Origin of the sequence: Rhodanobacter sp. Root480 (assembly GCF_001426645.1) — a bacterium.
In the GTDB taxonomy this organism is placed as follows: domain Bacteria; phylum Pseudomonadota; class Gammaproteobacteria; order Xanthomonadales; family Rhodanobacteraceae; genus Rhodanobacter; species Rhodanobacter ginsenosidimutans.
This window is the reverse complement of record NZ_LMEX01000002.1, coordinates 915651-1030993: the sequence shown is the minus strand read 5'-3', so window position 1 is coordinate 1030993 and position 115343 is coordinate 915651. Positions and strand designations below refer to the sequence as shown.

At 65.8% G+C, this 115343-nt stretch carries 82 protein-coding genes, 1 tRNA gene and 1 pseudogene (1 of these 84 only partly in view); 46 read left to right on the top strand and 38 right to left on the bottom strand.

Annotated elements, in window-relative coordinates:
- Positions 1–3: 3 nt before the first annotated feature.
- The 7 genes from ASD22_RS11505 to ASD22_RS11475 all read left to right on the top strand — a co-directional run bounded on the left by ASD22_RS11505 (position 4) and on the right by ASD22_RS11475 (position 11152).
- Positions 4–2238, top strand: coding sequence for a TonB-dependent receptor (locus ASD22_RS11505; RefSeq protein ID WP_235577622.1), 2235 nt, complete (start codon positions 4–6; stop codon positions 2236–2238).
- Between the two features lie 542 nt (positions 2239–2780).
- The gene (locus ASD22_RS11500) at positions 2781–3917 is read left to right on the top strand and encodes a serine hydrolase domain-containing protein (protein ID WP_162245074.1); all 1137 of its coding nucleotides are present in this window, start codon (positions 2781–2783) and stop codon (positions 3915–3917) included.
- Positions 3914–4873 carry a ribokinase gene (locus ASD22_RS11495; RefSeq protein ID WP_056083223.1) on the top strand — a complete coding sequence of 320 codons (960 nt, stop codon included), beginning with the start codon at positions 3914–3916 and terminating at the stop codon, positions 4871–4873. Before ASD22_RS11500 ends, ASD22_RS11495 begins: the two co-directional genes overlap by 4 nt.
- A 28-nt stretch (positions 4874–4901) precedes the next feature.
- Entirely contained in the window at positions 4902–7097 is a 2196-nt protein-coding gene (locus ASD22_RS11490) for an SUMF1/EgtB/PvdO family nonheme iron enzyme (RefSeq protein WP_056083220.1), read from the top strand.
- Positions 7098–7105: 8 nt separating this feature from the next.
- The gene (locus tag ASD22_RS11485) at positions 7106–8959 is read left to right on the top strand and encodes a beta-L-arabinofuranosidase domain-containing protein (protein WP_235577621.1); all 1854 of its coding nucleotides are present in this window, start codon (positions 7106–7108) and stop codon (positions 8957–8959) included.
- A gap of 127 nt (positions 8960–9086) precedes the next feature.
- On the top strand, positions 9087–10268 hold the full coding sequence (locus ASD22_RS11480; protein WP_056083217.1) for a CoA transferase: 1182 nt from the start codon (positions 9087–9089) through the stop codon (positions 10266–10268).
- An 11-nt stretch (positions 10269–10279) separates the two neighbouring features.
- Complete coding sequence (locus ASD22_RS11475; protein ID WP_082520235.1) at positions 10280–11152, top strand: phosphatase PAP2 family protein; 873 nt, start codon at positions 10280–10282, stop codon at positions 11150–11152.
- A 23-nt stretch (positions 11153–11175) separates the two neighbouring features.
- On the opposite strand, the gene ASD22_RS11470 is transcribed toward ASD22_RS11475, so the two are convergent.
- The 3 genes from ASD22_RS11470 to ASD22_RS16870 form a co-directional block, all read right to left on the bottom strand.
- A complete protein-coding gene (locus ASD22_RS11470; RefSeq protein WP_040670294.1) occupies positions 11176–12231 on the bottom strand; it encodes a LacI family DNA-binding transcriptional regulator in 1056 nt (351 codons plus the stop codon).
- A 118-nt stretch (positions 12232–12349) separates the two neighbouring features.
- Positions 12350–13630 carry a sugar MFS transporter gene (locus tag ASD22_RS11465; protein ID WP_056083215.1) on the bottom strand — a complete coding sequence of 427 codons (1281 nt, stop codon included), beginning with the start codon at positions 13628–13630 and terminating at the stop codon, positions 12350–12352.
- A 300-nt stretch (positions 13631–13930) separates the two neighbouring features.
- Entirely contained in the window at positions 13931–14119 is a 189-nt protein-coding gene (locus ASD22_RS16870; protein WP_162245066.1) for a hypothetical protein, read from the bottom strand.
- A 3-nt stretch (positions 14120–14122) separates the two neighbouring features.
- On the opposite strand from ASD22_RS16870, the gene glk reads away from it, so the two are divergent.
- The 4 genes from glk (at position 14123) to ASD22_RS11445 (ending at position 21701) form a co-directional block, all read left to right on the top strand.
- Entirely contained in the window at positions 14123–15145 is a 1023-nt protein-coding gene (gene glk / locus ASD22_RS11460; RefSeq protein ID WP_235577620.1) for a glucokinase, read from the top strand.
- 114 nt (positions 15146–15259) lie between these two features.
- Complete coding sequence (locus tag ASD22_RS11455) at positions 15260–17968, top strand: TonB-dependent receptor (protein ID WP_056083209.1); 2709 nt, start codon at positions 15260–15262, stop codon at positions 17966–17968.
- A 130-nt stretch (positions 17969–18098) separates the two neighbouring features.
- Positions 18099–20420 (top strand): family 20 glycosylhydrolase, encoded by a 2322-nt coding sequence (locus tag ASD22_RS11450; RefSeq protein ID WP_056083206.1) that lies wholly within the window; start codon positions 18099–18101, stop codon positions 20418–20420.
- 216 nt (positions 20421–20636) lie between these two features.
- Positions 20637–21701 (top strand): DUF5009 domain-containing protein, encoded by a 1065-nt coding sequence (locus tag ASD22_RS11445; RefSeq protein WP_056083204.1) that lies wholly within the window; start codon positions 20637–20639, stop codon positions 21699–21701.
- 26 nt (positions 21702–21727) lie between these two features.
- Here ASD22_RS11445 and ASD22_RS16930 read toward each other — a convergent pair whose 3' ends face one another.
- Together ASD22_RS16930 and ASD22_RS11440 are read right to left on the bottom strand one after the other, a co-directional pair.
- Positions 21728–21886, bottom strand: coding sequence for a hypothetical protein (locus ASD22_RS16930; protein WP_200945378.1), 159 nt, complete (start codon positions 21884–21886; stop codon positions 21728–21730).
- Positions 21887–22010: 124 nt separating this feature from the next.
- Positions 22011–26549: pseudogene (locus tag ASD22_RS11440) on the bottom strand (DEAD/DEAH box helicase); the annotation flags it as partial.
- A gap of 137 nt (positions 26550–26686) precedes the next feature.
- On the opposite strand from ASD22_RS11440, the gene ASD22_RS11435 reads away from it, so the two are divergent.
- The 5 genes from ASD22_RS11435 (at position 26687) to xylA (ending at position 33232) form a co-directional block, all read left to right on the top strand.
- Positions 26687–27568, top strand: a complete 882-nt coding sequence (locus ASD22_RS11435; RefSeq protein WP_056083197.1) for an alpha/beta hydrolase — start codon at positions 26687–26689, stop codon at positions 27566–27568.
- A gap of 15 nt (positions 27569–27583) precedes the next feature.
- Entirely contained in the window at positions 27584–28768 is a 1185-nt protein-coding gene (locus ASD22_RS11430) for an SPFH domain-containing protein (RefSeq protein ID WP_235577618.1), read from the top strand.
- A gap of 4 nt (positions 28769–28772) precedes the next feature.
- Positions 28773–29711, top strand: coding sequence for a hypothetical protein (locus ASD22_RS11425; protein WP_056083191.1), 939 nt, complete (start codon positions 28773–28775; stop codon positions 29709–29711).
- 617 nt (positions 29712–30328) lie between these two features.
- Positions 30329–31843, top strand: a complete 1515-nt coding sequence (gene xylB, locus ASD22_RS11420) for a xylulokinase (RefSeq protein ID WP_056083188.1) — start codon at positions 30329–30331, stop codon at positions 31841–31843.
- 48 nt (positions 31844–31891) lie between these two features.
- A complete protein-coding gene (xylA, locus tag ASD22_RS11415) occupies positions 31892–33232 on the top strand; it encodes a xylose isomerase (protein ID WP_056083186.1) in 1341 nt (446 codons plus the stop codon).
- Positions 33233–33511: 279 nt separating this feature from the next.
- On the opposite strand, the gene ASD22_RS11410 is transcribed toward xylA, so the two are convergent.
- Positions 33512–34588: a LacI family DNA-binding transcriptional regulator gene (locus tag ASD22_RS11410; protein ID WP_056083183.1), complete on the bottom strand. Its 1077-nt coding sequence runs from the start codon at positions 34586–34588 to the stop codon at positions 33512–33514.
- Between the two features lie 209 nt (positions 34589–34797).
- Between ASD22_RS11410 and ASD22_RS11405 the strand changes: the two genes are divergently transcribed.
- From ASD22_RS11405 to ASD22_RS11355, 11 genes are all read left to right on the top strand, one after another.
- Entirely contained in the window at positions 34798–36927 is a 2130-nt protein-coding gene (locus ASD22_RS11405) for an alpha-glucuronidase family glycosyl hydrolase (protein WP_156459022.1), read from the top strand.
- 2 nt (positions 36928–36929) lie between these two features.
- Positions 36930–38942, top strand: a complete 2013-nt coding sequence (locus ASD22_RS11400; RefSeq protein ID WP_082520234.1) for a sialate O-acetylesterase — start codon at positions 36930–36932, stop codon at positions 38940–38942.
- A gap of 22 nt (positions 38943–38964) precedes the next feature.
- Positions 38965–40215 carry a D-mannonate dehydratase ManD gene (gene manD / locus ASD22_RS11395; protein ID WP_056083181.1) on the top strand — a complete coding sequence of 417 codons (1251 nt, stop codon included), beginning with the start codon at positions 38965–38967 and terminating at the stop codon, positions 40213–40215.
- Between the two features lie 59 nt (positions 40216–40274).
- Positions 40275–41894 (top strand): glycoside hydrolase family 43 protein, encoded by a 1620-nt coding sequence (locus ASD22_RS11390; protein WP_235577635.1) that lies wholly within the window; start codon positions 40275–40277, stop codon positions 41892–41894.
- Positions 41895–41977: 83 nt separating this feature from the next.
- The gene (locus tag ASD22_RS11385) at positions 41978–44629 is read left to right on the top strand and encodes a glycoside hydrolase family 3 C-terminal domain-containing protein (protein WP_056084231.1); all 2652 of its coding nucleotides are present in this window, start codon (positions 41978–41980) and stop codon (positions 44627–44629) included.
- 12 nt (positions 44630–44641) lie between these two features.
- A complete protein-coding gene (locus tag ASD22_RS11380) occupies positions 44642–45688 on the top strand; it encodes a sugar kinase (RefSeq protein WP_056083178.1) in 1047 nt (348 codons plus the stop codon).
- Entirely contained in the window at positions 45685–47133 is a 1449-nt protein-coding gene (locus ASD22_RS11375) for a mannitol dehydrogenase family protein (protein ID WP_056083175.1), read from the top strand. Before ASD22_RS11380 ends, ASD22_RS11375 begins: the two co-directional genes overlap by 4 nt.
- A gap of 35 nt (positions 47134–47168) precedes the next feature.
- Entirely contained in the window at positions 47169–47987 is an 819-nt protein-coding gene (locus tag ASD22_RS11370; protein ID WP_056083172.1) for a fumarylacetoacetate hydrolase family protein, read from the top strand.
- Complete coding sequence (locus tag ASD22_RS11365) at positions 47984–49585, top strand: aldehyde dehydrogenase family protein (RefSeq protein WP_056083169.1); 1602 nt, start codon at positions 47984–47986, stop codon at positions 49583–49585. The genes ASD22_RS11370 and ASD22_RS11365 overlap by 4 nt, the downstream gene beginning before the upstream one ends.
- A complete protein-coding gene (locus ASD22_RS11360; RefSeq protein ID WP_056083166.1) occupies positions 49585–51609 on the top strand; it encodes a YjhG/YagF family D-xylonate dehydratase in 2025 nt (674 codons plus the stop codon). Before ASD22_RS11365 ends, ASD22_RS11360 begins: the two co-directional genes overlap by 1 nt.
- Before the next feature lie 99 nt (positions 51610–51708).
- Positions 51709–53022, top strand: coding sequence for a gluconate:H+ symporter (locus ASD22_RS11355; RefSeq protein ID WP_056084228.1), 1314 nt, complete (start codon positions 51709–51711; stop codon positions 53020–53022).
- 197 nt (positions 53023–53219) lie between these two features.
- Here the strand turns inward: ASD22_RS11355 and ASD22_RS11350 are convergent, their stop codons facing one another.
- The 3 genes from ASD22_RS11350 to ASD22_RS16750 all read right to left on the bottom strand — a co-directional run bounded on the left by ASD22_RS11350 (position 53220) and on the right by ASD22_RS16750 (position 58279).
- On the bottom strand, positions 53220–56387 hold the full coding sequence (locus tag ASD22_RS11350) for a TonB-dependent receptor (RefSeq protein ID WP_056083164.1): 3168 nt from the start codon (positions 56385–56387) through the stop codon (positions 53220–53222).
- Between the two features lie 224 nt (positions 56388–56611).
- Positions 56612–57760: an endo-1,4-beta-xylanase gene (locus tag ASD22_RS11345; RefSeq protein WP_156458999.1), complete on the bottom strand. Its 1149-nt coding sequence runs from the start codon at positions 57758–57760 to the stop codon at positions 56612–56614.
- A gap of 264 nt (positions 57761–58024) precedes the next feature.
- A complete protein-coding gene (locus tag ASD22_RS16750; protein WP_156458998.1) occupies positions 58025–58279 on the bottom strand; it encodes a hypothetical protein in 255 nt (84 codons plus the stop codon).
- Between the two features lie 307 nt (positions 58280–58586).
- On the opposite strand from ASD22_RS16750, the gene ASD22_RS11340 reads away from it, so the two are divergent.
- Complete coding sequence (locus tag ASD22_RS11340) at positions 58587–60779, top strand: M3 family metallopeptidase (RefSeq protein ID WP_056083161.1); 2193 nt, start codon at positions 58587–58589, stop codon at positions 60777–60779.
- A 398-nt stretch (positions 60780–61177) separates the two neighbouring features.
- Here the strand turns inward: ASD22_RS11340 and ASD22_RS11335 are convergent, their stop codons facing one another.
- The 5 genes from ASD22_RS11335 to ASD22_RS11320 all read right to left on the bottom strand — a co-directional run bounded on the left by ASD22_RS11335 (position 61178) and on the right by ASD22_RS11320 (position 68437).
- Positions 61178–62524: a glycoside hydrolase family 27 protein gene (locus ASD22_RS11335; RefSeq protein ID WP_056083158.1), complete on the bottom strand. Its 1347-nt coding sequence runs from the start codon at positions 62522–62524 to the stop codon at positions 61178–61180.
- A gap of 81 nt (positions 62525–62605) precedes the next feature.
- Positions 62606–64045 carry a glucuronate isomerase gene (uxaC, locus tag ASD22_RS11330; RefSeq protein ID WP_056083155.1) on the bottom strand — a complete coding sequence of 480 codons (1440 nt, stop codon included), beginning with the start codon at positions 64043–64045 and terminating at the stop codon, positions 62606–62608.
- Between the two features lie 66 nt (positions 64046–64111).
- Complete coding sequence (locus tag ASD22_RS11325) at positions 64112–66976, bottom strand: glycosyl hydrolase 115 family protein (protein ID WP_056083152.1); 2865 nt, start codon at positions 66974–66976, stop codon at positions 64112–64114.
- On the bottom strand, positions 66973–67113 hold the full coding sequence (locus ASD22_RS16745; protein WP_200946353.1) for a hypothetical protein: 141 nt from the start codon (positions 67111–67113) through the stop codon (positions 66973–66975). Before ASD22_RS16745 ends, ASD22_RS11325 begins: the two co-directional genes overlap by 4 nt.
- Before the next feature lie 25 nt (positions 67114–67138).
- Positions 67139–68437: an MFS transporter gene (locus ASD22_RS11320; RefSeq protein WP_056083149.1), complete on the bottom strand. Its 1299-nt coding sequence runs from the start codon at positions 68435–68437 to the stop codon at positions 67139–67141.
- Between the two features lie 648 nt (positions 68438–69085).
- Here ASD22_RS11320 and ASD22_RS11315 point away from each other — a divergent pair.
- The 3 genes from ASD22_RS11315 to ASD22_RS11305 are packed head-to-tail and all read left to right on the top strand — an operon-like array spanning position 69086 to position 72445.
- Positions 69086–70588: an MFS transporter gene (locus tag ASD22_RS11315; RefSeq protein WP_056084222.1), complete on the top strand. Its 1503-nt coding sequence runs from the start codon at positions 69086–69088 to the stop codon at positions 70586–70588.
- The gene (locus tag ASD22_RS11310; RefSeq protein WP_056083146.1) at positions 70588–71628 is read left to right on the top strand and encodes a glycoside hydrolase family 43 protein; all 1041 of its coding nucleotides are present in this window, start codon (positions 70588–70590) and stop codon (positions 71626–71628) included. The genes ASD22_RS11315 and ASD22_RS11310 overlap by 1 nt, the downstream gene beginning before the upstream one ends.
- Positions 71618–72445 carry an aldose epimerase gene (locus tag ASD22_RS11305; RefSeq protein ID WP_056083144.1) on the top strand — a complete coding sequence of 276 codons (828 nt, stop codon included), beginning with the start codon at positions 71618–71620 and terminating at the stop codon, positions 72443–72445. Before ASD22_RS11310 ends, ASD22_RS11305 begins: the two co-directional genes overlap by 11 nt.
- A 166-nt stretch (positions 72446–72611) precedes the next feature.
- On the opposite strand, the gene rpoD is transcribed toward ASD22_RS11305, so the two are convergent.
- Together rpoD and dtd are read right to left on the bottom strand one after the other, a co-directional pair.
- A complete protein-coding gene (gene rpoD / locus ASD22_RS11300; RefSeq protein WP_056083141.1) occupies positions 72612–74492 on the bottom strand; it encodes an RNA polymerase sigma factor RpoD in 1881 nt (626 codons plus the stop codon).
- A gap of 155 nt (positions 74493–74647) precedes the next feature.
- A complete protein-coding gene (gene dtd / locus ASD22_RS11295; RefSeq protein ID WP_056083138.1) occupies positions 74648–75088 on the bottom strand; it encodes a D-aminoacyl-tRNA deacylase in 441 nt (146 codons plus the stop codon).
- Positions 75089–75211: 123 nt separating this feature from the next.
- Between dtd and ASD22_RS11290 the strand changes: the two genes are divergently transcribed.
- Entirely contained in the window at positions 75212–76099 is an 888-nt protein-coding gene (locus tag ASD22_RS11290; RefSeq protein ID WP_056083135.1) for a lipid A biosynthesis acyltransferase, read from the top strand.
- Positions 76100–76102: 3 nt separating this feature from the next.
- Here the strand turns inward: ASD22_RS11290 and ASD22_RS11285 are convergent, their stop codons facing one another.
- From ASD22_RS11285 to def, 9 genes are all read right to left on the bottom strand, one after another.
- Positions 76103–76417 carry a tetratricopeptide repeat protein gene (locus ASD22_RS11285; protein WP_056083132.1) on the bottom strand — a complete coding sequence of 105 codons (315 nt, stop codon included), beginning with the start codon at positions 76415–76417 and terminating at the stop codon, positions 76103–76105.
- A complete protein-coding gene (locus ASD22_RS11280; RefSeq protein WP_056083129.1) occupies positions 76414–78303 on the bottom strand; it encodes a glycosyltransferase family 39 protein in 1890 nt (629 codons plus the stop codon). Before ASD22_RS11280 ends, ASD22_RS11285 begins: the two co-directional genes overlap by 4 nt.
- A 130-nt stretch (positions 78304–78433) precedes the next feature.
- On the bottom strand, positions 78434–79249 hold the full coding sequence (locus ASD22_RS11275) for a glycosyltransferase family 2 protein (protein ID WP_056083127.1): 816 nt from the start codon (positions 79247–79249) through the stop codon (positions 78434–78436).
- A gap of 39 nt (positions 79250–79288) precedes the next feature.
- Entirely contained in the window at positions 79289–79750 is a 462-nt protein-coding gene (locus ASD22_RS11270; protein ID WP_056084220.1) for an adenylyltransferase/cytidyltransferase family protein, read from the bottom strand.
- 38 nt (positions 79751–79788) lie between these two features.
- Entirely contained in the window at positions 79789–80805 is a 1017-nt protein-coding gene (locus tag ASD22_RS11265) for a CDP-glycerol glycerophosphotransferase family protein (protein WP_082520268.1), read from the bottom strand.
- 151 nt (positions 80806–80956) lie between these two features.
- On the bottom strand, positions 80957–82231 hold the full coding sequence (locus ASD22_RS11260; protein WP_056083122.1) for an O-antigen ligase family protein: 1275 nt from the start codon (positions 82229–82231) through the stop codon (positions 80957–80959).
- Positions 82232–82382: 151 nt separating this feature from the next.
- Positions 82383–83687 (bottom strand): 16S rRNA (cytosine(967)-C(5))-methyltransferase RsmB, encoded by a 1305-nt coding sequence (rsmB, locus tag ASD22_RS11255; protein ID WP_056083120.1) that lies wholly within the window; start codon positions 83685–83687, stop codon positions 82383–82385.
- Positions 83688–83697: 10 nt separating this feature from the next.
- Positions 83698–84639, bottom strand: a complete 942-nt coding sequence (fmt, locus tag ASD22_RS11250; RefSeq protein ID WP_056083117.1) for a methionyl-tRNA formyltransferase — start codon at positions 84637–84639, stop codon at positions 83698–83700.
- Positions 84636–85145, bottom strand: coding sequence for a peptide deformylase (gene def, locus ASD22_RS11245; protein WP_056083113.1), 510 nt, complete (start codon positions 85143–85145; stop codon positions 84636–84638). Before def ends, fmt begins: the two co-directional genes overlap by 4 nt.
- A 190-nt stretch (positions 85146–85335) precedes the next feature.
- On the opposite strand from def, the gene ASD22_RS11240 reads away from it, so the two are divergent.
- From ASD22_RS11240 to ASD22_RS11210, 7 genes are all read left to right on the top strand, one after another.
- On the top strand, positions 85336–86463 hold the full coding sequence (locus ASD22_RS11240; RefSeq protein ID WP_056083110.1) for a LysM peptidoglycan-binding domain-containing protein: 1128 nt from the start codon (positions 85336–85338) through the stop codon (positions 86461–86463).
- A gap of 93 nt (positions 86464–86556) precedes the next feature.
- Complete coding sequence (dprA, locus tag ASD22_RS11235; RefSeq protein WP_056083109.1) at positions 86557–87693, top strand: DNA-processing protein DprA; 1137 nt, start codon at positions 86557–86559, stop codon at positions 87691–87693.
- Between the two features lie 111 nt (positions 87694–87804).
- Entirely contained in the window at positions 87805–90321 is a 2517-nt protein-coding gene (locus ASD22_RS11230) for a DNA topoisomerase I (RefSeq protein WP_056083106.1), read from the top strand.
- Positions 90322–90894, top strand: a complete 573-nt coding sequence (locus tag ASD22_RS11225) for a Sua5/YciO/YrdC/YwlC family protein (RefSeq protein ID WP_056083103.1) — start codon at positions 90322–90324, stop codon at positions 90892–90894.
- An 80-nt stretch (positions 90895–90974) separates the two neighbouring features.
- Positions 90975–92363 carry an AMP-binding protein gene (locus tag ASD22_RS11220; RefSeq protein ID WP_056083101.1) on the top strand — a complete coding sequence of 463 codons (1389 nt, stop codon included), beginning with the start codon at positions 90975–90977 and terminating at the stop codon, positions 92361–92363.
- Between the two features lie 80 nt (positions 92364–92443).
- The gene (gene purD / locus ASD22_RS11215; protein ID WP_056083098.1) at positions 92444–93727 is read left to right on the top strand and encodes a phosphoribosylamine--glycine ligase; all 1284 of its coding nucleotides are present in this window, start codon (positions 92444–92446) and stop codon (positions 93725–93727) included.
- Between the two features lie 277 nt (positions 93728–94004).
- The gene (locus tag ASD22_RS11210) at positions 94005–95879 is read left to right on the top strand and encodes an MFS transporter (protein WP_056083096.1); all 1875 of its coding nucleotides are present in this window, start codon (positions 94005–94007) and stop codon (positions 95877–95879) included.
- 94 nt (positions 95880–95973) lie between these two features.
- Here ASD22_RS11210 and ASD22_RS11205 read toward each other — a convergent pair whose 3' ends face one another.
- The 8 genes from ASD22_RS11205 to ASD22_RS11170 form a co-directional block, all read right to left on the bottom strand.
- On the bottom strand, positions 95974–96843 hold the full coding sequence (locus tag ASD22_RS11205) for a beta-lactamase induction protein (protein WP_056083093.1): 870 nt from the start codon (positions 96841–96843) through the stop codon (positions 95974–95976).
- 115 nt (positions 96844–96958) lie between these two features.
- The gene (gene nudC / locus ASD22_RS11200) at positions 96959–97930 is read right to left on the bottom strand and encodes an NAD(+) diphosphatase (protein WP_056083090.1); all 972 of its coding nucleotides are present in this window, start codon (positions 97928–97930) and stop codon (positions 96959–96961) included.
- A gap of 14 nt (positions 97931–97944) precedes the next feature.
- Positions 97945–98313, bottom strand: coding sequence for an iron-sulfur cluster insertion protein ErpA (erpA, locus tag ASD22_RS11195; RefSeq protein WP_007082339.1), 369 nt, complete (start codon positions 98311–98313; stop codon positions 97945–97947).
- Between the two features lie 103 nt (positions 98314–98416).
- Complete coding sequence (locus ASD22_RS11190; protein ID WP_056083088.1) at positions 98417–98848, bottom strand: polymer-forming cytoskeletal protein; 432 nt, start codon at positions 98846–98848, stop codon at positions 98417–98419.
- On the bottom strand, positions 98835–99581 hold the full coding sequence (locus tag ASD22_RS11185) for a DUF6776 family protein (RefSeq protein WP_056083085.1): 747 nt from the start codon (positions 99579–99581) through the stop codon (positions 98835–98837). Before ASD22_RS11185 ends, ASD22_RS11190 begins: the two co-directional genes overlap by 14 nt.
- Before the next feature lie 106 nt (positions 99582–99687).
- Positions 99688–100158 (bottom strand): bacterioferritin, encoded by a 471-nt coding sequence (gene bfr / locus ASD22_RS11180; RefSeq protein ID WP_007082342.1) that lies wholly within the window; start codon positions 100156–100158, stop codon positions 99688–99690.
- A 125-nt stretch (positions 100159–100283) separates the two neighbouring features.
- Positions 100284–100481, bottom strand: a complete 198-nt coding sequence (locus tag ASD22_RS11175) for a (2Fe-2S)-binding protein (RefSeq protein WP_007082343.1) — start codon at positions 100479–100481, stop codon at positions 100284–100286.
- Positions 100482–100539: 58 nt separating this feature from the next.
- Entirely contained in the window at positions 100540–101094 is a 555-nt protein-coding gene (locus ASD22_RS11170) for an RNA pyrophosphohydrolase (protein WP_056083082.1), read from the bottom strand.
- Positions 101095–101267: 173 nt separating this feature from the next.
- On the opposite strand from ASD22_RS11170, the gene ASD22_RS11165 reads away from it, so the two are divergent.
- Both ASD22_RS11165 and ASD22_RS11160 read left to right on the top strand, forming a co-directional pair.
- A tRNA-Met gene (locus ASD22_RS11165) sits at positions 101268–101344 on the top strand.
- An 84-nt stretch (positions 101345–101428) separates the two neighbouring features.
- Positions 101429–102988: a site-specific integrase gene (locus tag ASD22_RS11160; protein WP_082520231.1), complete on the top strand. Its 1560-nt coding sequence runs from the start codon at positions 101429–101431 to the stop codon at positions 102986–102988.
- A 1-nt stretch (position 102989) separates the two neighbouring features.
- Here ASD22_RS11160 and ASD22_RS11155 read toward each other — a convergent pair whose 3' ends face one another.
- The 3 genes from ASD22_RS11155 to ASD22_RS11145 form a co-directional block, all read right to left on the bottom strand.
- A complete protein-coding gene (locus ASD22_RS11155) occupies positions 102990–103451 on the bottom strand; it encodes a KilA-N domain-containing protein (protein WP_082520230.1) in 462 nt (153 codons plus the stop codon).
- A gap of 30 nt (positions 103452–103481) precedes the next feature.
- Positions 103482–104171: a hypothetical protein gene (locus tag ASD22_RS11150; protein ID WP_200946352.1), complete on the bottom strand. Its 690-nt coding sequence runs from the start codon at positions 104169–104171 to the stop codon at positions 103482–103484.
- 166 nt (positions 104172–104337) lie between these two features.
- Complete coding sequence (locus ASD22_RS11145) at positions 104338–105627, bottom strand: hypothetical protein (RefSeq protein WP_056083072.1); 1290 nt, start codon at positions 105625–105627, stop codon at positions 104338–104340.
- Positions 105628–105797: 170 nt separating this feature from the next.
- On the opposite strand from ASD22_RS11145, the gene ASD22_RS11140 reads away from it, so the two are divergent.
- Together ASD22_RS11140 and ASD22_RS11135 are read left to right on the top strand one after the other, a co-directional pair.
- Positions 105798–109190, top strand: a complete 3393-nt coding sequence (locus ASD22_RS11140) for a site-specific DNA-methyltransferase (protein WP_056083069.1) — start codon at positions 105798–105800, stop codon at positions 109188–109190.
- A gap of 10 nt (positions 109191–109200) precedes the next feature.
- Positions 109201–112479, top strand: coding sequence for a DEAD/DEAH box helicase family protein (locus ASD22_RS11135; RefSeq protein WP_082520229.1), 3279 nt, complete (start codon positions 109201–109203; stop codon positions 112477–112479).
- On the opposite strand, the gene ASD22_RS11130 is transcribed toward ASD22_RS11135, so the two are convergent.
- Positions 112476–113171, bottom strand: coding sequence for a recombinase family protein (locus ASD22_RS11130; protein WP_056083066.1), 696 nt, complete (start codon positions 113169–113171; stop codon positions 112476–112478). The two genes, ASD22_RS11135 and ASD22_RS11130, sit on opposite strands and share 4 nt — an antisense overlap.
- A 252-nt stretch (positions 113172–113423) precedes the next feature.
- On the opposite strand from ASD22_RS11130, the gene ASD22_RS11125 reads away from it, so the two are divergent.
- Genes ASD22_RS11125 through ASD22_RS16735 form a run of 3 tightly spaced genes read left to right on the top strand, consistent with a single transcriptional unit; the run spans position 113424 to position 115075 of the window.
- Positions 113424–114176 carry a TIGR04255 family protein gene (locus ASD22_RS11125; protein ID WP_056083063.1) on the top strand — a complete coding sequence of 251 codons (753 nt, stop codon included), beginning with the start codon at positions 113424–113426 and terminating at the stop codon, positions 114174–114176.
- A complete protein-coding gene (locus ASD22_RS16740; protein WP_156458996.1) occupies positions 114163–114477 on the top strand; it encodes a hypothetical protein in 315 nt (104 codons plus the stop codon). The genes ASD22_RS11125 and ASD22_RS16740 overlap by 14 nt, the downstream gene beginning before the upstream one ends.
- A gap of 1 nt (position 114478) precedes the next feature.
- On the top strand, positions 114479–115075 hold the full coding sequence (locus ASD22_RS16735) for a hypothetical protein (RefSeq protein ID WP_156458995.1): 597 nt from the start codon (positions 114479–114481) through the stop codon (positions 115073–115075).
- A 230-nt stretch (positions 115076–115305) separates the two neighbouring features.
- Here the strand turns inward: ASD22_RS16735 and ASD22_RS11115 are convergent, their stop codons facing one another.
- Positions 115306–115343 carry the end of a helix-turn-helix transcriptional regulator gene (locus tag ASD22_RS11115; RefSeq protein WP_056083058.1) on the bottom strand. Its footprint extends 766 nt past the window's final position, so only the last 38 of its 804 coding nucleotides appear in the window; its start codon lies off the right edge, out of view; its stop codon occupies positions 115306–115308.

Sequence of the window (115343 nt, the reverse complement as noted above, 5' to 3'; positions counted from 1 at the left end):
ATCATGAAACAGATACCTGCCGCTCTCGGTTGTCTGCTGCTGGCATCGGCCATCAGCGCCAGCCTGCATGCGCAGCAAGTCACAGCAGCGGATACCACCGACACCCGCGCCGAAGAAACGCAGGCCAGGAAAGCGGCGGCCGCACAGGAAGCCGTCGAGCTCGGTGCCGTCACGGTCACCACCGGTACCCGCACGGCTACTGCCATCGACAAGATCCCCGGCGCCATCACAGTGGTTTCGAAGGCCGAGGTGGAGCGCACGTTGACGTTGACCGAGGACGCCACCGCCGTGCTGGCGCGCACCGTGCCCGGCTATTCCGAAGCCTCGCAGGCGATGAGCAACTCCGGCGAGACCTTGCGCGGACGCATCGCGCTGCGCCTGTTCGACGGCATCCCGCAGGGCTCGCCGCTGCGCGAGGGCAATCGCAACGGCACCTTCACCGACATGGGCGTGATCGGCCGCATCGAGGTGATCAATGGTCCATCTGCGGCCGAGGGCATTGGCGCGGCCGGCGGCATCATCAACTACATCTCCAAGGTGCCAACCAAAAAGGGCCACGAAACCACGCTGAACACGCGTTACAGCTCGCAGTTCGGCTCCGATAGCGGCCAGTACAAGGTCGGCGTCACCCACGCCTACAAAGGCGACGCCGGCGATGCGTTGCTGAGTGCCTCGTACATCGATCGCGGCATCTCCTATGACGGCAACGGTCGCCGTATCGGCATGAATACCAGCGGCTCGACGTCCGATTCGACCGCCAAGAACCTGTTCCTGAAAGGCGGCTACAACTTCGGCACGGACGAGGAACAGCGCATCCAGGCCAGCTACAGCAAATTCAAGATTGCCGGCAAAGCCAATTACATCCAGGTCGAAGGTTGCCGTTTCGACCCGGTCGAATGCCCGGTACCCACCACCAACACATCCGAGCGCGGTTCGATCGACGGCTCCAGGTCCGAGTTCAACGACTTCACCCAGATCTCGGCCAATTACAGTCACCGCAATCTGTTCGGCGGCATCTTCACCGCTGACGCCTACTGGGCCGACCAGGCCATGCGCTACATCCCCGAGAACGGCTCGGATCGACAGGTGGTGAAGCCCGCCCCGCCGGAGAGTGAACGCATCTTCGACCAATCCGAAATTACCTCGAAGAAGAAGGGCCTCCGTACTTCGTGGACCCGCGGCGACCTGTTCAGTGCCGAAGGCCTGCAGTTGCGCGTGGGTGTGGATGTAGTCGAAGACGTGGCCGCGCAGCGCCTCGCGCTGACCAACCGCGTCTGGGTACCGCCGATGGAATACACCAGTGTGGCGCCGTACGCGCAGCTGACCTGGGACGTGGGCCCGTTGACCCTCAGCGGCGGCGTGCGTCGCGAGGACGGCGAACTGCACGTGGACAGCTACGTCACCACGGCTTACCGCAACAGCGTGTCCGTGGAGGGCGGCGGCCTCAACTACGTCGAGAACATGACCAACCTCGGCGCGATCTGGCGCTTCAACGACGAGTGGTCGGCATTCGTTTCCTACGGCGAGGGTTTCGGCCTGCCCAACATCGGTATACCGCTGCGCAACATCAGCGAGCCGGGCCAGTCGGTGAGCCGCATCAAGGACCTGCAGGCGATCATCGTCACCAACCGGGAGATCGGCTTCAACTGGCGCGGTGAACAGGGCTCGCTGGGCATGTCGTACTACGACAGCAAATCGCCGTTCGGCTCATCGCTGTCGGTGGATGCGGAAACCGACGACTTCGTTCTCACCCGTGCGCCAACCCGTATCAAGGGCCTGGAGTTCAGCAGCGGCTGGACCTTCAACGACGAATGGAAGGCGACCCTGCTGTACTCGCGCATCCGCGGCAAGACGGAGTATTACGAAGGCAGCGGCATGGTGAAGGACATGGGCGTGCTGGATATCAGCCCGGACAAGGTCGTCGCGTCGGTGAGCTGGAACTTCCTGCCCGAGGCCAACCTGACCCTGGGTGCGACCAAGCTGCTCAGTCGCGATCTGCGCGGTGTCTTCGCAGGTGCCAACGGCGAGACCTACGAGAATGAGGAGAACACCCACGGCTATACCCTGGTCGACTTGGGCGTCAACTACCAGACCGAAAGCATTGGCAAGTTCTCGCTGGGCGTCGACAACCTGTTCAACAAGCAATACGTGCTGAGCTGGTCGCAGTTGCCGGGCTGGCAGAACTTCTGGGCCGGTCGTGGCCGGGTGGTTTCCCTGAGCCACTCGATCACATTCTGATGTCCACGTTGTGAGCCGAAAGCCGTGTCCGTCCTGCGGATGCGGCTTTCGCTTGTGCGGTGGGTGCCGGCCTTCGCGGACACAACCCGTGCAAACTTCTGAATATAGCTGCGGGTGGTTTTATGCATCTCTCGCAGCACCTACGCTCGAAGGCACGATCGGGCGGCAACGACACTTCTGCCGGATATCGGAACCTCACTGACAAGTTCTATATCCTGAGTTTCCGCAACCATCGGCAATGACAACAAGACATGTCCGGCCGCGGTCGGGCGTTCTCGCCGAGGCACCCGGTCACGTCCTGACCGGCGCCAACCCGGCAGATGGCCCCGGTAGTCATGAGGGTGGCCGGTCGGTTCGGCTGGCCACCCGGTTTTCGCAGTGCGAGGTGTTCCATGTTCCGGTTTGCAGCGACTCTGTTCGGCGCCATCCCCCTCCTCATGGCGGTTGTCCATGCGGATGTGGCGTCGGCAGAGGCGTTGCCTCGGGCCGGGGCGTCCTCGCACGGCTTTTCCGCACCGCGCCTGCAACGTCTGCATGGTTTCATGCAGCAGACCGTCACTCCGGGCGGTTACCTGGGAGCGGTGACGTTGGTGATGCGCGATGGCGAGGTGGTGGATTACCGCGCCTATGGCCATCGCGATCTGGCGCGGCATGCGCCCATGCAGAAGGATTCGATCTTTCGCATCTATTCGATGACCAAGACGGTTGCTTCCGTGGCCGTGTTGATCCTGCTGGAAGAAGGCAGGATCGGTCTGAACGATCCGGTGGCGCGCTACCTGCCCGAGTTCGCCACGATGCAGGTGGCCACCGGCACGGCGAAAGCGCCCACGCTGCGACCGGCGGCCGGCCCGATCACCATTCGCCAGTTGCTGACCCACACCGCCGGCTTCCCGGCCGGCCTGCCCGGCGACGATGCCGCCGCGATGCTGGCCACGCGCAGCGATCCGCAGGCGGCCACCGATCTTCGCGATTTCGTGCAACGACTCGGCCGCGCCCCGCTGGCCGCCGATCCGGGCGCGCGCTTCGGTTACGATGGCGCCGGGCTGGAAGTGCTGGCGCGGCTGGTGGAGGTGGTGGGCGGGATGCCGTTCGAGGCGTTCTTGCAGCAGCGCATCCTCGATCCGCTGCAGATGCGCGATACCGGTTTCAGCGTGCCGGCGGCGCAGCGCCATCGCGTGGTGGATATCACCACCATGGGCGAACGCGGCCAGCTGGTGCTCGATGACGGCCCCTCGGCGATGCAACCGGGCGCACGCCTGCGACCCTACGCCAGCGCGGCCGGCGGCCTGTATTCCACCGCCGCCGATTACGCCCGCTTCTGCCAGATGCTGCTCGATGGCGGCAGCCTCGGTGACGTCTCGATTCTTGGCCGCAAGACGGTCGAGCTGATGATGACGAACCAGTTGCTGCTCGATCCGCCGGTAACCCAGTTCAGCGACGCCGAAGGCTTCGGGCTGGGTGGCTACGTGGTGATCGATGCGGCACGGCGCGGGCAGCTGGGTTCGCCCGGCCAGTTCGGCTGGTCGGGCGCGGCGTCGACCAGTTACACCATCGATCGGCACGAACGCCTGATTGCGATCGTGATGCTGCAGCACCTGCCGCGCAGCGATATCGACAACGACCTGCCGCGGATCAGCCGGCCCTTCTACAACCTCGTCTACCAGGCCCTCGTTCCATGACTACTCCCGCTCGCGACAGCATTCTGGTGATGGGTTCGGCCAACCTCGATTACGTGGTGCGCGTGCCGCACGTGCCGGCACCGGGCGAAACCGTGCTGGGCTGCGGCGTACAGATGTTTCCCGGTGGCAAGGGCGCCAACCAGGCGGTGGCTTGCGCCCATGCCGGCGGTGCGGCGACGCGCATGCTGGTGGCGTTGGGCGACGATGCCAACGCGCGATCGATCGAGGAGTCGCTGCGCGCCGCCGGCGTGCGTGCCAGCGTGGCGCGAGCTTACGGCCAACCTAGCGGCATGGCCTTCATCTGCCTGGCCGACAATGCCGAGAACGCCATCACGGTGGCACCCGGTGCCAACGAGTTTCTGCAGGCCAGCCATCTGCCGCCGCTGCACGACGTCAGCCATCTGCTGCTGCAATTGGAGACGCCGCTGGATACCGTCGTTGCCAGCGCCTTGGCCGCCCGTGCGGCCGGCGTCACCGTGCTGCTGAACGCGGCCCCGGCGCAGGCGCTGCCGGCCAATCTGCTGGCCAGCGTGGATGTGCTGATCGTCAACGAAGGCGAGCTGGCGGCGATCAGCGGCCACGCCGGCAGCGTGGCCGAGGCGCTGGCACGGGTCGACGTGCCCTGCGTGATCGTCACCCTCGGCGCACGCGGTTGCCTGGCGCGACGCGGCAACGAGACCTTCCTGCAGCCGTCATTCCCGATCGAGCCGGTCGACACCACCGCCGCCGGCGATACCTTCTGTGGCGTGCTGGCCGCAGCCCTGGGCCAGGGCGACGCGCTGCCGCTGGCCCTGCGTCGCGCCAGTGCCGCCGCCGCGCTGGCCTGCACCCGGCTCGGCGCGCAAGCGAGCATCCCCGCGCGCACCGAGGTCGATGCCTTCCTGCAGGCACGTCCCGCCGCGGCCTCCACCTCCCCTGATCACGTCGCGCTGGCGGCGTATTGCGGCCTGACGTGATCCTCCCATTGCTTGCAGTGATCCGCCCATGAACAGCGACATCGACCCTTTCCGCTCCGCTCCTGACGCGTCCGCCGGCGAATCGCAGCTGCCCGTCGCGATCGAGTACAAGTTCTCCCACGTCACCACCGGCCGCTACCTGCCCACCCCGGGCAAGATGCCGGGCTGGCCGTTTGCCGACATCGGTGAATGGAAGATGGACGTGGCCGCCAGCGCCGACGACTGGGTGCGCGAAGTGCGCGACTGGCGCCGTGAGCATCTGGTGCGCATCGGCTACAACGACAGCTACTACCGTCGCCCGGAACTGCAGTGGGCGCAGCGCAATTTCGTGCACGCGCAGATGATGGTCGAGGATCGCTACTTCCACGATCCCGTCGCCGGCAAGTACACCGTCGATCGCTATCTCGATGACCTGATCGCACGCTTTGGCGGCATCGACAGCGTGTTGATCTGGTTCGTCTACCCGAACATCGGCATCGACGACCGCAACAAGACCGACCTGGGCCGCGACCTGCCCGGCGGCATCGAAGGCCTGCGCGGTGCGGTGGCCGATTTCCATCGTCGCGGCGTGAAAGTCTTTCTGCCGACGATGCCGTGGGATCACGGCACCCGCGAACCTGAGAAAAGCGACTGGGACACGATGGCTGAACTCGCCAAGACCGTCGGCGCCGACGGCGTCAATGGCGACACCTACAACGGTGTACCGCGCGCCTTCGTGGATGCGGGCGACGCCATCGGCCATCCGCTGGTGGTGCAGCCGGAGTCGACCATCAGTGCCTCCGAACACCTGATCTGGAACGTGCAGAGCTGGGGCAAGAAAGCGCCCAACACCCTGGTGCCGCCAGTGTCCAAGTGGAAGTGGCTGGAGCCGCGCCACATGGTCAACTACGAAAACCGCTGGGGCCGCGACCGCACCCATGACCTGCAATACATCTTCTTCAATGGCATCGGCTACAACGCCTGGGAAAACATCTGGGGCATCTGGAACCAGTTCACACCGCGCAATGCCGAGGCGCTGCGCCGTATCGCCACCCTGTATCGCCAGTTCGCGCCGCTGCTGGTCAGCATGGACTGGCGCCCGTACGCGCCGACCCGGCAGGTAGGCGTGTTCGCCAGCCACTTCCCGGTGAGTGGCTTGCAGTTGTGGACCATCGTCAATCGCAACGAATACCCGATCGAGGGCGAGCAACTGGCCGTAACGCACGTGGCGGGTACCCGCTATGTCGACGCCTGGAACGGCGAAGTGCTGGTTCCGCGCATCGAGGGCGAAAACGCGATCCTGAGCTTCACGCTGGAAGGCCATGGCTTTGGCGCGGTGCTGGCGCTGGCCGAAGGCGCCGCGCCGGAAGATTTGGACGTCTATATGGCCGGCGCCCGCGAGGCGGCCAGGACGCCGCTCAACGCGTTCAGCCACGAATGGAAGTCGCTGCCGCAGCAACTGGTCACCATCGCCGCCACCGCGCCGGCGGCGGCCGCGCCGGACGGCATGCTGGCGATCCCCGCTGGCGAGTTCGACTTCGTCGTCAACGGCATCGAGATCGAAGGCCACATGTGGCAAGGCGTGGACGTGCAGTATCCGTGGGAAAGCAGCGCCCGCCGGTCGCACCGCCGACGCATGGTGATACGGCCATTCTTCATCGACCGCCACCCGGTCACCCATGCGCAGTTCAAGCAGTTCATCGACGCCAGTGGTTACCGGCCACGCGACGCGCACAACTTCCTGCGTGATTGGGTCGATGGTGCGCCGCCGGCCGGCTGGGACAACAAGCCGGTGACCTGGGTGTCGATCGAGGACGCCCGCGCCTACGCAGCATGGGCCGGCAAGCGCCTGCCACGCGAATGGGAGTGGCAGTACGCCGCCCAGGGCACGGACGGGCGGCTGTATCCGTGGGGCAACTCATGGGACGCCGACGCGGTGCCGGCACCCGAATACGGCCGCCGCCTCGGCCCGGCCGCCGACGTCGACGCGCACCCACGCGGCGCCAGCCCGTTCGGGGTGATGGATCTGGTCGGCAACGTGTGGCAGTGGACCGACGAATACCACGACGAACACACCCGCGCCGGCATCCTGCGCGGCGGCAGCTCGTACCGCCCGCAAACCTCGCACTGGTACTTCCCGCAGGCCTATCGCCTCGACCAGCACGGCAAATACCTGCTGATGGCACCGGCCAAGGACCGCTCCGGCCGCGTCGGCTTCCGTTGCGTCGTGGACGCGGCATCGTGAGCACCGTCATGCACACACCGGTTGACGTGCGCTTGGGAGGCTTGCTGGGCGATGCGTTGGAAGCGAACCGCACGGGGCGCCTTTCGCACTTCATCACCGACGCGCACAGCCCGGCCATCGAGATCTTCGGTCGCGAGTGGAAACTGCGCAACACCGAGGGCGACTGGTACGGCGAGCATGCCGGCAAGTGGTTGGTGGCGGCGGCCAAGGCGGCCGCGCGCAGCGGCGATCCCGCACTGCTGGCGAACCTGCGCCAGGTTGCCGATTTCCTGGTGGCCGAGCAGGAGGCGGACGGCTATCTCGGCACCTATTCGATCGGCCACCGCTTCATGCAAAAACAGCCGCCCAAGCCGGGCACCTGGGACGGCGCGCCCAGTGTGCGCACCTGGGACGTCTGGACCCACAGCTATCTGATCCTCGGCTTTCTCGAAGTACACAAGCACTTCCCCGAGCCGCGTTACCTCGATGCCGCGCGCCGCATCGGTGACCTCTGCCTGCACACCTTGACGGTCGGCGGCATCGACATCACCGAGCTGGGCAATCACCACGGCATGTCGGCGACGGTGCTGATGGACCCGGCCGCCGAGCTGTACCTGGTCACCGGCGAAAAACGCTACCTGGAACTGGCCGAGCTGATCCTGAAACAGGCCAACGACAACCCGGACCTGGCCTTGCTCAACCGCGCACTTGCCGGTGCCGATGCCGCCGAGATCGCCACCGGCAAGGCCTATCAACTGGCGTGGAATCTGGTGGGTCTGGCCAAGCTGCATCGTGCCACCGGCAACCCGGTTTACCGGCAGGTGCTTGATCGCCTGTGGACCAGCATCCGCGACAACCACCTGTCGCTGGGCGGTGGTCCGTGGGGCGGGGTGGCGCACCGTTCGCGCGAGGTATTCAACGCGCCCTTTGCGTTCAACCCGCAGGCTTATGTCGAAACCTGCTCCACCTTGGCCTGGATCCAGTTGAACCGCGAGTTGCTGGCAATCAGCGGCGACGCGAAATTCGCCGGGGAAATCGAACGTTCTGCCTACAACGACCTGTTGGGCGCGCAGGCACCCAATGGCGAGGACTGGTGCTACTACGTGTTTCCCAACGGCAAGCGCGTGCACACCACCTACTGGCGCTGCTGCAAATCCAGCGGCGCGATGGCACTGGAGGAACTGCCCGCGATTGCCTGGCAACGCATCGCGGACGATCACATCGCGGTGAATCTGTACGGGCCCGGGGAGATGACGACGACCTTGGCGCAGGCGGGCCAGGTCAGCCTGACGCAGCACACCGACTACCCGTTCGATGGCGCCATTCACCTCGTCGTGCGGTCGGAGCACGTGGCGAACTTCCGCTTGTCGCTGCGTATTCCCGGATGGGCGGAGCAGGCCGCCATCCAGGTCAACGGCGTGGCCGTGACCGAAGATCTGGTACCCGATACCTATGTCGAGCTGATGCGCGCCTGGCAGCCCGGCGACGAGATCACCCTGAATTTCCCGATGCGTCCGGCCGTCCATCGCAAGCTCAACCGCAACGTGCAGGAGTCGTTCGCTCCGGACGGTTCACCGGTGGTGCAGGAGGTGCTGCGCTACGAATACCTGGCGATCAGCCGCGGCCCTCTGGCCTATGCCACCGGCCTGATCGATGGCTTCAAGATGGAGGAAACCCTGCGCCTGCCGCCAGGCCACAGCGACGACTGGCTGCAATTGCTGCCCGCGCCGACCGATGGCGAAGGCCCGCGAATCAGCATGCAACTGGGCTATCGCGAGCCGCTGGTGTTCGTGCCGTACTACCGCGCGGGCGGTCGCCGTCATGGCGCGTGGCGACTTACCTGGATGCAGCTTGCCGACGATCCGCAAGCCGTCGCGGAATGACGGGCGCCCGCGCAATCAAGCAAGAATTTGTGCGGCGAGAAAGTATCCGGCCGCAGTGTTTCTTCGCGTCGGTGCATAGCAGACTTTCCCACTACATCGATGACACGGATTCATGGACCGAGACGGCATGGCAACTTCCTCTCCCTTCGACCTGGTAGGTCGGTCCGGCGCGCCGGGGCCGCTCAGCGGTGTGCGCGTGCTCGATCTCAGCAGCTATATCGCCGGCCCCTATGGCTGCACGATGCTGGCCGACCAGGGCGCTGCCGTCATCAAGATCGAGCCGCCCGATGGCGACAATCTGCGCAAGTACCCATCCACGCTGCAGGACGAGAGCCGCGCCTTCATCGGCGTCAATCGCGGCAAGCTGGGCATCACGCTGGACCTGAAACAGCCGGCCCAGCACGCGGTGCTGCTGAAGCTGGTGCGCGAGGCGGACGTGCTGGTGCACAACTTCCGCCCCAGCGTGCCGAAGCGGCTCGGCATCGACCACGAGCAGTTGAACCTGATCAACCCGCGGCTGATTTATTGCGCACTGACCGGCTACGGTGAAACCGGGCCGATGAAGGACAAGGCCGGCTACGACCAGGTGCTGCAGACGATGACCGGCATGTGCGTGTTGCAGGGCAAGCGTGGCGGCGCGCCCGAGATCATCTACGGCTCGGTGGTCGATTACTATGCGGCTGCCTTGCTGGCGGCCGGGGTGTCGTCGGCGCTGTTCGAGCGCGAGCGCAGCGGCTTGGGCCAATTCGTGGGCGTGTCGTTGCTGCGCAGCGCGCTGACCATGCAGTCGGCGCGGATGGTGTGGGTCGATGGTGAATCGCCCGACATCGGCCGCGACATGCGCTCCGGTGGCGTCACCGGTATCCACCCGGCGCGCGAAGGCCACCTGTATATCTCGGCCAATACGCCGCACTTCTGGAAAGCGCTGTGCGCCAAGGTGGGGTTGCCGCAACTGGTCGATGACCCGCGCTACGACAGCGTGCGCAAGCGCGCGCAGCACGGCGACGAGATCGTGCCGCTGCTGCACGCCGCGCTGGCAGCGCGCACCGCGCTGGAGTGGGAGGCCTGGTTTGGCGACGAGGTGCCCTGCGCCGCCGCGCGCCGGGTCGAGGACATGTTCGAGCATCCGCAGGTGGTGGCGGAGCAGATGATGACCACCTTCGATCACCCGGTGGTGGGCCGCTACCGTGGCGTGACGCAACCGATCCGATTTGGTCGCACGCCCGGCCCGACACCGTTCACTGCGCCGACGCTGGGCCAGGATACCGAGGCGGTGGTGGCCCGCGTTGACGGCACTGTCGACGTATAAGGATCCTGACCATGCATGTCATTTCGCTGCATCTCGTCACGCGTTTCCCGTCACTCGGTCGCCGCTGGTTGGCGAGCGCCGGCCTGTTGCTCGCCACCGGCATCAGCGCCGGTTGCGCAACCGGCGATACGCGTCCGCTGGATGTTCCCGAGATCCGCCCCGGCGTGGCGGCGGGTTATCTGACGACGGCGCAACTGCCCGACAGCGTGGCCCTGCTGCCTCCGCCACCCGCGCGCGACTCGGCCGGTTTCGCCGCCGACCAGGCGATCAGTGCGGTGCGTCACCTGCGCGGTACGCCGCGCTGGACGCAGGCCATTGCCGATGACGAGTTGGGCTTCCCGCAGGCCGCCAACATTTTTTCCTGCGCCATGGACGTGGCCGTCGATGCGCAGGCCACGCCGCACCTGTACCGGCTGCTGCGACGCACGCGCACCGACGCCGCGGTCGTCAGCGATGCGGCTAAGCATCATTACAAACGGCCGCGCCCGTTCATGGAGAACCACGCGCCTACCTGCACCCCGGCCAAGGAAAAAGGCCTGGCGGCGAACGGCTCGTATCCGTCGGGGCATACCTCGATCGGTTGGGCCTGGGCGCTGATCCTCAGTGAAGTGGCACCCGAGCACACCGACGCCATCCTGGCCCGCGGCCGCTCCTACGGTGAGAGCCGGCTGGTCTGCAACGTGCACTGGCAAAGCGACGTGGTGCAGGGCCGCTTCATGGCGGCCGCCGTGGTGGCGCGACTGCATGCCAACGCGGACTTCCGCGCGGATGTCGATGCGGCCCGGGCCGAAGTCGCCCAGGCGCGCAGCCGCGGGCTGAAACCCACCCGCGATTGCGCTGCCGAAAGCGCGGCGCTTGCGCAGCCGATGCCGGCCATCCAGTAGAGTTTGTGGCGCGGGGTGGGCGCTCAGCGCGTGCGCTTTTTCGGCGCGCTGCGCAGCGGTCCGGTCGAGCCGCGCACCACCAGTTCCGGGCTGAAGCCGTGGTTGACCGGGTCGACGGGCTCGCCGTGGGCGTCGTGTTCCAGGCCGCTGATCAGTCGACGTGCGGCGTGGCGGCCGATTTCCTCGGTGGCCTGGCGGGCGGTGGTGAGTGCGGGCCACGACTGCTTGGAGAACGGGCTGTCCTCGAAGCCGGTGATCGACAACTCCCACGGCACGCTGATGCCGCCCGAATGCGCCGCCGCCAGCACGCCGGCGGCGATCTCGTCGTTGGAGCCGAAGATGGCGGTGGGGCGATCCTTCAACGCCAGCAGCTTACGCGCGCCGCGGAAGCCGTCGTCGAAGGAGTAATCGCCGGCCACGATCAGCTTGCGGTCCAGCGTGATGCCGTAATCCTTCAGCGCATCCTCGTAGCCCTGGTAGCGCTCGCCGCTGGAGCGATGCTCGCGGCCGCCCCACAGGAAACCGATGCGCTGGTGACCGAGCTGGATCAGGTGCTCGGTGATCGCGTACGCCGCGTCGCGATCGTCCACGTACACGCAGGGGTAACCGTCCTGCGGGTCGCTGCGCGCGGAAATGATGCGCATGAACGCGATGCCGGCATCAGCCAGGGTCTTGATCAGCTCGGGCTGCTCGGACATCGGTGGTGCCAGCACCAGCCCGGCCAGGCGCGAGTGCTGCACCAGCGCGCACAGCTCCTCGGCCAGCTTCGGCGAGGAGGCGTCGCAGGGATGGATCTGCAAGCCGTAGCCGCTTTCGCGGCAAACCGACAGCACGCCGCGCTGCATGCTGATGATGTAGTGCGCGTTGGGGTTGTCGTAGACCAGGCCCAGCAGGCGCGCCCGCGTACTGCGCAGGCTGCGGGCGGAAGGGTCGGGGCGATAGCCCAGGGTGTCGATCGCCCGCTGCACTTTCTCACGCGTGCGCTCGTGTACCGAGGCCTCGTGGTTGATCACCCGCGATACGGTTTTCAGCGACACGCCAGCCAGTTCGGCAACATGCTTGATGGTGGCGTTACGCAATGACGGATCCTTCAGGCGATCGGGCCGCACGGCGGCGGCACCAACACGGTGGCACGCGCGAAAGCCGCGTGCCGGATCAGCCATTCTAGCGGCGCGGACGCCCGGACGGCCAAATACGTCACGCTGCCGCGTCCTGGCCCACGCGGTGGCCGGCCAGCCCGTAGTACAGGATGTACAGGTAGCACGGCACCATCAGCAGCAGGAAAGCCAGCTGGAAATCGATGTGCTGCTTCAGGTGCACGAACAGCTGCGGCACGATCGCGCCGCCGGCGATGCCCATGATCAGCAGCGCCGAGGCGAACTCGGTGAAGCGGCCAAGACCCTTGATCGCCAGCGGAAAAATCGCCGGCCACATCATCGCGTTGGCAAAGCCCAGCGCCGCCACGAAGCCCACCGACACATAGCCGTGGGTGAGGAATGCGCCGATGGTGAACAACACGCCCAGCACCGCCGACATCGCCAGGTAGCGTTGCTGCGACATCACCCGCGGAATCATCAGCAAGCCGGCGATATAGCCCAGCAGCATCGCGCCCAGGGTGAAGGCGGTGAAGAATTTCGTCTCGTCCAGCGGCAGGCCGAAGCCCGCGCCATAGGTGCCGATGGCATCGCCCGCCATCACCTCCACGCCCACGTACAGGAACAGGCACAGCACGCCCAGCCACAAGTGCGGATACGAGAGGATGCCGCGGCGCGACGCACCGGCGCCGGCGCTGTTGGCGGTCGACGCCTCCACCTCGGGCAACGATGAGCGCACCACCCAGATCGCCAGCAACACCAGCACTCCGGCCATCACGATGTACGGGGTGTGGATCTTCGCGGCGAAGGTATTGAGCAGCACTTCGCGCGTGGCCGGGTCGGCGGCCTTCACCTGCTGGTCGATATCGCCGATGCCATGCAGCACCAGCGCACCGATCAGCAGCGGCGCAAGAATGCCTGCGAACTTGTTGCAGATGCCCATCACTGCAATGCGCTGCGCCGCGCTCTCGATCGGCCCCAGGATGCTGATGTACGGATTGGACGCGGTCTGCAGCAATGAAAGGCCGGCACCGATCACGAACAGGCCGAACAGCGCGCCGGGGAAAATCCGCATGGTGGCGAACTGGCCGAACAGCACCGCGCCGATGGCCATCACGAACAGGCCCAGCGCCATGCCACGCTTCATGCCGGTCACTTTCAGGATCGCCGAGGCCGGCAGCGACAGGAAGAAGTACGACAGATAGAAGGCCATCGGCACCAGGAAAGCATTCACGTCGTTGAGGTCGAATGCCAGCTTGACGAAAGTGATCAGTGGCCCGTTGAGCCAGGTCACGAAGCCGAAGATGAAAAACAGGACGCCGATGATGATGATCGGCCCCAGGTTCGAGCGCTCTGCCTGCGCCGCGTCCAGCGTGGTTGCCATGCGTATTCCCCCGATGCCCGCCACCGACGATGGCGCTGATGATCGCCCCCGATGGTGGCGTCGAAATGGGGGCGAAGTGCCCCCGCTGACGGAATGTCTCGCAATTGGACAGAAAGTGCAACGTTGTCAATAAATGCACTCATTGAACGCCGCTTATGGCCGTCCATATCGCGCGTACCAAGACGGTCAGCCGCCGATCTTGCGGCGCTGCCGCATGCGCATAATGTCCGAATCAAGGATGAATAACCCTAAAAACAAGGCATATTTCGCGATAAATTAGATTCAGGCGATGGCGTCGGATCAAATGTATTGCGACGCATCATGCGGCGTCTGAAAATTTGTCGCCGATGATTTGACAACGTTGTCATTTTCAGTCCATGCTCCGTCCCCATCAGCACCCGTGCGACCTGCTGCGGCAGCAATGCCCGCATCGCACGGCAAACCTGGCAAGGGAGAATCGGGGTGGGGGAAGTGGTCAACCAGCGTCATGTCATGTCGCCGTCGACGGCGGCGGATCATCGGGTCGCGCCGTTCCTGGCTGCCGATGTCGGTGGCACGCATGCGCGCATCGCGCTGGTCGCCCCGGCGGCGAACCGCAAGCAGCCGATCGACGTGTTGCACTACCGCCGCTACCAGTGCGCCGCCTGGCCCAGCCTTACCGCCGTATTGCGCGACTTTGTGGAGCAGTTGCCGGGCGTGGCACAGGAGCAGGCGCCGGCGGAATGCGCGGTGGCCTGCGCCGGCTACGTGCTGGGCGACGCCATCGTCAATGAGAACCTGCCCTGGCCGGTATCCATCGGCGACATCCGCCAAAGCCTGGGCATCAGGCGGGTGGCGGTGATCAACGATTTCGAAGCGCTTGCCTACGCCACGCAGTTTGTCGATCAGGCCGACACGCGCGCCGTCATCGACGCGATCCGGCCGACCGCACCCGGCCCGGTGCTGGTGATGGGGCCGGGCACCGGGCTGGGCTCGGCGGTGCTGATGCCGGGTGAGCCGCACGCGCACGTGCTGGCCACCGAAGCGGGGCAGATTTCACTGGCACCGGGTACCGAGCGCGAGCGGCAGGTGTTGCCGTTGCTGGCGCACGGGCGCGATTACGTCTCGTACGAAAACGCGCTCTCCGGCCCCGGCTTGCTGAATCTCTATCGCGCGTTGTGCAGCCTGCATCGCACGTCGCCCGCGGCGACCACGCCCGCCGACGTCACCGCCGCGGCGCTGGCGGGGCAAGACCCGGCCGCGGTCGAGGCGCTGGACATGTTCTGCGGGTTGCTCGGCAGCTTCGTCGGCGACCTGGTGATGCTTTACGGCGCGCGCGGCGGCGTGTACCTGGCCGGCGGCATCCTGCCGCAGATCCACGGCTTCCTGGCGTCCAGCACGTTCGCCGAACGCTACTTCAACAAGGGCGTGATGCGCGCTTATCTGCAACAGGTTCCGGTTCGATTGATTGAGCACGGCCAGCTTGGCGTCATGGGTGCTGCAGGCTGGTTTCTCGAAGAGCGGAGGAACACGTGACACGTCGGCGGCACCGGGCATCCAGCTACAAAACCTGCGATCCATGAAGAGCTCGACCGTCGGCATTCCGTTCGCCGGTCACCAAACCAGCCACCTCTGAGGGGAGGAAACACCATGAACTACCGCAAGACCATGCTCGCCGCGAGCATCATCACCGGCTTGTGCCTGTCGGGTGCGGCATTTGCCCAGGACGCCGCCAGCCAGACCACCGACAGTACCGCCACGTCGGCCGCGCAGAAGAAGGCCGAAGAGGTCAAGAATCTGAGCACCGTTACGGTGACCGGCATTCGCGCCAGCCAGGAAAATGCGCTGAACCTGAAACAGGCGGCTGATTCGCATCTCGAAGTGGTCACCGCCGAAGACGTGGGCAAGCTGCCGGCCCACAACGTTGCCGATGCCCTGCAGGGCCTGCCGGGCGTCAACATCAGCTCGTCCAGTTCCGACGAGGGCGGCTTCGACGAATCCGATCGCGTCAGCCTGCGTGGCACCAGCCCCAGCCTCACCCAGACCCTGATCGACGGCCACTCGGTGGGTTCGGCCGACTGGTTCGTGCTCAGTCAGATGCAGACCGTCGGCCGCAGCGTCAGCTACACCTTGCTGCCGTCCGAACTGGTCAGCCGCGTGGAAGTGCACAAGTCATCCGAAGCCAAGCTGGTGGACGGCGGCACTTCCGGCAACATCAACATCATCACGCGCAAGCCGCTGGACTTCGACAAGCCGGTCACCATCAACGCCTCGGTCGGCGCGGTCCGTTCCGACGCAGCCGGTGCGAATGATCCGCAGCTGTCCGCCCTGTTCAACTACAAGACCGACACCTTCGGCGTGTTGGTGCAGGCGTTCAAGCAGAAACGCCACCTGCAGCGTGAGGCGCAGGAGCTGCCGTCCGGCTTCCTCACCATCGCCGCGGATGCGCCGGTGACGGCCACCAATCCGGATCTGGCCGGCGTCCTGGCGCCCAGCCTGCTGGGCTCGACCCTGTTCACCCAGGTGCGTGATCGCAAGGGTGGCCTGCTGTCGCTGCAGTTCCGTCCCAGCGATGACCTGACCCTGGGCCTGAACGGGTTCTACTCGGACCTCAAGGCAGACAACTACAACCGCAACTTCATGCTGTGGGGCGGCAACTTCATCTCCAGCCAGGCGCCCGAGCCCGGCTACACCGTCAGCAATGGCGTGTTGACCGACGCCAGCTATGCAGGTGTTGCCGGCACTGCCTACGGCATCTACGACATGATTGCCCGCACGTCCTCGGCCAAGTCCAATTACGTCACCCTCGATGCGGACTGGCAGATCACCGACAGCCTGTCGAGCAAGTTCGAGCTGGGCACCAGCAAGGGCACCGGCCTTACCGCCAAGCAGTACATCGCCGAAGTGACCACGGCCATCGGCGGTGGTGCGCAGTACCAGACGCACGGCATCGGTTCACCGGTCGATTGGAGCCTGGGTGGATATACCGGCCCGGCGGCCACCGGTTTCGGCACCTGGGGCAACCAGATGTACAAGACCGTGGATGAGGAAAAGTTCGGCACCGCGGACTTCACCCAGTACTTCGACAGCAGTGTGCTGTCCTCGATCGACTTCGGTGTGCGTTACGCCAACCACACCCGGCAGGTCTTCTCGCCGGAAGGCGCCAGCCCCGGCGCGATCGGCCCCGCGCTGGAAGCCAATGGCGTCACCGGCAAGTACCCGAGCGATTTCGGCAGCGGCATCGGCGGCAACTTCCCCACCGATATCTGGTACTACACCGTTGGCTCGTTGAAGGACGCCGTCGAACAGAATTCGACGTGGCTGTCGGACAATGATGGCCCGACCGGCCGCCACAACTACGGCGCCGAGTTCAAGGTCAACGAGAAGAACCTGGCCGGCTACCTGCAAGCCAACTTCACCGGTGATGGCTGGAGCGGCAACTTCGGTCTGCGCTATTCGCACATCCGGCAGAACGTCGACAGCTACGTGGTCAACGCCAACGCCGCCACCGCGGATGTCAGCAGCCTGTTTGGCGCATGGGATGCGAAGCAGCAGGAAAACACGATCAACCGCGTGCTGCCCAGCGCCAACCTGAAGTTCAATCTTGCCGACGACCTGCTGTTCCGCTTCGCCGCCTCGCAAACGCAGACGCTGCCGGATTACTCCGCACTCGGCGCGGCATCCAGTGGCTCGGATCTCAGCAAGACCGGCAGCGGCGGCAACCCGATGCTGAAGCCGGTGTTGTCGACCAACTTCGACGCCGCCCTCGAGTGGTACTTCATGCCGCGTGGCCTGCTGTCCGCAGGCGCGTACTCGATGCACCTGAAGGATTACGTCGCTTACGGCGTGTCCAAGCAGATGCTGTTCAGCGAACTGACCCACCAGCTCGAGCAATACGACATCTCGTCGCCGGTCAACGCCGACGGTGACGTGCAGGGTGTGGAACTGGCCTATCAGCAGCCGATCGGCGACCACTTCGGCGTAACCGCGAACTACACCTACGCCGATGGCAGCACCGATCACACCTGGGCCGACGGCAGCAACCACTTGCTGGGCACTTCGAAGAACACCTACAACGTGGGCGCGTACTTCGAGAACGACAAGTTTGCCGCGCGCGTCAACTACACCTCCCGTTCGTCCTTCCTGATCGGCCTGAAGGGCGCCAACCCTTACTACCAGGACAAGTTCGCCACCTTGTCGGCGTCGGTCAGCTACAGCCCGACCGAATGGATGAGCGTCAGCCTGGATGCGCTGAACCTCAACGATCCGACCATCACCTACTACCAGGCCGCAACGGTACCCACCGCGTTCTACTCCAACGGCCGCCAGTACTACCTCAACTTCCGCTTCAAGTACTGACCTACCCCCGTACCTCCCGGGCCATGGATGGCCCACCACCAACCCCCTTTCCGGGCCCGTCAGGCACACTGTACGGGCCCTTTTTTTAAAGCGTGTCGCGCGGTTTAGCGACCCACGATGGAGATGGACCATGACGCGTCGTCTGCCCACCCTTCTGCATGCCTGCGCATGGCTCTGCGTCGCCGTGATGGTGGTCTTGTCCGCAACCGCCCACGCCGCCACCGACGCGGTGGTTCCGCTGATCCCGCAGCCGGCGCAGGTCACCGTCACCGAGGGCCGGTTCACGGTGGGCGTCGATACGCCGATCGTGATTGCCGATGACGGGAAGGGCACGGCCAGCACCGCCGCCTATCTGTCCAGCCTGGTCGAGCGCACGCGCGGTTTGCGCTTGCGCGTGCAGCACGGCCCGGTGCCGGCGCATGCCATCGTCCTGCAGCGTGACCCGCAGGCCGTCGTGACGCAGGCGGAAGGTTACGCGCTGGATGTCACGCCCGAGGGTATCCGCGTCAGCGCGCGCGATGACGCCGGCCTGTTTCATGGCGCCATCACCCTGTGGCAGTTGCTGACGCCCGATGCGAAGCACGGCCCGGTGACGCTGGCGGCGATGCAGATCCGCGACCAGCCGCGTTTCGCCTGGCGTGGCCTGATGCTGGATTCCGTGCGCCATTTCCAGAGCGTGGCCGAGGTGGAAACGCTGATCGACCAGATGGCGCAGCACAAGATGAACACGCTGCACTGGCACCTCACCGACGACCAGGGCTGGCGCATCCAGATCAAGCGCTACCCCGAGCTCACCCGCATCGGCGCGTGGCGCACGCCGCCGGACGCGGGTAAAAACGGCGAGCCGAAACGCTACGGCGGTTTCTATACCCAGGACCAGATCCGCCAGGTGGTCGCCTACGCCGCCGCGCGCCACATCACCATCGTGCCGGAGCTGGACATGCCCGGCCACGCGCAGGCCGCGGTGGCCGCGTACCCGCAGCTGGGCGTCACCGGCCAGCGGCCGCAGGTATCCATCGACTGGGGCGTGAACCCCTGGCTCTACAACGTCGACGACGACACCTTCACCTTCATCGACAACGTGCTGGACGAAGTGCTGGCGTTGTTCCCGTCCACGTACATCCACGTCGGCGGCGACGAGGCGATCAAGGATCAGTGGGAAGCTTCGCCCGCGGTGCAGGCGAAGATGCGCGAGCTGGGCATCACCAGCGAGAACGCGCTGCAGGGCTGGTTCATCGACCGCGTCGGCCAGTACCTGGAAAAACATGGACGCAAGCTGATCGGCTGGGACGAAATCCTCGAAGGCGACAACCTGCCGGCCGATGCCACGGTGATGTCCTGGCGCGGTACCGACGGCGCGATCAAGGCCGCGATGCTGGGTCACGACGTGGTGATGGCGCCCGCGCCGAATCTCTACTTCGACCACGTGCAAAGCGAGCTGGAGGATGACTACGCCGGCCGGCTGGGCGTGGAATCCCTGCGCAGCGTCTATGGTTTCCAGGTGGTACCCGCTGTCTTGGGCGCCGCCCAGGCGAAGCATGTGCTGGGTGTGCAGGTCAATGTATGGACCGAACACATGCCCACGTTCGCCCATGTGGAGCATGCGGTATTCCCACGCCTGGATGCGCTCAGCGAGGTGGCCTGGTCGCCGGCCGCGAGCAACCACTGGCCCGCCTTCCTGGCCCGCCTGCCGGCGCAACTGGAGCGCTACAAGGCGCAGCGGATTCCGTACGCCGATGGCGCGTTCGCGGTGGACATCGCGATCGATCGCAACGTCGCGCTGGTCACCGGCCGGGCCACGGTCACATTGGCCAACCAGACCGACTTCGGCAACATCCACTACACGACCGACGGCAGCACGCCCACCCTCGGTTCGCCACGTTACGACGCTCCGTTCAACGTGACACTGCCGATCACCGTGCGTGCCGCCAGCTTTGCGGCGGATGGCAACGAACTGGCTGCCGCGCGGCAGCGCGTGCTCGATCGCGCCAGCCTGCTCACGGTGGCCGGAAACACCATGCCCAACTGCCCCGGCAGCGATTTCCGCCTGCGCGTGCAGCCACTGCCGGACGCCACGTCGACGGCGCCGGTGTACACCATCAATGTATTCGACAGCTGCCATCTTTATCCGGCCACGCCGCTGGACGGGTTGACCTCGATCCGCGTCGATGCCGCGCGGCTGGTACGCAATTTCGCGATGGCCCACGACCAGAAACTGGTGGTGTCGCGCCCACGGCGCACGCCGTTCGGCGAGCTGGTGGTGCACCGCGATACCTGCAATGGCCCGGTGCTGGCCAGCATGCCGCTGCCCGACCCCGCGCACAGCGCGCGCAACTTCACCCTCAACGCGGCGCTGCCTGCGCAGCAGGGCGAGCACGCGCTGTGCCTGATCTACACGGCGCCGATCGATGGCGCGCTGTATGCGATCGGTCAGGTGGCGTTGAAGCCATGAACCTGGCGCCGCACGTGTCCCTTGCTCACTACTCTGCAACGCCCCTGAAGGGACTTCCTCCGGTCGCAGAAAGGTTGGGGAGGGGTTGCTCTTGAGCTTCCCCGCCACCCTGCGCCACCCCCTCCCAACCTCCCCCTGCGTGCAGGGGGAGGAGCGAAGCGCGCCGCGTCGTGTTTCCTCCCCTGCAACCCTGGGGAAGCAGCGAGGCATGGCCGCATGAGCAAGCGCCTCGCTTCCCTCGACGCCCTGCGCGGCTGCACGGTCGCGGGGATGTTGCTGGTCAACGACCCCGGCGACTGGGGGCATGTCTACGCGCCGCTGGAACACGCGTCGTGGCACGGCTGCACGCCGACCGATCTGGTGTTTCCGTTCTTCCTGTTCGTGGTCGGCGTGTCGACCGCGCTGGCCCTGCTGCCGCGGCTGGAACAGGGCGTGGCGCCCGGCGTTCTGGTGAAGGCGGCGCTGTGGCGGGCGCTGCGCATTCTTGCGCTGGGCGTGGCGATCAACCTGCTGGCGGCGTGGTTGTTGCCGCATGCGCACCTGCGTTTTCCGGGCGTGCTGCAGCGGATCGGCATCTGCTTCGCCGCGGTGGCGCTGTTTGCGGTTTATACCCGACCACGCACGCAGTGGATCACCATCGGCGGCATCCTGCTCGGTTATTGGGGATTGCTGCTGGCGGGCGGTTCGCTGGAGCCGTGGGTGAATATCGTCAGCCGCACCGACAGCGCCGTGTTCGGCCACTTCGTCTACCTGATCGACCCGGCCACCGGCCGCGGGCACGATCCCGAAGGCCTGCTCGCCACCCTGCCTTCGCTCGCCACCACCTTGCTGGGCCTGCGCGTCGGTTGCTGGCTGCGCCGTGGAGATATCCGCCGATTGCTGATCGCCGGTGTGCTGTTGCTGCTGCTCGGCGCGCTGTGGTCGCTGTGGCTGCCACTCAACAAGAACCTGTGGACGTCGTCGTTCGTGCTGTGGACAGCCGGCTGGGCCACGCTGGCGCTGCTGGCTTTCCACTGGCTGATCGATCGGCACGGCTGGCCGGCCTGGGGTCGCCGTTTCGGCATTAACGCGATTGCCGCCTACGCCGGCTCCGAACTGATGCAGATCCTGCTGCCCGCGCTGGGCTGGAACCAACCGATCTACCAGCACCTGTTCGCCGGCTGGATGACGCCGCACTTCGGTCCGTACGTGCCATCGCTGGCGTTCGCGGTGGTGTTCGTGACGGTGTGGTGGCTGATCGTGTGGGCGATGGATCGGCGACGGGTCTATCTGAAACTGTAGGTACCTGTGTGGGAAGGCCTCGAGGTTCAGCGCCGGCCGCGCAAGGCCTTGATGAAGGCGATCATCAGCAACACACCCAGCAGCAGGCCGACACCGGCACCCCACAACGCGCCAAGGTTGCCGGCAATCAGGTAACCGATACCGAACCCCGTGGGAAACAACAGCAATATCGGCAGGCAACCCACCTCAGGGCGCCACCGCCGGTACTTCCGGCTGCGACGGTGGATAGCGCAGCAGCACGTGCTTCGCGCGTTGCTGATCGGCTGCGGACAACTCCACCAGCGCGCTGACCTTGCCGCCGACCAGCGCCGCGATCGGTGCGCCGTCGCGGTACAGCACGCGTGAACCGGCCAACGCCGCCACCTTGTCGCCCACCAATACGGTGCCGACCAGGTTCAGCGGATCGCTGCCGCTGACCGACACCAGCTCGCCGTCATCGGCGCGCCTGCGCACCGCACGCAGCGGGGCGATGGCCTCGGGCAGCGCGAACTGCTCGCCGACCAGGCCTTCGACAAAACGCCCGCCGCGAATCTCACCGCGCGCCTCCAGCCGGTGATACACGCGCAGCAGGTCGCGCCATGACGGCAACCATGGCGCTTCGCGCTCCAGCAATTTCCAGAACACCACACCGTAGCGGCGAAGCAGGGTGCGTGCGACATGCTCCGTTTCCGCTTCATTCGAATCCAATCGGCGCGAAGCGCCACCATCGCCTCCTCTCCCCGTTGGCGACCGAAGGGAGTCCCCTTGCGGGTGGGAGAGGATTGAGGAGAGGGGCCGCTCTTGCCGCGACCGCTCATCCGTCCGTGCAGCGCTGCGCACCAACGACCACCGCCCCGCGTCCTCGATGCTGCTCAGCTGATGCCGCCGCACCCGCCGATGCCGGCCGCCATCGCGTTTGGCCGCCGGCAGCAGCAGCGCGCGCAAGCCCGCAAAACTGTCGGCACGAACCTGGCCGGCGGCCACCAGCTCACCCAGCGCATTTTCCAGCTCGGTGCGCAGCAAGCGCGTGGCATCCATCAACTCGTCGAAAAACAGCGCGCCGCGTTCGGCCAGGGCATCGGCCACGGCCTGGGCGCGCGACGACAACGCGGCGTCGGTCGACTCACGTTCCGCGACGGACGTCCAGACGGCCATCTCACGCCGCGGCAGCAACACGATCGGCGTGCTGCGCACCGGCCCGCCGCTGCCGCCACCGCTGCGCAGCCGGGTCCAGCCGATGCGCCCCGCGCGACACAGATCGTCCAGCCAGCCGATCGAATAGTCGGCGACGCGCGCAGGCAGGATTTCCGACTCCCACGCACCCGCTGCCGCTTCGTAGCCCTCCAGTTGCGCCAGCGTGGCCGCCAGCGCATCCGGCCCATTGAGCCGCGCAGCGGCCGATACATGCTGCCAGTCGAACAGGAAACGCATCAGGTCGCGCCGGCTGACCGGCTCGATCTCGCGGCGCAGGCGGCCGATCGTGTAGCGGTGGATGCGTGCCAGCAGGTGGCGCTCGCACCATTCGGTGGCGCTGGCCTCCGCGGTGAAGCGTCCCTGCATCACGAAACCTTCGGTTTGCAGGCGCAGCAGCGCCTGTTCGACCTCCACCGCTTGCACCGCCATCGATCCGGCCAGCGCGGCCACGGTGACCGGGCCGAGCCCGCCCAGGCGACGGCGCAGCAGTTCCAGCAGCGCGTCCTCGCGCGTCCAGGTTTGCGCGGCGTATTCGGCCGGGGCGGCAATCGATGGCTGCATCACCGTGTCAGGATGAAGCGCCAGCCAGATGGGCAGCTGTTCGGCGGACGTCCATGCCCCTGTGGGAGCGAACAGGGTGGCGCGCCTTGCCCTGGCCAACACTTGCAACCGTTCGCTCCAGCCCGCGTTGGCGTCGACTTCCGCCTCGGTGACAAACCCCAGCAGCGTCAGTGCCTCGTGCATCTCGTCGGCATCGCGCACCTGCGGCCAGGCCTCCTCGCGCACGGCGGCGATCGCGTCGGGATCGAGCCGGCCCAGGTCGTCGGCATCGTCGGCGCTCCAGCGCCGTGTCTGCACCGCCTGGGTGCGGCGTTCCTCCAGTGGCGCGTCATCGAGGAACGCATACGGCGCCGCGTTCAACACCTCGGCCGCCAGCGGGCTGGGGCCGGTGAGGTCGCGCGCCACGATGGCGATCTTGCCCGCTTCCAGCGAACGCAGGATGCGCAGCAGGCCGTCCACGTCCATCGCCTCGCGCAGGCAGTCGTGCATGGTCTGGTTGACCAGCGGATGGTCGGGCACCTCGCGCTCGCCCACGATGTTTTCCAGGCAGGCCACCTGGTCGGGGAATACGGCGGCCAGCAGGTCCTCGCTTTTCATCCGCTGCAACGGCGGCGGCGTGCGCTTGCCACCGGTGAAGCGCGGCAGCGCCAATGCGGTCACGGCATTCCAGCGCCAGCGCGCGGGGAACAGCGGCGCATCCAGCAACGCCTGCACCAGCACGTGCTCGGCGGTGTTGGAGTGCAGGTAGTGGGCCACCTCCTCCAGCGGAAAGCTGTGGCTGGTGGACAGCGACAGCACGATCGCATCCTCGGTCGCGGCCGCCTGCAGCTCGAAGTTGAACTGGCGACAGAATCGCTTGCGCAGCGCCAGCCCCCACGCGCGATTGATGTGGCTGCCCCACGGCGTGTGGATCACCAGCTGGGTGCCGCCGGATTCGTCGAAGAAGCGTTCCAGCACCAGCGTGTGCTGGCTGGGCAGGACGCCGAGCGCGGATTTGGCGCGGGCGAGATAGTCGACGAGTTGCTGGGCGGCGGCGTCGGCGAGGCCGAGTTCGTCATGCAGCCACGCGAGCGCCCGCGCCTTGCCCCCCTCTCCCGCTTGCGGGAGAGGGGCCGGGGGAGAGGGCTCGGGCGCGCGCGAGTGCTCGGCAAGCACCGTACCCTCTCCCCCACCCCTCTCCCGCAAGCGGGAGAGGGGCTCAAGCAGAGCGGCGATCTCCTCGCGCAGCCGCGACACGCCGAACGACAATTCATCACTGCGCCCGGGCGCTTCGCCCAGCCAGAACGGAATGCTGGGCGGCGCGCCGCGCGCGTCTTCCACGCGCAAGCGATCACGCTCCACGCGCTGGATGCGGTAGCTGGTGTTGCCCAGCTGGAAGATGTCGCCGGCCATGCTCTCGACCGCGAAATCCTCGTTCACCGTGCCCACGATGATCGCCTGCGGCTCCAGCACCACCTTGTAGTCGGCGGTATCGGGAATGGTGCCGCCGGAGGTGAGTGCGGTGAGCCGGGCGCTGCGCCGCGCCCGCAACTGACCATGCACCGCGTCGCGATGGATATACGCCGCGCGCGGCCCCTGGCGGGTGGTGAAACCCTCGGCCAGCATGCGCACCACGGCATCGAAATCGGCGCGCGAAAGATCGCGGTACGGATACGCGCGGCGCACCAGCGTGTACAGCGCGTCCTCGGTCCATTCCTGGCAGGCCACTTCGGCCACGATCTGCTGCGCCAGCACGTCCAGCGGCTGTGGCGGCAGGATCAGCGCATCGAGCTCGCCGCGACGCACGCAGTCGAGCAGGGCCGTGCATTCGACCAGATCGTCGCGGGTGGCCGGAAACAGCCGCGCCTTCGGCGTGCCGTCGATGCTGTGGCCGGAGCGGCCGGCCCGCTGCAGGAACGCGGCGATCGAGCGCGGCGAGCCGAGCTGGCAGACCAGGTCCACTTCGCCGATGTCGATGCCCAGCTCCAGCGAAGCGGTGGCCACCAGCACCGACAATTCGCCGCGCTTCAGCCGCTGCTCCGCGTCCAGCCGCTGCTCCTTCGCCAGGCTGCCGTGATGCGCGGCGACCACTTCCTTGCCCAGCCGCTCCGACAAGTGCCGCGCGGCGCGCTCGGCCATGCGCCGCGTGTTGACGAAGATCAGCGTGGTGCGATGCGCCTGCACCAGCTGCGCCAGCCGGTTGTAGACCAGCTCCCAGCTGTCGTTGGACATCACCGCTTCCAGCGGTACCGGCGGCACTTCGATGGCGAGGTCGCGGGGGCGGGTATGGCCCACGTTGATGATGGTTGCGCTTCTGCTCCCTCCCCTGCGCGCAGGGGAGGGTTGGGGTGGGGTGCTCTTGCTCGTGGACTCAAGATCAAGAGCGTTACCCCCTCCCAACCTCCCCCTGCATGCAGGGGGAGGAGCAGGAGCGTCGCCGACCAAAAAGTCGGCGACCTTTTCTATGGGCTTCTGCGTCGCCGACAACCCGATCCGCAACAGCGGCCGCTGGCACAGCGACTGCAGACGCTCCAGCGATAGCGCCAGGTGCGAGCCGCGCTTGCTGCCGGCGATGGCGTGGATCTCGTCCACGATCACCGACCGCACGCCCGACAACATGGCGCGGCCCGAGGCCGAACCCAGCAGCACGTACAGCGATTCGGGCGTGGTCACCAGGATGTGCGGCGGTTGCTTGCGCAGCGCGTTGCGCTCGGCCTGCGGCGTATCGCCGGTGCGCACGGCGGTGCGGATCGCCACGTCGGGCAGGCCCAGTGTTTCCAGCTCGGCGCGGATGCCTTCCAGCGGCGCGTCGAGGTTGATATGGATGTCGTTGGACAGCGCCTTCAGTGGCGACACGTAGACCACGGTGGTGGCGTCGGCCAGCACGCCGCCGTGCGCCACGCCCTCGCGCACCAGTTCGTCGATGGCGGCCAGGAAGGCGGTCAGCGTCTTGCCCGACCCGGTCGGCGCCGCCACCAATGTGTGGTTGCCGGCGCGGATCGACGGCCACGCCGCCGCCTGCGCCGCCGTGAGCGCGGGAAACGTGCGGCGGAACCATGCCGCCACCGCCGGGTGGAAATCATCCAGCGGGGAAGGACTCGGCGACGGGTGCTGCGTGGGCACGGAGGAGCTCATCGGTCAGATATGGGGGCGGTACCGGAGTGCTCAATTGGATCGCGCGCGGCGCGCGGCGGCCGCGCCCCATGTCACTATCAAGGTTTCGCCGCCGCGGGTGGTTGGCTCGCGATGGAAGCTCAGCACGGGAGGATGGGGTGAAGCAACCGCTGCAACCGGCGTCGCGCCAGAGTGATGCGCAAGCCGTGGAATCGTGGCTGACGATGGCCGATGGTCAGCCGATTTTCGTGCGCGACTGGCCGCTGGCCCAGGCGCGCGGCGCCGTGCTGATCGTCCACGGCCTGAGCGAGCACAGCGGGCGCTATGCGGAGCTTGCGCAGTGGCTGGGCGCCCGTGGCTACGCCGTGCGCAGCTACGACCAGCGCGGCCACGGCAGGACGCCCGGCCGCCGCGGCGCGCTGCGCCACGACGACGATCTGCTGCAGGACCTGACGGCGATCCACCGCGATTACGCCTGCACGCTGGGCTGCGTACCGCTGGTGCTTGGCCACAGCATGGGCGGTGTGGTGGTGGCGCGCAGTGTGCTGGATGGCCGCATCGCACCCGGCGCCGTGATCCTCAGTTCACCCGCGCTGCGCAGCTGGGAGCCGCGCTGGCGCCGTGCGCTGGCCCGCGTGCTGAACCGGATGACGCCGAACCTGCCGCTGCGCAGCGGCCTGAGTTTCGGCCGCATCTCGCACGACCGTGCAAGGGTCGCCGCGTATCGCGCCGATCCCCTGCGCCATGGCTGGATCACCCCGCGGCTGGCCGACTTCATCTTTCGCGCGGGCGCCTCCAGCATCGCCGATGCCGCGCGGCTGCACGTCCCCACCTTGCTGCTGGTCTCCGGCAGCGACGCACTGGTCGACCCCTCCGGCAGCAGCGATTTCTCGCGCGCCGCCGCCCCCGGCGGCCAGCTCACCACGCGCTTTTTCTCGATGCTGTACCACGAGCTTTTCAACGAGGCCGAGCCGGGCCGCAGCCAGGTGCTGCATCAATTGGGCGACTGGCTGCAACGGCAGGCGCCGGATCGCTCGTGAGCGCGGTTATGGCAATTGATACGCTGGACGCGCGTCCAAGCGTTCACCACGCGGGTCGTCGGCGGGCACACCGGGGAAACGAGGCAGGAGAAGGGAATACTCGGGTGTAAGTCGGCCTTCACCAAGGCCACATGCACGTCATCATTCAATTCAACCAGGGATACGACCATGTTCGGTTTTCGGTACGTCAAAGCCAATCCAAGCACCTACCTCATCCAGTACAAGAACGGTAAATCGACTCGTGAGGGCACGGGCCTCACGTTCTGGTATTTCGCACCCAGCGCCACCCTGGTTTCGATTCCGCTTGAAAGCGTGGATGCCCCGTTCATGTTCCAGGAAGTCAGCAGCGACTTTCAGGTCGTGACGGTCCAGGGCCAGGTCACCTATCGCGTGTCCAAGCCGGCCACGCTCGCCGCCTTGATGAACTTCACCCTCAAATCGGACGGCAGCTATGCCTCCGAAGACTGGACCAAGCTCCCCCAGCGCGTCGTCAATACCGTGCAGGTACAACTGCGTTCGGTGTTGCAGAGCCAGACATTGCAGCAATTGCTGCAGGGCTCCGATCATCTGGTGCAGGTCGTGCGCGAGGGTTTGCAGCGCGCGGATGGCCTGCCCAGCCTCGGGCTTGAGCTGGTCAACTTCGCGATTCTCGCCGTGAAGCCCAACCCGGAAACCGCCCGGGCGCTGGAGGCGCAGGTTCGCGAGCAGATTCTCAAGCAGGCGGACGATGCGACCTATGTGCGCCGCAACGCCGCGATCGAGCAGGAGCGCGCGGTCAAGGAGAACGAGCTCAATACCGAGATCGCTGTGGAAGCGAAAAAACGCCAGATCCGCGAGGCACAACTGGAAGCCGAGCAGGCCGTATTGGCCAAACGTCAGGCGATCCAGGATCAGGATCTGGCCGGCCGCATCGCGCTGGAAGAGAAGAACAAGAGCCTGACCATGCTGCGTGCCACCAACGCGCAGACGGAAGCCGACGCCAAGGCCTACGGGATCGCCGCGAGCATGAAGGCGGTGCAGGGCGTCGATCCGAAAGTGCTGCAGGCCCTGATGGTGGGGCAGGCGGACCCGAACGTGCTGATCGCCCAGGCATTCCAGGGATTGGCGGCAAACGCCGAGCGGATCGGCGAACTCAACATCTCCCCCGATTTGCTGCAGCAATTGACGCATGGGCGCCCCAAGCCGGCAGCGAAGGCCTGACGCCATGGATGCACTCAACCAGCGGATCGTGCTGGTGACCCGCAAGACGCGGCTTGAGGAGCTGATCGCGCGCTTCAACACGATCGAGCAGGCACGCTTCTACGTGGAACACCTCGGCGCGGATTTTTCCGACTATGAAGCCGAGCACCGCATCTATCAGCAGGCGGTTGAAACGTCCGAGGCAACCTTGGGTCGCTTCGGGCGGGTGCATCGACTGGATCGGGGTTTCCTGGCGAATTACCTCTTCGCGCCGGATGCGCTGGTGGTGGTCCTGGGCCAGGATGGCCTTGTCGCCAACACGCTCAAGTACCTCAAGGGCGCGCAACCGGTCATCGGGGTCAACCCCGATCCGGCGCGTTGGGACGGTGTGCTGCTTCCCTTCGAGGTCGGGGACCTGTCCACCATTGCGAAGGAGGCCATCGCCGGCAGGCGTTCGCTAAGCCGCGTAACCATGGCGCGAGCGGCCCTGAGCGATGGACAGGAGCTTTTTGCGGTCAACGACCTTTTCATCGGGCCGCGGTCGCACGTGTCCGCGCGTTACCAGATCCAGCAGGGGGCGCGCTCGGAGACCCACTCGTCCAGTGGACTCATCGTGTCGACGGGCCTGGGTTCGACGGGGTGGTTTCAGAGCCTGTTGGCGGGCGCCGCCGGCATCGCCGGCCACGCGCTTGCGGGGTCGGCACAGCTCATGTGGGAACATGGCTTTGCCTGGGATGCAGACCATCTGCAGTTCACGGTGCGCGAACCATTCCCCAGCCGCACGACGCAAGTCGAGTTGGTGTTCGGGCAAGTCACCCGAACCGAGCCGCTGCAGCTTGTCTCGCAGATGGCGGGCTACGGGGTGATCTTCAGCGACGGGATCGAAGCTGACTTCCTGGAGTTCAACGCGGGCATGACAGCCACCATCAGCCTGGCGGAAAGATACGGACATCTGGTGAATTGAGGGCTTTCGCGGGCAGCCACGGGTGGATCGCACGCCGGAATCCGGTAACAACCCGCGCGCGGATTCACTGGATGGTGGGCCCGCCAGGACTCGAACCTGGAACCAAGGGATTCGCTTGTGCCGGGGGTTTCCCTCCGGAGCGGACTATCTCTTCACCCTCTGCCGATGGGGCAGGTGGGGTGCGGGACGCTCGAGCCTGTGATCAAGGGCGCTGTAGCCCTCAGGTAGTCTCTGCACCTTCCGTCGGTGTACCGGCGGCTTGGCTCAGGGTTGCCACCGGCCGCGTTGCGCGCCGCTGAGGTTTCCCTGAATTCATCCCGATTCCATCCACGGATTACGCCGTGGCGGCACCATTTCGATGAGTCCCCTGCTCTAACCATTGAGCTACAGGCCCGTCTCGCCATGATAGCCGCAGCGTTCCGGAATCACCACGACACGGCATGCCGGTGAATGCGGGGGATTTTGCGTTGCGGCATGCAATTTCCGCCGGGTGGGGTAAAGTCCGTGGTTGCGTCCTTTTCCGCCTGCGGGCGTTGAATCTGGGGGCATATTGCCAGACGGGCATTTTTTTGTTTAGATGAATGTTAGCGCTAACACCCTAACCTGCGAGAACCGCAATGAGCTTGGTCGTTGGACTTGATGTAGGCACCCAGAGCGTCAAGCTCGTTGCGTACGATTCGGTGGCGCACGAGGTGCTGGCCACGCACAGCCATGCGCTGGAATTGGTGGCGCAGGATGATGGCAGCCGCGAGCAGGAAGCCCAGTGGTGGATCGACGCGATCCGCAGCTGTTTTGCCAAGCTGGACCCGGCCCTGCGCGCCCGCGTGGTGGCGTTGGGCGTGTCCGGTCAGCAGCATGGTTTCGTGCCGGTGGACACCGCGGGCCAGGTGCTGGCGCCGGCCAAGCTGTGGTGCGACACCAGCACCCAGGCCGAATGCGACGAGATCATGGGCGCCGTGGGCGGGCCGCTGCGCGCCGTGGCGCTGGCCGGCAACCCGATTCTTGCCGGTTACACCGCCTCGAAACTGCCGTGGACGCGCAAGCACCGGCCCGAGGTATACCAGCAGCTGGCGAGCATCATGCTGCCGCACGACTACGTGAATTTCTGGTTGACCGGCGAGCGCTGGATGGAATACGGCGACGCCTCCGGCACGGGCTGGCTGGATGTGCGCACGCGTCAGTGGTCGCCGGAATTGCTGGCGGCCACGGATACGCAGCGCGATCTCGCGGCCTGCCTGCCGCCGCTGGTGGAAGCTGATGCCAGCTTCCCCATTTCCGCCGCGATTGCCGACGAGCTGGGCCTGCCACACGGCGTGCGCGTCTCGGCCGGTGGCGGCGACAACATGATGGCCGCGATCGGCACCGGCAACGTGGCCTCTGGCGTGTTGAGCATGAGCCTGGGTACCTCGGGCACGCTGTTCGCGCACGCCGACCATCCGGTGGTGGACGACAACGGCAGCTGGGCGGCGTTCTGCTCGTCCACCGGTGGCTGGTTGCCGCTGATCTGCACCATGAATTGCACCGTGGCCACGGAAAACGTGGCGCGCGCGTTCGGCTTCGAGAGCCGCGATGGCGACAAGGTGTTGGCCGGCACCACGCCGGGCGCCGACGGCCTGGTGATGCTGCCGTTCTTCAACGGCGAGCGTACGCCCGACCTGCCGCACGCCCGCGCCAGCCTGCACGGCATGGATACGGCCAACCTCAACCGCGCCAACCTCTACCGCGCCGCGATGGAAGGGGCGACCTACGCGCTGCGCCATGGCTATGACGCGCTGTGCGCCGCGGGGCTGCACTTCGACGCGATCCGCCTCACCGGCGGCGGCAGCCACAGCGCCGCGTGGCGACAAATGGTGGCCGACGTGTTCGAATTGCCGGTGGACGTGCCCACGCAAGCCGAAGGCGCGGCTTTCGGCGCCGCACTGCAGGCATTGTGGGCATTGGATCACGCCGCGGGTGGCCACGCGGATATCGCGGCCCTGGCCACCGAGCATGTTCACCTCGATCCGGCACTCTCGACCCGTCCGGATCCGGCTGCGACCACCGCCTATCGCAGCCACTACGGCCACTTCTCTCGTCATCTGGAAGCCGCCGTGGCGAGCCACGCCAACGAGAACGTCACGAGCGGCGGCTGAAGCTTCCAGCATCAAACACCATCATCACCTATCCACCAGGACACCATCATGAGCACCCCCTTCATCGGCAAACGCGAGTATTTCCCCGGCATCGGCGCCATCCCCTACGAGGGCATCGGGTCGGACAATCCGCTGGCGTTCAAGCATTACGACGCCAACAAGAAAGTCGGCGACAAGACCATGGCCGAGCACCTGCGTTTCGCGGCGTGCTACTGGCACAGCTTCTGCAATGCCGGCCACGACCCGTTCGGCCCCGGCACCCGCGTGTATCCGTGGGACAAGCACGCCAGCACCGCGCTGGGTCGTGCCGAGGACAAGATCGACGCCGCGTTCGAGTTCTTCACCAAGCTCGGCGTGCCGTACTACTGCTTCCACGACATCGACATGTCGCCGGATGCCGATGACATCGGCGAGTACGAGAAGAACCTCAAGCACATGGTCGCGCTGGCCAAGGAGCGCCAGAAGTCCACCGGCATGAAGCTGCTGTGGGGCACGGCGAACCTGTTCAGCCATCCGCGCTACATGAATGGCGCGGGCACCAACCCGGACTTCGCCGTGGTGGCGCGTGCGGCGGCGCAGATCAAGGCGGCGCTGGAAGCCACCGTGGAGCTGGGCGGCGAGAACTACGTGTTCTGGGGCGGCCGCGAAGGCTACGCCTCGCTGCACAACACGGACACCAAGCGCGAGCTCAACAACTTCGCCAAGTTCCTCACCGCCGCGCGTGACTACGGCCGCAGCATCGGCTTCCAGGGCAAGTACCTGATCGAGCCGAAGCCGATGGAGCCGATGGGCCACCAGTACGATTTCGACTCCGCCACCGTGGTCGGCTTCCTGAAGCAGAACGGCCTGGACAAGGACTTCTCGCTCAACATCGAGGCCAACCACGCCACGCTGTCGGGCCACACCTTCGAGCACGACCTGCAGATCGCCTCCAACCACGGCATGCTGGGCAGCATCGACGCCAACCGCGGCAATGCGCAGAACGGTTGGGACACCGACCAGTTCCCCACCGACCTGTACGACACCGTGGGCGCGATGATGGTGGTGCTGCGTCAGGGTGGCCTGGCCCCGGGCGGCCTGAACTTCGACGCCAAGGTGCGTCGCGAATCCACCGACCCCGATGATTTGTTCATCGCCCACGTCGGCGGCATGGACAGCTTCGCGCGCGGCTTGGAAGTGGCCCATTCGCTGCTCAACGCCTCGCCGTGGGAGAAGTGGCGTGCCGAGCGTTATGCCAGCTTCGATGCCGGCAAGGGCAAGGACTTCGCCGAGGGCAAGCTCGACCTGGCCGCGCTGCGTGATCTGGCGGTCGCCCAGGGTGAACCGACCCAGCGCAGCGGCAAGCAGGAGCGCTACGAGAACCTGATCAACCAGTACCTGATGCGCTGAACCCCAAGCCACCCGTGTCGCCGCAGGGGCGGCGGCACGGTGTGACACCACGGGCAATCCGGAGCGACACGGACCGAGGGGGTGGACATGGCAATGGATATTCATGGCGCCACGCGCGCCATGCCCGGCGGCATCGTTCATTCGTCGCGGGCAGATGCGGGGCTGGAAACACCGGTCGATGCTGTCGGCCGCGTGGCTTTCGGCCTGCGGCGCCCCGTTTCATTTCCTGGCACGACACGCAAGGGCGTGTCGTGCCAAAGCACGACGCGCGCAGCTGCCTCAGCTGCGCGTCTTGGCGGCCGTCTTCGCCGGCGCCACGGAGCCGCGCATCACCAGCTGGTGCGCCACCACCTGATCGACCACCACGCGGGTTTCGTTGCCGTTGCGACGGATGGCGCGCAGCAGGATGTCGATCGCCGAATCGGCCATGCTGGAGATCGGCTGGCGCACGGTGGTGAGCTCGGGCCACACCGTGGTCGCGGCCGAGGTGTCATCGAAACCCACGATGGACAGATCCAGCGGCACCCGCAATCCGCGTCGGTGCGCCACCGAGACGGCCGCCGCGGCCATGTCGTCGTTGCTGGCGAAGATCGCGGTGGGCGGCTTGCGCAACGACAGCAGCTTCTCGACCGCCTCCAGCCCGGAGCGGTAGGTGAAGTAGCCCTGCTGCACCAGTTCGGCATCCCGCGCGATGCCCGCTTCCTTGAGCGCGGCTTGGTAACCCTCGAAGCGGCGCTGGCTGGCCATCTGGTTGGGGTGGCCCTTGACGCACGCGATGCGCGTGTGACCCATGTTGATGAGGTGTTCGACGATCTCCTTGCTGGCCAGGAAGTCGTCGATGCGCACGCTGGAGATGTCGTGGATGAAGTGGCCCGAGGCCACCGCCACCACCGGCACGCCGGCCTTGGTCAGTTCCTCGATCACCACCTTGGATTCGCACAGCGGCGGCGGCAGGATCACCCCGCCCACGCTCTTGGCCAGCGCGCGCGCGGCCTTGCGTTCGGCGGCGGCATCCAGCGTTTCCCAGCTGTCGATCACCAATTGCGCGGCGGTGCGCTCGGCGCCATGCAGCGCGCCCAGCAACAGCTCGCGCAGGTAGGCGCCGCTGGGGTTGGTGTAGATCAGCGCGATGCGCACGTCCTGCGCGGCGGCAAGCGAACTGGCCGCCTGGTTCGGCACGTAGCCCAGCTCGCGCACGGCCTGCATCACTTTTTCGCGGGTCGTTTCGCGCACCTTGGCGTGGCCGTTGACCACCCGCGACACCGTCATTGGCGATACTTCGGCGAGAACCGCTACCTCGTCGATGGTGACGGCACGCCCTTTCCGGCGAGCCGATTTCTTGCCTGTTGTCTTCAATGCCGTTTCCTTTCAGCAGTGCGCGTCGCGTTGCGCGGGCCCGTTGCCAGATTCCCGGATCCCCATCCCCACGAGGTCCAGCCATGCGCGCATGTTTGCATATGTTAGCGATAACATTCTGTTGTGATGCCAATCATCGTTCATGGCGCAGGCTTTGGGGGTTGAATCGTAGCCGTTCGGGCGTTGGCTCGCGCCTGCTGGTCACGGGTCTGGCGGTGCTGTTCGCATGCCTGGGCGCCGGGCGCGCCCACGCCGAGGACGGCCATGATCTGTGGCTGCGCTACCACGCGCTCGCCACCGCGCCGGCAGGTATCGATACCCGCCAGGCCGTGCAACTGGTCGCAGGGCAAGGCTCGCCGACCGCGAAGGCGGCCAGCGGCGAACTCGTCCGTGGCTTGGGCGGCCTTCTCGGCAAGACGCCGGAACTGTCGGGCGCAGTCAGCCGCGATGGCGCGCTGATCGTCGGCACACCCGCCTCGTCACCCGTGGTGGCCGGCCTGCACCTGGACACCCGCGAGCTGGGGCGCGAGGGCTACCTGATCAAGAGCGTGGTGGTGAACGGCCACCCCGCCACGGCGATTGTCGGCAACGACGACATCGGCGTGCTGTACGGCAGCTTCCGCTTCCTGCGCCTGCTGCAGACAGGGCATCCGGCCACCAGCCTGGACCTGCGCGACCGGCCGCAGGTGAAGTTGCGCGTGCTCGATCACTGGGACAACCTCGACGGCAGCGTGGAGCGCGGCTATGCCGGCGCCTCGATCTGGGACTGGTGGAAACTGCCCGGTTACCTCGACCCGCGCTACGCCGATTACGCCCGCGCCAATGCCTCCGTCGGCATCAACGGCACCGTGCTCAACAACGTCAACGCCGATCCGCTGGTGCTTACGCCCGCCTACCTGAAGAAAGTGGCGGCGCTGGCCGGGGTGTTCCGCCCGTGGGGTATCCGCGTGTATCTCAGTGCGCGTTTCAGCGCGCCGATCGAGATCGGTGGCCTGAAGACGGCCGATCCACTCGACCCGGCCGTGCGCCAGTGGTGGCGCGACAAGGCTGACGAGATTTATCGCGTGATCCCCGACTTCGGCGGCTTCCTGGTCAAGGCCAACTCCGAAGGCCAGCCCGGCCCGCAGGACTATCACCGCACCCACGCCGACGGCGCCAACATGCTGGCCGACGCGCTGGCGCCGCACGGCGGCATCGTGATGTGGCGCGCCTTCGTCTACTCCGAGCACGACCTCGACGACCGCACCAAGCAGGCCTACAACGAGTTCAAGCCGCTGGACGGCACGTTCCGCGACAACGTGCTGCTGCAGGTGAAGAACGGCCCGCTGGATTTCCAGCCACGCGAGCCGTTCAGCCCGCTGTTCGGCGCGATGCCGAAGACGCCGCTGATGATGGAGTTCCAGATCACCAAGGAATACCTGGGCTTCGCCACGCATCTGGTCTACCTCGGCCCGCTGTGGGAGGAAGTGCTGCGCGCCGACACCTACGCCAAGGGCAAGGGTTCCACCGTGGCCAAGGTGGTCGACGGTCAATTGGACGGCCATACGCTGACCGGCATGGCCGGCGTGGCCAACATCGGCACCGACCGCGACTGGAGCGGCTCGGTGTTCGACCAGGCCAACTGGTATGCGTTCGGCCGCCTGGCATGGGACCCGACACAGTCCGCCCGCGCCGTCGCCGACGACTGGGCGCGCATGACCTTCGCCCCCGACGACGCGGTGGCCAAGCCCATCGTGGGCATGATGATGGCCTCGCGCGAAGCGGCGGTGGATTACATGACGCCGTTGGGCCTGGCGCACCTGATGGGCGCCGGCCATCACTACGGCCCCGCGCCGTGGGACGACAGCCTGCCGCGTGCCGACTGGAACCCGGTTTACTACCACCGCGCCGACAAGAATGGCATCGGCTTCGACCGCACCCGCAAGGGCAGCGACGCGGTGGACCAGTACGCGCCGCCGGTGGCCGCGGAATTCAACGATCTGAAATCGACGCCCGACGCCTACCTGCTGTGGTTCCACCACCTGCCGTGGGATTACCGCATGCGCTCCGGCCACACGCTGTGGGACGAGCTGGTGATGCATTACAGCCACGGCGTGGACGAGGTGAAACAGATGCGCGCCACCTGGAAATCGCTGGATGGCCGCATCGATGCACAGCGCTACGCCCAGACCGCCGCGTTCCTGGCCATCCAGCAGAACGAGGCGCAATGGTGGCGCGACGCCAGCATCGCCTACTGGCAAAGCCTCAACCATCTGCCCCTGCCGGCCGGCTACGCGCCGCCCGCGCATACGCTGGATTACTACAAGAGCCTTTCCTTTCCCTACGCACCGGGACACTGACCATGGCAACCACACGCCCGCCCATCGGCACCAAGACCCTCCGCCTCGCCTGCCTGCTGCTGGCGCCCTGCAGCCTGCTGGCGGTATCCGTCGCACAGGCGGCGGACAAGCCGCTGCTGGACCCGTTGTTCCAGGATCACGCGGTGGTGCAGCGCGACCGGGCGATTCCGGTGTGGGGCCAGGCCAGCCCGGGTGAATCGCTGAAGATCGCGCTCGACGGCAAGACCGTCAGCAGCCGCGCCGGCGCCGACGGTCACTGGCAGGCTTCGCTGCCGGCCTTGCCGGCCGGTGGCCCGTACACGCTGAGCGTGACCGCGGCCGACGGCAGCAGCCAGACGGCCAAGGACATTCTCGTCGGCGATGTGTGGTTGTGCAGTGGCCAGTCCAACATGGAGTTGCAGGTACGCCGTACGTTGAACTTGAACAGCGAAACCAGCGGCGCCAACAACGACCGCATCCGCATGCTCACCGTGCCGCAGACCGGCGCATCGGCGCCGCAGGATCATTTCGCCGCACCGGTGCAATGGAAGTCGACCACGCCGCAAAACGTGCCGGATTTCTCCGCCACCTGCTACTACTTCGCGCGCGAATTGCAGAAGACCGTGGACGTGCCGATGGGCTTGATCAACGCCTCCCTCGGCGGCTCGCGCATCGAGCCGTGGCTGAGCGCGCAGGCACTGCGCAAAGTGGGCGGCTACGACGAAGCACTCGACACGCTGGCGTTGCACGCCAAGGATCCGCAGGCCGCCGCCGCGCAGTGGGGCACGTTCTGGGTGAAGTGGTGGAGCCGCCAGCCACAAGTGAAGAAAGGCGACGAGCCGTGGAACCCTGCGGCTTCCGATACCGGCTGGAAAGCAGCGCCGAAAACCCTGGTCGATTACCAAACCTGGGGTGTGCCCGAGCTGGCCAGCTACACCGGCATGCTGTGGTACCGCACCACCGTGACCTTGACCAAACAGCAGGCTGCGCAGGACGCCACGCTGGCGATCGGCAACGTGGACGAGATCGACCAGACCTGGGTGAATGGCCGCGGGGTGGGCAGCAGCAGTTACGGCGGCAGCCCACGCATTTATCGGCTGCCGCACGGCCTGTTGCATGCCGGCAAGAATCTGATCGTGATCAACGATCTCAACACCTATCTGGCGGGCGGCATGATGGGGCCCTCCGACACGCGCGTACTGAAATTCGCCGATGGCAGTTCGGTGCCGCTCGACACCAACGGCTGGCAGTATCGCGAGGTACCCAGGGACATCGGCACGCCGCCACTGGCGCCATGGTTGACGGTCTCGGGCAAGACCACGCTCTACAACGGCATGATCGCGCCGCTGGGTCACTACGCGTTCCGTGGCGCGCTGTGGTACCAGGGCGAATCCAACACCGGCGAGGCGGACCAATACCGCCGCCTGCTGGAAGCCTATCGCGATGATCTGCGCGCCCAGTTCGGGGCCAAGCTGCCGCTGCTGATCGTGCAACTTTCCAGCTACGGCCCCGCACCCACCAAGCCAGCGGAAAGCGGCTGGGCCGGGGTACGCGAGGCAGAGCGTCTGGTGGCCGCCGAAGACCCGCACTCGGGGCTGGCCGTGGCCGTGGATATTGGCGAACGCTACGACATCCATCCGGCCAACAAGCAGGAGCTGGGCCGCCGCCTGGCCCGCGCCGCACGGCATGTGGTCTATGGCGAATCGCTGCCGCCATCCGGCCCGCTGCCCGTCGCCGCCACGCGCGAGGGTGACACCGTCGCGGTCAGCTTCCGCGATGTCACCGGCAAGCTGGTGGCCTACAGTTCGAATCATCCCGTCGGCTTCGAGCTGTGCGGCACGCAGGCCAATAGCTGCAGCTACGCCGATGCCGACCTGCGCGACGGCAAGGTGCTGCTGCATCTGGACACGCCGCCCGCCCACGGCATCGCCCGCGTGCGCTACTGCTGGGCCGACAGCCCGTTCTGCACGCTGTACGACGAAGCGGGCCTGCCCGCCGTGCCGTTCCAGCTCGATATCACCTCTTCCCCGCACTGAACCCGATCCCGAGGACATCCCCGTGAGCAACACAAACGAAACTCCTACCCGCGGTTCCTCGCACGATCGCGAAATCGTCGAGGCGAAAGTCATCGTCACCTGTCCGGGGCGCAACTTCGTCACCCTGAAGATCGTCACCCGCTCGGGCGTCGAGGGTCTCGGTGACGCCACGCTCAACGGCCGCGAGCTGGCGGTGGCGTCGTACCTGCAGGATCACGTGGTGCCCAACCTGATCGGCCGCGACGCCGGCCAGATCGAGGACATCTGGCAGTTCCTCTACCGCGGCGCCTACTGGCGGCGCGGCCCGGTGACGATGAGCGCGATCGCCGCGGTGGACGTGGCGCTGTGGGACATCCTGGGCAAGATGGCGGGGATGCCGATCTACCAGTTGCTGGGCGGCCGCTCGCGCGAAGGCGCGCTGGTCTACGGCCACGCCAATGGCCGCGACATCGCCGAGGCCTCCGACGCGGTGGGCCGGTTTATCGAGCAGGGCTTCCTGGCGGTGCGCGCGCAGTGCGGCGTGCCGGGCATCAAGAAGGCTTACGGCGTCTCCAGCGCGAAGGGCTACGAGCCGGCCGAGAGCGAGCTGCCGCTGGAAACCACCTGGAACACCCCGCGCTACCTGGGCGTGGTGCCGAAGCTGTTCGAACAGCTGCGTGCCGACCACGGCGCCGAGGTGGAATTGCTGCACGACGCCCACCATCGCCTCACGCCGATCGAGGCCGCGCGGCTGGCCAAATCGTTGGAGCCGTACCGCCTGTTCTGGCTGGAGGACGCCACCCCGGCCGAAGACCAGAAAGCGTTCGAGCTGATCCGCCAGCACTCGGTGACGGCGCTGGCGGTGGGCGAGGTGTTCAACTCGATCTGGGACTGCAAGCACCTGATCGAGAACCAGCTGATCGACTACATCCGCACCACCATCGTGCACGGCGGCGGCATCACCCACCTGCGCCGGCTGGCCGACTTCGCCGGGCTGCACGGCGTGCGCACCGGTTTCCACGGGGCCACCGACCTGTCGCCGGTGACGATGGGCGCGGCGCTGCACTTCGATACTTGGGTGCCCAACTTCGGCATCCAGGAATACATGTTCCACACCGACGAGACCGATGCGGTGTTCCCGCATGACTACGTCCTGCGCAACGGCCGCCTGCACGTGGGCGACACGCCCGGACACGGCGTCACCATCGACGAGAAGCTGGCCGCGAAATACCCGTACCAGCCCAAGCAACTGCCGATCGCGCGCCTGGAAGACGGCGCGATGTGGAACTGGTGATGACGATGCCGACACGATCATTCAAGGCGTTGCTGCTGTGCCTGCTGGCCAGCTGCGGCATGGCGGCCCAGGCGGCCGAGCCGGTGCTGTTCGACTGGTTCGATTACCAGGGCCACGACCGCGCGTTCGAGCAGCCGCTGCCGGCCGGCCACTTCCGCAACCCCGTGCTGGCCGGCTTCTATCCGGACCCCAGTGTGGTGCGGGTGGATGACACGTTTTACCTGGTCAATTCCAGCTTTGCCTACTACCCGGGCATCCCCGTGTTCGAGAGCAAGGACCTGGTGCACTGGAAACCCGTCAGCCACGTGATCGACAAACCGACCACGCTGGACTTCGATGGCTTGAACATGTCGCGCGGCGTGTTCGCGCCCGCGATCAGCCATCATGACGGCACGTTCTACGTGGTCAACACCGCGGTGGACAGCGGCGGCAATTTTGTCAGCACCGCGAAAAGCGCTGCCGGCCCGTGGTCCGATCCGGTGTGGCTGAAGGGCGTGGGCGGCATCGATCCGTCGCTGTTTTTCGACAAGGACGGCAAGGCCTACCTGCTCAACAACGACGAGCCCGAGGGCAAGCCGTTGTACGAAGGCCATCGCGCGATCTGGCTGCGGCAGTTCGATCCGGTTTCGCTGAAACCGGTGGGGAAACGCCAGGTCATCATCAACGGCGGCACTGACCTCGCGAGGAAACCGATCTGGATCGAAGGCCCGCACATCTACCAGCGCAATGGCTGGTATTACCTGATGTGCGCCGAGGATGGCACCGGCCCGCAACATTCCGAAGTGGTGTTCCGCAGTCGTTCGGTGTGGGGCCCGTATGTGCCGTACGAGGGCAACCCGATCCTCACCCAGCGCGACCTGCCCGCCGATCGCGCCAATGCGATCACCAATGCCGGGCACGCCGACTTGGTGGAAGCCGCCGACGGCAGCTGGTGGGCGGTGTTCCTGGCCAGCCGCGCCTATGACGGCACGCACTACAACACCGGCCGCGAGACCTATCTGCTGCCGGTGGAATGGAAGGACGACTGGCCGATCATCCTGCCCCACGGCCAGGCGATTCCGCAGGTGGTGAAGGGGCCGGCCTTCATGCAGCGCAATGCCTCGCAGGCGCCGTTGAGCGGCAACTTCGACGCGCGCGATGATTTCGACAGCACCACGCTGGGCAGCGAGTGGCTGTTCGCGCGCACGCCGAAGCAATCGTGGGCGGATCTGTCCTCGCATCCCGGCAAGCTGGCCATCCATCCGCTGGCGCAGGATCTGGACACGCTGAAGAATCCGTCCTACCTGGCCCGCCGCCAGCAACACCTGGCGTTCGACGCCAGCACCGCGCTGGCGGTGCCGGCTGCGGGCGTCGAGGCGGGTATCGCGGCGTACCAGAACGAGCACTACTGGTACGCGTTCGGCGTCAGGCACGAGGGCGATCACCTGCGGCTGTCGCTGCGGGTGCATCGCGGCGACCACAAGGCTGTCGTCGACAGCGTGGTCCTGCCAGCCAACGTGGGCAAGTTGACGTTGAAGATCAGCGGTGACGGCAAAGCCTACGGTTTCGCCTACGATGACGGGTCGGGCTGGAAGTGGCTCGAACGCCAGGCGGACGGCACGCTGCTCAGTACCGATGTGGCAGGCGGATTCATCGGCGCGACGGTGGGTCCGTATGCGCGTCGACTCGACAACCAATGAAAACGCAAAAGGGAACGATGACTATGGCGAAGCGACAGGCGTGGCGCGGCATGTTCCGCACGACAATGGCGGTGGCTCTGGGCATGGCCCTGGTTTCGCCCGTGTTCCCCTTGCATGCGGAGGGCCACGCCGACGCAACGTCGTCGGCCGCGTCCACACCGGTCTATCGTGATCTCAGCCGCAGCTTCCACGATCGCGCCGCCGACCTCGTCGCGCACATGACGCTGGAGGAAAAGGCCGCGCAGATGCAGAACACCGCGCCGGCGATCCCGCGCCTGGGCGTGGCCGCGTACGACTGGTGGAACGAGGGCCTGCACGGCGTGGCGCGCGCGGGCCAGGCCACCGTGTTCCCGCAGGCGATCGGCCTGGCGGCCACGTTCGACGTGCCGCTGATGCATGAGGTGGCCACCGCCATCAGCGACGAGGCGCGCGCCAAGTACAACGAGTTCCAGCGCAAGGACAGCCACGGCCGCTACGAGGGCCTCACCTACTGGTCGCCCAACATCAACATCTTCCGCGACCCACGCTGGGGCCGCGGCCAGGAAACCTACGGCGAGGACCCTTACCTCACCGAGCGCATGGGCGTGGCCTTCGTCACCGGCCTGCAGGGCAATGACGCCAAATATCGCAAGCTGGACGCCACCGCCAAGCACTTCGCCGTGCACAGCGGGCCGGAGGCCGACCGCCACCATTTCGACGTGCATCCCAGCGAGCGCGACCTCTACGAAACCTACCTGCCCGCGTTCCAGACGCTGGTGCAGGAGGCCGACGTCGATGCGGTGATGAGCGCCTACAACCGCGTCAACGGCGAGCCCGCCACCGGCAGCCCGCGCCTGCTGGAACAGATCCTGCGCAAGGACTGGGGCTTCAAGGGTTACGTGGTCTCCGACTGTGGCGCGGTGGAGGACATCTACAAGCACCACAAGGTGGTCGACACCGTCGAGGCGGCCAGTGCGCTGGCGGTGAAGAACGGCGTGGACCTGGACTGCGGCACCGAGTACGCCGCCCTGGTCAAGGCCGTGCACGACGGCCTCATCAAGGAAAGCGAAATCGACGTCGCGCTCACCCGCCTGATGCAGGCGCGCATGCGCCTGGGCATGTTCGACCCGGCCAGCAAGGTGCCGTGGTCCGACGTGCCGTATTCGGTGAACCAGTCGCCGCAGCACGATGCGCTGGCGCGCCGCGCTGCCGTCGAATCGATGGTGCTGCTGAAGAACGACGGCGTGCTGCCGTTGTCGCGCGACGTCAAGCACATCGCGGTGATCGGCCCCACCGCCGACGACACCATGGCCCTGGTGGGCAACTACCACGGCACGCCGGCCGACCCGGTGACGATCCTGCGCGGCATCCGCGAGGCCGCGCCGCAGGCGAAGGTGGTGTACGCGCGCGGCGTCGATCTCGTGGAAGGCCGCAGCGATCCCACCGGCATGCCGCTGGTGGAGGCGCAATACCTGCGCCCGTCCGCCGGCGATGCCGAGCGCGGCCTGCGCGGCGAGTATTTCCGCAACACCGACCTGTCCGGCACGCCCGCGCTGGTGCGGGTGGACCCGGTGATCGGCTTCAACTGGGATCGCGGCTCGCCCACCGACAACCTGCTCGCCCGTGGCGAAGCCCAGCCGGACCAGGCGGTGCCCAGCGACAACTTCTCCATCCGCTGGAGCGGCCAGCTGCTGCCGCCGGTGAGCGGTGACTACGTGCTGGAAGCGGCCGCCAACGACGGCGTGCGCGTTTACCTGGACGGCAAGCCGGTGATCGACCGCTGGGAACGGGCCGACAACCTCACCGCCACCCAGGTCAAGCTGAAGCTGGAAGGTGGCCACGCCTACGACATCCGCGTGGAATACAAGGAACTGGAACGCGATGCCGGCGTGCGCCTGGCCTGGCGCATGCCTGGCGCCAAGGCGCCGTTCCAGGCCGCGCTCGATGCGGCGAAGGATGCCGACGTGGTGGTCTTCGCCGGTGGCCTCACCAGCGACGTGGAAGGTGAGGAAATGCGGGTGAACTACCCGGGCTTCGCCGGTGGCGACCGCACCGACCTGCGCCTGCCCGCCACCCAGCGCAAGCTGCTGCAGGCACTCGAAGCCACTGGCAAGCCGGTGGTGCTGGTGCTCACCAGCGGCTCCGCACTGGCGGTGGACTGGGCCAACCAGCACCTGCCCGCCGTGCTGCTGGCGTGGTACCCCGGCCAGCGCGGCGGCAACGCCGTGGCCGACGTACTGTTCGGCAACGCCGATCCGGCCGGCCGCCTGCCGGTGACGTTCTACAAGGCCAGCGAAAAGCTGCCCGCGTTCGACGACTACCGCATGGACGGCCGCACCTACCGCTACTTCAAGGGCGAGCCGCTGTACCCGTTCGGCTACGGCCTGTCGTACACGAAGTTCACCTATGCGGATCTGAAGCTCAACCACGACAAGATCGGCAAGGACGACAAGCTGCACGTCACGGTGAAGGTGCACAACGCCGGCAAGCGCGCCGGCGACGAAGTGGTGCAGCTCTACCTGCGCGGGGTCGGCACGCCGCACGAACGGTCGAACAAGGACCTTCGCGGCATCCAGCGCATCACCCTGGAACCGGGGCAGACGCGTGAAGTGTCGTTCGACGTTTCACCGGCCACCGACCTGCGTTACTACGACACCAAGAAGGCGGCCTACGCCGTCGACGCGGGACGTTATGAAGTGCAGATCGGTGCCTCCAGTGCGGACATTCGTGCCACGCAATCCTTCACCGTCAACTGAGTCGCCGGCTTGATGATGTCCAATGCACCACGGCAGACGCGCGGCGAAAGCCGCGTCGTCTGTTTCGGCGAACTGCTGTTGCGCCTGTCGCCGCCGGGGCAGGAGCTGCTGCTGCAGTCCCCGCACCTCGACGCACGCTTCGGCGGCGCGGAGGCGAATGTCGCCGCCTCGCTGGCCATCCTCGGTCACCGCAGCGCCATGGTGACCGCACTGCCGGACAACGCCATCGGCCACGCCTGCGCCGCCGAACTGCGGCGTCATGGCGTGGACACAGCCGGCCTCCGTTTTGCGGATGGCCGTATGGGCGTCTATTTCATCGCACCCGGTGCCATGCAGCGCCCTACCGAAGTGGTCTACGACCGCGCCGGTTCGGCGTTCGCATGCACCGCGGCCACGGCGCACGACTGGCCACGCCTGCTCGATGGTGCCCGCTGGTTGCACCTGTCAGGCATCAACCTGGCCCTGGGCGATGCCAGCGCGCAGTCGGCATTGGCCGCCGTGCGTGCGGCACGCGATGCCGGCGTCAGCGTCTCGTTCGACTGCAATTACCGCAGCAAGCTGTGGGGGGCGCGGGCGGCACAGGCCCCGGCGCTGCTGCGCGAGGTGTTGGCCGAGGCCGAGCTGGTGTTCGGCAACGAGCGCGACATCGCATTGATCCTGGGTGCGACGTTCGACCAGGGCGATGCCCAACAACGTTTCCGTGCGGCGGCCGAGCTGGCCTTCGCCACGTTCCCACAACTGCGCCTGATGGCCGCTACCGACCGGCGCCACCTGGACGTGGACACGCATGACCTCAGCGGCCTGCTGGCCACGCGCCAGCAGGTGCTGACCACGCGGACGCATCGCCTCGCCCGCATCGTGGATCGCATCGGTGGCGGTGACGCCTTCGCCGCGGGTTTGCTGCACGGCCTGCTGCGCGACATGGGCGAGCAGGACGCGCTGGATTTCGCCATCGCTGCCGCCAGCCTCAAGCACTCGGTGCTCGGCGACGTGAACCTGCTGCGCGAGGCCGACATGCTCGCGCTTCTTGCCCAGGAAGGTTTCGAGGTGCGGCGTTGAAGGCACCGGCTGCACGCTTGTCCGCTGCCGTGTTGCCGACGTTGCCGGCCACGGTGATCCGCCCGAACTACGACCTGGCCGCCGTGCGCGTCGGCATCGTGCACCTCGGCCCCGGCGCGTTCCACCGCGCGCACCAGGCGGTGTATGTCGACGACCTGCTCGCCGATCACCCCGATTGGGGCATCTGCGGTGTTTCCCTGCACAGCGCCGGCGTGCGCGACGCGCTGCGCCCGCAGGACGGCCTGTACACGCTGGCCTTGCTGGGCGAACAAACCTCGCTGCGGGTGATCGGCGCGATCCGCGAACTGCTGGTGGCCAGCGAAGACCAGGCCGCCGTGCTGGCGCGGTTGGCCGAGCCGGCGGTGAAGCTGGTCACGCTGACCATCACCGAGAAGGGCTACTGCCTCGCCGGTGAGGATCTGGATCTCGCCCACCCCGACATCGCGCACGACCTCGCCGCGCCGCAGACACCGCGCAGCGCCATCGGCTACGTCGTCGCCGGTTTGCGCGAACGGCGTGCCCGCGGCATCGCACCGTACACCGTGCTCAGTTGCGACAACCTCGCCGGCAACGGTCATCGCCTGCGCCGCGCCGCGTTGCAATACGCGGCGCGTGTCGATGCGGAGCTGGCGGCGTGGATCGAGGCCGAGGTGGCGTTCCCCTGTTCGATGGTGGACAGCATCACCCCCGCCACCGACGACGCGCTGCGCCAGCGCGTGGCCGACGCACTGGGTTGCGTCGATGCTTGGCCGATCCAGCGCGAGGCGTATACGCAGTGGGTGATCGAGGACCGTTTCTGCAATGAGCGCCCGCCGTTCGAGCGCGCCGGCGCCACCCTCAGCCGCGACATCGCCGGCTACGACCGCGCCAAGCTGCGCCTGCTCAACGGCCCGCATTCCACGCTGGCCTATCTCGGTTCGCTGATGGAGTTGGAGACGGTGTCCGCGGCGATGGCCGAGCCGTTGCTGGCCGGCTTCATCGAGCGGCTGATGCGCCAGGACATCGTGCCCTCGCTGCCGGCGTTGCCGGGTTTCGATCCGCAGGCCTATGTCGACGCCATCCTGGCCCGCTTCCGCAATCCGGCCATCCGCCACCTGCTGGCGCAGATTGCCTGGGACGGTTCGCAAAAAATTCCGGTGCGGCTGCTGGGCACGATCGCCGAGGCGCTGGCCGCGGGCCGGCCGATCGAGCGCTTGTGCCTGCCGGTCGCGGGTTGGTTGCACTTCGTGGCGCGCCAGGCGCGCAACGGCGTGGCCATCGTCGATCCGCTGGCCGACACCCTGGCGCGCTGCGGCGCGACGGGTGACGTCGATGCCTTCCTGGCGCTGGACGGCGTGTTCGGCGCGCTGGCCGGCGATACCCGTTTCACCACCGCGCTGCGCGCCGCGCACGCCGCACTGGCGCCGGCCACGCCGGACGCGGTGCGGCACGCGCTGAATAACTGACCCACCTTTCTCACCCCGATTTCCTGGAGCCTCCGATGCCTGCCAACCTGACCCGCCACACCACCGCCGATGGCCCGCGTTGGGCTTTGGACGGCCATTACCTTCCCGTCGATTTCAGCCTGTCGGCCTGGCTGGCCTTGCCGGCCGAGGCGGCGCAGGCGCAACTGGCCTCCGCCGCCCGCGGCGCGTCGGCCGATGGCGCCCTGCTGGCGCCGATCGAGGACGCGCAGGAAGCCTGGGCCAGCGGCGTCACCTACCTCAGCAGCCGCATGGCGCGCGAGGCGGAGTCGCAGAGCGCCGACGTGTACCAGAAGGTGTATGCGGCGGCGCGGCCGGAGTTGTTCTTCAAGGCCTGCGGATGGCGTACCAGCGGCCACGGCCAGGGCATCCGGGTGCGCGCGGACAGTGCCTGGAACGTGCCCGAGCCGGAACTGGTGCTGGTGCTGGACAGCGCCGGCGGCATCCGCGGCTACGCGGTGGGCAACGATGTTTCCTCGCGCAGCATCGAGGGCGAAAACCCGTTGTACCTGCCGCAGGCCAAGGTCTACGACGGCGCCTGCGCGATCGGCCCGGGCATCCGCCTGTGCCCGGTCGACAGCCTGCGCGACCTGGCCATCGCGCTGCAGATCCGCCGCGGTGGCGCGGTTGTATTTGCCGGGGAAACCCGCAGTTCGCAGATCAAGCGCGCGCTGGAGGAACTGGCCGGCTACCTGTTCCGCGAGCTGACCTTCCCCCACGGCGCCTTCCTGTTCACCGGTACCGGCATCGTGCCGGATGAAACTTTCACCCTGCAGGCCGGCGATGTCGTGAGCATCGACATCGGCGGTCTGGTTCTGGAGAACCCCGTATCATGAGCAATCCCACTTCCATGCAACCCATTCTTGTCGACGGCCGCTGGGTCCAGGCGCAGGCGCCGGAAGGCAGCTTCCACGCGTTCAATCCCTCGCAGGGGCAGGAGCTGGACGCGCACGATTACCCGATCTCCGGCTGGGCCGATCTAGACGCGATGCTGGACGCCGGCCAGCGTGCCGCCGCCGAGATGGCGCAGTTGCCGGGCGAGCGCATCGGCGCCTTCCTCGACGCCTACGCCGCCGCCATCGAGGCGCGTGCCGACGCCCTGGTCGAAACCGCGCATCGCGAAACCGGCTTGCCGCTCGAAGGGCGCCTGCGCAATGGCGAGTTGCCGCGCACCACCGGCCAGTTGCGCCAGGCCGCCAAGGCCGCGCGTGACGGCAGCTGGGCCCGGCCCACGATCGACACCGCCGCCGACCTGCGCTCCGTACTCGGCCCGTTGGGTGGCCCGGTGCTGGTGCTGGGGCCGAACAATTTCCCGTTCGCCTTCAATGGCGTCTCCGGCGGTGATTTCGCCGCCGCTTTTGCCGCCGGCAACCCGGTGATCGCCAAGGCCCACCCGGCCCATCCGCATACCTCGCAGCTGCTGGCGGAAGCCGCGCTGGAGGCGCTGCAGTCCAGCGGCCTGCCGACGGGCGCGGTGCAGATGTTCTTCCACACCAGCAACGAGCTGGGGCTGCGTGTGGTGGCCGATCCGCGCACTGCCGCGGTGGCGTTCACCGGCAGCCGTCCGGCCGGCATGGCGATCAAGGCCGCCGCCGACGCGGCCGGCACGCCGGCCTACCTGGAGATGTCCAGCGTCAACCCGGTGTTCGTGCTGGGTGGCGCGCTGCGCGAGCGCGGTGCGGCGATCGCCGCCGAGCTGGCCGCCTCCTGCGCGATGGGCGCGGGCCAGTTCTGCACCCGCCCGGGCGTGACGGTGTTGCCGCCGGGCGCGGACACCGACGCCTTCGTGCAGGAAATGCAGCGGCTGACCGCGGCCACGCCCGCCGGCGTGCTGCTGACCCCGCGCAGCCCGCAGCTGGTGGCCGAGGCGGTGAACGCGCTGCGCGACGCCGGCGCCGAGCTGCTGGCCGGCGGCGAGATCGCCACCGACAGCGCCGGTTACGCGTTCCAGCCGACCTTGCTGAAGGTGTCCGGCAGCCGCTTCGTCGAGGCGCCGCGTGCGCTGCAGAACGAGGCCTTCGGCCAGGTCAGCCTGCTGGTGCTGGCCGAGTCGCAGGCGCAGTTGCTGCAGATCGCGCAGGCGCTGGAAGGCAACCTCACCGGCACCATCTACAGCGACACCGCTGGCGCCGACGATGCCGAGTACGACGCGCTGGCCCCGGCGCTGCGCCACCGCGTCGGCCGCCTGATCAACGACCGCATGCCCACCGGCGTGGCGGTGTCGCCCGCGCAGAACCACGGCGGCCCGTTCCCGTCCACCGGGCATCCCGGCTTTACCGCCGTCGGCATCCCGGCCTCGCTGCTGCGCTTTGCCGCGCTGCACAGCTACGACCACGTGCGCCAGCAACGGCTGCCGCCATCCTTGCGCGACGCCAACCCCACCGGTTCGCTGGTGCGCCTGGTTGACGGGCAGTTGACCACGGCCGACCTGTGATGGCCGGCGTGCAAAGTGACGATGCCTTGCTGGATGCCATCCTGGGTGACGGCACCCCGCTGACCACCACCCGCACCTCCGGCGAAGGCCCGGCCGGCAGTTTGCCGGTCGATGACACCACCCTGCGCGAGGCGCCCAGCGGCCACCTGTTCGGCATGACCCAGAACGCCGGCATGGGCTGGCGCGCCAGCGAGATCGGGCGCGATCCGTACCTGATCCTCAGCACCCAGGGCGGCCTGCGCGCCGCCGACGGCAGCCCGGTGGCGCTGGGTCTGCACACCGGTCATTGGGAGATCGACAAGCTGGTGCGCGCGGCGGCCGAGACGCTGGCCGAGCAAGGCGGCCTGCCGTTCTCGGTGATGTGCTCGGACCCCTGCGACGGGCGCACCCAGGGCACCACCGGCATGTTCGACAGCCTGCCGTACCGCAACGACGCGGCGATGACGATGCGCCGGCTGGTGCGCTCGCTGCCCAACCGCCGCGGCCTGCTCGGCATCGCCACCTGCGACAAGGGCCTGCCGGCGATGATGATGGCGCTGGCCGGCAGCCGCGACCTGCCCGGCGTGATCGTGCCCGGCGGCGTGACGCTGCCCGCGCGCGGCGCCGAGGACACCGCCAAGGTGCAGACCATCGGCGCCCGCTACGCGCACGGATTGATCGACCTGCAACACGCCGCCGCGATGGGCTGCCGCGCCTGCGGCTCGCCCGGCGGCGGTTGCCAGTTCCTGGGCACCGCGGCCACCTCGCAGGTGATCGCCGAGGCGCTGGGCATCGCGCTGCCACACACCGCGCTGGCGCCGTCCGGCGAGCCGGTGTGGCTGGACATGGCGCGGCGCGCGGCGCTGGCGCTGGTGCGTCTGGTCAAGGCGGGCACGCCGATGTCGGCCATCCTCACCCGCCACGCGCTGGAGAACGCACTGGTGGTGCACGCCGCGTTCGGCGGCTCCACCAACCTGATGCTGCACGTGCCGGCGATCGCCCACGCGGCCGGCCTGGCGCCACCCACCGTGGCCGACTGGACCGCCGCCAACCGCGCCACGCCGCGCCTGGTCGACGCGCTGCCCAACGGCCCGCGCCACCATCCCACGGTGCAGGTGTTCATGGCCGGCGGCGTGCCCGAGGTGATGCTGCACCTGCGCGAGATGGGCCTGCTGCACCTGGACGCGCCCACCGTCAGCGGCCGCACCGTCGGCGAGAATCTCGATTGGTGGGAACACAGCGCCGCACGCCGCATCGCCCGCGAACGCCTGCGCGAACTGGACGGCATCGATCCGGCCAACGTGATCATGGGCCCGGACGCGGCCCGTGCCGCGGGGCTCACCTCGGCGCTGGTGTTCCCGGTCGGCAACCTTGCGCCGGACGGCTCGGTGATCAAGGCCACCTCGATCGACCCGACCGTGGTCGACGACGACAACGTGTACCGCCACACCGGCCCGGCGCGCGTGTTCGCGTCCGAACACGACGCGATCGTGGCGATCAAGCGCAAGGGCGAAGGTGCGGTGGTGGCGGGCGACGTGGTGGTGCTGGCCGGCTGCGGCCCCGCCGGCACCGGCATGGAGGAAACCTACCAGCTCACTTCCGCGCTGAAATACCTGCCCTGGGGCAAGCACGTGCCGGTGCTGACCGATGCGCGTTTCTCCGGCGTCTCCACCGGCGCCTGCATCGGCCATGTGGGGCCGGAAGCGCTGGCCGGTGGCCCGATCGGGCGGCTGCGCGACGGCGACTTGGTACGCATCGAGATTGATCGCAACACCTTGCAGGGCCGGATCGATTTCATCGGCACCGACCCGGCACAACCGTTGCCACCGGAACAAGCGACAGCCTTGCTGGCCACGCGCGCGATCCACCCGGCGATCGCACCGCATCCGAAGCTGCCCGACGACACGCGCCTGTGGGCCGCGCTGCAGGAAGCCAGCGGCGGTACCTGGGGCGGCTGCGTGTACGACGTGGATGCCATCGTGGAAACGCTGCGCGCGGGACGCGAGGCGCTGGCACGGCAACGCGGGGAGCAAGCCAGCAGTTGATCGATCACGCCGGCGCTCCGGCGCCGGCACACCACCACGTAGCGCCGGCCCAGGTCGTCGCGGTCATGCATGAAGCTGTTCGCACCAGGGGAGTACTGGATGGTCACGTTTCTCATCATCGCCGCGGCTATCGCGGTGCAGATCTTTCTCACCGCGCGCAAGGTCAGCCCGTTCCTGTCGCTGCTGCTGACCGCGATCCCGATGGGCTTGCTGCTGGGCATGTCGCCGCAGGAGCTGCTGAAAACCATCGACCACGGCGTGGGCAGCACGCTGGCCGGGCTGGCGCTGGTGATCATCCTGGGCGCGGTGCTGGGCAAGGTGCTGGAGGAAAGCGGCGCGGCGGAGAAGATCGCCACCACCCTGGTCGCCACGCTCGGCCTGCGCAACATCCAGTGGGCCTTGTTGCTGACCGGTTTCATGGTCGGCATCCCGCTGTACTTCAACGCCGGTTTCATCATCCTGATCCCGCTGATCTTCTCGCTGGCGCGGCGCACCGGCTTGCCGATCCTGCAGCTGGCCATTCCCACCGTGGCCTCGCTCAGCACCACCCACTGCTTCCTGCCGCCGCATCCGGGGCCGGTGTTCCTGGTCAACACCTTCGGCGCCGACATGGGCCACACCCTGATGTACGGCGTGGTGCTGGCGATACCGGCGGTGGTGATCGCCGGCCCGTGGCTGGCGCGGCGGATGAAGGCGATCAACCCGCCGATGCTGGAGCTGTTTGCCGGCTCGACCACCACCCACCAGTCGCCGCCGGGCGCATGGAGCTCGTTCCTGATCGCGCTGTCGCCGATATGGCTGATCGGCCTCTCGGTACTGGCCGACGGCGTGCTGCCCAAAGGCATCCTGCGCGAGACCCTGATGTTCCTGGGCAACCCCACCATCGCGCTGCTGCTGGCCACGGTGGCCGCGTTCTACTGGCTGGGTTACCGCCGCGGCGCGGCGCTGGAAACGCAGACCCGCTGGCTCAACGCCGCCATCAGCGGCATCTCGGTGATCCTGCTGATCATCACCGCCGGCGGCGTCTTCAAGCAGGTGCTGGTGGACAGCGGCGTGGGCGCCACCATCGCCGAGCTCAGCCGCACCTGGCAGATGACGCCGTTGCTGTTTGCCTGGATCGCCACCGCGCTGCTGCGGGTGATGATCGGCTCATCCACCGTGGCCGTGCTCACCGCCGCCGGTGTGGTCGGCCCGCTGATCGCCACCACCGGCGCGTCGCCGGAGCTGATGGTGCTGGCGGTGGGCTGCGGCAGCGTGTTCGGCTCGCACGTCAACGACTCGGCGTTCTGGATGTTCAAGGAGTTTTTCAACCTCTCCATGAAGCAGACCTTCCTGTCGTGGACGGTGATGGAGACGACGATCTCGCTGATCGGCCTGGCCGGCGTGTTGCTGTTGAACATGGTGGTGGGCTGAGCCTGCCCCTGCATCGCCTGCCGGGCTGACGATGGCCCACGCGCGGGCCGCGGGAGCTGTCGCCCCGCGCGTCCGTGGTCCGGTGCAATGCATCGGGAGAAAAGAGGCCGCTTGCCGAACGGCACACGCGTCGGCAAGCGGCAATCGCCGTGACTGTCCGCGCCCCGTTGCAGGCGGCGCGAACAGCGTGCGGCGGGTCAGAACGTGGCGCGGATCACCACTTCGGCACGACGATCGTTCACGAACGTGCTGCGCAGGTAACGGTTCTGGTCCACGAAGCCGGACGGCGCCAATGTCGGGTTGCTGTCGCGGACGTCGCTGTTGGCGTACGTCGACGGCCCCATCAGTACCTTGGTCTTGGCGTTCGTCAGGTTGTTGAGCAGGAGCCCGACCTTGACGTTCTTGTTGATGTTGAAGAACACCGAACCGTCCAGCTGGCCGAAGCTGTCGCTCCACACCGGCACGTAGGTGTCGCCCGAATCCTGCTCGGCGAGCAGGTAGCGATCACGCCACGACCAGGCCAGTCGTGCCGACCAGTTGCCGTATTCGTACATCGCCGTGAAGTTGTAGCTCTTCGGCGACAGGCCCTGCATCGGCAACGGCTGGTTGTTGACGATGAACTCCGCATCGCAGCTGCCGTTGTTGTGGTCCGGGTCGCAGGAGGTGGTGCCGGCGATGCGCGAGCTCTTCAGGTAGGTGTAGTTCGCCTGCACGCCGAGGCCGCGCCAGGCGCCCGGCAGGAAGTCGAAGAACTGCGAGTAACCGATCTCGAAGCCCTTCACCGTACCGTCGCCGGCGTTCACCGGGCCGCTGACCGGCAGGGTCTGGCCGGCGATGTTCTGCAGCCAGATCTCGTCGGCGATGTAGTTCTTCAGCTTCTTGTGGAACAGCGTGGTGTAGAGCTGCCCGGTGGGAGCGAAGTACCACTCCAGCGAGGTGTCGAACTGGTCCGAGATCATCGGGCGCAGTGCCGGGTTGCCGCCGGACGTGGCTTTCCAACCAGCCAGCGTCGACTGACCGCCGGGCGTTGCCGCCCACGAAGCGCCCACTTTCAGATAGGCATTGAGCTGGTTGATGGCCGGCCGGGTGATGGCGCGCCCGGCGGCAAAGCGCCACTGCAAGTCGTCGGTGAGCTTGTAGCGGAGATTCAGGCTGGGCAGTGCGTTCTTGTAGCTGGTGTGGCCTTCCATCGGTTCGGTCAAGCCGCTGAACATCACGTCGAGCACGCTCTGCGGCCAATCGCCCAGGTCGCCGGAGGCGCTGGAGAGCGAGGGGAAGGTGACCGAGCCGTTCGAGCGCACGCTGGTACGCACCAGCCGCAGGCCGACGTTACCGTCGAACCGGTCGTCCGGTGAGCCGAAGTACAGCGAGCCGTATATGGCCTGGGTCTTCTCCCACATGTTGTTGTCGCTCATCGGGCTTCCCGGCGTGCAGGACCCGTCGGTGGTTTCCTGCGGGCACCAGATGCCGCCTTCCAGCGCGTGCGAGCGCAACGCGGGAATCGCCTTGCGGTAGTTGCTGACCAGCTCGCTGCTGGGGAACCACAGCGTGGTGGGTACGTTCGCATCCCCACGATAGAAGTTGCCCAGCGTCTCGTAGGACTGCATCCAGCTCGGCAAGGTGTCGGCGCGGGCCAGGTCCTCGGGTGAGTTGTACGTCAGCCAGTGCGTGTTGAGCGCGCCCCAGTTGTACGAGCTGTTGGTGTTGTTGCTGTAGCGGTGGTTGTTGGTGGCACGGACACCCACGCGCAGCGAGCGCACCACCGCACTGTCGAAGTTGACCTCCAGGTCGATCTTGGCGGCCCGCTCCAGGCCGTAGTCGTGCTGGAGGTGATCCATGGCGGACCACAGGATGTAGTTGTGCCCGTCGGCCAGGTAGGCCGGATCGGTGACCGTCACGCTGGGCACGCTGCCGCTGACGTCGAGCTGGAGCGGCGGCATGTAGATCTGGTTGTAGACGGTGAAGTCCAGCGTGTTGCTGATGGATTTTGCCAGCTGCAGGTCGCCGCTCAGGATCACGTTGTCGGTGAGGTTGACCTTGAAGCCGTTGGACCAGTCGGTGGTTTGCGTGAACTGCTGGGCATCGCGGTTCGTCGTGTAGTACGCGTTGTTGCCGAACGGCCCCAGTGCCGGGTCGCCGCGCCACGCCGACGAGGTCACGGTGCCGGTCTGGAACACGCCGCGATCGTCATAGGTGAAGTTGGTGCCATCGGCCGGCAGCAGGTTGTAGAAGTTGGCCTCGTTGGACTGCACGAAGTGCTCGGACCAGTGCAGGTTGTAGTTGGAGCGGAAGAACTGGGAATAAATCTCCCAGCGGTCGTTAGGCTGCCATTGCAGGCCGCCGTAGAGACCGATGCGGCGACGATCCATGTCCATGCGCCGCCAGTTGACGCCGCCGGGCACGTAGCCCTGGCCATTGGGCGCGCCATCGGCGACGGTGGCGCCGAGGTCGTTGCGCCAGTTGCCGTCGGCATCCTGCAACCAGGTGTCGGGGCCGTCGTTCTTGGTCGGGCGCAATACGTAGGGCTGTACCTGCACGCCGTCGCTGCGCGTGGCCAGCTCGGAGATCGCCACGTCGAACAACGCGCCGAACTTGCCGAAGGTGTCGCTCTCCCACACGTTGCTGTACAGGAACGAGGCCGCCGGCTTGTGCTTCTTCGCCATGTCGCCTTCGTTGATGCCGAAGGAGAACGCGGTGGTCTTGCCGGTATCGAACGGCATGCGCGTGCGCAGGTTCACCGTGCCGCCGATGCCGCCTTCGATGATTTCGGCGGACGGGTTCTTGTACACGTCCACGCCGGCCATCAATTCCGCCGGCACGTCCTGGAAGCCCAGCGCGCGGCCGTTGTTGGCCGAGAAGCTGGAGCGGCCGTTGAGCAGGCTGCCCACGTAGGGCAGGCCGCGGATCAGCACGCCGCTGCCCTCGGCCGCCGGATGGTTCGGGTCGTCGTCGGCCAGGAAGTGATCCACGGTGACGCCGCTGATGCGCTGCAGGGTTTCAGTGACGCTGCGGTCGGGCAGCGCGTTGATGTCCGTGGCCGTCACCGAGTCGATGATCTGGTCGGCGTTCTGCTTCAGCGATTGCGCCGACATCAGGCTGGCGCGGATACCGGTGACCGTGATGGCACTCATGTCCGACACGGCCGGCTTGGCCGCCGCGTCCTTTTTGGATGGCGCCATCGCCGCCGACTCGGGCGCGGTCGTTGCCGCGGTATCCGTGTTGGCGTCCTGTGCCTGTGTCAGGCATGGCGCACCTACCAGCGCCATGCCCAGCGCGATCGCGGCGGCAAGCCGCGTCTCGCGAAACCGACGATTTCCGCGCGCGCGCGTTCCGCCCAGCAGCAGCTCTTGGCTGTTCCTCTTCATGTCTCCCCCTCTCGATGGATGGAGCGTGCGCAGCCCCCGCTGCACCGTCTCCATTTACCTGCGTACCAGTAAAATCCCCAAGCCTGGCCGCGGCAGTTGCTATAGCCTGGATAGCGCTAACATTTTTATCTGTATACATGCGCGGCGAGCGCTTTCATATACGGTTTTTTCCAATACCACGCACGCGGTGGCGCCATCGCGCGCACTTGCCGTACGACTGCGTCCTAATGTCGCAGCGGTATCGCCAGCACAGCATCCAGCGCGGGCTTGGGCTGGTGGTGACGATCAAACAGCAGGGGATAGTTGGTGCGGTCCGGGATCGGGTAGCCGTTCTTCCACGACATGTCGTCGGTCACGCCCCATACCGACACACGCTCCAGCTTGTCGCGCTCGCGGTGGAACAGGGCAAACAGCTCGGCGTAGCGGTCGGTCAGCTGCTGCTGCACGGCGGCAGGCAAGCCGTCGCGGTAAGGGTCGAGAAACTTCTTGAACTCCGGCAACTGGAACTGCGGGTGGGTCATGCCCTGGCCGATGATCTGGCCCTCCTTGGTCAGCGGCAGCACGTCCACGTCCAGCTCGGTGATCGACACCTTGACCCCGGCGGCGGCATACGCATCGATCGCCGCCTTGATGTCCTCCAGCGACGGATAATCCAGGCCCCAGTGGCCCTGCATGCCGACGCCATCGATGCGGATGCCGTGGGCCTTGAGCATCTTCACCATGCGCACGATGCCGGCAACCTTCGCCGGGCGCCACGCGTTGAAGTCGTTGTAGTACAGCTCGGTATCCGGCGCGTAGCGCGCAGCGTTGCTGAAGGCCAACCGCATCAACTCGTCGCCGTCGCCGATGCCGCGCACCCATGTGGTGTCGCGGTAGTTGCCGTCATCGCCGATCTGCTCGTTGACCACGTCCCAACTGTCAACGCGCCCGGCGTAGCGCCCAGCCACTTTCTCGATGTACTGGCGCATGCGCTCGGCCAGCTGCTTGCTCGGCAGCGGCTTGCCGGCGGCGTCCTCGAAGAACCAGTCCGGCGTCTGGTTGTGCCACACCAGCGTATGGCCGACGATGAACATGTGATGCTTCCGGCCGAAGTCGACGAACGCGTCCGCCGCCTTGAAATCCCACTGGTCGGGCAGCGGATGCACCACCTCGACCTTCATCGCGTTTTCCAGCGTGATCGCGTTGAAATGCTTCAGCACCAACGCCTGCGACGCCGCGTCCTTGCCGCTGACGATGTCGTCATTGACGGCCGTGCCGACGAGGAAGTCATTGGCGTACGCCTGCTTGAGCGTGGTGGCCGGCGCATCCGCGGCGTACGCGGGCAGCACGCAGGCGACCAGTGCCAGGCCGAGGGTGCACGTCAGGGAAAGCATCAGGCGACGTGGGATTCGCGGGTGGGACATCGTACTGCTCCAGTGGTGACCAGTTTGCTGAAAAGGCTCGGATTCACCACCGATGATAGCCAAATCGGTTCAATGAGCCCGGCCCCTCGTTTCAACCCTCATTTCGTTGATCGGAAGGCTTGGCCCCAAGCCTGCGTTGGCCTGCGGTTGCGCGTATCCGCAACCGGCACTGGGCAGGAGACACCTGCGGAAGCGCTTCCATATGGACGTCCATACGGCTGCATGTCACAGAGTTCACGCTTGCGAGACAGCCTGCCTGCCGGGCGTGTCTCCCGCTGCGGTCAATGTCTGTGCCAGCCGGTTCGCTGCGCCCCTTATTTCGGGCATGGCCGTGCATTCCCACAGGTTTCCGCGCAATGGCGAGCCGATGCCGTAGAGGCCGGGTTGGGGATTGCCGTCGGCATCCAGCAGCCGTCCGTCCGCTTCCGCAACGATGCCGAGCTGCAACGGATCGGGTGCCGCCAGCCCTTCCCGAAGTGGTTGGGCCAATAGCGGATCGCGTGCGTAAGCGAGTGCGGTTCGACGGCGCTGAAGGTTTTGCTGAACAGCTACGGCTCATTCCCTCCCGGGGCCAGGATGGTCGAGTCCGGCATCGTTGCATTCGGACTTCCCCTCGGTTCCGCAGGCGATGCGTCCGACCGTGTGAAATAGGCCCCGAAGCCGGCGGCCATCTGCAGACACTGCGTCGCCAGACCTGACTCCGTGATTTCCGACTCGTTGATTTCATGCCTTTAGTCATGGGTGATCCGCAGGCGCATTGGGTACGATCGGGGTTTGCCCACGTCGAGAGTCCTCCATGAAACATCCCGTCGCGCTGGCCCTGGCCATAGCCCTGTCCGGCTCCGTGGCCGGCTGTACCGATACCGCATCCGGCAAGAACGAATCCGCCACGTCCCAGGCGCAGAGCCCGGCAGTCGCCACCGACAGCAGCAATCCGTTTTTCGCTGAAAGCCCACTGCCGCTGCATTACCCGCAGTTCGACAAGATCAAGGACAGTGATTTCGCGCCCGGTTTCGACCGCGGCATGGCCGATCAGCTGAAGGAAGTGGCGGCAATTGTCGACAACGCCGAAGCGCCGACGTTCGACAACACCATCCTCGCGCTGGAGAAATCCGGGCAGATCCTGAGCCGCACCTCGACCGTGTTCTTCAGCCTCGTTGGCGTGGACACCAACGATGCGCGCAAGGCGATCCAGGCCGAATACGCGCCGAAGCTGGCCGCGCATCGCGACGCGATCGCGCTGAACCCGAAACTGTTCGAGCGCATCCAGACGCTGTACGACACGCGCGACAGCCTGGGCCTGGACGCCGAAGGCGTGCGCTTGATCGAGCGCTACCACACCGATTTCGTGCGCGCCGGCGCCAAGCTGTCCGAGGCCGACAAGGCGCGGCTGAAGACCATCAATGGCGAGCAGGCCAAGCTGGGCACGCAGTTCAGCCAGAACGTGCTGGCCGAGGTCAACGATTCGGCCGTGGTGGTGGATACGAAGGAAGAGCTGGCCGGCCTCACCGACGAACAGATCGCCGCGGCCGCCGCTGCCGCGAAGGAGAAGGGCCTGGACGGCAAGTACGTCATCGCCCTGCTCAACACCACCGGCCAGCCGCCGGAAGCGCAGTTGCAGAACCGCGCCCTGCGCGAGCGCTTGCACCAGACCTCGGTGGCCCGCGGCAGCCGCGGCAACAAATATGACAACACCGCCATCGTGTCGCAGATGCTGAAGCTGCGTGCGGAGAAGGCGAAGATGCTCGGCTATCCGACCTACGCCGCCTACGTGCTGGCCGACGAAACCGCCAAGACGCCCGAAGCGGTCAATGCCATGCTGACCCAGCTGGCACCGCCGGCCGTGGCCAATGCGAAGCGCGAGGGCGCAGCGTTGCAGGCGATGATCGACAAGGAGCAGGCGGCGAAGGGCGAGCCGACGTTCCAGCTTGAGCCGTGGGACTGGGCGTACTACACCGAGAAGGTGCGCGCCGAGAAATACGACTTCGACGAGAGCCAGCTCAAGCCGTACCTGGAGATGAAGAACGTGCTGGAAAACGGCGTGTTCTACGCCGCCGGCCAGCTCTATGGCCTCAGTTTCAAGCAGCGCACCGACCTGCCGGTCTACAACCCCGACGTGCTGGTGTACGACGTGTTCAACGCGGATGGCTCGCAGCTGGCGATCTTCCTGGCCGACATGTACGCGCGTCCGTCCAAGCGCGGCGGTGCCTGGATGAACTCCTACGTCGACCAGTCGGCGCTGACCGGCAACCTGCCGATCGTCGCCAACCACCTCAACATCACCAAGCCGGCCAATGGCCCGACCCTGCTGACCTGGGACGAGGTGACCACCGCGTTCCACGAGTTCGGTCATGCGCTGCACGGCATGTTCTCGAACGTGGAATACCCGTACTTCAGCGGCACCAGCGTGCCGCGCGACTTCGTCGAGTTCCCGTCGCAGGTCAACGAGATGTGGTCCGACTGGCCCAGCGTGCTGGCCAATTACGCCAAGCACTACCAGACCGGCGAGCCGATGCCGAAGGCGCTGCTCGACAAGGTGCTGGCCAGCTCCAAGTTCAACCAGGGCTTCGCCACCACCGAATACCTGGGCGCGGCGATGCTGGACCAGAGCTGGCACCAGCTCGGCGCCGACCAGATCCCCGCCGCCGATGGCGTGATGGCGTTCGAGGCGGCTGCACTGAAGGCCAACGGCACCGACTACGCGCCGGTGCCGCCGCGTTATCGCACGCCGTATTTCAGCCACATCATGGGCGGCTACGCGGCTGGCTATTACGCCTACATCTGGTCCGAAGTGCTGGATGCCAACACGGTCGAATGGATCAAGACCCACGGCGGCCTGACCCGCGCCAATGGCGACCGCTTCCGCCAGACCCTGCTGTCGCAGGGCGGCAGCAAGGACGCACTGCAGTTGTTCCATGACTTCACCGGCCAGGAGCCGAAAATCCAGCCGCTGCTCGAACGTCGCGGGTTGGATGTTGCGAACGACTGACGCATTCGTCCGCTGAAAAACAAAGCCGCCCGGAGCGATTCGGGCGGCTTTGTTGTGCCTGCCCGCCGATGCGTGTCGGGCGGGTTGCTGACAGTGGCGCATAAAGAAACCCGCAGAGGGGGAGTCTGCGGGTTTCGGGGGGTCCATCTTTGTATGCATGAAACCGGAGGGGAACCGGGTCATGCGGTGGGAGTGTTGTCTCACGACATGGGTGTTACTGTACTACATAGTTTGTTAATGAAACATAACCTGATGTCTGCGGTACGCGTTCCGAAGGAGGACGAAATACAAAAATAAGCAAGGGCATCGCGACTGAAGTCGCTCCTACAGGGCAGTTCTGCTGCCGGTAAAAACGAGCAAGATCGGAGTCAGGGAGGTGAACCTGACTCCGTCAGGTCTCACCGGCGCAACTCCAACAGCAAGACGCCGTGCGCGGCGACCGCGTGATTCAAGGCGGCCAGCTTGCCCAGGCTCCTCGCACCCCAGACGTCGCGTACGGAATAGCTGCCCTGCGCAAGCCCGTACTTCGCAAATCCGGCTTTCACCGTAGTGGCCGTATCGCCGGTGTTGAACAACGCCAGGTAGTCCGTCCCGTCCGCATGCGACGTCCATGCGATGACCGCCCCATCCTGTCCCGCGAGACGTTGGCCTTCGCCGCGCTGGTCCATCGCGATCACCGCGGGGTTGGTCAGCAGCGCCTGGGTCCAGTCATCCAGTTTGGTGAGGTTGCCGCCGAAGAACAGTGGCGAGTGGGCGATCGACCACAGCGTCACCAGGGTGCGCTGCTCGTCGCGGGTCAGTCGCGTGGTGCGCGGTTTGCCCTCGCCGGGGACCGGGCCGAGCCAGCCCAGCGGCAGCATGTCGGCGTCGGGCCAGTTGCCCGGCTTTACGTGGCTGGCCCAGCTCGCGATCACGGCGAACTGCGCTTTCACGTTCTGTGACCACTCGCCGTTGTCCTCCCAGTGGTCCCAGACGTCGTTGGAGATGCGCCAGAGCTGTGCGTTCCGGCCGAGCTCCGCGGCCTGTTCCAGCGGCGCGGGGCCGGGCGAGAGGCTCAGGATCATGGGCCGCCCCGTCTTCACGATGGCGCGGTGGATCATGCGGATCTCGTCGCCCTTGTACGGATGCGAGGCGATGCAGTCGACCTTGATGTAATCCACGTCCCAGCTGGCGTACTGCCGCATCAGCGAGTCGTACCAGGCCTGGCCGGCGGCGTTGTCCTTCACGCCGAAGTTGTCGGGATTCCACGGGCAGGTGTCGCCGGTGTCCGCCGCATCGACGGCGTGGAACGCGCTGCCCGCGATCGGCAGGTTGCCGGCCACGGCCTGTTTGGTGATGCCGCGGATGATGTGGATGCCGAACTTCAGCCCCTGCGCATGGACGTAGTCGGCCAGCGGCTTGAACCCCGCCGCCCCTGTCGCCGTGGCGAAGCGGTTGAGCGCAGGTTCGTAGCGCCCGTTGGCATCGATGCGGTAATGCAGTGTCTCGGGCTTCGAGGCATCCTGCGGGTTCGCCAGGTACCAGCCCTCATCGACCACGGCGTACTGGTAGCCGGCCGCCTTCAGCCGCGTCGCCAGCACGTCCACGTTGGCACGGTACTGCGCCTCGTCGATCGTCAGGCCGTAGGAATCCCAACTGTTCCAGCCCATCGGCGGCGTGGGAGACAGCGTGGCCTGCTGCGCTTGTGCCTGCGCTGCAACGGCGAGGGCCGCCGCGCCTGCAATCCGCCAAAGAGTTTTCAACATGTCTCTGCGCCTTGGTTGAGTCATTACGGGTGAAGACCGACGGATGCCGATCGAGCCGCACGGACAGATGGCGGGTTCCTGTTAGAGCTTGTACGCCTGCTTCGGCAACCGATACGCCAGATCCACCGCCACCTCCACCGCCTCGTCCTCATCCAGCCGATGCTCGGCCACCAACTTGGCCAGGAACGCGCAGTCGATGCGGCGGGCCACGTCGTGGCGGGCGGGGATGGACAGGAAGGCGCGGGTGTCGTCGTTGAAGCCGACGGTGTTGTAGAAACCGGCGGTGCTGAGGGTCTGTTCGCGGAAGCGCCACATGCCTTCGGGCGCATCGTGGAACCACCATGCCGGGCCCAGCAGCAGGCACGGATAATGGCCGGCCAGCGGGCCCAGTTCGCGCGCGTAGGTGCTCTCGTCCAGGGTGAACAGGATCAACCGGAAGTTGGGCTCGTTGCCGAAGCGGTCCAGCAGCGGTTTCAGGGCGTGCACGTACTCGGTGCGCACCGGGATGTCCGCACCCTTGTCGCGGCCGAACTTCTCGAACAGGCCCTGGTTGTGGTTGCGGAAACAGCCAGGGTGCAGCTGCATCACCAGACCGTCGTCCAGGCTCATGGCCGCCATTTCGGTGAGCATCTGGCCGCGGAAGGTGGCCGCTTCGACTGCCGAGAATTGGCCGCGCACTATCTTGTCGAACAGCTTGCGCGCCTCATCGACCGGAAGGTCCGCGGTGGTGCAATCTGGGTGACCGTGATCGGTGGAGGTGGCGCCCAGCGAAGCGAAGAAGGCGCGGCGCTGGCGGTGGGCGCGCAGGTAGCCTTCCCACGTATGGACGTCCTCGCCGGTGATCTCGCCAAAGCGTTGCAGGGCCGAAGGAAACTGCTCGTGTTCGGGGTCGATCACCGGGTCGGGCCGGTACGCGGTGATGACGTGCCCCGACCAGCCGCTGTCGCGGATCGCGGCGTGGTGGGTCAGCGGATCCAGCGGCGATTCGGTGGTGGCGATCACCTCGATATTGAAGCGTTCGAACAGCGCGCGCGGACGGAACGCGTCGGTCTGCAGCGCCTCGGTGATGGCGTCGTAGTACGCGTCCGCATTGCCCGCATCCAGCCGCTGGCGCAGGCCGAACACTTCATGGAAGACATGGTTCAGCCACATCGACGAAGGCGTGCCGCGGAACAGGTGGAAGCGCTCGGCAAACAGCCGCCACGCCTCGCGCGGATCCACCTCGGCGCGCGTGCCATCGCGGCGCGGAATGCCCAGCGCATCCAGCGGCACGCCCTGGCTGTAGAGCATGCGGAACACGTAGTGATCCGGCACCAGCAGCAGCTCCGCGGCATTGGCGAACGGCGCGTTGCCGGCGAACCATGACGGATCGGTATGGCCGTGCGGACTGACGATGGGCAACTGCGCCACCTGCGCATACAGGCGGCGGGCGATGGCACGCTGCGCGGGGTCGGCGGCGAACAGGCGGTTCTCGTCCAGGACGAGCGGCTTTGACTGGGAGGAATTTCCGGCAAGGCTCATGGCGATGGCATATCAGCAGTGGGGAATGGCTCCATTCTCCTCGCAAAGGGGAGAACGGCGGCGTGATCAACGGCGGATGCTTTCGGGTGCACCGAGATAACTGTCGCGCAGCGGGCCACGCACGATCTCGATGCGCTGGAACACCACGCCCGGATCGATGCGCCACAGCGTCAGTGTCTGCGCGCCGGCCCTGGCCTTGTGCCGGGACACCACGACATCGACGCTGTTGGCGACGGCCTTGCTCCAGGCCATGAAATCCGCTTTACCCGGCGTGGGGTCGAGCTTGATCGTCACGATTTGCGGCGCTTCGTCACCGATCGAGACGCCGAAACGCAGCCCGTCGCCGCCGCGGAAATCGAGCGTGGGCGACACGGTGACACGCACGTCCACCTCGCCATCGCGCTGCAGCCATACCGGATATTCCAGACGCGGACCGTTGCCGCCAGCCGTGTTGCTCGGCGCCGTTGCCGGCAAGGCGGTGACCGCGGAAACGGTGCGGCCAAGGTTGGGGATCGTGGTCCAGTGCACGCCCTCGCCATCGACCTTGCGCGCATAGTGCGCGGCCTCGATGGCCACGACACCACGGCTCTCGATGAAGCCGCTCATGCGTGTGTCGTCGCGCCGCACCGGCACGTCGATGTGCACCTCGGTGCCGTCGCTGCCGCGCACATACAGTTCGGCGGTGTGCGTGCCCGGTGGCACCGCCTTCCAGTCCACGTCCAGCCGCAGCTTGCTGGCATCAATGACCTTGCCGCTGGCCGGCGTGACCCGCAGCCACGGCTGCGACGGCTTCGCCTCGAAGGTGAACGGCGCGCCGCCGCGGTTGAACACCACCACCTCCTGCGACGCGGCGCCGTACGACTCCAGCGGCGCCAACTTCGCGCTTTGTGCGATATGTGGCAGCGCACGCGCGTCGCCCTCGATCGCCACGCCCATCACGCCATCGGCCGGCACATCCACCCGCGACAGCGCCGGCAGCACGTTGCGCTCGGGCTGTTGCCAGTAGGTATAGCCGATGTGCGTCTGCGACATCATGTGGGCCCACTTGCCGCCGGCGATGTCCTGCTCGTAGACGCGCGCCAGCTCGGCGTCGCGCGCGAACAGACGCTCGGCCTCCTTCGCCCATGCGTTGGCCGAGGCGCGGCCCTGCTGCGCGTACAGCCGGTTGCGCGCCACCGCCACGTACAGCGCGTTGAGGTTGGCGCTGGCCAGGATCGGGTACTCGACCAGTTCGTAGTACGCGTCGTGATACGTGCCGCCCAGTGCCTTGCCGATGTGCTGCGCCTTGTCCGCCAGCGCCTGCCAGTCGGCCAGCACGCGGTCGACCTCGTGATAGTTCGTGAGGCTGAATGTTTCCGGCGACAACAGCTCCGGTTTGCGTCGCGCGTTGTACTGCGTGTAGCGGGTCAGCAGCTCGCCGATCTCGGCGGCGTGTTCGCTGCCGAACTGTTGCGCGGCCCAGTCGGCGGCATAGCCGTCCAGTCGCTCAAGCGTCATTGCCTGTGGGTTCCACGCCAGGTCGAGGAAGAAGCTGGTCGGGAATTCCAGCGGCTTGATGTCGCCCACGTTGGCGATCCACAACTGGTTGGCGCCATAGGCCGAGGCCAACCGCATCTGTTCCCAGGTGCGCTCGATCTGGCTGCTGGCGATCCACTTGTAGTTGCGCGGCCCGCCCACGTAGTCGAAGTGGTAGTAGATGCCGTAGCCGCCCGACCGTTTGTCGCCCAGCTTGGGCACGCGGCGCAGGTTGCCCCAGTTGTCGTCGGCAAACAGCAGCGTCACGTCGTCGGGCACGCGCATGCCGGCGTCGAAATAGTCCTGCACCTCCTTGTACAGCGCCCACACCTGCGGCGTCTGCTTGGCCGGCTTGCCGGTGACGTCGGCGATGATCTTGCGCTGGTCGGCCACGATGCGTTCCAGCAGGCCGATGGCGGTGCCCTGGGTCATCGGCTCGTCGCCGTCGCCGCGCATGCCCACGGTGACCAGGCTTTCGTGGTGATCCATGCGCTCGATGCCGCCACGCCAGAACTTGCGCAGCGCCTCGGGGTTCTTCGAATAATCCCAGGGCCCGTGACCGTAGCGTTCCCACTCCGCGTGGGCACGCATCAGCGGTTCGTGGTGCGAGGTGCCGATGACCACGCCGTATGCATCGGCCAGCACCGGGTTCTCGGCGTCGTCGTCGGCGAATGCACTGCCCCACATCGCCGGCCACAAGGTGTTGGCCTTCAGGCGCAGGATCAGCTCGAAAACGTGGGCGTAGAACTTGTGGTTGAAGCCGCCGAACTTCGCCCGCGCGAAGCCGCCGAGCGCGGGCTCCTCATCGTTGATGAAGATGCCACGGTAACGCACCACCGGCGCGTCGACGAAGCGGCCGGGCGCCGCATACAACTCCGCGCGCCGCGTCACCGGCACGTCGGCCCACCATGTCCACGGCGAGACGCCGATCCGACGCGACACTTCGTAGATACCGAAAATGGTGCCGCGCTTGTCGGCACCGATGATCAGCAGCGCGCGGTCGATGCCCGGTTCGGGATGCTCGACCACCTGCAAGGCGTACGCCTCCCAGCGGCCGGTGACGTCGCTCACGTCGAGGTGTTTGTCGCGCACGATGCGGTCGATGCGCGGGCTGTGGCCCAGCGTGCCGATGATGATCGCGGCGTGACCGGATGCCGGCGTGTCGGTGGTGAACGTCGCTTGCGCACCGGCCACCGAGGAAAGATCCGATTGCAGATCGTGTGCGGCGCGCAATACGCCGGGGTAATCCTGCGCATCGGCCACGATGGTCGCTGGCGTATTGGCCTCGATCAAAGTGGTGGCGCCGGGCACCGCGTGGGTGCACACGGCCGCTGGCTGCGTGCAGTCGGTAGCCGCATGAACGCTGGTGCCTGCCAGCAGTGCGACAACCGCGAAGACAAGACACCGCACGCTCATTTGGCTGGGCCTTTGACGCCGCGCACGTAACCGCGCAACCACCGCATCGCCGGCCGTCCGTGGCGGCGACCGTCGACGAGATACGCACGCCCCTTCTCGCGCCACAGGTGGGCCAGGAAGGTTTCGATCAATTTCATTGGCCCTCTCCGGCGAGTTGGGGGATCAAGCGTGGGTGGGAGCAGTGCCGAGCGATGCGGGTTGCAGGCGCGGGGCCAGCGCGTGCACCGCCAGCAGGGCGAGCAGATAGGCCGAGCCGGCCATGATGAACAACGGCACGTAGCTGCCGGTGGCCTGCAGCAGGAAGCCGGCGAAGGTGGCGATCAACATGCCGCCGACCGCGCCGGCAAAGCCGCCGATGCCGACCACCGAGGCCACCGCGCGACGCGGGAACAGATCCGAGGCCAGCGTGAACAGGTTGGCCGACCAGCCTTGGTGGCCGGCCGTTGCCAGCCCGATCAACGCCACCGCCACCCACATGTGGCGGGCGTTGGCCGCAAACACGATGGGGACCACGCACAGGGCGCAGGCCAGCATCGCGCCCTTGCGGGCGCGGTTGGCGCTCCAGCCCCGACGGATCAGGTAGCCGGCCAGCCAGCCGCCGGCGATGCTGCCGACGTCGGCGGTCACGTAGATCGCGATCAGCGGCAGGCCCAGTTCCAGCAGGGACAGGCCATACGTGCTGTGCAGGAATTTGGGCAGCCAGAACAGCAGGAACCACCAGATCGGATCAGTCATGAATTTGCCGACGATGAACGCCCACGCCTGGCGGTGGTGCAGGATCGTTGCCCACGGCACGCGGGTGGTCGGTTCGGCGGGATCGCTCTGGATATAGGCCAGTTCGGCCGGCGACAGCTTGGGTTGCCGCTCCGGCGTCCGGTAGGTCAGCAGCCATGTGGCCAGCCATGTGGCACTGAGCACGCCGGTAAACAGGAACGCCGCTTGCCAACCCCACGCCACGGCGATGAGGGGCACCACCATCGGCGCCACGATGGCGCCGATATTGGAGCCCGAGTTGAAAATGCCGGTAGCCAATGCGCGCTCGCGCCGCGGAAACCATTCGGCAACGGTCTTGATCGCGGCCGGGAAGTTGCCGGCCTCGCCCAGTCCCAGTGCGAACCGGGCCAGCGCGAATCCCAACACGCTGGCGGCCAGCGTGTGGCTCATCGCTGCCAGGCTCCAGATACCGATGGAGAGGGCGTAGCCGATGCGCGTGCCGAAGCGGTCGATGATCGCGCCGGCGCACAGCAGGCCGATGGCGTAGGCGCACTGGAACGCGGTGACGATGTAGCCGTACTCGATCTCGTTCCAGCCGATCTGGTTTTGCAGGAACGGCGCCAGCACGCCGAGCACCTGGCGGTCGATGTAGTTGAGCGTGGTGGCCGCCAGCAGCAGCGCGCAGACGCGCCAGCGGTAGTGGCCCCCTTTCCCGGGCGGCGTGGTGGCAGCGTCGATGGCGTTCATGTCGATCTCCCTTGGCGATAGGCCGGCCGCGATGGCGGCGCGTCGTGGTTGATGGGCGGTCTGGTGTGTGCCCATCAAGCCGGCCCAGCGTCATCCTGACGGTGATAGCGCTACCAGTGAAAACAGCGCCCCATCGGGCAGGTCGCTGCCTTTGTGCCGTCCGTGGAAATCTCCCCTCACCCAACTACTTGTTTTACCGCTTTATGCCACATCCGGACACCCCCGTCGAATGCTGCTTTGCAGCGTGCGGGGTGTTAGTGTTAGCGCTATCTTTTTGAAATAAGTAGGGTGGCCCGCCGTGTGCGGTGGACTGCATGGACCCCTCGACAATAAAAGCGAATATCAGGGTTGGAAGGGGGAATCCGGTGCAGGTATCCGTCGCAGACCCCGCCGCCGTGGCGCGGGGCCGGTGGCTTTGCCATGCGGGTACCCGATACTTTCTGACGCAACAAACCGCCATGTCGTAGATTGGCGGCAGTGACACCGGCGGCCCGCCCGACGCAGACGCATCGAGCGGGCCGCCATATGTGCGACATCGATTGTTCGTCGCTCGACGCGCCGCCAGGCATGCATCACGGCGGTCGCCAGGCAGCGGGCGAAGGTGGCGTGACACTCCTCTCAGGCGCGACAGCGCGGAAGCGGTCCATCATGAAGCCATCCACAACCACGCGTAGCGCCACCGACCGGCTTTCGGTCACGGAAAAAGTCGGGTACAGCCTGGGCGACCTGGCCGCCAACCTGATCTTCCAGACGTTGATCACGTTCCTGGCCTTCTTCTATACCGACGTCTTCGGCATTCCCGCCGGCACGGCGGCCAAGATCATCTTCGTCGTCGGCCTGCTGGGAGCGTTCGTGTTCACCCCGGTGGTGGCGCTGCTGGCCGACCGCACCAATACGCGCTGGGGCAAATTCCGGCCGTGGATCCTGTGGACCGCGATCCCGTTCGGCGCACTGGCGCTGCTGGCCTTCAGCACGCCCGACCTGGCACCGGGCGGCAAGGTCATCTACGCGGCCACGACCTACACCCTGCTGGTGATGGTCTACGCCGCCAGCAACCTGCCGTACTCGGCGCTCAGTGGCGTGCTGACCGGCAGCATGGCCGAGCGCAACAGCATGTCGTCCTATCGCTTCGTGGCGGTGATGGTTGCGCAACTGATGGTGCAATCGCTGCTGCTTCCGCTGGTGCTGATCCTCGGCGGCGGCGACAAGGTGCAGGGCTTCCACAATGCGATGCTGCTGTTCGCGGGGGTCGGCACGGTGTTCTTGCTGATCACCTTCTTCACCACCCGCGAGCGCATCGTCCCGGCGCCGGAGCAGAAATCCAGCGTCCGCCAGGATCTGGCCGACCTGGCCGGCAACCGCCCGTGGATGGTCATGCTGCTGCTGACCATCATGGTGTTCACCACGCTGGCGTTGAAGGGCGGCACCTACGTCTACTACTTCGAGTATTACCTGGACGAACCGGCGCTGGCGGCGTTCCTGCATGGCATCGGCTTCAACAGGTTCATCGACGGACTCAACGCGCTGCTCACCGGCATTGGCCTGACCAAGTTCCAGTGGCCGGAAGACCCGGCGACCTCGGCGTTCAGCCTGTTCAACGCCGGCGGCATCATCTTCATGATCGTCGGCATCGGCTTCTCCAAGCGGTTGGCCGACCGTTTCGGCAAGCGCGACGTGTTCGGCGCGGCGCTGTTCGTCTCCACCTTGTTCCTGCTGGCGTTCCTGGCCTTTCCGCCGGACCGGATCGGGCTGGTATTCGTCGCGCAGATCCTGCACGGCTTCTTCTACGGCATCACCATCCCGCTGCTGTGGGCGATGACCGCCGACGTGGCCGACTACTCGGAGTGGAAGAACAACCGCCGCGCCACCGCGATCATCTTCTCGGCCATGTTGTGCGGCCTGAAGCTGGGCCTGAGCATCGGCGGCGCGCTGGTTGCCGGCCTCCTTGCCCACTACGGCTACGAGGCCGGTGCGCCGACCCAGGCCGCCGCCACGGTCGATGGCATCCGCCTGTCGGTCAGCCTTTACGCCGCGCTGCCGTTCCTGGCCTGCGTGGGGTTGTTGTTCTTCTACAAAATCAACAAGCCGATGGAGTCGCGCATCGAGCGCGAGCTCGAGCAGCGTCGGCGATTGGCCGAGGAGGCAGTCTGATGTCGAACCCTTCCACCGACGGCGTGCCGGAAAACCCCACTCCGGCCGAAGTGCAGGCGCTCACCGCGCAGGCGATCTCCAAGCCGCTGGTCACGCATATCTACACCGCCGATCCTTCCGCGCATGTGTTCGACGGGGCGCTCTACATCTACCCGTCGCACGACGTCGAGGGTGGCGTACCGTTCAACGACAACGGCGACCACTTCTGCATGGAGGACTATCACGTCTTCCGCATGGCATCGCCCGACAGCGAGGCGGTCGACTGCGGCGTGGCCCTGCACGTGAAGGATGTGCCCTGGGCCGAGCGCCAGATGTGGGCGCCGGATGCCGCGCGCAAAAACGGCAAGTACTACCTCTATTTCCCGGCCAAGCGCCCCGACGGCATCTTCCAGATCGGCGTGGCCGTGGGCGATCGCCCGGAAGGCCCGTTCAAGCCCGAGCCGCAGGCGATCGAGGGCAGCTACTCCATCGACCCGGCGGTCTTCGGCGACGAGGACGGCGAGCACTACATGTACTTCGGCGGTCTCTGGGGCGGGCAACTGCAGAAGTACCGCAACAACACCTATGCCGAGGCGAACGAGGAACCGGCGGCGAACGAACCCGCCCTGGGTCCGCGCGTGGCCAAGCTCGACGCTGCCATGACCGGCTTCGCCGAAGCGCCGCGCGAAATCGTCATCCTCGACGAACACGGCAAGCCGCTGCTGGCGGGCGACCACGACCGGCGCTATTTCGAAGGGCCGTGGATGCATCGCTACAACGGCACGTACTACCTGTCCTATTCCACCGGCAACACGCATTTCCTGTGCTACGCCACCAGTGACAACCCGTACGGGCCGTTCACCTACCAGGGCCGCATCCTGTCCCCGGTGGTGGGTTGGACGACGCACCATTCGACTTGCGCGTTCGGCGACAAGTGGTACCTGTTCTATCACGACGCCTTGTTGTCCGGCGGCGTGACGCATCTGCGCTCGATCAAGATGACCGAGCTGCAGCACGACGAGCAAGGCCGCATCGTGACGCTGCACCCGTATGGCGGCTGAGCAGGCGGATACCGACGTCACTGCCGAGCTTGCGCCGGGGCCGCTGCTGCGGATCGGGCATGGGCCGTTGTCGGTCGATATCGCGCCGGTTGCCGGCGGGCGCGTGGCGCAGGTGATGTTCGATGGCGTCGCCTGGCTGGTGGATTACGGTCCCCAGAACCAGGCGGCGATCGCCTGGGGCAGCTTCCCCATGCTGCCGTGGGCCGGTCGCGTACGGCGCGGGAAATTCGATTTCCACGGCCCCCGCCAGTTGCCGGTGAACCTGGGCGATCACGCCATCCACGGCGTGGCGCTGCTGCTGCCGTGGCAGGTGGACGAGCACTCGGCCACGCATGTGGCGATGTCGCTGCCGCTGCCGCGCGACCACCGCTGGCCGTTCGGCGGCCGTGCCCACCAGCGCATCGAGGCACGCGAGCGGGAATTGCACATGACGCTGTCGGTGACCGCCGGGGAGCAGGCCATGCCGGTCACCCTGGGTTGGCATCCGTGGTTCCTGAAGCCCGATCGCCTCGACTTCCAGCCGTCGCGTTTCTACCCCCGCGACGCCGAAGGCATGGCGACCCTGCCGTTGGCCGAGCCGCCGCCGGGGCCGTGGGACGATTGCTTCATCAACGAGCAGCCGGTCGTGCTGGCGCGCGGGCCGCAGCAATTGCGGCTGACGTCGAGTTGCGACCACTGGGTGGTCTACGACCAGCCGGCGCACGCCACCTGCGTCGAACCGCAGAGCGGCCCGCCCGATGCGTTCAACCTTGGCTCGGCGCAACAGCTCGAGCCCGGCGCCACGCTGTCGGCGTGGTACCGCCTGGCGTGGGACTGATCCGCACTCCACACCGACGGCTGTTGTAGGAGCGGCTTCAGCCGCGATGCTTTTGCCGCTGGTCGAAGAAGAGCGTCGCGGCTGAAGCCGCTCCTACAAAAAGAGCTCCGGCCCAACGAAAAAGCCCCGCACTTGGCGGGGCTTTCCGTTGATGGCGCGGTAGCGCTTATTCCACGTCGAGGAACGAGCGCAGCTGCTCCGAGCGGCTGGGATGGCGCAGCTTGCGCAACGCCTTGGCCTCTATCTGGCGGATGCGCTCGCGGGTGACGTCGAACTGCTTGCCGACTTCCTCCAGCGTGTGATCGGTATTCATGTCGATACCGAAACGCATGCGCAGCACCTTCGCCTCGCGCGGGGTGAGCCCGCCGAGTACGTCGCGCACGGTTTCCATCAGGCCCGTTTCCGTCGCCGAGTCGATCGGCGAGCTGGCGTTGCCGTCCTCGATGAAATCGCCCAGGTGCGAATCCTCGTCGTCGCCGATCGGGGTCTCCATCGAAATGGGTTCCTTGGCGATCTTCAGCACCTTGCGGATCTTGTCCTCGGGCATCTCCATTTCCTTGGCCAGTTCTTCCGGCGTGGCCTCGCGGCCAAACTGCTGCAGCATCTGGCGGGAAATGCGGTTCAACTTGTTGATTGTCTCGATCATGTGCACCGGGATGCGGATGGTGCGCGCCTGGTCGGCGATCGAGCGGGTGATCGCCTGGCGGATCCACCAGGTGGCGTAGGTCGAGAACTTGTAGCCGCGGCGGTATTCGAACTTGTCGACCGCCTTCATCAGGCCGATGTTGCCTTCCTGGATCAGGTCCAGGAACTGCAGGCCGCGGTTGGTGTACTTCTTGGCGATCGAGATCACCAGGCGCAGGTTCGCCTCGACCATTTCCTTCTTGGCGCGGCGCGCGCGCGCCTCACCGCTGGCCATGGCGCGGTTGATGTCCTTGATGTCGATCAGCGGCAGGAACAGCTTGCGCTCAATGGCGGCCAGCTTCTCCTGCTCCGCGTCGATCGCCTCGCGATGGGTCTTGACGTTCGGCGACCACTTCTGGCGCTTGCGGCTCAGCTCGGCCGCCCACTCGAGGTTGCCCTCGTTGCTGGGGAAGGTCTTGATGAACTCGGTCTTGGGCATCTTCACCTGCTTGACGAAGATGTCCATCAGCGCGCGCTCGTGGTGGCGGATATCGCCCACCACCTCGCGCAGCTTGCGCACGAAGCCGTCGATCAGCGCGCTGGGCAGCTTGAGCTTCAGGAACTCCTCGGCCATCTGGTCGCGCAGCTTCACGATCTTCTTGTCGGTGATGCTGTCGGCCTTGGGCGCGGCCTTCTGGAACTTGGCGTAGTAGTCGCGCAGCAGCTCCATGCGGCGCTTGACCTCTTCCGGATCGGGTCCGGTCGGGCCGGCCTCTTCCTCTTCCTCGTCTTCGTCCTCGTCGTCGCCTTCGGACTCGTCGTTGGGATCGGGCTCGGGCAGCAGCGCGGCGGCGGCTTCCTTTTCCTTGCGGGCGAGGTCGGCGGCTTCTTCCAGGTCCAGGAAGCCGGCCAGGATTTCACTGAGGCGGCGCTTGCCGTCCAGGTGCTGGTCGTACTCTTCCAGCAGCAACTCGATGGTGAGCGGGAAGCTGGCCAGCGCGGTCTGCACCTGGCCCAGGCCTTCCTCGATGCGCTTGGCGATGGCGATCTCGCCTTCGCGGGTCAGCAGCTCGACCGTGCCCATCTCGCGCATGTACATGCGCACCGGGTCGGTGGTGCGGCCAACCTCGGCGTCGACGGCGGAGAGCAGCGCCACGGCTTCTTCGGCGGCGGCTTCGTCGTCGCCGGAGGTGTTGCCGGGGGCGGCGCCATCGGCGATGGTGTCGGTATCCGGTGCGGCGTCGTGGACTTCAATGCCGACGCCCTTGAGCACCGCCATGATGTCTTCGATCTGCTCCGGATCGACGACGTCGTCGGGCAGGTGGTCGTTGATTTCGGCGTACGTCAAATAACCCTGCTCCAGACCCTTGGAGATGAGTGCTTTGATTTCCGACTGTTGCTCGTGGGGAGCTTTGCTATTCATTAACCGACCACCGCGGGGTTCAAGAACCGGACATTATAGCGATATGCTGCTTTTTTGACCAGTTTGCAAGTGAGAAATCGTCAGGATGGACCACGCAAAAAGCGCGCCAGATCGGGGCCTTGCGTGGTTTTCCGGTGCAGGGTGCAGGCCTCGCATCAGCCGGTATCGAGCCGGAACGTCACCGGGCCATCGTTGACCAGCCGGATCACCATATGGGCACCGAAGCGGCCGGTTTCCACCCCCGGGTGCGCGGCGCGCGCCAGCTCCAGCAGCCGGTCGAACCAGTGCCGGGCGTGTTCCGGCGACGCGGCGGAAGTGAAGCTTGGGCGCATGCCGGAGCGGGTGTCGGCCGCCAGGGTGAACTGGCTGACCAGCAACAGGCCGCCACCGGTATCGGTCAGCGAGCGATTCATGCGGCCGGCGTCGTCGGCGAAAACGCGGTAGCCGAGCAGTCGCTCCAGCATCCGCCGCGCCTGGGTCTCGCCGTCGTCCGGCTGCACCGCCACCAGCGCCAGCAGGCCGGGTCCGATGGCGCCAACGCATTCCTGATCGACCTCGACTTCGGCTGACAGCACGCGCTGGATCAGGGCAATCATGAGGGCTCGGCGTAGCGGGAAGCGCACAGCTTACGGCGCCAGCGGGGTCGGCGGAAGACGGTGCGGCGGATACCGGTACCGTCGGCGGGAGGATTCTGCGGCGGCCTCACGTAAACTTCGTGGATGCGTCCCGACGTCTACCTTCTCTATCTCGTGCTGCGTTTGCTCGCGCTGCTGCCGTTGCGGTTATTGCATGGCGCCGGTGCGCTGTTGGGTCGGCTGCTGCTGTGGCGTGGCGGCCGCACGGCGCACAACACCGCGGTGAACCTGCGCATCGCGCGGCCGCAACTCGATGACGCGGCCCAGGCGGCGCTGCTGCGCGACGTGATGATGGAGAGCGGCAAGTCGGTGACCGAGATCATCAAGATCTGGGGCAGCGGCGCGCAGCGTTCGCTGGGCCTGATCCGCGAGGTGCGTGGCGAGGCGCTGCTCGATGACGCACTGGCCGCTGGCAAGGGGGTGATCATCGCCGCGCCGCACCTGGGCTGCTGGGAGCTGCTCAATTACTGGCTGGGCAGCAAGATGCCGCTGGCCATTCTCTACCGTCCGCCGCGGATCGCGGCGATCGAGGCGCTGCTGCGCAAGGTGCGCGGCGCGCTGGCGCCCGAGCAGGTGCGCGCCGATGGCGCGGGTGTGCGTGCGCTGTACAAGCGGCTGGCCGCGGGTGGCACGGTGGGCATCCTGCCCGACCAGAAGCCGCGGGCGGGCGAGGGTCAGGCGGTGCCGTTCTTCGGTCGTGACGCGCTGACGATGGTGTTGCTGCCGCGGCTGGCCGCGCGCACCGGCGCCACCGTGCTGTTCGCGTTTGCGGAGCGGCTACCGCGTGGCGAGGGCTATCGCATTCATATCCGGCCCGCGCCGCCGCAGCTGGATGACGCGGACCCGGTGGTGGCCTGCAACGCGCTCAACCGTGGCGTGGAGGCCTGCGTCGAGCAGGCCTTTGCGCAGTATCAGTGGCAGTACAAACGCTTCTCGGGCCACGGCTGGGCCAGCCCTTACGACGCGCGCTGAATCTCAGCCCAGCCTCCGCAGAAACACCGCCATTTCCTTCTCCGCCTGCTTGTCGCCGCGCTGCGCCGCGGCCGCCATGCCGCTGCGCCATGCCTCGGCGGCGGCCGGTTCCTGGCCGGCGGCCAGGCAGGCCTTGCCCAGGGCTTTCCACGCCGCGGAATAGGCCGGGTCGAACGCCACCGCGCGCCGCAATTCCTCGATCGCGGCGACCGCGTCGCCGTCGTTCAGCAGTGCGGTGCCCAGCGAGAAACGCAGCAGCGCGCCGTCCCGCGGCCCACCGCATTGCTGGCGCAGGCTGGCGATCAGCGGCGCGCTCACGGTTGCAGCCGGTAACGCCGATCGTCGGCCGGGTAGACCTGGGTGGGGCGGCTGGGCTCGGGCGGGGTGTGGCCCTCGCGCAGGTCGGCCAGCGACTGGGCCGGCCATACCGCCAGCCACGATGAGCGGAACGGCTGCACCAGCAAGGCGTAGCGCAGGTCGTTCGGGTCGAGCGCGTCCGGGTGCGTCACCACCACCGCGTCCGGGTGGTCGCGGGCGAAATCCAGCAGCGCCTGGTCACCGTACAACTCGGTGATGGGCTGGGTCAGCCGCCCGGCGAAGTGGAACTCGCCGGCGTAATTGCCCAGGTAACCGATCGGTCGATGCGCCTGTTCGACGGCGCCGAGCAGGCGCGCCGCGGGGCGGATGTCGTAATTGCGCCACAAGGCCAGCGTGAATAATGTGTTGAGCGACAGCACGCCGATCAGCCCGGCAAATGCCAGACGCCGCAATTCGCCGCGACCGCGCAGCAGCAACAGCCCGCCCAGCAACAGGAACACCACGCTGAAATAGCGGCTGTATGGGGCGACATCGTGCGCCCAGTCGCCGGTCAGGACGTGGTTGGCCACCAGCAAGGGCATGGCGAACAGCAACAGCGCCAACACGATGCCGCCCACGCCCAGCGGCCAGGTGCCAAGCCCGCCGTGGGTGGCCAGCGCGGGATGCCTTTCGCGCAGCACCGCGATGCAGCCGGCGATCAGCAGCACCGCCCCGGCCAGCTCCGGCAGCAGGTAATAAAGCTGCTTGCCGCTGATCAGCGAAAACACCAGAAAGCCCGGCAGCAGCCAACACAAGGCGAATCGCAGGCCCGGCTCCAACGGTCGCCGCAGCAACGCGATCGACAACGGCACCAGCAGCAGGCAGACCAGCAGTTTCGCCGCCCATGGCGAGGCGCCGGGCATCACCGCCAGCGCCAGCAAACCCAGCAGCGCCAGCAGCGACAGCCACAACGCGGGCTTGATGCCGCGGCCCCATGGCCGTTGCAGCAAGGTTGCCGCTACCGCCACCGGCGCACGCGGCCAGCCACTGAACGGAAACAGCAGCGCCGGCAGCCACAACAGGTACCACCATGCTGCCTGGGCGTGGTTCTGCAGGTTCTTGCCTTTGGACAGTTCATCGACCACGCGGCCGGCCGTCTGCGTGAAAAACAATCGTTGCCGATACGCCTCGCCACCGGCGGCACCGGCCGGCAGCGCCCACGCCAGCAACATGCCTCCCCCCAGCAGCAACGAGGCCACGCCGCACCCGTACCAGCGCGCCCGATGCTGACGCGCCCAGTCGTTCCACAACGGGCCCAGCAACCACGGAAACACCACGTGCAGCAGCATCACCGGACCCTTGGTCAGCAGGCCCAGCCCGATGCAGATGCCGAACAGCAGCCAGCGCGGCTCGGCCCGGCGGGTCTTCGGCGTCAGGCACAGCAGCGCCGCCAGCGTCCACACCGCCAGCAGCACGTCGTACATGATCTGCAGGCCGAACAGGAACGCGTAGCCCAGCGCCAGCAGCATCCACGGTGCCGCCTTGGCCATCCACGGACGGTTCGGAAACAACCGCTGCGCCAGGGTCGATACCAGCACCAGTTGCGTGGCGCCGAACAAGACCTCCAGCACCCGCGGCCAGATGTCATTGACGCCGAACACGAACCAGCCGCTCTGGATCAGCCAGAACAGCAGCGGCGCCTTCTCGCTGTACGGCTCGCCATTGATGTACGGCACCAGCCAGTGGCCCTGGTTGAACATCTCCCACGCCACCGCCAGCGTGCGGGTGGAATACAGCGGCATCGGCCCGTGCGAAAAAATGGCCAGCAGCGCCACCACCGTCCACAACAGCAACCACGACCACATGGCGCGCAGGTTTTCGAGACGGCTGTAGGCGTTGAGGGGCACGGGAAAGCTCACGGTGGAGAGGCAGCCGATTCTAGCCTGCGCCGCATCGCGGCAACGTGGCCGGTGCCGCAGATCGTACCGGCCGGTGCGTCGCGGGCGCGTCCTCGCATGCGTTGATCGGCGGCGATTTCTAGCGGTCCAGACCGTGGCGGATCAGCACGTCGCCGGCCATCGCCACCGACGCCGGGTTGCGGCACATCTCGTAATAGCGCATGCGCTTGTAGACCGCGTAGCTGGCATTGGTCTGCGAAACCGCGAAACCGCGCCAGCCGTCGAACATGGCCAGGCGCAGCACGTAATCCTTGAAGAAGGTAGTGACGAACACCAGCGCGCAATCCCACATGCGCGGCTTGCGGCCCTTCTGTTGCCAGTCGCGCGCCTTCAGCTCGGCGTAGCGCAGCACCTTCAGGCCCTTGTGCACCAGGGTGGGGTTGTTCTCGTGCTCGAACGGCGCCTTGAACGATGCCTGCGGCCCGTCCCAGGTCAGCGATTCATGCACCCGCACGTCGCGCCAGCGGGCGCGGTCGCGGTGATACAGCCGCGCCAGTTTCTCGCCCACCATCGGCCGGTACCAGCGCATCGGCGCGCCCATGTACAGCGTGCGTCGGCGCAGGATGCCCACGGCCGCCTCCGACGCCATCACCTGCGGAAGCCGTTGCGCCAGCTCACCCGCCAGTTCCGGCGAGAGGAATTCATCGGCATCCAGCACCAGGATCCACGGGTGGCTGGCCTGGGTGGTGCCGAAGTTGCGCTGCGGGCCGAAGCCCAGCCAGTCCTGGTGCACCACGCGGGCGCCGTGGGCGCGGGCCACCTCGAGGGTGGCGTCCGTGCTGCCGCAATCGACCACCAGCTTTTCCGCGGCGAACGGCACGCTGTCCAGGCAGCGGCCGATCACGGCCGCCTCGTTGTGGGTCATGACGACCAGGGTCAGGGGAAGCTGGGGCATGCGGCGATTTTACCAGTCAAGCCAGGGTCGCTGCGGCGGTCAATCGAAGCGGTCGATGATCGCCGAAATGACGTTCAACGCCTGCCGCAGGTCGTTCACGTGTTCCTTGTCCAGCACGCGCAGGAGTTTCTTCATGCTGCTGCTGGATATGCCTTCGGTGCGCGGCAGGTAGACCACGTTGCAATGCGCCTTCAGTTCGTCGAAACGACCGGTCCAGTCCGCGCCCATGCCGAAGGTGGACACGCCGTACTTCGCGATGTCCCCAACCTTCTGCTCCCAGTGGCTTTCGGGGATGGCCAGATCCACGCATTTGATGTTCTGCACGATGCGTTGGCGATCCTCGAACGGCACGATGGTCTGCTTGCCCTTGGTGGCGTTGAACTCGTCGGTGGACACGCCTACCACCAGGTAATCGCCCAGCGCCTTCAGCCGCTGCAGCAGGTTCAGGTGGCCGATGTGGAACAGGTCGAAGGTGCCGTAGGTCAGCACGACGTTTTTCATCGATCGAATCCCTGCCTCGTTGGTGTCGACGGCGCCGGTCATCGCAGCTTGCGCCAGTATTTGAAGCGGCGCAGCAGGCTCAGGGGCTTGCGCTTCAGGTCGCCGCGGCCCGTCGCCAGCATCGCTTCCACCGCGTCGAGCACGCGTTCGCTGGAGCGTCCGTCGCGCAGTGGCTGCATCGCGTGGGCATATTCGCGGCGCGCTTCGCGGGATGGATCGTCACCGCCGAGCGCGGCTTCCAGGCTGCTCTCCAGCGCGGCCGGATCGTCCACGTTCACCAGGTGCGGGCCGGGCAGGCGATTGCGGAATGCCACCACGGGCTTGTCCAGCAACATGAATTCGGCGGCCACCGACGAAGTGTCCGTCAGCAGCACGTCGGCGTCCTGCAGCAGCGGCGCCAGCGCGGTGGTCGACACGATCTCGTAGTTGTCGGCATGAATCGCGCGCAGCGGCGCGGCGAACTCCTCGGCCATCTTCGGATGGAACTTCACCGTCCAGCGCCACGGCCGACGCGCCACGATGCCGGCAATCCCGGCGGCCAGGGCCGGCGCCGAAGTGAGCGAGGGGCTGAAGGTGGGCGCGTAGAGGATGCGTTTTTCATCGCCCTCGGCGCGGGCGGCAGGCGCCGTGCGCAACAACACGTCGGTTTTCGGCCAGCCGGTTTCCACCACCTTGAACCAGCCGTGCTGCCGCGCCAGCTGCTCGAACGGCGCGGTGGTCAGCGGGCCGAAAGTGCAGAACAGGTCGAACATGCCGCGGATGCGGAAGTGGCCTTTCTTCTCGATGCCCAGGCCGTGGAAAACCTGCACCTTCAGCCCCGGAAACGACAGCGGCACTTCATTGCCCGGCACCAGCACGGCGTCGGGATGGAACGCGCGCACTTCCGCCGTGGTGCGCAGCAAGCGTTCGCCCGGAAGCAGGTTTCCCGGCACCGGGCCATTCAGGAACCACGCGACCTCGTCGCCGCGTTCCAGCGCTGCCGCCTGCAGCGGGCGAAGGATCTCGAACGCATACGACAGCTCGGCGAAAAGCAGGTAACGGTACGGCTTTGCCATGGAAAATCCCGAACGCGGCGCCACGCCGCGGCGCCAGAAAAGCACTCCCCGTTTCCGGCCTGCATCGGCGCGGTATCGAAAACGCAGGAGATCGATGGGCGAAGTCTAGCGTTTGCGGTCGCGTCCTGATCGATGCGACGTCGCCCGGCGATCAGGTCGCGCTGCTTCTCTCGGCCCGGCAGCGAAGCCCGTTGCCCACGCGCACGGCCAGGCCAAGCAGCAGGAAAAAGAACAGCGATTGCGACATCACCCGGAAAAGCACGCTTTCCGTGAGCGCGCAGACGGCATAGAGCACCACGATCGCCAGGCCGGCGTACGCGGGCCGGGACACGGCGTCGTCGGGATCGGCCGCGTGCCGGAAAAAATAGAAGAACGGCAGCGCGAACAGCAGCAACAGCACCGCCAGCCCGAAGATGCCGCGGGTGGCGGCGGCGTCCAGGTATTCGTTGTGCGGATGGCCGTATTGCGCGACCGCCACATTGGTGCGCCCGGCCGCCACTTCGCTGCGGATGTAGGTGCCGAAACGGTCGATGCCCACGCCGGCCAGCGGATGTTCCTTGAACGCGCGCACGGCCGTGCGCCACATTTCCAGCCGCTCGCGCACGGCGCCCCTGGCGTCGTGGTTGGGGTTGTACGAGCTGACTTCCTGGCTGATGCTGGCGAAGCGCTCGACCAGTCGACCATCGAGATTGGCAGCGGCGGTGAGCGCGGCGGCGATCCCGATCACCAGGATCGGCAGCCATTGCCGGCGCCGCAAACCCTTGCGATAGCCATGCAGCGCCATCACCAACGCAAACGCCGGCACGAACGCCAGCAGCGGCCCGCGGCTCTGGGTCAGCAGCGCGCCATAGATACCCAGCGCCATGGCGGCGCCATGCAGCCACTTCTCGCCTCTGGTCGCCTTCGGGTTCAACAATTGCAGCAGCGCCAGCAAGGTCAGCCCCAGCATGACGGTGGCGAATTCGATCGTGCTGGCGGGGCCGCCATTGAGCCCGGCCGGGCGCAGGACACCGTAGAAGTGGTGCTGCACGATGCTCACCGCGCCGAGGAAAATCAGCGTCAGGCTGAAGCCGTTCCAGACCTTGCGCATGCTCAGGCCAAGGCTGAAAACAGCGGCGATCACGGTGTACATGATGATGTGCGCCGACTGGTCGAACTCGCGCCAGCCGAGTTGGTGTTGCCAGATGTTGACCACCGAAAGCGCCACCATCAGCGCCGCGGGAACCAGCGCGGGCCAGGCATGGCGGTAATCGCGGCGCACCGCCCGGTTCCCCACCAGCAACCACAAGCCGGCCAGGAATAGCAGTGCAATCGGCAGCACCCTGACGTGTTTTTCGATGGAGAACGACAGTGGGACCAGGATCACCAGCCAGGTGCAGCACGCCAGTGCCCATCGCTTCAACTGTGTACCGTGCATGGCGTCCATTGCGTTCCAGCGGTTGCGCGATTGGGTGGGTGGTGGAGCGACGTGCCGCCCGGGGGAAGGCAGACGGTGTGCGGCAGCGGCTGGAAAATAGCAAATCGAGCCGAACGGACGCGTTGTATAGCTGGCCCCGGCTTACCGCCAGCTGAGCCTTTCATCGGGTCCGTTTTTCGATCACGGCGTAATACATGCCATCCAGGTCGCCGTCACCGGGCAGGATCTGCCAGCCGACGCCGGCCGCCTGGCCCGCCGGCAAGGTGAAGGCGGTCGCCCGCGCATCGGGCTGAGTGGCCAGCAGTTCGCCCACGATGGCCTCGTTCTCGGCGCGCAGCACCGAGCAGGTGATGTAGACCAGCCGGCCAGCCGGCGCCAGCAGCGGCCACAGTGCCGCCAGGATGCGGCGCTGCTGCGCGTGCATCGCGGCGATGTCGCTTTCGCGCCGGTGCAGCCGCACGTCGGGGCGACGGCGCAGCACGCCGGTCGCCGAACAGGGCGCGTCGATCAGGATGCGGTCGAACGGCTGGCCCTTCCACCAGCCCTTGGGCGCACCGGCGTCGCCGATCACGACTTTCGCATTCAGGCGCAGCCGCATCAGGTTCTGGCGGATGCGCTCGGCGCGGGCGGCGTCGAACTCCAGCGCGGTGAGGTCGATGTCGGCGCGTTCGAGCAGATGGCAGGCCTTGCCGCCGGGCGCGGCGCAGGCATCCAGCACGCGCAGGCCGTCGCGCAGGTCGGCCAGGTCGGCGGCCACCTGGGCGGCGCCATCCTGCACGGCGAAAAAGCCGTCCTCGAAGCCGGGCATGCGGGTGACGTCGGTGCTGTGCGGCAAGACCAGCGCGTCGCTCAACCACGGGTGCGCGCTGGCCGCATAGCCGGCGGCATGCAATTGCTCGATCAGTGCCAGGCGTTCGCTGCGCTGGCGATTGACGCGCAGCATCAGCGGGGGTTCGCGGTTGTCCGCTGCCATCACCGCGTCGGCCTGTTGCGGCCAGTCGCGTTGCAACGCGGCGGCCAGCCACGCCGGATGCGCGTGGCGGGTCTGGGGCTTGGCGTCGAGACGGCCGAGCAGGCTGTCGCGCTCGCGCTGCCAGCGTCGCAGGATGGCGTTGACCAGGCCCGCCAGCTGCGGCCGGCCGAGCGTGCGCGTCGCCTCGACCGTGGCGGCCACGGCGGCGTAGTCGCTCAGCTGCAGGATTTCCAGTTGCACCAGCCCCAACACCAGCAGCGCGTGCACGGCCGGGTCCTTGTGCCGCAGTGGTTTTTCCAGCAAGCCGTCAACGGCGGCATCGAAACGCAACCACCAGCGCGCGCCTTCGCTGAGCAAGGCCATCAACAGTGCGCGATCGCGCGGGTCGGCCAATCGCCGTGCGTTGCGTTCCATCACGTCACGCAGGGATGCGCCGCGCAACGCGACTTCGGCCAGGCCCTTGGCGGCGAGTGCGCGGGTATCGGGTTTCATCGGTGGCACGTCATGGCGTGCGCCGCAGGTCGGGGCGCGCGTTGAGGTAGTCAGCGACGTTGACCCGTTTGCCACCAGCGCGTTGAACCGCCAGCACGCGCAGTGCGCCATGGCCACACGCCAGGTCGATGCCGTCCCGGTTGGCTGCGATCACGCTGCCGGGCGCCACGTGATGTGTGATGTCGATGGCTTGCGCGGCCCAGATCCGCAAGCGCTCGCCGGCGATCTCGCCTTCGGCGACCGGCCAGGGATCGAATGCGCGCACCTGGCGCTCCAGTTCGATCGCCGGGTGCTGAAAATCGAGCTTCGCTTCGGCCTTGTCCAGCTTGTGCGCATACGTCACGCCTTCGTCGGCCTGTGGCACAGCGCCCGGCATGTTGCCGGCCAGCAGGCAACGCAGGCCATCGGCGAGCACGTCGGCGCCCAGCGCGGAAAGACGGTCGTGCAGCGAGCCGCCGGTATCGTCGCGGCTGATCGGCGTGCGCCGTTCCAGCAGGATCGGGCCGGTGTCCAGGCCCGCTTCCATCTGCATCAGGTCGACGCCGCTTTCCGCGTCGCCGGCAAGAATGGCGCGCTGGACCGGCGCCGCGCCACGCCACCGCGGCAGCAGGCTGGCGTGCACGTTCCAGCAACCGAAGCGCGGGATGGCCAATACCTTGCGCGGCAGGATCAGGCCGTACGCCACCACCACCAGCAGATCCGGCTGCAAGGCGGCCAGCGTCTGTTGCGCTTCGGTGGATTTCAGCGAATCGGGTTGATGCACCGCGATGCCGGCCGCCAACGCGGCCTGTTTCACCGGGCTGGGCGTCAGCTTGCGGCCGCGGCCGGCGGGGCGATCGGGCTGGGTATAGACGGCCACCACCTCGGCGCCGCTGGCGCGGCAGGCCTCGAGGCAGGGCACGGCGAAATCGGGGGTGCCGGCGAAAACCAGCCGCAAGCCGGCGCTACTCAAGCACTGGCCGCCTGCTTGCGCGCCTTCTCAAGCCGCTTCAGCAACATGCCGCGCTTCAGCGCAGACAGGTGGTCGACGAAGACCTTGCCGTCGAGATGATCGATCTCGTGCTGGATGCAGACCGCCAGCGGTCCCTCGACATCGACGACGAACTCGTTGCCGTCGGCGTCGTATGCCTTCACTTTCACCTTCAAGGCGCGGGTGACATCGGCATACAGGCCGGGAAACGACAGGCAACCCTCCTGGTAAACCTGCGAGCCTTCCTTTTCCAGGATCTGCGCGTTGATCAGCGCCAGCGGCTCGGTACGCCCCTCGCTCATGTCGGTCACCAGCACGCGCTGGTGCACGTTGACCTGGGTCGCGGCCAGGCCCACGCCATTGGCCGCGTACATGGTTTCGAACATGTCGGCGACGAACTGCTTCAGCTTCGCGTCGAACACGGTTACCGGCGCGGCACGGGTGCGCAGGCGTGGGTCGGGGAATTCGAGAATGGACAGAACGGACATGGTTTTTTCACCTCGACGCCGAAAGTGCGGGCGACTTGGTGAAAATCGAGCCCTGGCGCCATTTAGAATGTGCCTCATTGTACGTCGGCAAGCGCGTGTCTGCAGACGATTTTTGTCGACGGACGACTGTTGCGCGTCAAAAGGGTTCAGCTACACTCGACCGAGCATAAGGGGAGGGGGATTCCCAACAATGATCAAAAAAACCATCGTCCTGCTGGCCGGCTTGCTGGTAACCGTGGCCGTCTACGCAGCAGGCGCGCAACTGCGCACCGATCATCCCGACAATTACACCGTGCGCAGTGGCGACACGCTGTGGGATATCTCCGCCCGTTTCCTGGTCAAGCCCTGGCTGTGGCCGGAAATCTGGCAGGCCAATCCGCAGGTGCGCAACCCCCACCTGATCTATCCGGGTGACGTGCTCAACCTGTCCTTCATCAACGGCCCGTCGCTGCGCCTGCAGCCCAGCGTGCATCGTGAAGGCGACGCGGTGCCGGCTATCCCGTTGTCGGAACTGCGCACCTTCCTGAAAGACCTGCGCGTGATGAATTCGAACGAGGTCAGCTCCGCGCCCTACGTGGTGGGGCTGGAGGAAAACCGGCTGCGCGGCGCGGTAGGCCAGAACATCTACGTTCGTGGCCTGCAGGCCACGCCGGGCCAGCGTTGGGCCATCGTGCGGCCCAGCCACGTCTTCCGCGGTTTCGAGCAGGACGACCCGGGCGACGCCGACAGCCGCATTTTCGCGCATGAGCTGGACAGCAACGCGGCGATGGTCAACGCGCCGTGGCGCGAGGATTCCCGCCACGACGGCCAGATGGGCCGCGGCCAGGACATGGGCGTGGAAGTGACCGTGATCGGCACCGCTGAAACCCTGCGCACGGGCGATCCGTCCACCTTGCTGCTGCTCGACTCCACCCGCGAGATCCGCAGCGGCGACCGCGTGCTGCCGATCGACGACGCGCCGTACGACCCCTACTTCTACCCGCATCCGCCCAAGTCCATTGCCCAGGACTCCCACGTGATCGGCTTCGCCGATGCGCTGGACGCGGTGGGTTCGCGCCAGGTGGTGGCGCTGTCGGTCGGTGCGAAGGATGGCGTGGACAACGGCCAGACCTTCTCGATCTACCGCCCCGGCGAGAACATCCATGACGACGTGGCCAGCAGCAGCTGGCGCCGTGGCGTGGGTTCCCGCGTCACCCTGCCGGACGAATTCGTGGGCCACGTGATGGTGTTCCGCACCTTCGACCGGGTCAGCTACGGCCTGGTGATGGACAGCCTGCGGCCGGTGCACAAGAACGACAAGCTGGCGATGCCGGAGTAGTCCCGGCGGCGAAACCCGGCGACATTGCCTGACACCACGGCGCGGCTACCACCGCGCCGTGATTGTTTGGGGTGACTGCGTAAACTTCGGGGCATGGACGAAACACACGAATTGCGCGCCTGGCTTACCGCCCTGCGCACGCCGGGCCTGGGGCCGGGCGGCTTGCGCGAGCGGCTCGACGCCACCGATGGCGACATCGATGCCGTACTGCGAAACCTGCATCGCCACCGAACCGCGCTGGGCGATGAAGCCCGGGCCTGGCTGGATGCGCCCGACGAGGCGCGGCTGGCTGCCGACATCGCCTGGCTGGCCGAGCCGGATCACCACCTGTTGCGCTGTACCGACGTGGATTTCCCGCCGCAACTGGAAAACATCCCGCAGCCGCCCGCGGCCCTGTTCGTGGCCGGCAATCCGGGCCTCGCCTTGCTGCCGCAAGTGGCGATCGTCGGCGCGCGCAGCGCCAGCGTGGCGGGCATGGCCCACGCCAGTGCGTTTGCCCGGGCGCTGGCGCAGGCCGGGTTCGCCATCACCAGCGGCATGGCCGACGGCATCGATGGCGCCGCCCACACGGCCGCGCTGGATGCCGGCGCCAGCACGCTGGCGGTGATCGGCACCGGGCCCGACCGGGTCTATCCGCGCAAGCACCATGGATTGGCCCGGCGCATCGCCGCGCAGGGCGCGTTGATCAGCGAATTCCCACCAGGTACCGGCGCCCGCGCCGACCACTTTCCGCGGCGCAACCGCATCATCGCCGGCTTGTCGCTGGGCACGCTGGTGGTCGAGGCGGGCCTGCGTTCCGGCTCGCTGATCACCGCCCGGCTGGCCGGCGAGCAAGGGCGCGAGGTGTTCGCCCTGCCCGGCTCCATCCACAACCCGCTGGCCCGCGGTTGCCATCGGCTGATCCGCGACGGCGCCCGGCTGGTGGAAACGGCCGCCGAAATTATCGAGACATTGACGCCGGCAGCGCGCATGCTTGGCGGCGAGTTGGCCGCGCGGCTGGGCAGCACGGACGTGGCCGCCAGCGTTGGCGATGCCGCTTCGGTAGCACCTGACGATCCGGCATATCGCGACTTATGCGGGGCGCTCGGTCATGATCCGGCGACGTTGGACGAACTTGTGCAGCGTACGGGTCAGACGGCGTCGGCGCTTTCCTCGATGCTGCTGATGCTGGAATTGCAGGGACGCGTCGAGACGCTGCCCGGCAATCGCTACCAGCAACTGCCGGGCTGAACGCGCGGCCGGCGTGATTTGGCTTGACAGTCGCCCGCCCGGCGTGGTTTCAACTATATATATGCGCCCGTCGCCCAGCGGCGGTCTTTACGTTTGTGGAAATCCAGCTTCATGGCAAAAAACCTGCTCATCGTCGAATCGCCGGCCAAGGCCAAGACGATCAACAAATACCTCGGCAAGGACTTCCAGGTCCTGGCCTCCTACGGCCACGTGCGTGACCTGCGACCGAAGGAGGGCGCGGTCGACACCGAACACGGCTTCGCCATGGCCTACGAGGTGATCGAGCGCAACGAGAAGCATGTCGACGCCATCGCCAAGGCAGCCAAGCTGGCCGACGACATCTATCTGGCGACCGACTTGGATCGCGAAGGCGAGGCGATCAGCTGGCACATCAGCGAGATCCTCAACGAGCGTGGCCTGACCAAGGGCAAGCAGTTGCACCGGGTGGTGTTCTCCGAGATCACGCCCAAGGCGATCAAGGCCGCGGTGGCCGCGCCGCGGCAGTTGTCGCACGACCTGGTCGATGCGCAGCAGGCGCGCCGGGCGCTGGATTACCTGGTCGGCTTCAACCTGTCGCCGGTGCTGTGGCGCAAGGTGCAGCGCGGGCTTTCCGCCGGCCGCGTGCAGTCGCCGGCGCTGCGCATGATCGTGGAGCGCGAGGAGGAGATCGAGGCGTTCAAGGCGCGCGAATACTGGACCATCGAAGCCCAGCTCAAGCATGCCGAGGGTGATTTCAGCGCCCGCCTGTCGCGCCTCAACGGCAAGAAATTCGAGCAGTTCGACCTCACCAACGAGGCCGATGCGCAGGCCGCCCGCGACGCGCTGAAACAGGCCGCGCGCGGTCGCCTCACCGTCAGCGACGTCAGCTCCAAGGAGCGCAAGCGCCGTCCGGCCGCGCCGTTCACCACCTCCACCCTGCAGCAGGAGGCCGCGCGCAAGCTCGGCTTCACCACCAGCCGCACGATGAAGGTGGCGCAGGGCCTGTACGAAGGCGTGGCGCTGGGCGACGAGGGCAACGTGGGCCTGATCACCTACATGCGTACCGACTCCACCATGCTCGGCGACGACGCGCTGGCCGAACTGCGCCAGCTGATCGCCCGCGACTTCGGCGCCAAGGCCTTGCCCGACGCGCCGCAGGTGTACAAGACCAAGTCGAAGAACGCGCAGGAAGCGCATGAGGCGATCCGTCCCACCTCGGCGATGTACACGCCCAAAGCCGTGTCGGCGTACCTCAACGACGACCAGCGCAAGCTGTACGAGCTGATCTGGAAGCGCACCGTGGCCTGCCAGATGATCCACGCCACATTGAATACCGTGTCGGTGGAATTCGCGCTGCCGCATGTGGAAGGTGGCGATGCCTCGTTCCGCGCCAGCGGCACCACGGTGGTCGATCCGGGTTTCCTGGCCGTGTACGAGGAAGGCAGCGACCAGAAGAAGGCCGACGACGACGACGAAGGCCGGCGCCTGCCGCGGCTGGAAAAAGGCGAGGCGGTGCCGCTGCACGAGATCGCCGCCGATCAGCATTTCACCGAGCCGCCGCCGCGCTACTCCGAAGCCAGCCTGGTCAAGGCGCTGGAAGAGCACGGCATCGGCCGGCCGTCCACCTACGCCAGCATCATCCAGGTGTTGCAGAACCGGGAATACGTGTTCCTCGACAGCCGCCGCTTCAAGCCCAGCGATGTCGGCCGCGCGGTCAGCAAATTCCTGACCCAGCACTTCACCCAGTACGTCGACTACGACTTCACCGCCAAGATGGAAGACGAGCTGGACGCGGTCAGCCGTGGCGAGGAAGCCTGGGTGCCGCTGATGGAGCGCTTCTGGGTGCCGTTCAAGCAGCAGGTGGACGAGAAAACCGAATCGGTCGATCGCAGCGAGGCCACCGGCGCGCGCGAGCTGGGCACCGATCCGAAAACCGGCAAGCCGGTGTCGGTGCGGCTGGGCCGCTTCGGGCCGTACGCGGCCATCGGCACCAAGGACGACGAGGAAAAGCCCACCTTCGCCAGCCTGCGCCCCGGCCAGAGCATGCACACCATCACCCTGGCCGACGCGCTGGAGCTGTTCAAGCTGCCGCGCCAACTGGGCACCGCGCCGAACGGTGACGAGGTCAGCGTGGCGATCGGCCGTTTCGGGCCGTTCGTGAAGCAGGGCAGCACCTACGCCTCGCTCAAGGCCGAGGATGATCCGTACACCATCGAGCTGCCCCGTGCGCTGCAGGTGGTGGCCGAGAAACTGGAGATGCTGGCCAACCGCCTGATCCTCGACTTCGGCAATGGCGTGCAGGTGCTGAACGGTCGCTATGGCCCCTACATCACCGACGGCGAAAAGAACGCGCGGATCCCGAAGGACCAGGAACCCAAGACGCTGACCGAAGCCCAATGCCTCGAACTGCTGGCCGCCGCGCCGGTGAAGAAAGGCCGCTTCGGCAAGAAGACGGCCGCCAAGAAAGTGGCCGCCAAAAAGGCGCCGGCCGCGAAAAAGGCCGCCGTGAAAAAGGTCGCCAGCAAGAAGACGGCTGCCAGGAAATCTGCGACCAAGAAGACGGCTACCAAGAAAACCGCGGCGAAGAAAACCGCGGCACGCAAGACGCCAGCCAAATCCTCCGGCACCTCGGGTGCGGGCGAGGCCTGAGTGTTGCAGCGCTTTGCCGGGAGCCAGGTCGATGCCGCCGCCGCGCTGCTGCGTGACGGTGGCGTGCTGGCGTATCCAACTGAAGCGGTGTTCGGCCTGGGCTGCGACCCGCGCAACCGGATGGCGTTCGAACGCCTGTTTGCGCTGAAACAGCGGCCGCCCACGCAAGGCGTGCTGTTGATCGCGGCGGACTTCGCGCAGGTGGAGTGCTACATCGACCGCGCTGCCGTCCCTGCTGACGTGCTGGCCCAGGTGCAGGCCAGCTGGCCGGGGCCGCATACCTGGATTCTTCCGCGCGCCGCCGACATTCCCGTGTGGATCGCCGGCGCGCACGCCGGCATCGCCTTGCGCGTGACGGCCCACGCACCGGCAGCAGCCTTGTGCCGCGCCTACGGCGGCGCTCTGGTTTCCACCAGCGCCAACCCGCACGGCAGCGCACCGGCTCGCACGGCGGATACGGTAGCCAGCTATTTCGGCGACGCACTGGACGGGCTGCTGGACGCGCCGCTGGGACAGCAGGACCGCCCCACGACCATCCGCGACGCCCTCACCGGCGCCACTGTTCGGCACTGAGCCGCCGCGCAATAATTCGCCGCTGAACCGTCCGCACGGAAGCACCTGCCGATCGGCGGGATGCCACAGGAGAACCCCGCTTGGCCATTGTCTACGACACATTCCAGCAGGAGGCGCCCAGCCGGCTGCCCCTGCTGTTCGCCACTGCCGCCGATCGCACGGTGGCCTGGCGCGATGGCGCCGCGGTCAGTGCCGCCCAATTCCTGGGCCACGTGCGGCAGGTGGCGGCGCAGCTGCCGGCCACCGCGGCGACGGTCAACCTGTGTGAGGATCGTTACGCGTTCCTGGTGGCGTTCTGCGCCATCGTGCTGCGCGGCCAGACCAACCTGCTGCCCTCCTCGCGCGCGCCGCAGGCGGTGGACGAGGTGATGGCCGCGCATCCCGGTTGCCATGTGCTGGGCGACCTGCCGCTGGACGTGGCGCCGCCGCGCTACCAGAGGATGTCGCCACTGGAGGCCATGGTCGAAAGCAGCGACTTCGTGTTGCCATTGATCGATGCCGACCAGGTGGTGGCGATCGGCTACACCTCCGGCTCCACCGGTGCGCCCAGCGCCAACCGGAAAACCTGGCGCAGCTTCCACGCCAGCACCGCCGGCAACCTGCAGATGCTGCGCGCCGAGCTGGGCCAGCGGTTCGAGGTTGTTGCCACGGTGCCGCCGCAGCACATGTACGGCATCGAGATGTCGGTGCTGCTGCCCTTGCTGGGCGACATCGGCATCCATGCCGGGCGGCCGTTCTTTCCCGCCGACGTGGCGGCGGCGCTGGCGGAGGTGCCCGCGCCACGCGTGCTGGTGACCACGCCCGTGCACCTGCGCGCCCTGGTCGACTCGGGCATCGCGCTGCCGCCGCTGGCGGCGATGGTGTCGGCCACGGCGCCGCTGTCGCGCGAACTGGCGTTGGCCGCCGAGCAGCGTTTCGGCGCGCCCTTGCTGGAGGTGTTCGGTTCCACCGAGACCTGCGTGTTCGCCAGCCGCCGCGCCAGCGTGCAGGAGGAGTGGTCGCTGTTCGACGGCGTGCAGTTGCACCCGCAGCCGGACGGCACCCTGGTCGACGCGCCACAGCTCGATGATGCGGTGGCGCTGGCCGACCTGGTCAGCCTGCACGATGGAGGTCGGCGTTTCCGTTTGCGCGGTCGTCGTGCGGACCTGCTGGAAATTGCCGGCAAGCGCGCCTCGCTGGCCGATCTCACCCGCCGCCTGCTGGCCATCCCCGGCGTGCGCGACGGCGTGATGCTGCAACTGGACGACGCCGACACCATCGGCGTGCGCCGCATCGCGGCCGTGGTGGTGGCGCCGGAGCTGGACGAGCACATGATCCTCGATGCACTGCGCCGCGCGATCGACCCATTGTTCCTGCCGCGACCGCTGCGGCTGGTGGACGCGCTGCCGCGCAACGAAACCGGAAAATTGCCGCGCGCCGCGTTGCTGGCGCTGCTGCAAACGGCCGGCGAAGGCCATTCGCCAAACTGACCGCGCCGACGTCCAGGGCGCAGCGTGCCCTACAATGCGCGACGGCGCCGCGCCGGCGCGCATCTGTATCGGAGCAGTACATGAAGGTTCTCGTCATCGGCGGCGGCGGTCGCGAACACGCGCTGGCGTGGAAGCTGAAGCAATCGCCGCGGGTCAGCGAAGTGATCGTGGCGCCCGGCAACGCCGGCACCGCCCGCGAGCCGGGCGTGCGCAACGCCGACGTGGCCGTGACCGATCTCGATGGCCTGCTGAAACTGGCCCGTGACGAAGGCATCGCGCTGACCGTGGTGGGCCCCGAAGTGCCGCTGGTGGCCGGCGTGGTCGACCGCTTCCGCGATGCGGGCCTGCGCATCTACGGGCCGCGCGCCATCGCCGCGCAACTGGAAGGCTCCAAGGCGTTCGCCAAGGATTTCCTGCAGCGGCACAACATTCCCACCGCCTACTACGCGGTGTTCACCGAGCTGGAGCCGGCGCTGGCGTACGTGCGCAAGCATGGCGCGCCGATCGTGATCAAGGCCGACGGCCTGGCCGCCGGCAAGGGCGTGGTGGTGGCGCTGACCCAGGCCGATGCCGAGCTGGCCCTGCACGACATGCTGGGCGCGCACAGCTTCGGCGACGCCTCCGCCCGCGTGGTGATCGAGGAATTCCTGGACGGCGAAGAAGCCAGCTACATCGTGATGAGCGACGGCAGCCACGCCCTGCCGATGGCCTCCAGCCAGGACCACAAGCGTCGCGACGAAGGCGATATGGGCCCCAACACCGGCGGCATGGGCGCGTATTCGCCCGCGCCGGTGGTTACGCCGGAAGTCGAGCAGCGCATCCTGAAGGAAGTGATCGAACCCACCCTGCGCGGCATGGCGCTGGAAGGTGCACCGTTCATCGGCTTCCTGTACGCGGGGCTGATGATCGACAAGCAGGGCAATCCCAAGGTCATCGAATACAACGTGCGCTTCGGCGACCCGGAAACTCAGCCGATCCTGATGCGGCTGAAATCGGACATGGTGGGCCTGATCGACGCCGCGCTGGATGGCCGTCTGAATGAAGTCAGCGCGCGCTGGGACCGCCGCCCCGCCATCGGCGTGGTACTGGCTGCCGCAGGCTATCCGGCGCGGGTGCGCAGCGGCGACGTTATCGATGGGCTGGAGGCTACCGCCGCGCCCGACGTCAAGGTTTTCCACGCCGGCACCAAACTCGACCCACAAGGCCGCGCGATCACCGCCGGCGGCCGCGTGCTCACCGTCTGCGCACTCGGCAACGACCTTGCCGCCGCCCGCACACACGCCTACGCTGCCATCGAGAAAATCCACTACGAAGGCGCGTTCCATCGCCGCGACATCGCGCACCGGGCGTTGCACCGCGATTGAGCCTGCGCTGGGCCTGCGGGCGGGTCGTACTGCATTGGTGTTGGGGTTCTGGAGGGAGATCGATTGTGTGGCGAAAAGCGCCCCCATCCGCCCTGCCGGGCACCTTCCCCCGTTGCACGGGGGAAGGGAGCGATCGGACCCCTCGAAAAACAGCCAGCTTCCTTCCCCCGCTCTGCGGGGGAAGGTGCCCGACAGGGCGGATGAGGGCGCTCTTGTCCCAGACTCAAGATAACGTCAGAAAGCACCCGACACCCCCACCCACCTGCCATGGATTCGCATGAGCCAATTCGCATTGCTGGGCAAGCGTCGCTTCGCACCGTTCTTCTGGACGCAGGCGCTGGGGGCGTTCAACGACAACGCGTTCCGCAATGCGCTGCTGATGCTGGTGGCGTTCCAGATGGGGCTGGGCGACTACACCGTGTCGCTGTACACGAACTTCGCGCCGGCCTTGTTCATCATCCCGTTCTTCCTGTTCTCGGCCACGGCCGGGCAGCTGGCGGAGAAGTTCGAGAAGACGCGCATCATCCGCTGGGTGAAGTTGTTCGAGATCGCGGCGATGGTGGTCGCGGCGATCGGTTTCTATACCCATCACCTCTCGCTGCTGCTGGTGGTGTTGTTCATGATGGGCATGCACTCGACCGTGTTCGGGCCGATCAAGTACGCGATCCTGCCGCAGGCACTGAAGCCGGCTGAACTGGTCGGCGGCAATGGCCTGGTGGAGATGGGCACCCAGCTGGCGATCCTGATCGGCATGATCGCGGGCAATGCCCTGATGCTGGTGGCCGGCGTGGGCCCGTTGCTGGCGTCGGGCGCCACCATCGCGGTGGCGGTGGCGGGGTATCTGGTCAGCCGCAGGATTCCCGCCGCGCCGGCCACCGCGCCCGATCTGAAATTCAACTGGAACCCGTTCAGTGAAACGGCGCGCGTGCTGCGCATCACGCGCGCGGATCGCGCCGTGTGGAACGCGGTGTTGGGCATCTCGTGGTTCTGGTTTTTCGGCACCGTGCTGATCGCGCAATTGCCCAACTACACGCGCGAAACGCTGGGTGGCGACGGTTCGGTGAATACGCTGGTGCTGACCCTGTTCTCGGTCGGCAGCGGCATCGGCGCGCTGCTGTGCGAGCGGCTGTCGGGCAAGCGGGTGGAGATCGGGCTGGTGCCGCTGGGCGCGTTCGGGCTCACCGTGTTCGGCGTGGATCTGTATTTCGCGCGACACGGCATGGCGGCGGTGCGCGGTGTGGATTGGCTGACCTTCCTGCACGGCGCGGGGAGCTGGCGCATCGCGCTGGACCTCACCCTGATCGGCGTGTTTGCCGGTTTCTACGTGGTGCCGCTGTTCGCCTTTGTGCAGGCGCGGGCGCCGCGCGAAAAGCTGTCGCGCATCATCGCCGGCAACAACATCGTCAACGCCTTGCTGATCGTGCTGGCGGCGGGGTTCGGGCTGGGGCTGGGGGCGCTCGGTCTGGATGCGTCGCAGATTTTCCTGGCCGCCGCGCTGCTCAACATCGCGGTGGCCGCCTACATCTTCACCCTGGTGCCCGAGTTCCTGATGCGCTTCATCACCTGGGTGCTGGTGAACACGCTGTACCGGGTGCGTGCCGACGGTTTGCAGCACATTCCCGAGGACGGCCCGGTGCTGCTGGTGTGCAACCATGTCAGTTACATGGATCCGCTGCTGCTGATGGCGAACCTGCGGCGGCCGGTGCGGTTTGTCATGTACTACAAGATCTTCAAGATCCCGCTCATGAGCTTCGTCTTCCGCACCGCCAAGGCGATTCCCATTGCGGGTTACAAAGAGGATGCGGCGGTGCTGCAGCAAGCCTACGACGCCATCGACGACGCGCTGGCGGCGGGCGAAGTGGTGTGTATCTTCCCCGAAGGCGGCTTGACCGGCGATGGCCAGATCGCGCCGTTCCGACCGGGCGTGGAGAAAATACTGGCGCGTCGCCCGGTGACAGTCGTACCGCTGGCGCTGCGTGGCCTGTGGGGCAGCGTGTGGAGTCGGCGCGATTCAAGGCTGCACCGCGCGCGCCTGCCGCGCCGCTTCCGGGCGCGGGTGGAACTGGTCGCTGGTGCACCGCTGGAGCCGATTGAAGCCAGCGCCGAAGCACTGGAAGCACGCGTCAACGAACTACGCGGCGATCTGGCGTAGCAGGCCTGCGCGGCGACGCTCTCCGAATCCCGAATCCCGAATCCCGAATCCCGGCTTCCAACAGCCGAACGGCTGGTCATCCCGAATCCCGGCCTCAGGCCACCCAGCCGCCGATCACCACCAACGCCACCACGCTGAGCCACGCCAGCAAGGCGCGCAGCAAAGCGCTGCGCAAACGCACCAGCTCGGCCAGCGGGTCGGTGCGATCCTCGGCGTAGCCGTCGCCGCCCTCGATGTCGCTGATCGCATCGGCGCGGGCGGCCGCACCGAGAAAGCCCGGCCCCACGCTGTACCAGCTGTTGGTGGCGGCCTGGGCGTGCCAGCGCTGCCATGCGCCGATCACGGCCTCCCAATGACCGACCACCGCCAGGGTCAGGGTCAGCAATTGCGCCGGCAGCCAGTCCAGCGCATTGGCCACATGCCGCGCGCTGACCGCGCTGGCGTCGTCCAGTTGCAGCGAACGATCACGCCCCAGCGTCTGCGCCAGCCGGTACGCCAGCGCGCCCACTGGGCCGAACAGGAAAAACCAGAACAGCACGCCGAAGCGCCGGCGCAAGGCCGCGTACGCCACCGCTTCGCCCAGCGCCGCGGCCTGCCAGGTCACCGTCTCGCCATCCTCGGTCAGCGCCTGCGCCGTGGCTTCGCGCTGCAGCCCGTCGGGCGCCTGCACGATCGCTTCCAGGTCCGCCTCGAATTCGCGCGGGCCGAACGCATACAGCAGCACCGCCAGTGCAAACAGCATCTGCCACAGTTCAGCCAGCGGCAGCCGCCCAAGCAGCCAGGCCACCGCGGCGCAAAGCACCAGCGGCAACAGCAGCGCCAGCGCCACACGCCCCACGCCACTGGTGTCGCCCAGTTGCCGCACCCATCGGCGAAACGGCCGGTCGCCACCCCAGCGGGCCAGCTGCGGCCGCAGATGGAGCAGACCAAGGGCGATGAGGACGATGAGCAGGCTGATGGCCATGACAAACACTCGCGGACGAATGGCACACATTGTAAGCGAGGGACGATCCGCCGTCTGGACGGCTGAAACTTCAACGCGTGTCGTCAGCCGCGTTGCGGATTCGAGTGAGCAGGATCTACCGCCCGGCCGCGGCGACCAGGTCGTCCAGATCCATGCCGCCGCGCCGTTCCAGCCAGTGCGCCAGCAACCGGTAGGACACCGACAGCGGCGGTGAGGGCAGGAAGCTGCCGTCCGCCAGCGCGTCGGCGATCTGTTGCGGAGTGAACCAGCGCGCTTCCTCCAGCTCGTGATCGCGCATGGCAATCTCGCGTGAATGCGCGGTGGCGGTGAAGCCCACCATCAGCGAGGCGGGCATCGGCCACGGCTGCGAGGAGTGGTAGTGCACCTCGTCCACGAGCACGCCCGATTCCTCGGCCACTTCGCGCCGCACCGCGTCCTCCAGGGTTTCGCCCGGTTCGACGAAGCCGGCCAGCGTCGAATAGCGGCCCACCGGCCAGCCGGCTTGCCGCCCCAGCAGGCAGGCGCCGTCGTGTTCGACGATCACGATGATCGCCGCGTCGGTGCGCGGGAAATGCATGCGTGCGCACGAGGCGTTGCTGCACTGCGCACGGTGACCGGCACTGACCAGGCGCAGCGTTGCGCCGCAACGACCGCAGTAACGGGTCTCGCGTTGCCAGTGCACCAGCCCCTTGGCGTAGGCGAACAAGGCTGCTTCTTCGATCGGCAGCTGCAGCGCCGAGTGGCGCAGGCTGGCGAAAGGCGCCCCCAGCGAAACCGCCAGCGCGCTGGTGCGGGCGGCGTCATCCAGCGCCAGCACGAAATGCGGGCGCCCGTCGATCAGGCCGAGCAGGCTGGCGGGTACGTCGCCCAGTCGTTGTTCGCGCTCGGTGACGTCGAGCCAGCGCAGGGCCTGGCGGTCGCGTTGCAGCAGGGTATCGCCGGCGGCGTCGAGCAGCAGGTAACGCGCGTCGCCGGATCGGGCCTGTGCGTCGATCCAGGCGTGGTCGTCGCGCCGCTCGGCCACCCGGTCCAGCACCAGGCTGAGCCCGGCAAAGGTGTTGGGTGGCGGCGTGCTGGCCCGGTCCATGCGAGGTGGGCCGTTCAGGCGGAGAACGACGACCCGCAGCCGCAGGTGGTCTTGGCGTTCGGGTTGCTGATGACGAACTGCGCGCCGCTGAGGTTCTCGGCGTAATCGATCTGCGCGCCGGTGAGGTATTGCAGCGACAACGGATCGCACAGCAGGGTCACGCCCTCGCGCTCGACCGCCAGGTCATCCTCGGCCTGGGCCTCGTCGAAGGTGAAGCCGTACTGGAAACCCGAGCAGCCGCCGCCGGAAATGTAGACGCGCAGCTTCAGGTCGGGGTTGCCCTCTTCGGCGATCAACTCATGCGCCTTGCTGGCGGCCGCCGCGGTGAACAGCAGCGGCGCACTGGCGCTGCGGTAATCGGGAATGGCGACGAAAGTGTTCATGACGTTCCAGATGGGGTCGTTGCGGGACGGTACAAGCATACCCGCGACGGCCTCCGCCTCCATGAACGCGGGTGGCGCGCGAGGCACCATCGCGCTCGCCGGCTCAGGCGGATACGGCTTCTTCTGCTTCGGCGGGCGCCGGCAATTCGTGCGGCGCGGTGGCTTCCCCGCCGTCGCCCTCGCGGCTGATGCTGCCGTTGATCTGGGCGCCGGCGGCCATTTCCAGCGTGTGATAACGCAGGTTGCCGTCGATGCGCGCCTGCGCCGACAGCTCCAGCCGGGTGGTCACCCACACGTCGCCGGTGACATGGCCGTTGAGAATCGCGTGCGGCACGCGGATCTCTCCGTCGACCTGGCCGTGCTCGCTGAGCGTGAACATCGCATCCTCGCCCTCGGCCACGATGGTGCCCTCGACGCGGCCATCGAGGTGCAGCGCGCCGCGGAAGCAGAGGTCGCCGCGGATCACGGTGCCGCGGGCGATCAGGCTGGTGTCGTCGCTGGCTTGGTGGCGTTCTCGGCGCTTACGGTTGAGCATCGTTGTCTCCCAGGACGGTATTGATGTTGCCGCTGAGCGCGTCGCTCCAGGCGACGCTGCGAACAATGGCGGGCTGGCCTTCGGGCTGAATATGCAGGCGCAGCCGCGTGGGACGGAAATCGGCCGGCAGCACCAGGGTGCCGCGCAGCTGCTGGAAATACTGGAACTTGAACGGAATGCCGGCCTTCTGGTCGGCGTCACCCAGGGCTGCCCAATCCAGCCGGGTGACCTTGTCGCCGCGCAATCCCTCCACGCTGACCGTGACGGCGCCGCTGATGTCGCTGCCGCGGCGGGTGTTCTGCGACAGGCTCAGGCCGATGTCCCAGCCGTGCGACCCGGCAATGGGCCGCAGCCGCACACCCTGCACCTGCAGCCCCGCGCGCTGGCCTTCGCCGCCGACCAGGCGGGAATAGAAGCCGAGGTCGGCGCGCAGGCTGCTGAGCTCGGTTTCGCGCTGGGTCAGCGTATTTCGCAGGGAGCGGGTGGCTACCTCGTTCACCCGCGCGGCGCTTTCGAGGTTGGCGAGTTGTTGTTTCAGCTGCTCGATCTGCGCGTTCAACGCCCGCTGCTGGCGGTGGTCGACACTGGCGGGCGCGTCGTGCGACGTCAGCCATGCCACCAGCGCACCGGCCAGCACCACGCTGCCGAGCCAGGCCAGGCCCAGCCAGAATCCCCGATAACGCCGCTCGCGATGCGGCCGCACCACGAAGCGCGGTGGTGGTCGTGAGGCCATGTGACTCCCCCGGCAAACCCAAGGTATAGCGTCGCCACGGCGAGGCGGTCAAGGTTGGCCGCCTGGCGGCGCTCCGGAAAAGCGCCACAGGTCACAACGATGGGCTTCAGCTTTGCATCTTGCTCTGCAGGTAGCGCTCGGCGCCGATGTCGCGCACCAGGCTGAACTGCGTCTCCAGCCAGTCGATGTGCTCTTCCTCGTCATGCAGGATGTTCTTGAACAGGTCGCGGCTGATGTAGTCGGCAATGCCTTCGCTGTACGCGATCGCCTCGCGCAGATCCTTCACCGCGGCCAGCTCCAGATCCAGGTCGCCCTGCATCGATTCCAGCGCGTTCTCGCCGATGCGCAGCTTGCCAAGATGCTGCAGGTTCGGCAGCCCGTCGAGAAACAGGATCCGCTCGATCAGGTGATCGGCGTGCTTCATTTCCTCGATCGATTCCTTGTACTCGTGCTCGGCCAGCTCGGTGTAGCCCCAGTCCTTGAGCATGCGGAAGTGCAGGAAATACTGATTGATCGCGGTCAATTCGTTGTAGAGCACCTTGTTCAGGAACTCGATGACCTTGGCATCACCCTTCATGGCAGTTCTCCGTTGACGACCCGCCGACTATACAAAGGTCATCGGCAGCGGGGCGAAACGCGAACGGGAATGGTTTGCCGATGCATCGCAGCGATGCGGCAAACGCGTGTCGCAAGAAGAGGGTTTCAGGCAGCGACGAGCGGCAGCGGAAACGGCACCTGGGTCAGCGCCTGCTGCAGGATGGCGCGGGCCTCCGGCTCGCAGCAGCCGCAGCAATCGGAACAACCCGTGCGGGCCTGCAGCTCGGCGAACGTGCGCACGCCATCGGCCACCTCGCGGCGGATGTCATGGTCGGTAACGGCGTTGCACATGCAGACGTACATGGCGCGTATAAGAACGCGAATGCGAATGATTGTCAACAACAAAAGGTGAGCATGACGCTCAGGCCACCTTGCGACCGCCCTGTGGCGGCGTTGGCGCGGTGCTTTCGCGCGGCGGCGCGGTGCCCAGATCCACCTGGAACAGGCCTTCCACCAGCGGCGCGAACTGCCGCAGGGCACGTTCGTAGACCTGCCGCTTGAAGTTCACCACATGCGCCGCCGGGTACCAGAAATCGACCCAGCGCCAGATGTCGAACTCGGGCTTCTCGCCCGCATCCAGCTTCAACGCCTCCTCGCCACCCACCAGCTTCAGCAGAAACCAGACCTGCTTCTGGCCGATGCACGTGGGACGCTGGTGATGCCGCACGTAGCGGCCCGGCAAGCGATAACGCAGCCAGCCATGCGTGGCGCTGACCACCTCGACATCGTGCTCGGAAAGACCCGTCTCCTCCTCCAGCTCGCGGTACATCGCCTCCAGCGGCGTCTCGTCGCTGCGCATGCCGCCCTGGGGAAACTGCCAGCCATCGCGATTGACCCGGCGCGCCCAGAACAGCTGGCCGTCTGCATTCAGCAGAACAATGCCCACGTTGGGTCGATAACCATCAGCGTCAATCATCTCGCGTCCTCGGATCACGCGGCGCAGCGCCGCACGGGACCGTACCCGTCACGTCGATTCAAGCACGGCGCGCGAAGCCACGGCAAGCTCAAGGCTTGAACAGACGAGTCCAGACGACTAAACTGCCGCGCCCCACCCGTGATCGTTCTGATCCCCCGCGGCGGGTTCCCAATGGCTATGTAGCTCAGCTGGTTAGAGCACAGCACTCATAATGCTGGGGTCGGTGGTTCGAGTCCACCCATAGCCACCAGTCCCGTCTAAATCATTGATCGGACAATACATCCTAGCGTTTCTGCACTGTTTTGGCGTACTGCTACGATGAGTGTTACGAGAAATGCTACGACGACGAGGGAAGGTATTCACTTCCAGGATGTTTGTGCCGGCGGATCTGCAGCGACAGCTGCGCCGTGCAGAGATCATTCGGAGTTTGCGAACGACAGATGCGAGCGAGGCGCTTCGTCGCCAGTCGCTTTGGGAATCTCATGTCGGCATCCTGTTCAACCATGTGCGAAGACGCGGGCGTTCAATGAAACCAGAGGAACTGGAAACGCTGACACAGCGTTACCTCGCGACCTCGTTCGACGAGATTGAAGATCGCCTCGCTCTGGACGGTTGGAGTTCCGGTGGCCTTGAGATTCACTCCTCGCAAATCAACGAACGCTGTCACGAGCTCTCAGATGCCTTGGCGGAAGCCGATGTGTCGTTGGCAATCGACCTTGCCGCCGAGATGGCTCCACAGGCTGATGAGCAGGCACGTCGCAAGCTCGCGCGGCGCCTGATCGAGGTTCAATTACAGGCGGGAGTAGCTGAGATAAAGGCGATTGCTGGTGAGCCTTTGAGGCGCCCAGAGGTAGCCCAGAGAGCTCATGTGGTTGCAGTGCCGAAGCCGAGTCCGAATGTCTCCGAAATGGCTGCACTGTATGCCGAGGAGCGCATCGCACAAAACCGCTGGTCAGCGAAGACTGCCAAGCAGGGCGAAACGATCTTCAAGTTGATTGCCGACCTTCTTGGTGACCCAGCTATTGGAGAAGTCACCAAGCATGACATCCGCCAGCTCGGGCTCGACATCACGCGGCTGCCAGCCAATATGACCAAGCGGTATCGAGGCCTGGCCGTCGCAGAGGTGCTGGCCGCGACAGGCAGTGATGTCAACGTGGCACGCCTCGAATCACGTAGCGTCAACAAGCACTATCAGCACGTCCGTACTCTGTTCGCTTGGGCGGCGGAGCACGACCACATTGCACAGAATCCGGCACACGTCCTCCATGATGTTGAGGAGGGGCGTGCCCAGGACGCGCGCAAGGCCTTCGACGACAGTGACATCACCGCGTTCTTCGCCGAGATCGAAAAGAAGGCCAAGGAGCCCTACGGAACTTGGATTCCACGGATCATGGCCTACACCGGCTGCCGGATGGGCGAGGCTGCCCAACTGCGCAAGGTCGACGTGCGTATGGAGCTGGGCGTGGCGGTGTTCGACTTCAACGAGGACTCGGAGCAGAAGAACCTGAAGACGGATGGAAGCAAGCGGAAAGTTCCGATCCATCCGCGGCTTATTGAGCTCGGTCTAATGGACTTCGTTTCGGCCTGCGACCAGGAGTTTCTCTTTCCGGAGCGCGTTCGGTTCACTGCGAACCCTGCACGGGGCAACATGGACCTGTTGTCGAAACAGCTCAATCGCTGGCTACGAAGTGCTGGCGTTATCGACAGGCGCAAATCGGTGCAGAGCTTTCGGGGGACCTTTGCGACGCGGCTGAAGGATTTGGGGGTCGCCGAGTACCACATTGCCGAGGTGGTCGGCCACGAGAACGACAACATCACGTCTGGCAGATATGGCAAACGTACTAATCTGGCCGCGCTACATAATGTTGTCACCAAGTTGCAGCTACCGGTTTGACTCAGTGAGGCTTGGAGCGTCCTCCGCGCTCTGAGCTCTCGCCGGCTTGCACCATCGCTTCCTCGAAGATCTCAGCTGTCGATCTGATGTCGGTCTCACCGCCTATAAATCGCTCTCGTTGGGCTCGAAACCCGCCGTACAGGGCGAGCCTCGTTTGGGGGCTCAGCCACGATGTGTAGTCGATTGCGATGTCATCCGAGACGAACGTGAGTCCGTCAGGGCCGTCCGGTGACACGACTGGGTCGATGCCAGTCGAGCTTTGTTCCCGGCGCAAGAGCATGATCAGCTCCTGAGTTTCCGCTAGCTCAAAGTAGAACGATGGGTCGTGCTTGTGCGATCCGCCAGCCACATCATGGAGATCGTTGACGCAATAGCGACCTGCGGAGTCCTGACGAATGACCGCCTGATTCGACTTCTCGTCATCATCAGTTACGGCATCCGGATGTGGGTTTTGCTTAGTCACGTGTTTTCTCGTTGTGTGCGTGGCCGCTGCTCAGCAATCGGGACCAGATAGGTCCCTGCAGGCCGCAGCGAGGCTGCTGCCCAACACACGGAGTACCTGTCCGCGGCTGACGGGATATTTATGAAGCTCGGTAACCTCGACATGCCCATTGGCCCGCTGGTGCTCCCAACGCTTGTGGGTGCCGCCAGCCATTCGATGGATCAGCTTCGCGGCTTGCACCTGCCGGTACTCGTCATGGCGGTCGGGCTGTATGTCGTCGCGCAAGCACATGTCGACTGCCAGCCACACAGCGAGCACCTCCAGCGGGTCAACCTCTCGTTTCCGCAGCTGAGCCCATATGGCCTTGGCACGCTCCGCAGGAGACTTGCCAGGGAGCCTGAAGGCTTCGACAGGTGCCCCTGCGGCCCGGTAGAGTCGTCGTACACCTTCGGCTGCGCTCTGCACCTCTGCGTCATCGCGATGGCTCTGTAGCCAGGCCATGGCGCGTTCACGATACGGCTTGAGTTCGCCGGCCCCGTAGCTCCGTTTGACGTAGCTGCCGTGCCGCCGATAGAACTCAACATGCTTGCGGCAGTAGAGCCGATTGAGCCCCTCTCCGCGGTCCGCCGTGGTGTTGTTGCCGCACGGATACGCTCTGCACCGCTCGTAGGCATCCTGTGGCCCAGTGATGCGTTTGCGGAGATCGGCGAGGCGCCGCTGGCGCTGGTTGGCACCTGTCATGGCGTGGCTGCTCCATGCTGATCTGGCTTACGACCCCCTTCTGTGGGGAGAAGAAAGATCTCTATAGGTACCCCTCCCTCACACCTCCTCACACATACCCCCAAGGGATCACATGGAGGGTGGAAGACACAGTGAAGATGAGGGTAGGGAAGAAAGGGCATCACGTTCATTCATCACCATCGTGCTTGGCAACCACGAGACCATCGACACCCGCGATCGCCCTGAAGCAATTGAGCATGACCAGGCGTGTCTCTTGCGCAGCCGAACGAGGGACCAGCAGACAGTCGTACACGGGCAACGCCACGATCTGCCGATGCATGAGGTCAAGCAGGCAGCGAACCAGGATGTCGCCCTCCCTGCGCTGGATCGCCATACCCGCACCGCGATAGAACATGGCGCGCAGCGGTTGATGATGCCGAAGGATCAGCTCCTCGACCTCCCGAATGCTCATGTGTCTCGGAAGGTGTTTGGCAGACCCCTGAGGTTTCCTGCCGAGCTCCTTGGAACTGAAGAACTGCGAGATGAAGACCTTCTTGACGCCCTCTCGGAACCGCTCAAGCCCTGGTACGCAGTACAGGTCGCCCGCAGGGGGCTCAACACCCAACATTCCGTAAGCGATGCGGATACCGCATTGCCCGTAGTCCAGGCTGACCACCGGCTCGCCATGAATTCGCAAGTCGTTCAGTCGGCTCTTGCCAGACATGGACGACCAGAAGCCACCCGTGGGGCGTCCACCTTCGTCCAAACTGCCGTTGTTGAAGATGCGTGTCACCCAGCGGTCGCCAGTGTCCCGTTCGTTGCCTTGGCTGTCCAAGTCGGACTCAATGTCTGCGGCCGCTAGCCAGGCGTTGATCTGAAGCATCTCGGCGCGGTAGATGTCAGCGGGTTCGCCAGGGGGAACAGGGAGATTGGAGGCCTTCCCCCGCACCTTTGCGCTGCGAAGCACGATGGGGTCTCCCATCAACGTCACGTCGTGCCCGAAGTCTGCGAGTTGCAGGTCGCCTTCGTTAATGTGCCGACGCAGGCGCCCCGAGGCCCGGATGGTTGACTGCTGGCCACCAAAGGGATTGCGGGCCTGTGAGGCTTTGGTGAGCTCCAGCCAGTCCATCTCCGGCTTGCTCATCCATTCGATGATTCTGATTCGCTCCTCAGTCATGAAGGGCGCGCCGACAGACTCCAGGCCTTGCTTACGCTTGGACAGGGAGATGTGCCGCCAGGTTTTGGGGTCAGTCAGTGCGCCATGCACCAGATCACAGACGATGGCGCTGATGATGCGGTCGAACCGCACCTGGTCGGCCGCCTTGCGAGCACGTTGTCGTGGCTCGAACCGGGCTTCGTAGTGAAGTAGCTCTTTGCGCACCAGCGCCACCAGTGCCTTCGCTCCCTCGCTGGTGGGCTGTCGTGACGGATTGAATCGCTTGTTCTTCGGCTGGCTGTCTTTGGTTACTGCGGTCATGCGCTCTAATCAAAACTCGACACCCCTCACCCCCTCGCAAGCGGAAAGCCGGATATGGACAATGGGGTGGGCTGTGTCCATGGGCTAGGCTTGGCAGCACTGGAGTACCGTGCTGCACGACGCAGCGGCCGCGTAGAGTAGCCGCAACAAATTACGATAGGAAGGAACCGATGTCCGAGCTGACCGTCGCCACGTTGCGGCAATTGCTACTCGCCGCACTGCCTCAAGACGGCACACCGATTGGCAATATTCGACTGCGGTCTCAGCTCAGCGCGACGCTCGACGAAGAGGTGTCAGAGGAGCTCTATAGCAGCACACGCGACGGACTGGTCGAGGAGGGGATTGTGGCCAAGGGACAGGGTCGCGGCGGTTCTGTGCGACTGCTGGAAGCTACCGAGAACGCAGTGTTGACCCTGGAGTCCCAAGAGATTCCCGAAGACGCCCAGCGGCCTAAGCCGAAGCAAACCGGGTTGCCTCTCGCCAAGCGACAGGTGGGGCAGCCGACCAAGGCCAAGACGCGCGGTGCGGAATCAGAAGAGAAGGTGGTGGCCTACCAGCACAAGGACCACCGCACAAACAATCCCGAGGTGGGCCTGGTCACTCCTGACGACGATCCGGATCAACCCAAGACGACCTGGGCTTATGACCCGCATATCGACCCTGCGCTCCAGTTCGACATCGGCCGCTCTCAGATCGAGCGGTTGATCGACGACGCACTGGCAGCCAGTAGCAATGAGACTGAGGCCGCTACGGGCGAAATTCTTGCCTGGCTAGATCATGCATTGGCAGGTGGCGACGAAGCTGCCATCCGCGAGGTCGTCACCAACCTGCGTGCGCGCATTTCTAGCGAGCGGCAGAAATATCCAGCTTATGAAGCGTTGACTGAATTGAAGCGCATGAGTGCGCCGTACCTCAACTGGGCCGGCAAGGCCGAGCGCACGAGCTTTGACGTGGATACCGTCTCGCTGCATGTGCATGAACGCATCGACCCTGCCACCATCCTGGGCCGGATCAGAAAGCGAATAAAGGACGGCAAGAAAGGTGCGACCAGCCCGCAATTGCAGGACGACATGTTCCGCGCTTGGTTCGACCAGCCGCTGAGCTACCGCGAGGCGATCGAGTTCTACAAGCACGATCGCGGCTGGGCCAACCGCCTGATCGCGGGCGACTCGCTGCAGGTGATGAACAGTCTGCTGCAGAAGGAGAGCATGGCCGGACAGGTACAGATGATCTACATCGACCCGCCCTACGGCATCAAGTACGGCAGTAATTTCCAGCCGTTCGTCAACAAGCGCGATGTGAAGGACCGCAGTGATCAGGACCTGACCCAGGAACCGGAGATGATCAAGGCGTTCCGGGACACGTGGGAGCTTGGCATCCACTCCTACCTGACTTACCTGCGCGACCGGCTACTGCTGGCGAAGGAGCTGCTACACGAGTCGGGTAGTGTTTTCGTGCAAATTGGCGACGAGAATGTTCACCTCGCGCGCAATCTTCTTGACGAAATGTTCGGCGCTGAAAACCTTGTTGCGGAGATCATTGCCGTCAAGACATCGAGCGCTACTTCAGAATTCTTAGCAGGAGTAGCTGACATCGTACTTTTCTACGCTAGAGACAAATCGAAGCTGAAGTATCGACAACTCTTCACTGACAAGGCTCTCGGCGGCGAGGGAACGACGCAGTACACATGGGTAGTATCGAAGGAGACAGGCGAGCGTCGACGCATGACCCCCGTTGAGCGCGCGCAGCCGTCAGACCTTCAAGTCGGGCTCCAAGTGTTTGCGGCTGACAACCTAACTAGTCAACGTCCTCCCGGTGATTTCCCTGTTTCTCACCATGGTAAAGACTTCGTGCCGGGCAAGGGGTACTGGAAGACTCACTCGAAGGGATTTGCGCGTTTAAGTGTTGCGAACAGACTGGAGCCGATAGGGAACTCGCTAATGTACCGCCGAATGCTGAACGACTTCGGTGTCTCACCTATCAACAACATCTGGCGAGATGTGTTGATGACAGGTTTTTCCGAGGATAAGGTCTACGTAGTACAGACTAGCCAAAAAATTGTTGAACGCTGTTTGTTGATGGCCACTGACCCTGGCGATCTCGTACTCGATCCCACCTGCGGCTCCGGCACGACCGCAATTGTCGCCGAGAAATGGGGTCGACGCTGGATCACCTGCGATACCTCGCGCGTGTCGGTGACGCTGGCCAAGCAGCGACTGATGACAGCCAGCTATGACTACTACGAGCTGAAGTATCCGCACGAGGGACTGAAAGCCGGCTTCATTTACAAGACGGTGCCGCACGTCACCCTGAAGTCGATCGCCAACAATCAGGAGATCGACACGATCTACGAGCGCGACCATTCGGCCATTGAGGATGCGTTGGCAACGCTCAACGCCAAGCTGCGCGCGGCGCCACCCAAGGAGCGCTTCAAGGTGACTGAAGGTGGCCGCAAGGCTGAGTCACTCGACTTCGCTAAGGGGGCCGCATTGCAGGGGTGGGAGGTGCCGTTCGACTACCCGGAGGGCTGGCCTGCGGCAGCCCGCAAGGCATTCGATGCCTTCCACGAAGAACGCCAGGCGATGCAGCAGCGCATGGACGCGTCCATTGCCGCCCACGCGGACCAGGAGACGCTCTACGACCAACCTGAGGCGTCCAAGACCCGCCTGCGCATCACAGGGCCGTTCACGGTGGAGGCCGTACCCTTCCCCTCAGTGGCTTCGCTAGAGGAGGCGGAGAACACACAGACTACGGAGGCGGACACCAGCATCGCGCGGTCGGGTGAATCACTACGTCAGCATTCCTACCGCGACGAGCTGATGAATTCTGGCATCCGAGGCAAGAAGGGCCAGATACTTAAGTTCGCTTCGCTGGAAACCGTGCCAGGGCTGCGCTACATCCATCTGACGGGCACCTTGGTGGAGACGGGTGAGCGCTTGGTGGTGAGCTTCGGTCCCGAGTATGCCGCACTGGAGCAGCGGCAGGTGGAGATGGCGATGCGTGAGGCCGGCGAGCTGTTCCCGCGGCCCAAGATGATCGTGTTCGCGGCCTTCACTTTCGACCCCGAGGCGGCCAAGGACATCGACAACACCAAGGGCATCACCGCGCTAAAGGCGCAGATGAACACCGACTTGTTGACCGAGGACCTGAAGAAGAAGCAGCGAGGCAACCAGAGCTTCTGGCTGATGGGCCAGCCGGACGTGGAGCTACGCAGGCTGAAGGACGGGCACTACCAAGTGGAGGTGCACGGCTTCGATTACTTCGACACCAACAAGGGCGACCTGGTGTCTGGCGGCAAGGGCAAGATCGCCATGTGGTCGCTGGATACCGACTACGACGAGCGCTCGCTGTTTCCGAGCCAAGTGTTCTTCCCGATGGCAGGCAAGAAGGATGGCTGGGAGAAGCTGAAAAAGAACATCAAGGCTGAGCTCAATGAGTCGCTGCTGCAACAGTTCCACGGCACCGTGAGCCTGCCGTTTGAGCCTGGCGACAACCGCAAGGTGGCAGTGAAGATCGTGGACGACCGCGGTATCGAGTCGCTCAAGATCATCGTGATTGACTGAGGAGCAGATCATGACTGCACCGAAGTCGCTGATCATCAATTCCCCTTTCGTGCGCCCGGCTCGCCACTGGGCGGACAAGGACGGCCGCCTGCAGCTAATTGATGGGCGCCGCCCGGCCGGCTACGACATCATCGACACGCGCGAGAACACGCGTCGCACTGAGTCGCTGGATGACGTGATGCGCATACGCGAACGGGTGGATGCCTGGCGCGAGGCGGACTACCCCGGCATCACCAGCGTGACGCGCAGCCTGCTGGAGCACTGGTACGACCGCGAGGCGCGGCAACATCCTTTCTACTTCTGTCAGCTGGAAGCCATTGAGACGCTGATCTGGTGGGTCGAGGCTGCCGCGGAATACAAGCAAGGGATCTACGTGCCGGGCGATGGCGGTCCCTGGTCGCGCCTGTGCAACAAAATGGCGACAGGTAGCGGCAAAACCGCAGTGATGGCGATGATCATCACTTGGCAGGTGTTGAACGCCCAGGCCTACCCGAAGCGCAACAAGGACTTCTCCAGCGCGATCTTCATCGTCGCACCCGGTCTGACCGTGCGTGAACGCCTGCAGGTGCTGATGCCTGGCAACCCCGCCAATGTCTATGATGAATTCGGAATGTGTCCGACCGATGCCCAGCGACAGCGACTGAATCGCGCTGAGCTGCTGGTGGAGAACTGGCACACCCTGATGCCTCTGAAGGAACCCACTCGCTCAGTCGTGCGCAAGGGGAAGGAATCCGACGAAGCGTTCACCCGGCGCGTGCTCGGCAAGCTGGCGAGTTACAAAGACCTCGTGGTGATCAACGATGAGGCGCACCATGCCTATCGGATGAGCGCGGACGACAAGCGCGACAGCGCCACCAAGAAACGTGCGGCAGAGATGGGCCTGGATCTGGAGGAGGCGACCCGCTGGATCGAGGGACTCGACCGTATCCACAAGACCCGCCGCGTGCAGCGTTGTTTTGATCTCTCGGCAACTCCGTTCGCACCCACCGGTCGATCCAACACGGAGAAAGGCTTGTTCGGCTGGATCGTCTCCGATTTTGGGCTGAATGATGCGATCGAGGCTGGCCTGGTGAAAACGCCTCGCGTGGTCGTGCGCGACGATGCGTTGCCCAACGCCGCCACGCTGCGCTCGAAGCTATATCACCTTTACCGCGAACCCGAGGTGGGTGAGGATCTGAATCGGCGCGGCGCTCAACCCCATGAGGCGCTGCCGAAGCTGGTGCAGGATGCTTTCACCCTGCTAGGTGCCGATTGGCGTGCCGCCCTGCATAGCTGGCAGGAGTTAGGCCACAGCTCACCACCTGTGATGCTGACGGTATGCAACAAGACGGAGACGGCCGCACGCATCGAGCACTACTTCGCCAGTGGTAACGCCTTCTGGCCCGAGTTGCACGAGAAGGACCGCCTGCTGAGGGTGGACTCGCGAGTGCTGGAGAAGGCTGAGGTGGGTGAGAACGCGCCCGCTGACAAGGACTACGAGGCACGCCTGCAGGCGATTGTGGAGTCTTCAGGGCTCTCCGAGCAGCGCAAGGCGGAACTGCTGACCCAGAAAAAGGAAGAAGTGCTTCGGGCCATCGTGGACAACGTGGGCAAGCCCGGCAGTGCCGGCCAGAACCTGCAGAACGTGATCTCGGTGGCCATGCTGTCCGAAGGCTGGGACGCAAAGAACGTCACCCATATCATGGGTCTGCGCGCCTTCACTAGCCAGCTGTTGTGCGAGCAGGTGATCGGCCGCGGCCTCCGGCGCGTGAGCTATGAGATGGACGACGACGGACTGTTTCTTCCGGAGTACGTCAACATTTTCGGCGTGCCGCTCTCGATCTTCCAGGACGTTGGCGAGGGTGGCGAAGCACCGCCACCACCCAAGCCGAGTAAGATGATCGAGTCACTAGATGAGCGCAACGCGCTTGAGATCCGCTGGCCAAACGTGCTGCGCGTCGACCCAGTGGTGAAGCCGGTGCTCGACGTGAAGTGGAATGAGCTGGAGCCGCTGGAGCTCGATCCGGCACAGACTCCGATCAGCGCCGACCTGGCGCCCGCGCTGGGCAATGCTTCGGATCTGAGCAAGGTGGAGCGCATTGATCTGGAGTTGATCCCTGAGGCCTTCCGGTTGCAGCGACTGTTGTTCCTGTCGGCCCGCAACGCATTCGACGAGATGCGCGGAAAGTTCCAAGGCAACCCGGAGTACCTCGTTGCACAGCTGGTCCGCCTGCTGGAGAAGTTCTTCGACTCCGACAAACTGGTGATCCCGTCGCTGTATCACAGCGAGCCGTTGCGCAAGCGCATCCTGCTGGCACTCAATCGTGACCTCGTTGTGCAGCATCTGCTTCGGCATGTGTACTCAAAGAATTCCGAACGCATGGAGCCGATCTTCGACGAAGAGTTTCCGATCGGATCGACCCGCTACATGCGCACCTGGTACACCACCAAGCCCACAATTGATGCTGTGAAGTCGCAGATCAACCGCATGGTCGGTGACAGCGGCTGGGAGGGCCACGCAGCCAACCTATTCGAGAGCAGCCCGTTGGTGGAGGCTTATGCCAAGAACGACCATCTCGGGTTTCAGGTGTACTACCTGTGGAACGGTGCCCGCCGCCGATTCATTCCCGACTTCCTGGTGCGCCTGACCAACGGCAAGACGTTGGTGCTGGAAATCAAGGGCGAGGACAGCGAACAGAACAAGGCCAAGCGAGCTGCGCTCGACGCTTGGGTGCAAGGCGTGAACCAAAAGGGCGGGTTCGGTCAGTGGTGCTGGGATGTGGCGTTTGCACCGGCGCAGGTGCAGGACATCCTCGCCGCTCATAGTGGCTTGGCCAGCAACATCAAGCAGTCCGTGGCAGCGAAAGAGGATGACGTATACGAGTGGGTTTGCTCACCTCTCGATCTGGAGGCTACTTTTTGGGCGCTGCGTGAGGGCAAGAAACCACCTCGCAGCGGCATCAAGTCAGCCAAGACATTCGATAGCGCCCGTGTCGATATGCACATCCTTTCTGAGCGCATTGACCTAGGCCCACCGCCTTGGCTAATTCGCTTTGGGGCACAGTTCCAGAAGGATCTCAGTCAGCTTGATCGCAAGCTCGCAGGTCGAGTGTTTGAAACCATCATGGGTCTTGTGAACTATGAATTTCCCTTCAAGGTACAAGGCGATACGTTCAAGCCATTACAGGGCGATCTCAAGGGCCGTTGGAGATACCGGGTCGGTGATCATCGCCTCGTAATCAACCCGGTCGCAGCAAAGTCGGAGATCGAACTTGTCGCCTTCGCCGCACGGGGTAGCGTGTATGACTAACTTGGTTCCGATCGCCCATCTGGATCGAGTCGCGCAAGTAGATTGCGGACGGAGGACTTGTGCCACTGCCCACCTCGCGGTGTGAGCATGCCTCGTTCATTCAACGCATTGGCAACAGCGCCAAGACTGAAGACGCCTTCCTCTGCTAATGCGGTGACGACGGGTTGCAGGTTGTGTGCGTGGCTATCGGCATGAGCTCGGATGGCCTTCACGCTCGCCGCATTGCCCCGCCCAGCGCGCCTCAACGCCGCGGCGCCGTTCGGGTTACCCAAGCGCACTCCTCGGGCTTTGGCGGCTCCCAGCGCCTCCTTGGTGCGTTTGGAGATCGCCTCACGTTCCTGCTGGGCCACAAGGGCCATGATGCCGACCGTGAGGTCGTTCGCGTTCGGCATGTCCGCCGCCACGAAGCGGACACCACTATCGCGCAGCCTGAGCAGGAAGGCCGCATTGCGGGAGAGCCGATCCAGCTTGGCGATCACCAGGGTAGCTCCTGTGACCTTGGCGAGGTGCAGTGCCTTCAGTAGCTCCGGCCGTGTGTTGACCTTGCCGCTTTCAACTTCGGTGAAGGTCTCAATGACCCTTGCCTGCCGCTGCGCGGCGTAGGCATCAATTGCCGTCCGCTGGGCTTCCAGGCCTAGGCCACTGTTGCCTTGTTTGCGGGTGGAGACGCGCAGGTAACTGACGATCTTCATCGGTTCCCTCCATAGGTACAGAATGACGTAACGTTCGTTAGGCCATATTGTACCATCAAGGAATTCTATACAAATACGTCCCTGTGTCGTTGAGGACGCTTGTTGAAGCGGCAAAGTGAACATTTCCGCTTGCTCGTAGTCGAAAATGATGGCTATATGCCAACAGGTGACCCGGCCCACATACGTAGCCGTACATCATGCGTAGCCGTATACTCAGCCCAATTTGCCTACTGGAAGGACGAGCGCGCACCCATGATCATCGAGGCAAACAAGCTTCAACCACTGCGCCTTGAGAAGGACACAATTGTCGAGGCTCTATGTGAGATTCGCTTCGAGTCGAAGGGCGCGGCGTCCTTACTACCCGGCATGCTATTTAGCGCTGGTGGCGGAATGAAATTTTCGGGGATTGAGAACCTCAACCCGATTCAGCTTCCGTCGTTTGTCCTCGATGCAAATCCAGGAATGCGCTATATGCCATCGCAAAAGCTGATCGGTGAAGGCTATGTAATTGTAATCGGTGAGCACATATTGACCATTGCCCTTAACTCATACAAGGGGTGGTCTAACTTCAAGGCGCTGATACTAGAAGTATGGTCAGCGGTCGCGGGCTTTAACATCGTTGAACACGTAACTAGGGCAAGTCTCAAATATGTCAATTTGATTGAAGGCAAGAGCGAAAATATTGCCGACTTTTCCGATGTGCATCTGTTGATAGATAGTCAGCCCGTTGATAGCGGCAGTCTGCAAATAAGAACGGAACAGACTCGCGGTTCATTTACGAAAATCGTGCAGCTCGCGAACATGGCGACTGCGCAAAAGCTAGGGCACGAAAGCACCGGTTGTCTCGTTGATATCGATGTCATACATAACGTTGAGAGCAAGGACATCCTTCGGGAGGGAGCGGATTTGCTGGAGGAACTGCACACGCAAGTCAAAGACGCTTTTTTTGCAATCATTTCGGAATCGGCGCTAAAGGATCGAGGGCCTATCTATGAATCTCGTTGAGTACAGCGGTGTTAGAAACTTTTGTGCAGTGGTGGCAATTAGTGCCACGGTTGGCACTCTTGCGTCGCTACAATTTGTTCAGTCAACAGTGCCCGAGAGGCCAGAAGCACCGGTCAAGCGTTGGCGTGTGTTTGACGCTCATCCGTCTACGGCACGAGTGACCAAGGTCACGGCAGTTCTTGATCCATCACTTGATCATTTCTTTCGCAAATTCACAGAGCGTTTCGAGGCGAGTCAGTCTCGTTTGGCGGCCGAAGATCAGGTGCTGATCTGGGATGATCTGGAAGGTTTGCTCAGCTAGTATGGCAAGCCCACTTGAAGAACTTTCCTTAGCGAGCTATCTGTCTGATCCGTCGCGAGAAAGCTTGCGAAGAGAGCTCGATCTTTTCCCTGAAAAGATGCGCTACTACTTGGGCAATCCCCTTGAACATGCGTTGCAAGGTGATGTTTACGATCAAAAGCATTTCGTAGTTACGCGTGGGAATGGAGAGATTATTCGCCGCCTAACGCGAATCATGATCGTCTCGAATAGCTGTGACATTTCGGGTGAGAATGAGCGCCCGTTGCCGGTGTCTGTCTTAGTTGCGCCGCTCGCCTCAATGGCAAAGTTGAGGGAGACCTTCGCGAAAGGTGGCTACGCAAAAGATTCCATTGAAAGCAGGTTGCGATCCATTCGGATGCAGGAGACAACGGATATGTTCTTCTTGCCCGGAGGAGGCGAGCTTGAGGAAGACTCTGTGGTTTTGCTTGACGCGATCCAGGCTGTGCGTCGCGAATTTCTCCAGCTTCCTGATAAACGTCTTTGTACCTTGTCACAGGCAGCGTTCTACATGCTTTTGATTAAGCTCTCTGTGCACTTGTGTCGCGCGGGCGAACGAATCGATCGGGAAGCGGCCTGATCGGTACGCGCGAGCGAATGACTGAACGGAAATATTCGGAGAGTTGGGCAGCGACAATTCTAATTCTCATCTAGCCCTCGAATATGTGGAGGGGTGAGGGTTACAATTTCTCCCGCCATTGGTTCAACGATGAAGAGCCGCAGGTTTCGATCGCAACCATTTGGGAAATTGGAAATTGCGGATGGCCGCCGGACTTGCCGAATTGCTGGCTGGTTCGGAATGTGCTGCCGTTAGTCGTCCGATCCTTCCCCGATCGCCCAAAGGGCGA

Bases quoted from the DNA above. Each gene is read 5' to 3' on its own strand.
- bfr (WP_007082342.1), bottom strand. From the start codon at position 100,158: ATGAAGGGTGATGCCAAGGTCATCGAGTTCCTGAACAAGGTGCTCTAC.
- rsmB (WP_056083120.1), bottom strand. From the start codon at position 83,687: ATGAAACCCGATACCCGCGCACTCGCCGCCAAGGGCCTGGCCGAAGTC.
- ASD22_RS11490 (WP_056083220.1), top strand. From the start codon at position 4,902: ATGAACAGCGACATCGACCCTTTCCGCTCCGCTCCTGACGCGTCCGCC.
- ASD22_RS11265 (WP_082520268.1), bottom strand. From the start codon at position 80,805: ATGGCAAAGCCGTACCGTTACCTGCTTTTCGCCGAGCTGTCGTATGCG.
- ASD22_RS11350 (WP_056083164.1), bottom strand. From the start codon at position 56,387: ATGAAGAGGAACAGCCAAGAGCTGCTGCTGGGCGGAACGCGCGCGCGC.
- ASD22_RS11425 (WP_056083191.1), top strand. From the start codon at position 28,773: ATGGATGCACTCAACCAGCGGATCGTGCTGGTGACCCGCAAGACGCGG.
- xylA (WP_056083186.1), top strand. From the start codon at position 31,892: ATGAGCACCCCCTTCATCGGCAAACGCGAGTATTTCCCCGGCATCGGC.
- ASD22_RS11505 (WP_235577622.1), top strand. From the start codon at position 4: ATGAAACAGATACCTGCCGCTCTCGGTTGTCTGCTGCTGGCATCGGCC.
- ASD22_RS11140 (WP_056083069.1), top strand. From the start codon at position 105,798: ATGTCCGAGCTGACCGTCGCCACGTTGCGGCAATTGCTACTCGCCGCA.
- glk (WP_235577620.1), top strand. From the start codon at position 14,123: ATGTCGCCGTCGACGGCGGCGGATCATCGGGTCGCGCCGTTCCTGGCT.
- ASD22_RS11465 (WP_056083215.1), bottom strand. From the start codon at position 13,630: ATGGCAACCACGCTGGACGCGGCGCAGGCAGAGCGCTCGAACCTGGGG.
- ASD22_RS16735 (WP_156458995.1), top strand. From the start codon at position 114,479: ATGGCAAGCCCACTTGAAGAACTTTCCTTAGCGAGCTATCTGTCTGAT.
- ASD22_RS11450 (WP_056083206.1), top strand. From the start codon at position 18,099: ATGACGCGTCGTCTGCCCACCCTTCTGCATGCCTGCGCATGGCTCTGC.
- ASD22_RS11160 (WP_082520231.1), top strand. From the start codon at position 101,429: ATGCTACGACGACGAGGGAAGGTATTCACTTCCAGGATGTTTGTGCCG.
- ASD22_RS11360 (WP_056083166.1), top strand. From the start codon at position 49,585: ATGGCCGGCGTGCAAAGTGACGATGCCTTGCTGGATGCCATCCTGGGT.
- ASD22_RS11210 (WP_056083096.1), top strand. From the start codon at position 94,005: ATGAGCCAATTCGCATTGCTGGGCAAGCGTCGCTTCGCACCGTTCTTC.
- ASD22_RS11370 (WP_056083172.1), top strand. From the start codon at position 47,169: ATGCCTGCCAACCTGACCCGCCACACCACCGCCGATGGCCCGCGTTGG.
- ASD22_RS11240 (WP_056083110.1), top strand. From the start codon at position 85,336: ATGATCAAAAAAACCATCGTCCTGCTGGCCGGCTTGCTGGTAACCGTG.
- ASD22_RS11190 (WP_056083088.1), bottom strand. From the start codon at position 98,848: ATGCTCAACCGTAAGCGCCGAGAACGCCACCAAGCCAGCGACGACACC.
- ASD22_RS11365 (WP_056083169.1), top strand. From the start codon at position 47,984: ATGAGCAATCCCACTTCCATGCAACCCATTCTTGTCGACGGCCGCTGG.
- ASD22_RS11345 (WP_156458999.1), bottom strand. From the start codon at position 57,760: ATGCTTTCCCTGACGTGCACCCTCGGCCTGGCACTGGTCGCCTGCGTG.
- ASD22_RS11185 (WP_056083085.1), bottom strand. From the start codon at position 99,581: ATGGCCTCACGACCACCACCGCGCTTCGTGGTGCGGCCGCATCGCGAG.
- ASD22_RS11170 (WP_056083082.1), bottom strand. From the start codon at position 101,094: ATGATTGACGCTGATGGTTATCGACCCAACGTGGGCATTGTTCTGCTG.
- ASD22_RS11205 (WP_056083093.1), bottom strand. From the start codon at position 96,843: ATGGCCATCAGCCTGCTCATCGTCCTCATCGCCCTTGGTCTGCTCCAT.
- ASD22_RS11145 (WP_056083072.1), bottom strand. From the start codon at position 105,627: ATGACCGCAGTAACCAAAGACAGCCAGCCGAAGAACAAGCGATTCAAT.
- uxaC (WP_056083155.1), bottom strand. From the start codon at position 64,045: ATGAGCCTTGCCGGAAATTCCTCCCAGTCAAAGCCGCTCGTCCTGGAC.
- ASD22_RS11320 (WP_056083149.1), bottom strand. From the start codon at position 68,437: ATGAACGCCATCGACGCTGCCACCACGCCGCCCGGGAAAGGGGGCCAC.
- ASD22_RS11315 (WP_056084222.1), top strand. From the start codon at position 69,086: ATGAAGCCATCCACAACCACGCGTAGCGCCACCGACCGGCTTTCGGTC.
- ASD22_RS11445 (WP_056083204.1), top strand. From the start codon at position 20,637: ATGAGCAAGCGCCTCGCTTCCCTCGACGCCCTGCGCGGCTGCACGGTC.
- ASD22_RS11175 (WP_007082343.1), bottom strand. From the start codon at position 100,481: ATGTACGTCTGCATGTGCAACGCCGTTACCGACCATGACATCCGCCGC.
- ASD22_RS11125 (WP_056083063.1), top strand. From the start codon at position 113,424: ATGATCATCGAGGCAAACAAGCTTCAACCACTGCGCCTTGAGAAGGAC.
- ASD22_RS11480 (WP_056083217.1), top strand. From the start codon at position 9,087: ATGGCAACTTCCTCTCCCTTCGACCTGGTAGGTCGGTCCGGCGCGCCG.
- ASD22_RS11455 (WP_056083209.1), top strand. From the start codon at position 15,260: ATGAACTACCGCAAGACCATGCTCGCCGCGAGCATCATCACCGGCTTG.
- ASD22_RS16745 (WP_200946353.1), bottom strand. From the start codon at position 67,113: ATGAAATTGATCGAAACCTTCCTGGCCCACCTGTGGCGCGAGAAGGGG.
- dprA (WP_056083109.1), top strand. From the start codon at position 86,557: ATGGACGAAACACACGAATTGCGCGCCTGGCTTACCGCCCTGCGCACG.
- ASD22_RS11310 (WP_056083146.1), top strand. From the start codon at position 70,588: ATGTCGAACCCTTCCACCGACGGCGTGCCGGAAAACCCCACTCCGGCC.
- ASD22_RS11390 (WP_235577635.1), top strand. From the start codon at position 40,275: ATGGCGGCCCAGGCGGCCGAGCCGGTGCTGTTCGACTGGTTCGATTAC.
- ASD22_RS11500 (WP_162245074.1), top strand. From the start codon at position 2,781: ATGCAGCAGACCGTCACTCCGGGCGGTTACCTGGGAGCGGTGACGTTG.
- ASD22_RS11355 (WP_056084228.1), top strand. From the start codon at position 51,709: ATGGTCACGTTTCTCATCATCGCCGCGGCTATCGCGGTGCAGATCTTT.
- ASD22_RS11335 (WP_056083158.1), bottom strand. From the start codon at position 62,524: ATGTTGAAAACTCTTTGGCGGATTGCAGGCGCGGCGGCCCTCGCCGTT.
- rpoD (WP_056083141.1), bottom strand. From the start codon at position 74,492: ATGAATAGCAAAGCTCCCCACGAGCAACAGTCGGAAATCAAAGCACTC.
- def (WP_056083113.1), bottom strand. From the start codon at position 85,145: ATGTCCGTTCTGTCCATTCTCGAATTCCCCGACCCACGCCTGCGCACC.
- erpA (WP_007082339.1), bottom strand. From the start codon at position 98,313: ATGAACACTTTCGTCGCCATTCCCGATTACCGCAGCGCCAGTGCGCCG.
- ASD22_RS11495 (WP_056083223.1), top strand. From the start codon at position 3,914: ATGACTACTCCCGCTCGCGACAGCATTCTGGTGATGGGTTCGGCCAAC.
- ASD22_RS11150 (WP_200946352.1), bottom strand. From the start codon at position 104,171: ATGACAGGTGCCAACCAGCGCCAGCGGCGCCTCGCCGATCTCCGCAAA.
- ASD22_RS11400 (WP_082520234.1), top strand. From the start codon at position 36,930: ATGGCAACCACACGCCCGCCCATCGGCACCAAGACCCTCCGCCTCGCC.
- ASD22_RS11385 (WP_056084231.1), top strand. From the start codon at position 41,978: ATGGCCCTGGTTTCGCCCGTGTTCCCCTTGCATGCGGAGGGCCACGCC.
- ASD22_RS11270 (WP_056084220.1), bottom strand. From the start codon at position 79,750: ATGAAAAACGTCGTGCTGACCTACGGCACCTTCGACCTGTTCCACATC.
- purD (WP_056083098.1), top strand. From the start codon at position 92,444: ATGAAGGTTCTCGTCATCGGCGGCGGCGGTCGCGAACACGCGCTGGCG.
- ASD22_RS11485 (WP_235577621.1), top strand. From the start codon at position 7,106: ATGCACACACCGGTTGACGTGCGCTTGGGAGGCTTGCTGGGCGATGCG.
- ASD22_RS16740 (WP_156458996.1), top strand. From the start codon at position 114,163: ATGAATCTCGTTGAGTACAGCGGTGTTAGAAACTTTTGTGCAGTGGTG.
- ASD22_RS11275 (WP_056083127.1), bottom strand. From the start codon at position 79,249: ATGCCCCAGCTTCCCCTGACCCTGGTCGTCATGACCCACAACGAGGCG.
- xylB (WP_056083188.1), top strand. From the start codon at position 30,329: ATGAGCTTGGTCGTTGGACTTGATGTAGGCACCCAGAGCGTCAAGCTC.
- ASD22_RS11290 (WP_056083135.1), top strand. From the start codon at position 75,212: ATGCGTCCCGACGTCTACCTTCTCTATCTCGTGCTGCGTTTGCTCGCG.
- ASD22_RS11380 (WP_056083178.1), top strand. From the start codon at position 44,642: ATGATGTCCAATGCACCACGGCAGACGCGCGGCGAAAGCCGCGTCGTC.
- ASD22_RS11135 (WP_082520229.1), top strand. From the start codon at position 109,201: ATGACTGCACCGAAGTCGCTGATCATCAATTCCCCTTTCGTGCGCCCG.
- ASD22_RS11305 (WP_056083144.1), top strand. From the start codon at position 71,618: ATGGCGGCTGAGCAGGCGGATACCGACGTCACTGCCGAGCTTGCGCCG.
- ASD22_RS11340 (WP_056083161.1), top strand. From the start codon at position 58,587: ATGAAACATCCCGTCGCGCTGGCCCTGGCCATAGCCCTGTCCGGCTCC.
- ASD22_RS11260 (WP_056083122.1), bottom strand. From the start codon at position 82,231: ATGGACGCCATGCACGGTACACAGTTGAAGCGATGGGCACTGGCGTGC.
- ASD22_RS11325 (WP_056083152.1), bottom strand. From the start codon at position 66,976: ATGAGCGTGCGGTGTCTTGTCTTCGCGGTTGTCGCACTGCTGGCAGGC.
- nudC (WP_056083090.1), bottom strand. From the start codon at position 97,930: ATGGACCGGGCCAGCACGCCGCCACCCAACACCTTTGCCGGGCTCAGC.
- ASD22_RS11475 (WP_082520235.1), top strand. From the start codon at position 10,280: ATGCATGTCATTTCGCTGCATCTCGTCACGCGTTTCCCGTCACTCGGT.
- dtd (WP_056083138.1), bottom strand. From the start codon at position 75,088: ATGATTGCCCTGATCCAGCGCGTGCTGTCAGCCGAAGTCGAGGTCGAT.
- ASD22_RS11130 (WP_056083066.1), bottom strand. From the start codon at position 113,171: ATGAAGATCGTCAGTTACCTGCGCGTCTCCACCCGCAAACAAGGCAAC.
- ASD22_RS16870 (WP_162245066.1), bottom strand. From the start codon at position 14,119: ATGACGCTGGTTGACCACTTCCCCCACCCCGATTCTCCCTTGCCAGGT.
- ASD22_RS11230 (WP_056083106.1), top strand. From the start codon at position 87,805: ATGGCAAAAAACCTGCTCATCGTCGAATCGCCGGCCAAGGCCAAGACG.